The organism is Streptomyces sp. NPDC058284 (genome assembly GCF_042881135.1).
Lineage (GTDB): Bacteria > Actinomycetota > Actinomycetes > Streptomycetales > Streptomycetaceae > Streptomyces.
This window is the reverse complement of sequence record NZ_JBHVYE010000003.1, coordinates 1-113,970: the sequence shown is the minus strand read 5'-3', so window position 1 is coordinate 113,970 and position 113,970 is coordinate 1. Positions and strand designations below refer to the sequence as shown.

Below are 113,970 nucleotides of genomic sequence, written 5' to 3'. Positions count from 1 at the left end.
CGCCCGATGAGGGCCCCTGCCTTGAAGCTGCGCTTGCCCTTCACCTTGAGGTTCGGGGACCAGGCGATCAGGGCGTCCGGGTCGACGTACGTCTCGTCCTCGCCGCGGCCGCAGTCGACGACGATCGGAGTGCCCCGGGAGGTCAGCGCGACCCAGCCCTGGCCGGAGACCTTGATGTTCCACAGGCCCTGCCCGGCGAACTTGGCCATGCCCTTGACCCGCTCGACGCCCCACTGGAGGGAGGCGTCGAACGCGAGCAAATTGGTGCCGTTCACCGAGAGGGAGTCGCCCGCCAGGTTGATGAGGACGACGTCCGCCCCGTAGTCGGCCAGGTAGAGAAGGCCGTCTCCGGAGCACTTCATCAGGGGCGCGCCCTCGCCGGTCATCCACTCGCGCGCGATCTGACGGACGGCGGGCGGATTCGGCTCGTACTGCACGAACCCTTCGTAGGCGACCATCGAGCCCACGCGCGCGAGGAGGTCGTTGCCGGTCTGCATGGCCACCTTGACCATGTGATGGCCGTGGTTCTCCATGCGGGCGGCGACGGGTGCGGGAGCGAAGCCCGCGAGTTGCTGGTTCATGACGGGCTCCCTCAGACCTCGTACGGCTGGACGACGATGAAATTGCCGGGCGCGCCACGGAACTGGAGGTTCACGCTCTCTCCCGTGGAGCCCGCGTAGGCGTTGCTGCGCAGCCGCACCTGGCTGGAGACGATCGCCTGCGCGGCGGCCGACCAGGCCACGACGGCGTGGCAGTCGGCGAACGTCGTCGGCGTGACGGGCAGCACCACGGGCACGCCGTGCGTCTTCACGACGACCGTGCCGGTGCCCTGGAACTGCATGACGAACAGCGCGCCGCCGGGGATCCCGTGGCCCTCGATCCTGCGCACCTCGTGCTGCAGGCTCTCGTCGAAGGCGAGGACGTTCTCCGCGGAGACGCAGATCGCGTCGCCCTGGAGCTCGATGGGGTGCAGATGAGTGCCCTCCTCGGCGAGGAAGACCTGGCCACGGCCGGAGCAGCGCATCAGCTGCATCTCCTGGCCGGTGGCGTTGCCCACGATGCGCCCGGCGAAGCCCGCGCCCTTGTAGCCGAACTCGACCTTGCCCTGGTACAGCACCATGCTGCCCTGGCGGGCCAGGACCGGCTGGTCGGCGACGCTCAGGTCGACGCGGATCAGCTTCTCGTTCTGCTGCGTCCAGCGCTGACCGGTGGGGGCTTCACGGTACTTCTGGAGGGCCGCCGCCACACCGGCGCCCTGGGGAGCGGCGCCCTGCGGGGCGACGGGCTGGCCGGGGAACTGACCGCCCGGAGGCTGCTGCCCGTATCCCGGAGCCATCGGGGCCTGCGGCTGCTGGCCGTAACCGGGCGGGAGCGGTGCACTCTGGCCGGGCGGTTGCTGGCCGGGGACCTGGCCGAACTGCGGCTGCTGCGGGGGCTGCTGGCCCGGCTGGCCGTACGGCGCGGGGGGCGGCGGGGGCGGCACGGCGCCGCCCGGCGGCTGGTGCAACGGGGCTACGACGGTCTGCGCGGCGTGCACCGACGGGTCGACCGGAGCGGGTGCGGGGGGTGGGGTGACGCCCTGGGGCGGCGCGAAGTTCTGCGCGGGGGCCGGAGCGGGTGCCGGTGCCTGGGGCGGCGTGGTGGCAGCCGGGGCGCCGAACGCGGGCGGGGGCGTGGCCTGCGCGGGCGGCGCGAACGAGGGCGCGCCCTGCGGCTGGGGGGCGGCGGGCTCCTCCTCGGCGATCTCGCCGCCGAAGTTCTTCAGGAGCGCGTCGAGACCGCCGTCGAAGCCCTGGCCGATCGCGGCGAACCGCCAGACGTCCTTCAGGTAGAAGTCACCCAGCATGACGGCGCGCTCGGTGGAGAACTCCGCGCCGCTGAAGGCGTAGCGCGCGACTTCCTCGCCGCCCGCGACGATGCGGACGTACCCGGAGGCGACCTGCGACATCTGCCCGGCGCCGTCGATCGTGGCCGTGAACGACAACCGCTGGATCTGCGGCGGGATGCGGTCCAGGGTGACGCGGAAGGACTCGGTGTCGCCCGCCTGCGCGCCCAGGAGCTGGATCGACTCCTCGGGCGACTTCGGCTGATTGAAGAAGATGAAGTAACGGTCGTCCGAGAGCCGCTCGCTCGCGTCCAGGCCGAAGCAGCTGATGTCGAAGGTCAGCCCGGGGGCGGAGATCTGTACGCCCACGTACAGATCGGTGCCCGGAGTGAGATCACTGATCTTGGCCTTGTGGCCGCGTTGGAATTGCCTGGCCATACGTAACGACCGTCCCCCATCCCGAATGTGAATACGTCGCGTCAGGCTAACCGCAAAGTCCGACAGCGGGCGAAGCCGGTACAGACCCGCTGCACAACGGCCTGACGCCGCGGATGTTCACTCCTCGCGGGCGGCGGGCAGGTGGGGCAGCCGGCTGGCCGAGACCACCCCTTCGAGGTAGCCACGGGCCCGCTCCGTACGGGGGTAGGCCTCCAGGAGGCGCCAGAAATCCGGCCCGTGGCCGGGAACGAGCAGGTGGGCGAGTTCATGGACGAGGACGTAGTCCACGACGTATTCGGGCATGCCCTGGAGCCGGTGCGAAAGACGGATGCTGCCCTCCGCCGGCGTGCAGGATCCCCACCTGGTGTTCTGGTTCGTGACCCAGCGAACCGACACCGGTCTGGCGCGGCCCTCGAAGTACTGCTCCGACAGCTGCTCGGCACGCTCGGCGAGCTCCGCGTCGCCGAGGAGCCGCTTGCTCTCCTGGGCCGCGAGCTTGTCGAGCATCACGTTGACCCAGCGCTGCTCCTCCGCCTCGGACATCCGGGCGGGGATGAGGACGACGGTGCGATCGCCCTCCCGGTACGCGGAGACCGTTCTGCGGCGGCGGGCGCTCCGTCTGACCTCGACCGCGCTGGCCGTCACGCCGGACGGGGCCGGGCTGGTCGTGCTGCGCTGTGGAGCTCCGGCGCGACGCGCTGAGGTCTCCCCAGCGACGCGAGGTGACGGGTCGGCGGGCACGCCCCGACGTTACCCGCTGGGCATGGGGGAAGTCCCGCCTCCGGGGCGGTTCGGCGCTGTTCCGCACCCCACGCGTCCGATTAGTGCGATGAATACTCACCGCCTGTGGACAACGCGACGCAGGCGTCCGCTGGGACGGGCATTCTGGCATTCGATCGACGCGGCGGACGGGACCGCGCCGACCGGCCGACGGGGGACGACCATGCGCCTGATGCATCCGATCGTGAAGCCCGCGCTGCGGCGCGGCTGGCGGGACCTGAGCACCGTGCAGTTCGGGGTGGCGCCCGCGCATGCCCTGGTGCTCGGCCCGATGGACACGGCGACGGGCACCTTCCTGACTCTGCTCGACGGGACCCGCGGGCTGCCGCTGCTGCGCGAGGAGGCCCGGCGGATGGGGCTGCCGGACGGCCATGTGGACAAGCTGCTCGGCGAGCTCTCACGGGCCGGGCTCCTCGACGACTCGACGGGCGGCGGGCCCGCGGCCGACGCGCTGCGCGAGCGGAGCGAGATGATGGACCGGCTGCGGGCCGACCTGGCCTCACTGTCGCTCCTGTCGCCCGAGCCGGGCGGTGCGATCACGAAGATGGCGGCGCGCCGGGCCGTGCGCGTGCGGGTTCAGGGTGCCGGACGGGTGGGCACTGTCGTGGCTTCGGTGCTCGCGGCCGCCGGGGTCGGCCGGGTCGATGTGCTGGACGGCGGACATGTGCGGCCGTGGGACGTGGCACCTGGCGGCCTGCCCGCCGAGTCCGTCGGGGAGCGGAGGGACACGACCGCACGTCGGATCGTGCGGCAGTCGGCGCCCGGCCGGCCGGCCCGGCGGTCCACCGAAGCGGAGGACGCGGCAGGACTGTCTCTCGTGATCATCGCGCCGAGGGACGGCCTGGACGCGTACGCTCCCGCGCCCGCCGCGGCCGAGGAACTCCTCGCGTCGGGCACGCCCCACCTCTATGCCGGGGTGATCGAGGGGACGGGTGTGGTGGGTCCTCTGGTCCTGCCGGGGACGACCCCGTGCGCCGAGTGTCTCTTCCTGCAACGTGCCGAACACGACCCCACCTGGCCGCGGCTACTGGCACAGTGGCGCTCGGGGCACGCGCGGCAGGCGCCCGCCTGCGACGTGGCCCTGTCGACATCGGTGGCGGGGCTCACGGCGGGACACGCCCTCGCGTTTCTGGACGGGGAACCGTCGGCCTGCGCGGGCGCGCGCTGGAAGGCCTCGGTGCCCGGATTCGAGTGGCGCTCGACCCCGATTTGGGCCCATCCATCATGCTCTTGTGGGGCCGACGTGTCCGTTAGGGGGGATCGGCCCACCGCTGACAAGAGGCCGCACGCAACAATGGCCGGGTAACCGCCTGAGAGGGCGCGGCTGTCTGGGACTTGGAGGGGCGCATGTCTGATCTTCCCCGGAAGGCGGTCACCCGTACCGCCAAACTGGCAGCGCTGCCGCTCGGCTTCGCGGGACGCGCGACCTGGGGGCTCGGCAAGCGGATCGGGGGAAAGTCCGCGGAAATCGTCGGACGGGAGCTGCAGCAGCGCACGGCCGAGCAGTTGTTCAAGGTGCTCGGAGAGCTGAAGGGCGGCGCCATGAAGTTCGGGCAGGCGCTGTCCGTCTTCGAGTCCGCCCTGCCGGAGGAGATCGCGGGGCCCTACCGCGCGGCGCTGACGAAGTTGCAGGAAGCGGCGCCGCCGATGCCGACCAGCACCGTGCACGCCGTCCTCGCGGAGCGTCTCGGCGCGGACTGGCGCGAGCGGTTCCTGGAGTTCGACGACAAGCCCGCGGCTGCCGCGTCCATCGGTCAGGTGCACCGGGCCGTCTGGGAGGACGGCCGGGAGGTCGCGGTCAAGGTGCAGTACCCGGGGGCGGGCGAGGCGTTGCTCTCCGACCTCAATCAACTCGGACGGTTCGCCCGGCTCCTCGGGCCGCTGATCCCGGGGATGGACATCAAGCCCCTCATCGCGGAGCTTCGCGACCGTGTCTCGGAGGAGCTGGACTACGGCTTGGAGGCGCAGGCCCAGCAGGCCCACGCGGAGGAGTTCGCGTACGACCCGCATGTGGTGGTGCCCCAGGTGGTGCACCAGAGCGATCAGGTTCTGGTCACCGAGTGGATGGACGGGACACCTCTGTCGAAGGTGATCTCGGACGGTACTCAGGAGCAGCGCGACCGGGCGGGGCAGCTGCTGGCCCACTTCCTCTTCTCGGGGCCGGCGCGCACGGGGCTGCTGCACGCCGATCCGCATCCGGGCAACTTCCGTCTGCTGCCCGACGAGAAGAACGGCTACCGCCTCGGTGTCCTCGACTTCGGCACGGTGGACCGCCTGCCCGACGGGCTGCCCCCGACCATCGGGACATCCCTGCGGATGACGCTGGCGGGCGAGGCCGACGCCGTCTACGACATGCTCCGTGAGGAGGGCTTCGTCAAGGAGTCCGTCGACCTGGAGCCGCAGGCGGTGCTCGACTACCTGCTGCCGATCATCGAGCCCCTGGCCGTCGACGAGTACACCTTCACCCGCGCCTGGATGCGCAAGCAGGCGGCACGTCTTGCCGATGTCCGCTCCCCCGCCTACCAGTTGGGCCGGTATCTGAACCTGCCGCCGGCCTATCTGCTGATACACCGCGTGACGGTGAGCACCATCGGGGTGCTGTGCCAGCTGGGTGCGACGGTGCGGATGCGGGACGAACTGGAGGAGTGGCTGCCCGGTTTCGTGGAGGAGGACGGGGAGTCCGCGGACAGCGAGGATCCGGCCGGGAGCGAGGAACTGATGGAGGCCGTGGAGGGCGGTACGGCGGCGCAGGGCTGAACCGCGGAGAGGCTCACCACCAGGCGGAGTCGAGACGCCCTTCGATGGCTCTGATGTTGTCCCGTGCGCAGGCTTCGCAGAGGTAGCGGCGGGTGCCGTTCTCCACGGAACAGGTCCAGGTCGGCGGGGTGCCTCGGGCGACCGTGCCGCACAGGCCGCACACGGAATTCATCGGTTCCTCGGGGTTCTCCGGCTCCGACGCCCGGGGGTTCTGCTGGTCCACCCGGCGACCCTATCGCCGTGCCGGGACGATCGCTGAGCACAACGCACCGCGGGGGCAGTCCGTTCGGACCGCCCCCGCGGGCATCTGTCATCGTGCCGGGCCGCGTCGGCGGCCCGTGCTGCAGGAGATTCCGCAGCGTGGCTCTTACTGCATGACCGCTATGGCGAGCGCGCGCCGGGCACGCAGCGAGGCGCGCTCCGCGCGGCGCTGCATACGGCGGGCCGCCATCAGGCGCTCGGCCGGGCGCTGGGCCTCGGCCTCGCGCAGGCGTTCGTGCATATGCGCACGAGCCATGGCTTCTGGGATGAGTTGCATCTCACGGGTCCTGTTCTGGCGCGGGACGTGCGCGCCGGTGGTGGTGAAGTCTGGGGTCGCGGAGCCGGCGGGCTCGCTGGTGGCTGCCTTCATCGGGGCCTGCTTCTTGGGGTCGTGCGTCAGGGGGCGGTCGATGGTTCCGGCGATGCTCATGCGACGACCGGGTTCTTGCGCGGGCGGCCACGGGGCCGCTTGCGGGCAACGACAACGCCCTGGACGAACAGCTCGCCGCCCCAGACGCCCCACGGCTCACGCCGCTCCTTGGCGCCGGCGAGGCAGGCCTCCACCAGCGGGCAGGTCCGGCAGAGGGACTTGGCGTACTCGACGTCGGCCGGGGACTCCGCGAAGAAGACCTCCGGGTCGTAGGCACGGCAGGGAACGGGTACGCCGAGGTTCTCGATGGCGTCGTCGAGCGCGGTGAGCGCGGTGAGGGGAGTCAAGGTCGGGTCCTCCGTGGGTGCGGGCGGCGGGAGCGTCTGTGAAGGCGGTACGGACGGGGCGTGCGCTTCGATTTGCACGGTGGTGTTGTCCTCGTCTGGTCGTGCCGGCCTGGGTCGGCCGGTTGGCGGCTGGTACCGGGTCTTGCTGTCGGCCCCTTCGCTCCGTTCTCCCTGTCTCGGGGAAAACAAAAGGGCCGCGGATCCCGGGTGGGGTTCCGCGGCCCTGAAGGCGCCTGTCTGATCGAGATCAGACTGGATCACTCCAGGGTTCGAGCCCACGGAAGGCCCACATCGTGTGGTGCTGCGTCGTCTGCTTCCGGAATCCGGCACCGGCCGCCGCAAAGGCATAGGCATGGGCCTGCGCCTCCGCTACTGCTGCTTCCGGTGCCTTGGTCGGTCGCTCATTGCCCCCATTGACCTCGCGGACGGGAAGACCCATGAGAGGCAGGGAGGCGGGCAGCGGACGGGAGGCGGGAATGCCGCCGGACAGACCGGTGCCCTGGTTCGAGAAGCCGAGCAGGCAGGAAGCGACGACCGAGCGATCGGTCATTTTCGCGGTGCTGATGAAGCTCTCGTTGATGCTGATCACTGGAATTCGCCTCCTCTCGGCGTCTCAGGGGATCGGACGGACCGATCCTGCGGACTGACAAGTACAGCACGGAACCGGGGCTTCGGAGAAGCCCGCCGTTTCCGTGTTAAGAACCTATGGGTCTTCCTTGCGCATGCGCAAACTATTTTTTCGACGAGTTTGAATCATTCTCCTTCGGCGCCCCTTACACCCTCCTGACCTGCACAGATCGCGAGGACATCGGCCCCGAAGCGATGAAACTTGCGGACACCGACCCCGGGGATCCGGGCCAGTTCGCCCTCGTCCCCCGGCACGGCCTCCGCGATGGCGATCAAGGTCTTGTCCGTGAAGACGCAGTACGCGGGCTGCCCCAGCTCCCTCGCCTGGCCGGAGCGCCACTCCCGCAACCGCTCGTAGAGCCCTTCGTCCATGTCGGACGGGCAGTCCTCGCACCGCATGAGCTTCATCTCGCCGGCGTCCGTCAGGCTCCGGCCGCAGACCCGGCAGCGGGCCGGGGTGCGGCTCTTGCGCTCACGACGGCCCGCCACGGCGGTGACCCCGCCGCTGCCCCGCTCGACACCACCGGGGCCGCCGCTCGCGGCACGGGCGGCGGAGCCCGACCCTGAGCCCGGACGCAGACCGTCCAGGAAGCGGCTGGGGCGGCGGCTGGGGCGCCCGCCCGGAGAGCGGGAGAGGGCCCAGGAGAGCGAGAGGTGGACGCGGGCGCGGGTCACCCCCACATAGAGGAGCCTGCGCTCCTCCTCGATCTGCTCGTCCGTCTTGGCGTAGGTGATCGGCATCATGCCTTCGGCGAGGCCCACCAGGAAGACGGCGTCCCACTCCAGGCCCTTGGCCGCGTGCAGCGAGGCGAGCGTGACGCCCTCGACGGTGGGCGCGTGCTGCGCGTTCGCCCGCTCGTCGAGCTCGGCCACGAGGTCGGCGAGGGTCGCCTCCGGCCTGGCCCGCGAGAAGTCCTCGGCCAGCCGCACCAGCGCGGCCAGCGACTCCCATCGGTCGCGGACCGCCCCGGAGCCCGCGGGCGGCTCGGTCGTCCAGCCCTTCGTGGAGAGGACGGCCCGCACCTGGGAGGGCAGGTCGACCACGTCGTCGAGGAGCGGGTCGTTGCCCCCGAAGCGGGCCGCGCCGCGCAGGGCCGCGCCCGCCTCGCGCACTTCGGTGCGCTCGAAGAACCGCTCGGCGCCGCGCAGCTGGTAGGGCACGCCGGCGTCGGCGAGCGCCTGCTCGTAGATCTCCGACTGGGAGTTCGTGCGGAAGAGGACCGCGATCTCGCTGGCGGGCACGCCGTCCGCGAGGAGGGCGCGGATGCGGCGGGCGGCGCCCTCGGCTTCGGCGGGCTCGTCCGCATACTCCGTGTAGATCGGCTCCACGCCGGGCTCGCGCTGGGAGATCAGCTCCAGGCGGTGGTCGGCGGCGCGGCCCCGGGCCTGCGAGAGCAGGCCGTTGGCGAGGTGGACGACCTGAGGTGTCGAGCGGTAGTCACGGACCAGCTTGACGACCGTCGCCCCCGGGTGGCGGGTGCGGAAGTTCAGCAGGTGGTCGGGGGTCGCGCCGGTGAAGGAGTAGATCGTCTGGCTGGCGTCGCCGACGACGCAGAGGCTGTCCCGCTCGCCGAGCCACAGCTCAAGGAGGCGCTGCTGGAGGGGGCTCACGTCCTGGTACTCGTCGACCACGAAGTGCTGGTACTGGGTGCGGACCTGTTCGGCGATGTCGTGGCGGTCCTGGAGGATGCCGACGGCGAGCAGCAGTACGTCCTCGAAGTCGATGACGGTGCGGTCGCGCTTGAGGTCCTCGTACGCGGCGTAGAGCTGGGCGGTCTCCGCGGGGTCGCGCGGGACGTCCCGGCCCGACTTGGCGGCGGCGGCCGCATAGTCGGCGGGGACGGTCTGGGTGACCTTGGCCCACTCGATCTCGCTGGTGAGGTCGCGCAGCTCATTGCGGTCCAGGCGGATGCGGCAGGCGGCGGCCGCGTCCGCGACGAGCTTGATCTTGCGGTCGACGATCCGGGGCAGCGGTCCACCGACGGCTTTCGGCCAGAAGAACTGGAGCTGGCGCAGGGCGGCGGAGTGGAAGGTGCGGGCCTGGACGCCGGAGGCGCCGAGCTGGCGGAGGCGGCCGCGCATCTCGCCCGCGGCGCGGTTGGTGAAGGTGACGGCGAGCACGCTGGCGGGCTGGAGCATTCCGGCGCGCACGCCATAGGCGATCCGGTGCGTGATCGCCCGCGTCTTGCCGGTGCCGGCGCCCGCCAGGACACACACCGGCCCGTGCAGGGCGGTGGCCACCTCGCGCTGCTCGGGGTCGAGCCCGTCGAGCACCGCGTCGGCCGAGTCCGGGACCTGCGGGAAGAGGGTGGAGTGCGTTGCTGATGTCACCCTGCCATGCTGCCAGGTCGCAGGAGGCGGGTGAGCCGGTTGTCCACAGGGGAGCGCAGCCGGTCGTACTAATACGGGAATGGTGGCCGGGTCGCGTACGTTCGCTCCATTGCGAAGACGCACCCCGAGCGACGAAGGAGCACGAAAGACATGCCGGGCACTGTGACGATGTACAGCACCACGTGGTGCGGCTACTGCCGCCGCCTCAAGGGTCAGATGGACCGTGAGGGCATCGCGTACACCGAGATCAACATCGAGCACGACCCGGAGTCGGCGGCCTTCGTCGAGAAGGCGAACGGCGGAAACCAGACGGTTCCGACCGTTCAGGTAGTTCCCGCCGACGGTGGGTCTGAGGTCGTCATGACGAACCCGAGCCTCGCCCAGGTCAAGCAGGCGCTCGGCGCCGCCTGACCTCCTCGTACGTACAGAGTGGCCCTCGCTTCGGCGGGGGCCTTCTGCGTTCCGCTGCTTATCGTTTCTGGAACGGGCTTCCGTCGGCCACGTTCACTCGCCCGGCACGCGTTGTACTGCACCGTTGGCGGCCAGCTCCAAGCCCATGAGGTGGAGGATCTCTTTGACCTTCTCCTCGCTGAGCTGCGGAGCGCGAGCGAGCCAATAGCTCAACCACTCTTCTCTGGTCACGCCCCGGCCAACGACACGGAACCTGGCCAGTTACAGGGCGGGTCCCACTCACCGAACGTGTGCCCGTCCAACGGGACGATCGCCAGGGAACTTGGCTACGGCGGACAGACGGTCAACAAGATCGTGGCGAGGCTGCGTAAGGCTGGCTGGCTGGCGAAGACGGGCAAGGTTCCGGAAGGCCCGGTGATCTATCGACTTACCTTGCCGGAGCAGGGGGTATGTCTCTGAAGACATACAACCTAGACACTTATAAGCACGACGGCGGAAAGAGCCTAGAGCCAGCGGCGAAGAGCGAGGCGCTAAGCGAAGAGCGGCCTCCCGAAGGGGGCCGACAGCGTGAAGACGAAGGACGCAAGCCGTCTTCAGGAGTGAGCCGCGTAAGCGGCTCCCAAGAGGAAGACGAAAGGGCCAGCTCCTTGGGGCCTTCGGCCCCGGCCTTGTCCTTCGTAGACCTTGCCAAGGTGAAGGAAGAATCGCAGCGTCGCCGCTGGTTCGGAGAGGAGTACGTGCCTCCTGCGCCTGTGGACTTCGACTACGGCGGCCAGATCGGCGAGCCGCAAAGGGCAGGGCAAGAGCCACCGCCCTTCTGAGTGGGGACGACGAAGCCCTGCCCTCGGGTGAGGGCGGTGCCAGTCGGGGCCTACGGCGAGCGCTGGGCAACGTACTCAGTGGCGAAGCCGCTCACTCAGCCTTCGACTCCCTGTCCGCCCTGTCGCGCTCGAAGTTCTCCCACCAGCTGACGATCTCCCACTCGGCCCCGGTAAGGGTCGGCGGCTTCTCCTTTGGGGCGTCGCCGAACCCCCACACCGGCTCGATCGGATTCAAGACCTGAGACGCCTTGGTCGGGTGGTCGTACCACTGCGAGCCTTGCTGCCTCAGGTTCTCCACCAAGTCGCCCGGGTCGACGGCAAGGACGTCCCTCCGGAAGTACGCCTTGACCTGGTGCTTCCGCAGGAACTCCCGACGCTCGTCGACGGTCGTACGTGCCCACCAGTCGGCGTAGCTCTCGCCGGCACCGGTCCACACGGTTACCGGCTTCGGCCCCTCCTGAGTGGTGATCTTCTCTCTGTCCTGGGCGAGAGTCGTCATCTGAGAGGCGTACGCCGTGGCGCTCATGACGCCTTGCTGGAACTCCTTGTTGAGCTGGTTCATCTTTCCGTCGATGACAGCCAGCTTCGCGGCACGACTGTCGTCGATGGTCGTACTCGACTCCATCCGTTCGAGGTGGCCGATCTCCCCCAGCAGGGCCGACTCAAGCCAGGGATACAGATCCGTCGCCAGGAACGTCTGCCCGTTGCAAGCCGGGATGCCCATGCTCTTGTTGCCGTGGCAGCGGTACCGCTCCTTCTGCCCCTTCGTCGGGTTCCCCTTGACGTAGTAGATGGGGCTCTTGCAGAGCAGGCAGAACGTCACCCCGACGGTCGGCGACGTGGACCCCTTCGGCTTCTTGTACTTGACCGAGGCGACCGCCTCCGACAGCGTCGCCCACTCTTCGGCGTTGAGGACCGGTGCGGATCTCATCACCGGAGTGCCGTCACTGTTCCGGACCAGACTGCCGTCCGCGCGCACGTACTCGCCGAGTAGCGATCGGCTGGACAGTACGGCCTGGACTGCGGTCGCCGTCCACTTGCTGCCGCGAGGCTGCGGCGCTGCGAGCCGTGTCGTGCTCTCGCCTGCTGCCGCCCGGATACGCGCGATGTCCTGAGCCGTGGGGATCTCCTGCTCGTTCAGCCATGTGGCGACGGCGGAGAAGCTGGGCTTCTCGATGAAGCGGCGGATCATCTCGATCAGCACCGGGCCGTACGTCGGATCGAGTTCCAGCGTGAAGCCGTCCTCGCCCTTCACCGAGCGGCGGCCGAACGGGACCAGCCCACCCGGCCAGCGACCGCCCTTGCGCATCGTCTCGCGCGACGCCTTGGCCCTGGCCTTGATGGCGTCCAGCTCCGCCTCGGCGACCACGGCGAGGATCTTCGCAATCGTCTTGCCCCAGGGCTTCGAGAGGTCGAAGCCCTCCTCGCAGGAGATGAGTCCCTTACCGTTCGCCTCGCACCACTCGATGATGTCCGAGAGGTGCCGGACCGACCGGGCGATGCGGTCGATCTTCAGGATGACGACGTGGTCGAACTCGTCCTTCTTGTTGTTCAGCCAGTCACCCAAGGACGGGCGCATCCATGGCGAGATGGACGCCGAGACGTCGATGTCGACGGCGAAGTCGATCAGCTCCATCTCTTCGGCTTCGGCCCGCTTGGTGATGCGGGTGCGCTGCGTTTCCTCGCCGGTCTGGTGCTCGTTGCTCACCGACAGACGGACGACACCAAGAGCCCTGGGCTTGTCGCTCACGAACTCCCCCTCCCTGGACGCGGGCGGTCCTCCCCGACCAGCCCTCCCTAGGCGCGAAGCCTACAGACCGTCCCCACCGTTCTCTTCCCGGACGCTCGACGCTGACGAACCCCTCGCTGGCGCAGGTCAAGCAGAAGCTGGACGCCTGAGGCGCAGCATCCGGGCGAGGGTGCGGCACGGGCTCAGCCCACGGTCCCCGGCTTCGGCAGGGGCTTGCCGTACCAGAGTTCGATCAAGCGGGCCGCGATCGAGATTCCGTAGGGAGGCAGGACCTCCCCGGACTCGAACGCGGCCCGCAGGTCTTCCCGGGAGAACCAGCGGGCCTCATGGATCTCCTCACCGTCGACGTTGATCTCCGAGGAGGTCGCGTCGGCCATGAAGCCCAGCATCAGGCTGGAGGGGAACGGCCAGGGCTGACTCGCGACGTACTCGACGTCGCCGACCGTGACGCCCGCCTCCTCGAAGACCTCGCGCCGCACCGACTGCTCGATGGACTCCCCCGGCTCGACGAAGCCCGCGAGGGTGGAGAAGCGGCCCTCGGGCCAGTGCACCTGGCGGCCGAGGAGGATGCGGTCCTCGCTGTCCCTGACGGCCATGATCACGGCGGGGTCCGTGCGCGGGTAGTGCTCAGCGCCGCAGGCCTGGCAGCGGCGGATGTGACCGGCCGCCGCGATGACGGTGCGCTCGCCGCAGCGTGAGCAGAAGCGGTGCAGGCGCTGCCAGTTCTCCAGGGCGACCGCGTGCACCATCAGGCCCGCGTCCCGGGGGGAGAGCAGGAGCCCCGCCTCGCGCAGCCCCGCGGGGCGCGCCGACTGGTCCATGCGGCCCGGCAGGCTGTCCTTCTGGAGGGCGAAGTAGCTGACGCCGTCGTCGTCGGTGCCCAGGAAGTAGCGGTGCTCCTCGGTGAGGGGCGCTTCAAAGGACGGCGTCATCACCAGTTCGGTGTTGCCCTCGGGTGTCTCGTCGATGAGTACCTGGCCGCCGGAGACCACGAAGACCCGGGTCGTGGGGTGGCTCCAGGCTGCGGCGAGCCACGCCTCGTCCATGCGGTGGTGGGCCGCACGGTCGATGCCGCTGGGAGCGGTCAGCGAGACGGGGCGATCTGCGGTGCTGTCGGTCCAGGTGGTCACAGGTGCTTCCAACTCCCCCGGTGGAATGGGTGGTTCAGCAGGGCGTGCGGCGGGGCGTGTACGGCGGCCGGCGGGCCTTCGAGGGGCGCCTCAGTCTGCATCGTGCCAGTTCGCCGCGAGGTCGCCCCACAGGTAGGCGGTCGTCTCGACGCCCTTGAGCAGCAAGTCGATCTCGACCTTCTCGTTCGGCGCGTGCCAGCCGTCGGACGGGACGGAGATGCCCAGGAAGAGGACGGGCGCGGCGAGGACGTCCTGGAGGTCGGCGGCCGGTCCCGAGCCGCCCTCGCGCGTGAAGCGGATCTTCTGCTCGAAGGCGCGGCCCATCGCCCGTACGACGGACTGGAGGGCGGGGTGGTCCAGCGGGGTCAGGCACGGGCGCGTGCCTGCGCTGAAGGTGACCGTCTGGCGGATACCGGCGGGGACGCGGTCGGCGGCCCAGGCGCGCACGGCCTTCTCGACGCGCTCCGGGTCCTGGCCCGCGACGAGCCGGAAGGACAGCTTCACGACGGCGGACGACGGGATGATCGTCTTGCTGCCCGCGCCCTGGTAGCCGCCGCCGATGCCGTTGACCTCGGCGGTGGGGCGGGCCCAAATGCGTTCAAGAGTGGTGTGCCCGGACTCGCCGTGGGTGCCGTGCGACTTGGCCGTGCGCAGCCAGCGCTCCTCGTCGAAGGGCAGCTCGGCGAAGAGTTCGCGCTCGCGGTCGGTGAGCTCCGTGATGCCGTCGTAGAAGCCGGGGATCGCCACGCGCGCGTGGTCGTCGTGGAGGGCGGCGACGAGCCGGGCGGCCTCGGTGGCGGGGTTCGGCACGGCGCCGCCGAACGAGCCGGAGTGGATGTCCTGGTCGGGGCCGTGCAGCTCGATCTCGCACTCGGCGAGGCCGCGCATGCCCGTGCAGACGGTCGGGGTGTCCTCCGACCACATGCCGGTGTCCGAGACGATCACCGCGTCGGCGGCGATGCGGTCCCTGTGGGCTTCGACGAGGGCGCGGAAGTGCGGCGAGCCGGACTCCTCCTCGCCCTCGACGAGCAGCTTGAGGTTGACCGCGGGCGCGGTGCGGCCGGTGACGGCGAGGTGGGCGCGGACGCCGAGGGTGTGGAAGAAGACCTGGCCCTTGTCGTCGGCGGCCCCGCGCGCGTGGAGGCGGTTTCCCCGGACCACGGGCTCGAAGGGGTCGGTGTCCCAGCCGTCCTCGCGGGCCGCGGGCTGGACGTCGTGGTGGCCGTAGACGAGGACCGTGGGGGCCTGCGGGTCGCCGGAGGGCCACTCGGCGAAGACGGCGGGCGCCCCGGGCGTCTCCCAGACCTCCGCGACCGGGAAGCCGGTCTCCTTGAGCCGGCCGGCGAGCCACTCGGCGCTGGCACGCACGTCCCCGGCGTGGTCGGGCTGGGCCGACACGGACGGGATGCGCAGCCACTCGGAGAGGTCGTCGAGGAAGGCGGCACGGTGGTTCTCGATGTACGTGCGGACGGCGCCGTCCGGTGTCTCGCTCATGGTCACGAGCCTATCCGCCATCCGGGATGGTCCCGTCCTGCGGCCCGTCGCCCGGCACACCGGCCGCCGGTTCCTCCAGCAGGAGGCGTTCCAGCCCGGCGCGGCCCGGGAGGTTCGCCGGGCGGGCGGTCTCCCCGCTGCGGACGTAGAGGAAGGCGGCCTTGACGGACTCCAGGGGGACGCCCTGCTGCTCGGCCCAGGCGAGGCGGTAGACGGCGAGCTGGAGGGGGTCGGCGGTGCGGGTGCGGCTGGTCTTCCAGTCGACGATCTCGTACGTCGCGTCGGCGCCCTCGCCCTCCTTGTAGACGGCGTCGATGCGGCCCCGGATGACGCGGCCCGCGATCACGAACTGGAAGGGGACCTCGACGCGGTAGGGCGCGCGGTGGGCGTACTCGGTGCGCTCGAAGGCTTCCTTGAGGGCTTCCAGGTCGCGCTCGTCGGCGATCTCGGCCTCGTCGGGCCCGCCGCCCGGCAGCTCCTCCGGGGAGAGCATCGGCAGGGTGAGCTCTTCGAAGCGGGACTCGATCCAGGCGTGGAAGCGGGTGCCGCGGCGGGCGGCGGGCTGCGGTGGGCGCGGCATGGGCCGGGCCAGGTCCCGCGCGAAGCCCTCGGGGTCGGCGGCCAGGCGCATCAGCTCGGACGCGGTGAGCGAGGGCGGCACGGGGATGTCCCTGACGGCTTCGCGGGCGCGCAGCAGCTCGCCGGTGAGGGCGTCCAGGTCGCGGTCCCAGGAGGCGAGGGTGCGGGCCTCCTCCGGGGTGAGGCGGCTGTCCGGGACGCGGTCGGCGTCGGCGTCCATGTCCGCGCCGGCGTCGGCGGGGTGCGGTCGGGCCTCGGGCGCGGCCCCTGCGGGGAGCGGCACGCGCGCGTCCGGGGCGTCCGCGGGGTGCGGGATCGTCGGGCGCTCCGGCGTCAGCGCGGCCCAGTCGACCGGGGCGTCGCCGGGAGGATCGGCCTCCTCATAAGGAGGTTCGTCATAGGAGGGTTCGTCATAGGGGGGTTCGTCGTCCTCCGGAGGGGGTGGCCATTCCGGATCGTCGGCCGGGGGCACGTCGTCGTACGCCGCCGGATGAGTCTCTTCGTGGGTACGGGCCTCTTCCGCGGGGCCCTCTCCCGTGAGGCGGTCCAGGTGCGCGAGGACGGTCCGCGCGGCGGCGCGGCGGCGGGCCAGGGAGTCGTCGTCCAGCGGGAGCGGCCACGCCCGGTCGGCGGTGGCCTCCCGCAGGGCGGGGTTCTCCTCGTCCTCGGCAGGCTTGTCCGCCCAGGCCTCGATCTCGCCGTGGCCCGCCGCGCAGTGGTCGTACAGGGCCTGGAGGAAGTCCGAGGGGCCGCGCGGCTTCTTCTGGGAGGGGCCCCACCAGTGGCCCGAGCCGAGGAGCAGCGAGCGGGGCCGGGTGAAGGTCACGTAGCCGAGGCGGAGCTCCTCGGTGCGCTGGTGGTCCTTCATCGCCTCGTGGAAGGCCTTCATTCCCTTGGCGTCCCACGCGTCGATGTCGGGCAGTGTCGCCGCGTCGCCGCGCAGTTCGTGCGGTACGACCTTGGCCTGGGCGGTCCACTTCTCGCGGCCCTGCGCGCTCGGGAACGTGCCCGTGACCAGGCCGGGGACGGCGACGACGTCCCACTCGAGGCCCTTGGACCTGTGCGCGGTGAGCACCTTGACGGTGTTCTCGCCGCCCGGCAGGGCGTTGTCGAGGCCCTTCTCGTACTGGGCGGCGGTGCGCAGGAATCCGAGGAAGGCGAGGAGTGAGGCGCCGTTGTCGTTGGCCGCGAAGGAGGCGGCGACGTCCAGGAAGTTGGAGAGCGTCTCGCGGCGGCGGGCCGCCAGGGCGCCCGGTGACGCGGAGAGCTCGACCTCCAGGCCGGTCACGGCGAGCACCCGGTGCAGCACGTCCATCAGGGGGTCGGACAGCGACCGGCGCAGCTCGCGCAGTTCCGCGGCGAGCCGGGCGAAGCGCACCCTGGCCTCCGCCGAGAAGGGCAGGCCGTCGTCCCCTCCGGAGGCGCCGGCCGGGTCGAGCGGCGTCTCCAGGAAGGTGTCGAGCGCGTCCGCGAGCGATATCACCTCGGCCGGGTCGACCCCTTCGACGGCTTCGGCGAGGCGGCGGTCCGGGTCGTCGGGGGCGGCGTGCCCGGGGCGCACGAGGAGACGGGCGCGGCGGCCCAGGAGGGCGAGGTCGCGGGGCCCGATGCGCCAGCGGGGGCCGGTCAGGAGCCGCACCAGGGACGCGTTCGCCCCCGGGTCCTGGAGGACCTCGCAGACGGCGACGAGGTCGGCGACCTCCGGCAGGTGCAGGAGTCCGGAGAGGCCGACGACCTCCACGGGGATGTCGCGGGCGACGAGCGCGCCCTGGATCTCGGCGAAGTCCGTCGCCGTGCGGCACAGGACGGCGATCTCGCCGGGCGCCTTGCCGGTGCGGACGAGGTGGGCGATGGAGTCGGCGAGCCAGTCGATCTCCTCGGCGTGCGTGCGCAGCAGGGCGCAGCGCACCGTGCCGTCGCGCTCGGCGCCCGGCGCGGGCCGCAGGGCCTCCACGCCCGCGTGCATGGCGCGCAGGGGCTCCGCGAGGCCGTTGGCGAGGTCCAGGAGGCGGCCCCCGCTTCGGCGGTTCTCGCTGAGCGCGTGGCGGGTGGCGGGGCGGCCGTCGGCGTACGCGAAGTGCTCGGGAAAGTCGTCGAGGTTGGCGACAGAGGCGCCGCGCCAGCCGTAGATGGCCTGGCAGGGGTCACCGACCGCGGTCACCGGGTGGCCCGTGCCGCCGCCGAACAGGCCGGAGAGGAGGATGCGCTGGGCGACCGACGTGTCCTGGTACTCGTCGAGGAGGACGACGCGGAATTCGTCGCGGAGGATCTCGCCGACCTCCGCGCGGGTGCGGGCCAGTGTCGCGGAGAGGGCGATCTGGTCGCCGAAGTCGAGGAGGTCGCGGGAGCGCTTCGCCGCGCGGTAGTGACCCACGAGCTCGGCCAGTTCGAGCCGGGCCGCCGCCGTCTCGGGGACCTTGCGCAGGTCGGCGTTGGTGAGCTTGGCGCCTTCCAGGGCGTCGAGGAGCGCGGTGTCGTACGCGCGGAGCCGCTCGGGGTGTACGAGGTGTTCGGCGAGCTCGCTGTCGAGGGCGAGGAGGTCGCTGACGAGGTCGGGGAAGGACCGGGTGAGCGACGGGTAGGGGCCGGGCGCCTCGCGCAGCACGCGGGCGGCGAGCTGGAAGCGGGTGGCGTCGGCGAGCAGGCGGGAGGTCGGCTCCAGGCCGATACGCAGACCGTGGTCGGTCAGGAGGCGGCCGGCGAACGCGTGGTAGGTGGAGATGAGCGGCTCGCCGGGCGGGTTGTCCGGGTCGACCGCGTCGGGGTCGGTGACGCCCGCCCTGACGAGGGCCTGGCGCACGCGCTCGGCGAGCTCCCCCGCCGCCTTGTTCGTGAACGTCAGGCCGAGGACCTGCTCGGGGGCGACCTGGCCGGTGCCGACCAGCCACACCACGCGTGCCGCCATCACCGTCGTCTTGCCCGATCCCGCTCCGGCCACGATCACCTGCGGGGCGGGCGGCGCGGTGATGCAGGCCGTCTGCTCCGGGGTGAACGGGATGCCGAGGAGCTCCTTGAGCTGCTCGGGATCGGTGAGGCGAGGTGACACGTCAGAGAGGCTAGCGGTGGCCACTGACAACCGGGGCGGACCCGGACGCGAGCGGCCACCGCATGCTCAGGTGGAGGGTGAGGTCAGGAGCCCGAGGCCAGCTTCTTCGGGTCGACGACCTCGCTGGCCGGCGGGGCCTTGACGTCGACGGTCTTGCCGTAGTCGCTGAAGGTGACGGTGCTGGGGCCGTCGGAGCCCTTGTTCACGACCTTCAGGAAGTACGGCTTGCCCTCCATCGCGACGTAGAAGGTGGTGGTCTCGCCGCCCTTCTTGCGGGTCAGGACGGCCGCCTTCGCGCCGTCGACCTCGGCGTCGTCCTCGCGCTCGAGCTTCTTCAGGTTCTTGTTGCTGAACATGTCGTCCGGGTTGCAGACGGCCTTGCCCGCCGTGCTGGGCTGCTTGACCCAGCGGCCCTTGAGGAGCTCCGCCGTGGCGCCGCCGCCCTTGGAGTCCCAGAACTTGTCGTCGCCCTTGGAGTACCTGAACTCGCCGACGGAGAGGAACTCGGCCTTCCCCGTCTTGGCCGAACCCACGGTGCCCTTGCAGTCGCCGGACTCGGCGACGGCGAACTCGACGTCGCTCGCCTGGCCGTTCTGCTTCATCTGGCCCTTCATGCGGTAGGACCCGGCGTCCTTGGAGGCCTTGGACGCCTTGTCGGCGATCTTGTCGGCGCTCATGCCGTCGAAGGGGTCCTTGTCGCCGTCGCTGCTGCAGCCCGTCACGCCGATGACGGCGGCGGCACAGGCGACGGCCACTGCCAGGAGCTTTCGGTTGGCTGCCATATACGCGTACTCCTCAAAAGGGTGCACCTCGGACGGCGCACAGCAAGTTCTTACCGTGACTTTAATTCGGCCACGCGGGTGCTGGGTCCCCCGGGGCTACTCCACGACGTGGCGGCCCTCCGGCCGCGCGCTGCACGACGCCCGGAACGCGCAGTGTGCGCAGTGCTGTCCGGTGGTCGGGGTGAAGCGCTCGTCGAGGACCTTGCCCGCGGCCGTCGCGAGGAGGTCGCCGATCCACTCCCCGGTAAGGGCCTCCTGGGCCTGCACCTTCGGCAGGCTCTCGCCGCCGTTCTTCTTGGCGGCGCCCTGGCGCAGCTGCACCAGTTCGGCGCCGCCCGGTTCGGGTCGTACGCCTTCGAAGACCTCGTCGGCGGCGCCCTCGCGGAGCGCGAGCTGGTAGACGGCGAGCTGCGGATGGCGGGCGACCTCGGCGGCGCTCGGGGACTGCTTGCCTGTCTTGAAGTCGACTACGTAGGCACGACCTTCCGCGTCCTGTTCGACACGGTCCATGGAGCCGCGTACCCGCACTTCGTAGGAACCGGCTTCCAGGGTCACGTCGAAGCCGTGCTCGCTGGCGACGGGGGTGCGGCTCGCGCGGTCCATCACATGCCACTGGAGGAAGCGCTCAAGCGCCACGCGCGCGTGCTCCTTCTCCTGCGCCGACTTCCAGGGGGCGTCGAACGCGAGCGCGTCCCACACGGAGTCGAGGCGCTCCATGAGGACGGCGAGGTCGGCGGGGGTGCGCCCGGAGGCGACCTCGTCGGCCAGCACGTGCACCACGTTGCCGAAGCCCTGGGCGGCGGTCGCGGGGGCGTCCGCCTTCACCTCGCGGCCGAGGAACCACTGCAGGGCGCAGGTGTTGGCGAGCTGGTCGAGGGCGCTTCCGGAGAGCACGACGGGCTTGTCCCGGTCCCGCAGGGGGACCTCGCTCGCCGTCGGTTCGTACATGCCCCACCAGCGGTAGGGGTGCGCGGCGGGTACGAGGGGGCGCCCGTCGGCGTCGCTCAGCGCGGCCAGGCGGGCCAGGCGCCGGGCCGCCGCCTCGCGCAGGGTGTCGGAGACGCGCGGGTCGACGGTGGTGGCGCGCAGCTCGGCGACGAGCGCGGCGACGGACAGAGGACGCCGTGGGCGGCCCGTTATGTCCTTGGGCTCGACACCGAGTTCGCTCAGGAAGCGGGACGGCTGGTCGCCGTCGTCCGCGGGCGCCTTCACCGCGGTCACGACGAGCCGTTCACGCGCGCGCGTGGCGGCGACGTAGAACAACCGGCGTTCTTCGGAGAGGAGCGCTCCGGGAGTGAGCGGTTCGGCGAGGCCGTCGCGGCCGATGCGGTCGGCCTCCAGGAGGGAGCCGCGGCGGCGCAGGTCGGGCCAGAGGCCCTCCTGGACGCCCGCGACCACCACGAGCCGCCACTCCAGGCCCTTGGAGCGGTGCGCCGTCATCAGCCGTACGGCGTCGGGGCGGGCCGCCCGCCGGGTGAGTGTGTCCGCGGCGATGTCCTGGGCCTCGGTCTCCTCCAGGAAGTTGAGGGCGCCGCGACCGCCCGTGCGCTCCTCCGCGCGGGCGGCGGCGGCGAACAGCGCGCACACCGCGTCGAGGTCGCGGTCGGCGTTGCGGCCTGCCGCGCCGCCGCGGCGCGCGGTGCGCTCGAGCCGCCTGGGCCAGGGCGTGCCGTCCCACAGCTCCCACAGCGCCTCCTCGGCGGTGCCGCCGCCCGCAAGGCGCTCACGGGCCTTGCGGAGCAGCGCGCCGAGCCGCTGGGCACCGCGTGCGTACGCCGGGTCGTGCGCGACGAGGCGCTCCGGCTCGGCGAGGGCGCGGGCCAGCAGCTCGTCGGAGGGCGGCGGCACGTGGTTGCCCGCCGCGCGCTCCTCCTCGCGCAGGGCGCGGCCCAGTCGCCGCAGGTCGGCGGCGTCCATGCCGGCCAGAGGGGAGGTGAGGAGGGCGATGGCGGTCTCGGTGTCCAGCCAGGCGGGTGCGGTGGCTTCCGCGCGCGGGGCGGTCGTCCGGCGCGGGCCGGGTTCCCCGGGGGTGTCGTTTCCGGAGGGGCCGCCTTCTGGAGTGCTGATTTCCGCAGCGGTGCCTTCTGCAGCGGCGCTTCCGGGTGCCTCGGTTTCCAGGACATCGCTTACGGAGGCACCGCCTTCCGAGGCACCGCCCACAGAGGCACCGTCCTCCGAGACACCGCTCACAGAGGCACCCTCTTCCGAGACATCGCTCACTGAAGCCTCCGCTTCGGCGGCCTCGCCCTCGGGACTCCCCTCCCCCGCGGCCCCCGCCTCCGCGTCGTCCACCGCCGTGGCCACCACGCGCAGCGCCGTGAGCAGCGGCGTCACCGCGGGCTCGTGGCGCAGGGCGATGTCGTCGCCGTCGATCTCCAGAGGGACGCCCGCCGCGCTGAGGCTGCGGCGGACCGCGGGAATCGTGCGGGCGCCCGCACGGACCAGGACCGCCATGTCGCCCCAGGGGACGCCGTCCTCCAGGTGGGCGCGGCGCAGGATGTCCGCGATGTTGTCGAGCTCGGTGCCTGCCGTCGGGTAGGTGTACACCTCGACGCGGCCGCCGTCCCTGACCGGCTCCAGCTCCCGGTGGGCCCGCACCTTCTGCGCGGGAAGCCTGGTCAGCGGCATGCGGCGGGTGAGCAGGCGGGTGGCGTCGAGCAGGCCCGCGCCCGACCTGCGGGACGTCCTCAGGACCTCGACCGGCGCCGGGGTGCCGTCCGCGCGCGGGAAGTCGTGCGGGAACTCCAGGATGCCGTTCACGTCGGCGCCGCGGAACGTGTAGATCGACTGGTCGGGGTCGCCGAAGGCGACGAGCGTGCGGCCGCCCCCGGCGAGCGCGTGCAGCAGCCGGACCTGTGCGGGGTCGGTGTCCTGGTACTCGTCCACGAAGACGGCGTCGTACTGCGCGCCGAGCGCCCGCGCCACCTCGGGCCGGCGCGCGAGCAGCACGGCGCGGTGCACCAGTTCCGCGTAGTCGAGCACTCCTTGCAGGTCGAGTACGTCCAGGTACTCGGCGAGGAAGGCCGCTGCCGCGCCCCAGTCGGGCCGGCCGCTGCGGCGCGCGAAGGCGTCCAGGGCGTCAGGGCCGAGCCCCAGCTCCCGGCTGCGGGCGAGCACCGCGCGTACCTCGTCGGCGAAGCCGCGCGTGGTCAGGCAGGCGCGCAACTCGTCCGGCCAGCGGATGTGGCCGTGCCCCTCCCGCGCGAGGTCGATCTGGCCCGCGAGCAGTTCACGTACCGCCACGTCCTGTTCGGGGCCGGACAGGAGCCGCAACGGCTCGACGAACAGATCGGCGTCCTGGTGGGCGCGGACGAGGGCGTAGCAGAAGGAGTGGAAGGTCGTGGCCTGCGGGGCGCGCGCCGCCCCTATGCGCAGCGCCATGCGGTCGCGCAGCTCCACCGCGGCCTTGCGGCTGAAGGTCAGCACCAGGATGCGTGCTGGGTCCCCGCCCTCGGCGACGCGGCGGGCGACGGCCTCCACGAGGGTGGTCGTCTTGCCCGTGCCGGGCCCGGCCAGGACCAGCAGCGGTCCGCTCTCGTGGTCAACCACACCGCGCTGACCTGCGTCCAGGCGAGGGGGGGCCAATGGGGTCGGCGGCGTACGCACCAGTCGGTAGACATCCCGGGCTCCCTGTCGTACCTGGTGGTGCGACGGGTGCCGGGTGTGCCGAGTGGAAGAAGGGGAACTCACGTGGGTCGCCGGTCCTGGTGGGTGTACTGGTCGAAGAGCGGCTTCGTGGTGGCCGCGGGGTGAAGGGGATGCGTGCTGTCGACGCTACGCCAGTGGGCGCGGGGAACGCGTGGCTTCCCCCGTACGGGCCACCAGTTCCCCGCCGTGCCGCCGCATGCCGGAAGCTGTCAGGTGTGAGCCTCCGGAGCCTGCGGGCGAGCGTCATCCGCGGCGACGCCCTCCGCGCCGCCGTGCGCCGCGCCGCCGCCCACCGCACCGCCGTCCCACCGCGCCCGCCGCATGTCGAGCTTCGGGACATGCCCATGGGCGGCGCGCGAGGCCTGCCGCAGCGGCGTGCCCTCCTCCCGGTAGCGCTCAAGGGCGCGCAGTTCATGGCCGGGCAGCAGCACGCCGTCCGAGCGGACCACGCGCCACCACGGAACACCCCCTCCGTAGAGGGCCATCACCCGTCCGACCTGGCGCGGGCCGCCTTCCTCGAGCCACTCGGCGACGTCCCCGTAGGTCATCACCCTCCCCGGGGGGATCAGTTCGGCGACCTCAAGGACCCGTTCCGCGTACTCCGGCAGCGCCTGCCCCGTGTCGTCGGGCCGCGCCTGTCCCGTTCGGCTCTCCTCGCTCATCCGGACCATCCTGCCGTACCCCACCGACATGGTGACGTGCCCACCACGGAGCGTGCCGCAGGCCCCGTGACAGGGCACAAAGTGTCGTTTCGTGACCACTTCGCAGCCTCGCGTTGCCCCCTGGTGCCCCCCTCCGGGGGCGGGACATGCCACCATCGTGCGGGCGGTGACTGGTGATACGAGATCAAGAAGAGGCAACGGAGCGGCAGGGCGTGCATCCCGATGAGAAGGCGGGCACCTCTGCGTCCGAGTCACACCTGGACACCGGTGAGCGCCCCCTGAAGACCGAGAAGACCGACCAGACCAACGAGATCGGGCGGACCGAAGAGGTCGAGAAGGCCCAGGGGCAGGGCGTGGACCGCGGTCCCGACTGCGCCGACGGCGAGGGTGCGCACGTCGACCGCGTCGCGGGCGACGAACCGCTCCTGGCCGCGCGCGTGCACCGCCCGTCCGACCTGATGCGTCTCCTCGTCGGCGTCCTGGCCATCGCCGTGCTCCTGGCCATCGCCGCGTTCGCGCACGGCACGACGTCCGGGCTCGAACAGGACATCGACAAGGGCACGGAGCAGGCGCCCGACCTGCTGATCAAGGTGGCGGGCCTGATCGCCAGCATCGGGGTGCTGCTCGTCCCCGTCGCCTTCGCGATCGAACGCCTAGTCAAACGCGACGGGCTGCGCATCGCCGACGGTGTGCTGGCCGCGGTCCTCGCGCACGGCGTGACGCTCGCCACCGACCTCTGGGTGGCGAAGGCCGCCCCGGACTCCATCCAGGACGCGCTGACCAAGCCGTCCCCGGCCGACGTGCACGCCTTCACCGATCCGGTGCACGGCTACCTCGCACCCGTTATCGCGTACATGACGGCCGTCGGCATGTCCCGCAGACCGCGCTGGCGCCTGGTCCTGTTCGTGGTGCTGCTGCTCGACGCGTTCACGATGCTGGTGACCGGCTACACGACGCCGTTCTCGATCATCCTGACCGTGCTGATCGGCTGGGCGGTCGCGTACGGCACGCTCTACGCGGTCGGCTCACCGAACGTACGGCCGACCGGGCAGACGCTCCTCGTGGGCCTGCGCCACGTCGGCTTCCACCCCGTCAACGCCGCCCGCGAGGAGTCCCCGGACAGCGAGCACGGCGACCGCGGCAGGCGGTATTTCGTCACCATGGAGGACGGCCCGCCGCTGGACGTCACGGTCATCGACCGCGAGCAGCAGGCGCAGGGCTTCTTCTACCGCGTCTGGCGCAGGCTCACCCTGCGGGGCATCACCCAGCGGCGCAGCCTGCAGTCGCTGCGGCAGGCCCTGGAGCAGGAGGCCCTCCTCGCGTACGCGGCCATCGCGGCCGGAGCGAACGCGCCGAAGCTGATCGCCACCTCCGAGCTCGGCCCCGACGCCGTGATGCTCGTCTACGAGCACACGGGCGGCCGCACCCTGGACTCGCTGCCGGACGACGCCATCACCGACGAGTTGCTGTGCGACACCTGGCGCCAGGTGCAGGCACTGCAGTCCCGGCGCATCGCGCACCGCAGGCTCGCGGGCGACGCGGTCCTGGTGGATCGTTCCGGCACCGTGATCCTCACTGACCTGCGCGGCGGCGAGATCGCCGCGGGCGACCTGGTCCTGCGCATCGACATCGCCCAGCTCCTGACCGCCCTCGGCCTGCGGGTGGGGGCCGAACGCGCGGTCGCCGCCGCCGTCGAGGTCCTCGGACCCGACGCGGTGGCCGACTGTCTGCCGCTGCTGCAGCCCATCGCCCTCACCCGCTCCACCCGCGCCACCCTCGCCAGGCTGGCCAGGGAACGGTCCCAGCGCGAGCGCGAGGCCGTCCTCGAGGCCTCCCGCAAGTCCCGGCAGAACGCGCGCGCGGAGGCGGCCGGGGGCGACCCGGCGGACAAGCAGTCCTCGAAGCAGGAGAAGCAGGCGGCCAAGCAGGAGCGGCAGGCCGAGAAGCAGGCCATAGACGACGCCCTGGAGCAGGCCCGCGAGGAGGATCTGCTCACCCAGATCCGCCACCAGGTACTCCTCATCCGCCCGACGGCGCCGGTCGAGCCCGCGCAGCTGGAGCGGATCAGGCCGCGCACGCTGGTCAGCTTCATCGCCGGCGCCATCGGCGCCTACTTCCTGCTCTCGCAGCTCACGCACGTCGAGTTCGGCACCCTCGTCGACGAGGCGGAATGGGGCTGGGTGGCCGCCGCGGTGGGCTTCTCCGCGCTGAGCTACTTCGCGGCGGCGATGAGCCTGCTGGGCTTCGTGCCGGAGCGGGTGCCGTTCCTGCGGGCGGTGGCGGCGCAGGTCGCCGGATCGTTCGTGAAGATCGTGGCGCCCGCGGCCGTCGGCGGTGTCGCGCTGAACACCCGGTTCCTGCAGCGGTCCGGAGTGCGCTCGGGGCTCGCGGTGGCGAGCGTCGGCGCCTCGCAGCTCTTCGGGCTCGGTTCGCACATCCTGCTGCTGCTGATCTTCGGCTATCTGACGGGGACGGAGAAGACCCCGTCCTTCACGCCGTCCCGCACCGTCATCGCCGGTCTGCTGTCGGTCGCGGTCCTCGTCCTCGTGGTGACCGCCATCCCGTTCCTGCGGAAATTCGTCGTCACGCGCGTGCGGTCGCTTTTCGCCGGGGTCGTGCCGCGCATGCTGGACGTACTGCAGCGGCCGCAGAAGCTGCTCACCGGCATCGGCGGGATGCTGCTGCTCACCCTGATGTTCGTGCTCTGCCTGGACGCTTCGGTGCGGGCCTTCGGCAACGAGCAGATGACGTCGCTGAGTCTCGCGAGCGTCGCGGTCGTCTTCCTCGCGGGCAACGCCCTGGGATCGGCGGCGCCGACGCCGGGCGGTGTGGGCGCGGTCGAGGCGACGCTGACCCTCGGTCTGATCGCGGTGGGCGTCCCCAAGGACGTGGCGGCCCCCGCCGTGCTGCTCTACCGGCTCCTGACGCTGTGGCTGCCGGTGCTTCCGGGGTGGCTCTTCTTCAACCATCTGACGCGAAAGGGTCTCCTCTGAAGAGGGGGCCACTCAAGGGAGAGGACGCCGCTCCGGCGTATCCGTTCCTCACCCACACGGCCCGCGCCCATAGCGTCCCGTCAGGGTCCCCCGCAGGATGGGCCCATGCCCACACAGTCCCAGCCGCGCGTCACCGCGCTGGCCGCCGCCACCCTGCTCCTGTCCGCCGCGCTCTCGGCGTGCGGCGGAGCCGACTCCAAGGACGAGGATCTGCCGGCTCAGAAGCTGAGCTGGAAGGACTGCCCCGCGCCCGCCGCCTCCGAGGGCGGCGGCGAGGCCCCGTCCCCGCTGCCGGGCGGCGCCGAATGGCAGTGCGCCACCATGAAGGCGCCTCTCGACTGGTCGAAGCCGAAGGGCGACACGGTCGACATCGCGTTGATCAAGGCGGCCACGACCGGTGGCAAGGACAAGCGCATCGGCTCCCTCGTCTTCAACTTCGGCGGCCCCGGCGGCTCGGGCATCACCACGCTGCCCGCCTTCGCGGAGGAGTACGCCAAGCTCCGCACCCGCTACGACCTGGTGAGCTTCGACCCACGGGGCGTCGGCCGCAGCGCGGGCATCAGATGTGAGGACGACGAACAGCTCGACAAGTACTTCCAGCAGGACTCCACACCCGACGACGACGCCGAGCGGAAGAAGCTCGTCGAGAACGTGAAGTCCTTCAACGGCGGCTGCGAGCAGAACGCAGGCAACACTCTGCCGCACGTCCGCACCACCGACGCGGCCCGCGACATGGACCTGATGCGCCAGGTCCTCGGCGACGACAAGCTGCACTACTTCGGCATCTCGTACGGCACCGAACTCGGCGGCGTCTACGCACACCTGTTCCCCAAGAAGGTGGGACGGGCCGTCTTCGACGCGGTCGTCGATCCCACCGAGAACTCCGAAGAGGGCTCGCTCGGCCAGGCCCGGGGGTTCCAGCTCGCGCTCGACAACTTCGCGAAGGACTGCGCGTCCCAGCAGGACGACTGCCCGGTCGGCGATACGGCACAGGACGTCAAGGCGAAGATCGCCAAACTCCTGAAGGACCTGGACGGCAAGCCGATCCGGGGCCTCCCGCCGCGCGAACTGACGCAGACCGCCGCCACCAACGGCATCGCCCAGGCCCTGTACTCCAAGGACTTCTGGCCGTACCTCACCCAGGGCCTCGAAGAGGCCTACAGGGGCGACGGCAAGATCCTGATGGCGCTCTCCGACTCGATGAACGGGCGCAACGAGGACGGCGAGTACAGCAACATCCAGTCGGCCAACGTCGCCATCAACTGCGCGGACGACACGGCGCGTTACACCCCGCAGTACGTCGAGAAGAAGCTCCCCGAGTTCCGCGGGGCCTCCCCGCTGTTCGGCGACTACCTGGCGTGGGGCATGCTCGGCTGCACCGACTGGGCGGTCAAGGGCCAGGCCGCCCACCCCGACGTGAGCGCCCAGGGCGCGCCGCCCGTCGTCGTCATCGGCAACACCGGCGACCCGGCCACACCGTACGAGGGCGCGCACAAGATGGCGCAGGCGCTGGGCAAGGGTGTCGGCGTCGAGCTGACGTACAAGGGCCAGGGGCACGGGGCGTACGACAGCAAGAACAAGTGCGTGCGGGACGCCGTGGACGGCTATCTGCTGGAGGGCAGGACGCCCAAGGCGCAGACGGTCTGCTCCTGACCCGCGCGGGACGGAAATCGCCCGCGCCCGGACCGCCGTCACCCGCGCCCGGACCGCCGTCACCCGCGCGCCGGACCGCCAACCCCGGGCGCCCCAACCGATGTCAGAGGCCCCACCTACTATGGCCTGACTGTCTTCCAAGGGGGGAAGCGCCTCAATGCAGCGTTTTGTACGGTCCACGGCTCTGGCCGCGGCGGGGGTGCTGGTGGCGGGCCTGGCCGCCGGCTGCGGCTCGTCCGGCGACGGGGGCGGGGAGGACGGGAAGGGCCCTTCGGCGACCGCTCCCGAGCCGAGGCCGAAGCCGGATCCCTCCTCGACCCTGCCCGCCTCGCTGACCTCCCAGAAGCTGGACTGGAGCCGCTGCGAGGCGCCCGAGAAGGGCAGTGCGCCGGGTGCCGAGTGGCAGTGCTCGACGCTCGAGGTCCCGCTGGACTACGCGAGACCGGGCGGCGAGACCATCGGGATCGCCCTGATCCGCGCCAAGAGCACGGGCAAGGGCGACCGCATCGGCTCCCTCCTCTTCAACTTCGGCGGTCCGGGCGGCTCGGGCGTCTCGGGCCTCCCGTCCTTCGCCGATTCCTACACCAAGCTGCGTGAGCGGTACGACCTGGTCAGCTTCGACCCGCGCGGGGTCGCGGCGAGCAAGGGCGTGCGCTGCCGGGACGACGCGGCGACGCGGGCCGCCGAGAAGAAGATCGACCTCACACCGGACACTCCGGCAGAGGAGAAGGCCTACTTCAAGGACGCGGCAGACTTCGGAGCGGGCTGCGCGCGGAACGCGAAGAACGTCATCGAGCACATCTCGACGGTCGAGGCGGCCGGCGACATGGACGTCATGCGCCAGGTCCTCGGCGACGACAAGCTGCACTACTTCGGCGTCTCGTACGGCACCGAACTGGGCGGCACGTACGCCCACTTGTTCCCCCGGCGCGTCGGCCGCCTCATGTTCGACGCGGTCGTCGACCCGAGCGCGGACGCGATCGGCCACGCGGAGAACCAGGCGAAGGGCTTCCAGCGCGCCCTGGACAACTACTTCAGGGCCCAGGGCGAGGACCCGAAGGCGGGGAGCGCGAGGATAGCGAAGCTGTTCAAGCGCCTGGACGCCGCGCCGATGCGCGCCTCGGGCGACCGGAAGCTGACCGAGTCCCTGGCGAGCACGGGAATCCTCGTCACGCTCTACAGCAAGCAGACGTGGCCCGCGCTGACCCGCGGCCTGGCGGACGCCGAGAAGGGCGACGGCTCGACGCTGCTCCAGCTCGCCGACGCCTACAACGAACGCGACGCCTCCGGGCGCTACAGCACGCAGAGCCACTCGCAGCGGGCCATCTCCTGCCTGGACGCGAAGACGCGGACCTCTCCGGAGGAGGCGAAGAAGCGCCTGGGCCGCTTCCGTGAGATATCGCCGGTCTTCGGGGAGTTCATGGGCTGGGACACGGCCGGCTGGTGCCACGAGTGGCCGGTGGCCGGGCTGCACGACTCCCCCGACGTGAGCGCGCCGGGCGCCGACCCCATCCTCGTCGTCGGCAACACCGGCGACCCGGCCACCCCCTACGAGGGCGCCCGCAAGATGGCGGACGAACTCGGCAAGGACGTCGGCGTCCACCTCACGTGGAAGGGCGAGGGCCACGGGGCGTACGGCAACGGCAGCTCCTGTGTCGACGACACGATCAACGCGTACCTGCTGGAGGGCGAGGCCCCGAAGGACGGCAAGGTCTGCTCATGAGAAACGCCCCGCTCACCAAGAGGTGAGCGGGGCGTTTCCAGCAGGCCGATGGGCTGTCCGGCAGGCAGGTCTAGTACACCGGCTTCTCGGGCTCGATCTGGTTGACCCAGCCGATCACGCCGCCGCCCACGTGCACCGCGTCCGCGAAGCCCGCGGACTTCAGCACGGCGAGAACTTCCGCGGAGCGGACACCCGTCTTGCAATGCAAGACGATCTTCCGGTCCTGCGGGAGGTCCTGGAGGGCGGTGCCCATGAGGAACTCGTTCTTCGGGATCAGCTTGGCGCCGGGGATCGAGACGATCTCGTACTCGTTCTGCTCGCGTACGTCGATGATCTCGATCTTCTCGTCGGCGTCGATCCACTCCTTGAGCTGCTTGGGAGTGATCGTCGAACCGGCCGCCGCTTCCTGGGCCTCCTCGGAGACGACGCCGCAGAAGGCCTCGTAGTCGATGAGCTCGGTGACGGTCGCGTTCGGGCCGCAGACCGCGCAGTCCGGGTCCTTGCGGACCTTGACCTGGCGGTACTGCATCTCCAGGGCGTCGTAGATCATCAGGCGGCCGACCAGCGGGTCGCCGACACCGGTCAGGACCTTGATCGCCTCGGTGACCTGGATGGAGCCGATCGACGCGCAGAGCACGCCGAGCACGCCGCCCTCGGCGCAGGAGGGGACCATGCCGGGCGGCGGGGGCTCCGGGTAGAGGCAGCGGTAGCACGGGCCGTGCTCGCTCCAGAAGACGGACGCCTGGCCGTCGAAGCGGTAGATGGAGCCCCAGACGTACGGCTTGTTGAGGAGCACGCACGCGTCGTTGACCAGGTAGCGGGTCGCGAAGTTGTCCGTGCCGTCGACGATCAGGTCGTACTGGCCGAAGATCTCCATCACGTTGTCGGCCTCGAGCCGCTCTTCGTGGAGGATCACGTCGACGTACGGGTTGATGCCGAGGACCGAGTCCTTCGCGGACTCCGCCTTGGAGCGGCCGATGTCCGCCTGGCTGTGGATGATCTGGCGCTGCAGGTTGGACTCGTCGACCTCGTCGAACTCGACGATGCCGAGCGTGCCGACACCGGCCGCGGCCAGGTACATCAGGGCCGGCGACCCGAGGCCACCGGCGCCGACGCACAGCACCTTGGCGTTCTTCAGCCGCTTCTGCCCGTCCATCCCGACATCCGGGATGATCAGGTGGCGGGAGTACCTGCGAACCTCGTCGACGGTGAGCTCGGAGGCGGGCTCGACCAGGGGTGGCAGCGACACGGGGACTCCGTTGGTCGGTATTTCGGAACGGTTGTTCTCCACGTAACACTGCCACGCCCTTTTTCATTCCGAGATACCCGTCCCGATACGCGAGACGATTTCGTCCCAGTACCCGGGCAGGGACTCCCACGGGTCGCCGTGACCGCGCCCTTCCACCCGGTCGGTGAAGTAGATCGTCGAGGCGCCCTGCCAGCGCGCGATGCGCAGCGCCTCGTCCAGGTGGCCGAGCGGCATGCCGTGCACGAAGTGGCAGAAGCGCTCCGGCGGATGGTCGGCGGTCCACTCCGCCACCTGTGACCAGCGGTAGTCGCTCCACGGCCCCGCGAAGGTCACCAACTGGTCGCCCGTCTCGGCGTATCCGGGGTAGGGGTGGGAGCCGTGGCCGAGCACGATGTGCGCGTCGTCGACCAGCGCGCGCAGGGTCGCCACCGTCCGGCGGACGTCGGGAAGCGCCGCCCGTTCGGTCGGGCAGCGGTCCAGGGAGAAGCCGTCGACCCGGTACCAGTCGAGGTAGCGGTGCGCGTCGGAGACCAGCTCCCCGAAGGAGCGGGCGCCGTACGCCGTGTCGAGGTGGCCGAGCACGCGGATGCCCGCGTTCCGCAGTCGGCCCGCCGCTTCGAGGCAGTGCGGGTCGGGCCGCTCGCCGGGACCGTTCGCGACATTGAGGACGACCCACTTCAAAGGGGCGCCGGGCCGGGTCAGTTCGGCCCATTCGACGGGGGCGACGAGCGGGTGGGCGAAGCCCGGGATGCCGAAGCCGACGCGCACCTCGGTGCTCGCGGTGCCCCTGTCGGCCCTGGTCAGATGCGGCATGCGGCCTCCATCCAGATGTCGGCGAGCGACTCTTCGAGGTTGATGCGGGGCCTCCATCCGAGCCGGTCGCGCGCGGTGCGGACATCGGCCTGCTGCCAGCTACCGCAGCCGTCGGGGTAGGGGTACGCGGCGGCCGGGGGGCCGTGTTCGGCTTCGCCGCGCGGGTGACCGATGACTCCCCGCACGGGGACCTGGTCCAGTTCGTGCAACGCGCCGCCGTACCCCGCGACGCGGGCCAGGACCGCGGCCGCGTCGCGCAGCCGTACGGCACGGCCCGAGCCGATGTTGACGACGCCCTGGGCGGCGGAGAGCGAGGCGGCGTGCACGGCGCGCGCCACGTCGCGCACGTCGACGAAGTCCCGTTGCACGCCGAGCCCGCCCAGCTTGAGCTCGCCGTCACCGGCCTGCATCGCGCGCCGCATGGCCTCCGCGAGCCGCCCGAGCGGCGACCCCGCGGGCGTACCGGGCCCGGCGGGCGAGAACACCCGCAGGACGACGGCGTCGAGTCCGGAGCCGAGCACCAGTTCGGTGGCCGCCAGCTTGCTGACGCCGTAGGGCCCGCCGGGGCGCGGCACCGCGTCCTCGGCCGTGGAGGAGCCCGGCTGGCTCGGGCCGTACTCGGCGCCGCAGCCGAGCTGCACGAGGCGGGCCCCGCAGCCGCTGCGGCGCAGGGCTTCGCAGACGGTGGCGACGGCGACGGTGTTGTGCCGGGTCAGGTCGCGGGCGCCGCCGCGGGTGGCACCGGCGCAGTTGATGACGACGCCCGGATGCACGGCGTCCAGGAAGCGGGTGAGCGCGCCGGGGCTTCCGCTGGCGAGGTCGAACCGTACGTCCGAGTCGTCGCCGCGACCGAGCGCGGTGAGCTGCACGGCCGGGTCGGCGAGCAGCCGGTCGGCGACGAACCGGCCGAGGTATCCGTTGGCTCCGATCAGCAGCACCCTCATCGGGCGCCTCCCGGGGTGGCCGCTCGGAGGCGGAGACGGCTGCGGGTGGTCATCTGTCTTTCTCCTTCGGGGTGTTGCCGTGGTGCACGGGATGAGGCCCGCGGTGTCGGCCCCGCGGGAGAGTGGTCGTGCCGGTCTTGGTGCGGCGGCTCACGGTGCGTCCCGGGCGCCGAAGTGGGCCGAGGCGAGGGTCAGGGTCCTGGCCGCGTGGACCAGGAGGGCGAGGGCCGCCGCGCCGCACGCGAGGGCCGGTACGACACCGGGGCCCCACGCGTCGACGGCGGCCCTGACGGGGGCGGCCAGTGCGTCGCAGCCGGGCAGCCGGCCCGCGAACACCAGGGCGGGGGCGGCCGCTTCGCAGGTGCCCGCTGCGCCGAGCAGCAGGGTGGGGGCGCGCGTGAAGCCGTAGACGCCGAGGAGCCGGGCGAGCAGCAGCAGTGCGCCGAGCGCGGCGGCTCCGAGGAGTGCGGGAGGGCCGTGGACGGGGTGGCCGCCCGGGCGGCCACCCACATCGCCGAGCAGCGCGTCCGCCGTCGCGAGCAGCGCCCCGAGAGCCGCCAGGAAGAGCGCGAACACGCCGAGCAGCAACGGCCTTACGGAGGAGGCAAACTCGTCGAGCCCACGGCTGGCGGCGAGCCTGCGCCCGGCCCGTACGGCGAAGAGGCGGGCGCACCACGTCGCGGGTGCGACGGCGAGGGCGAGGCCGAGGAGCGGGGCGACCGCGGGGTCCCAGAGATCGCCGGGTCCGTCGGTGCCGTCCGCGACGACGCCCCGTAACAGGCCGTCGCCGAGCAGGGCGTACGCGAGGAGCCAGCACACGCACGCGCGCGTGGCGTGCGCCGGGCGGGCGACGGCGCGCAGTGGCCCGTACCGCAGGGCGATACGCAGTGCCACGCCGACGGCGAGCGCGCCGACGGGTACGGCCACGAGCCGCGTGTCTCCCTCACCGAGGACCAGCCCGGCCACGGCCGCGGCGCAGGCGGCACCGGGCAGCAGCGCGAAGAGGGCCCAGCCGGTGGGTACGGCGGGGGCGAGGTCGGGGGTGGTGCGGTGTGCGGGGCGCGCGCCTTCATGTACTTCCCTACGCCCGTCGGTACGTCCCTTCGTACGCCCCTCGGTGCGCCCCTTGCCGGGGGAGGCCGCGCCCGGGGTGTCGTCCCCGTCGCGCGGCACGCGCGCGTACATCTCCTCGGCGAGCGCGAACACGTCCCGGTGCCGGAAGCGTGCGGCCGCCCTGTCGGTGACCCCGTGGGCCTCCAGGCCCACCGCGATCTCCAGCGGGTCGACGGCGCGCTCGCACAGCTCGCGGTGGCGGTGCATGAGGGCTTTCACGGGGTCGGCGGGGCCGCGGCGTGGGGGGTTGGCGCGGGGGCCGGGCGAGTGCGCTTCGGTGGTGACGGTGCCGCCGTTGCCGTTTCCGCTCACCCTGCTGCGGCCGTCGGCGCCGTCTCCGCTGCCGTAACCCCGCCCTTTGCCCCGCGCGTCCCACCCGCTGTCGCCGTCACCGTCGCCCTCGCCCTCGCTGCCGCTAGCGCTTGCGCCTGCGCCTGCGCCTGCGCCGAAGGCAGGCACGTACTCCGCCGGGCCCACCAACCCCTCCGGAGCACGCGGCCCGTCCACCGCGTCCACGGCCTCGACGGCGTCCACAGCTCCCTCGACTCGCTTCATACGGCGGCCCCCTCCTCCGTCACGGCCCAGCTCGGCACCCCGCCGCTCTCGGCACCCGGCTGCGCTCCGGACGACGTGGGCCCCACCGCGACCGCCCACCGGCCAGGGAGATACGCCTCCGCCGGATGCGCGAACGGCACCGGTTCGCCCGCCTCGTCCACCGCGTCCCTGCGCACCGGGCAGTGCGAGACGATGTCCAGGTAAATGCTTCGAAATGCCGCGATGTTCTGCTCGACGGTGAAGAGTTCGAGGGCTCGCGCCCGCGCCGCCGCGCCCAGGCGCGCACGTCGGCCGGGGTCGCGCAGGAGCGCCACGCACGCCTGAGCGAGCGCCCTCGGATTGCGCGGCGGCACGACGAGTCCCGTACCGCCGATGACCTCCACCACCGCGCCGACATCCGTCGAGACGGTCGCGCGCCCGCAGAACATCGCCTCGACCAGGCTGATCGGGAAGCCCTCGACGACGCTGGACAGGACGACGATGCCTCCACCGGCGTACGCGTCGGCGAGTTCGGGCACGTCGGGGCCGCCGATCTCCTCGAAGGAGACGGGGTTCGTGCCGACGGCGTGTGCGCCCTCCGCCTCGTCGGGGAACAGCTGTGCGGCGAGGGCCCGGCAGTGCGCGAGGTACTCCAGGGCCGCGGGCCCCTCGGCGGGCGCCCCGACGATCCGCAGGCGCGCCCCCGGCACCTCCCCGCGGATCGCCGCGAAGGCGTGGAGCAGGGAGATCAGGTCCTTGGCGGGCTCGACACGGCCGACCCACAGGAGCGTGTCGGGGTCGGTCGTGAACGCGTCGTAGCCCCGCTCGCCGATCTCCGTGAAGCGGTCGGCCTCCATGCCGGGGTAGACCGTGCGCAGCTTGGCGCGGTCGGCGCCGCAGCGCTCCTGCCAGCGCCGGGCGTGGGTGTTGCCGGGGGTGATGAGGGCGGCCCCGCGGTACACCTCGGCCGCGAGGAGGCCGTGGAAGGAGGCGAGCAGCGTCCTCGCGGGCGCGCTCAGGTCCATGTCGCCCGCGGCGAGGTAGTGCGCCCGCAACTGCACGCCGTACTCGGTCACGAGCAGCGGCACTCCGGCGAAGTGTCCGGCGAGGAGTCCCGGCAGCGCGGCGGGCCCGCCGGAGGTGGCGTGGCACAGGTCGACGGCGCCGAGCCCGTCGGCGCCGTACCAGTCGAGGGAGAGCGGCCGCAGCGCCCGCTCCATCAGATCCACTGTGGTGAGCAGGTCGCAGACGCGGGCCGCGCGGGCGGCGCGCGGTGCGCCGGGCGCGCGGCAGGCGCGCTCCAGGGCGCGGACGGCGGATTCGGAGCGCAGCGCGCCGACCAGGCCGCCCTCGTCACGGGCGAGTTCGGCGAGCCCGTACAGCGCGTTGCTGAAACGGTCCGCCACCTCGTCGCGGCCGTCCCGCGCCGCTCGGTCGACGCCGTCGGAGCCATCCCGGCAGACCACGTCGGCCAGCTCCCCGAAGCACTCCGCGAACCGGCGCCTGGCCCGCCGTCCGCGTCCGCCGCGGGGCCCCGCGGCACGGAGCGCCTCGTCGTCGGTGGTCCACAGCGGCGCCGTGCGCACCCGGCCGATGCGGGGCGGCAGTTCGACCCAGCCCCGCGCCTCCTGCCGCTCGCTGCGGCTGAGTGCGTAGACGTCGAACTCGTGCTGCCCGAGCCCGCGCACGAGCCGGTCGCACCAGAGCCGGGCCTCACCGTTCACATACGGGTAGCCACCCTCCGTAAGCAGTCCGACGCGCACGAGCGCACCCCCGATCTCCCGTCTGGGGAGCCGCCGGACCGGCGGCTCGCAGCGGGAAGAACGTATGCGGTCATGCGGGTGGCGCGACGGACGGTTGTCCATCGCGCCACCAGAAGGGGTGAACGGCAGTAACTTTCCCGCGTCGGTCGCGTTCCGTCGCGCTATAGCCCCGCGGAAGCCGCGTTTCGCCACGGAACGTCAGGCTGCGACCGCCCCTGGCCTCGCGCCACCCGCACGCCCCCTACGGGCGCCTCACACCCCTGCGAGCTCCTCGCGCGCCGCCCGCCGCCGCGCCGCCACCTCCGGGTCGAGCGCGGGCACCGCCGCGAGCAGCCGCCGGGTGTAGGGGTCACGGGGCGCCCCGTAGACCTCCGCCACCGGGCCCTGCTCGACGATCCGCCCCTGTCGCATCACCGCGACCCGGTCGCTGACCTGCCGGACCACCGCGAGGTCGTGCGCGACGAAGACCAGGGCGAGCCCGAGCTCCCGCTGCAACTCGGCGAGCAGCGCCATGACCTGGGCCTGAGTCGTCACGTCGAGGGCGGAGACCGGCTCGTCGCACACGATGAGGCGGGGTTCGGCGGCGAGCGCCCGCGCGATGCCGACGCGCTGGCGCTGTCCGCCGCTGAACTCGTGCGGGTAGCGGTCGTAGTGCGCCGGTTCGAGGCCGACGCGCTCCAGGAGGGCGCGCACACGGTCTCGCACGAAGGCGTCGTTCTCGCCCCGTGCCCGCAGCGGGTCGGCGATGGACTCGCCGATGGAGCGCCGCGGGTTGAGCGAGGAGACGGGGTCCTGGAACACCATCTGCACCCCGGGCACCACCCGGCCGCCGGGCTTCTCCGCACCCCCGTGGCGGAGCTGCCCGGCGGTCGGTTCCAGGAGGCCGACGAGCATGCGCCCGAGCGTGGTCTTGCCGCTGCCGCTCTCGCCGACGACGCCGAGGGTCTCCCCGCGGCGGACGGTGAGCGAGACGTCGTCGACGGCGGTGACCGCGCGCTTCCCTCGCCCGAACTCACGCCGGAGCCCGACGGCTTCGAGCACGACCTCGCCCGGCTCCCCGGCGGCCGGCACGAGCGGTGCGTCCACCCGGGGCACGGCTTTGAGGAGTTCCTGCGTGTACGCCTCCCGGGGCGCGCCGAGGACGTCCCGCACCTCGCCACGCTCCACCGCGCGCCCGTCCCGCATGACGAGCACCTCGTCGGCGCTCTCCGCGGCGACGCCCACGTCGTGGGTGACCAGGAGCAGGCCCATGCCGGTCTCGGTCCGCAGCGCGTGCAGCAGGTCCAGGATCTGGGCCTGGACGGTGACGTCGAGCGCGGTGGTCGGCTCGTCGGCGACGAGCAGCGCGGGCTCGCAGGCCAACGCCATGGCGATGAGGGCTCGTTGACGCATGCCGCCGCTGAACTCGTGCGGGCGCGAGCGGGAGCGGCGGGTCGCGTCGGGAATGCCGACCCGGTCGAGCACTTCCACGGCACGCGCGCGTGCCGCCCGCCTGGACGCTCCGGTGTGCACGCGGTACACCTCGGCGATCTGGTCGCCCACCGCGTAGTACGGGTCGAGGGAGGAGAGCGGGTCCTGGAAGACCATTGCGGCCTTCCCGCCGCGCAGCCCGCGCAGTTCGGCCTCGGACGCCGCCTGTACGTCGACGCCGTCGACGAGGATGGACCCGTCGACGCGCGCCCCCGTGCCCCGGTGAAGGCCGAGGAGCGCGGACGCCACGGTGGACTTGCCGGATCCCGACTCGCCGACGAGGGCGAGCGCGCCGCCCGCTTCCAGCGAGAAGGAGAGCCCGTCGACCGCGTGCACCCCGGAGCCGAACTCCACCGACAAGTCGGTGACTTGAACAAGACTCACGACAGCACCACCCGTCGGTCGGCCACCGCGTACAGGACGTCCGCGACGGCATTGGCGAGCACCACGAAGAAGCCGGTGACCAGGACCATCCCGACCACCACCGGCAGGTCGACGACCTTGACCGCGTGCACGAGTTCGCGCCCGAGTCCGGGCAGTCCGAACAGCGTCTCGCTGAGCACCGCGCCGCCGAACATCGACCCGAAGTCGTTGGCGGTCAGCGCGATGACGGGCGCGACGGCGCCGCGCAGCGCGTGCTTCCCGATGATCGACCGCTCCCCCACGCCGTACGCGCGAAAGGTCCGCACATGGTCGTCGGCGAGGGTCTCCAGCATCGAGGAGCGGGTCAGGCGCGCGTACTTGGCGGCCTCGATGAGGGCCAGCGAGAGCCAGGGCAGGAGCAGGTTCCACGCCCACTGCGTCGGATCGTCGGCGAAGGGGACGTACTGCGGGAAGGGCAGCCACTGGAGCTGACCGCAGACCACGATCATCAGGAGCAGGCCGATCACGAAGACGGGCGTGGCGGTGCCCGCGAGCGTGACGGCGGTCAGCACGCGCTCGCTGATCCGGCCGCGCCGCCAGGCGGAGAGCACGCCGGCGCCCACCCCCAGGAGGAGCCACAGCACCATCGCGCCCAGCGCGAGCGACCCGGTGACCGGCAGCTTCGTCGTGATCAGCGTGGTGACCTGCTGGTCGCTCTGGTAGGAGATCCCGAGGCAGGGTGCGGAGCAGTGTTCGGTGCCGGTGCCCGTCGAGTAGTCCTGGCCGACGACGATTCCTTGCAGGAAGTCCCAGTAGCGGACGTACAGCGGATCGTCGAGCCGCAGCTGCTCGGCGACCTGCTGGACCTGGGCGGGTGAGCAGCGCGGGCCGCAGGTGATCTGGGCGACGTCGCCCGGAGCGGTGTAGAAGACCGCGTAGACGATGACGGAGAGGGCGAGGAGCGTGACGACGGCGCCGATGAGGCGCCGCAGCAGGAATCCGGGGAGGCCGGTCATGCGCGGGCCTCCTGCTTCCGGCCCGTGCCGATCCGCAGCCGCGACGTGGCCCGCGGGTCGAGCGCCGTGCGCACGCCGTCACCGAGGACGGTGAGGGCGAACACGGTCACGAACAGCGCGCCCGCCGGGTACAGCAGGTACTGCGGCGCCGCCTGGTACCAGACGTCGGCGGACGTGAGCATCTGGCCCCATGACGCGGTGGGCGGTTTCACGCCCACGCCGAGGAAGGAGAGCGCGGCCTCGACGGTGATGTTGGTGGGGACGAGCAGCGCCGCGTAGGTGATGACGGGCGCGGCGAGGGCTGGCAGCAGTTCGCGGCGGGCGATCCGCACGGAGCCCCAGCCGCTGAGCCGCGCGGCGGCCACGTGGTCGAGCTCCTTGAGCGTGATGGTCTGCGCGCGCACGATCTTGGCGAGGCCGCCCCAGGCGACGAGCCCGATGACGAGGGCGACGAGCACGGGCCGCGGGAATCCACTGGGCACGACCGCCATCAGCGCGAGTGCGAAGACCATGAGCGGCAGGGCCGCCATGACGTCGGTGGCCCTGCTGAGCACCTGGTCGACCCAGCGGTTGCCGAACCCGGCGGCCGTCCCGACCGCCACACCGACGATGACCTGCACGACGGTCGCGGCGAGCGCGACGCCGAGCGAGACCCGGGCCCCGTACACCAGGCGCGCGAAGAGGTCGCGGCCGGTCTGCGGCTCGACGCCGAGCCAGTGCTCGGCGCTGATCCCGCCGAGCGGGCCGACCGGCACGCCGCCGCGCGCCGAGTCGATGAGGTCCGGGTGGTACGCGGTGGGGTCCTGCCCCTCCAGGGCGGTGAGCAGCGGCGCGGCGAGCGCCACGACGACGAGCAGCGCGACGACGCCCGCCGCGACGAGGGCGGCGCGCTGCTCGCGCAGCCGCCCCCAGAAGCGCGAACCTGCGATCACTTCGACTCCACCGCGACCTGCGAGACGTCGAGCACACCGGTCCAGTCGCTGATGACGACGTTCTTGACGTCCTTGCCGTACAGGCGCTTGTAGACCGGGTGGAAGAGCGGCACGGTCAGTGCCTTCTCGCCGACCTTCTTGTCGAGTGCGCCCCACCGCTCGGCGGCGGCCTTCAGGTCGGTCAGCTTGTTGATCTCGTCGATCTCGTCGTTGACGGACTTGTCGTCGAGGAAGCCGGTGTTGAAGTTGGCGCCGTCCTTCACGATCTGCCGACCGTCGAAGATCGGGGCGAGGAAGGGGCCGCCGGAGGGCCAGTCGGCGCCCCAGTGGGCGAGGAAGAGGCCGGGCTCGTCCTTGGCGCTGTGGGTCTTGTCCTTGTAGTCGTTGTCCTCGAGGCCCTGGAGCTTGACGGTGATCCCGGCCTTCTTCAGGGAGTCCTGGATCGCGGTCGCGATCTCGGGGCTCGTCTCGAAGTCCTTGGCGTTGGAATGCGTGAGCGTGATGGTCAGCCCGTCCTTGTGACCGGCTTCCTTCAGGAGCTCCTTGGCCTTCTCCGGGTTGCCGGACGGGCCCGCCGGGAAGTGGTCGTACTTCGTGTATCCGAATGATTTCTGGTTCGGCAGGTACGTGGTGGCGGGCTCGGCGAGGGAGGAGCCGCCCGCGGCGTTGACGACGGAGGAGCGGTCCACGGCGTAGGAGATGGCCTGGCGGACCTTCGGGTCGTCGAACGGCTTCACCTTCGGGTTGAAGGCGAGGTAGTTCGTGTAACCGAAGTGGCCGGTGCCGACGTGCGAGGCCAGCTCCTTGTCGCCGGTGACCTTGGCGAGTTCGGCGGGGCCGAGGTTGGTGTCGGTGGTGACGGCGGCGGCGTCGGCGCCCTGGCTCGCGGAGAGCCGCTGGTTGATGACGGACGAGTCGAGCCCGGAGCGTACGTCGATGACGTCCGGGTAGGCCTTGCGCTCCGGATCGGTCTTCGCGGACCAGTGCGGGTTGCGCTCCAGGCGCAGCCGCTCGCCGTCGTTCTCGTTCTTGACGACCTTGTAGGGCCCGGACGAGACGGGGTGCTCCTCGTACTTCGTGCCCTTGTCCTTGCTCTTCGGGACGGGCGTGAACTGCGTCTGGGTCGCGAGGTAGGGGAATTCGCCCTCGGGCTTGTTCAGGTGGAAGACGATGGTCCGCTCGTCGGGCGTCTCGATGGACGCGAGCCCCTTGCCGCTCTTGTCCTTGTACGGCCCCTGGTACTTGTCCCCGCCGATGAGCCAGTCCCGCAAGTAGGGCGCGCCGCCGCTGAGTTCGGCGGCGAAGGACCGCTCGATGCCGTACTTCACGTCCGCCGAGGTGATCGCCGAGCCGTCCTCGTACTTGACGCCCTTCTTCAGGGTGTACGTCCACACGGTGGCGTCCTTGCTCGGCTTGCCCAGGTCCGTGGCGAGGTCCGGGACGACCTCCGCGCCCTTGGCGCCGTCCTCGCGGTTGCGGGTGGTCAGGGTGCGGAAGACGAGGCTCGGCACGTTGCCGCCGCCGGAGGTGTAGAGCCGCGCGGGGTCGAAGTCGATCTGCGGGTCGCGGTTGAGGACGGTGAGCGTGCCGCCCTCGGTGGGCTTGCCGTCGCCGCTCCCGGCGCCGTTGTCCTTCGGGCCCGCGCAGGCGACGGCGCCCGAGGCCAGGACCAGGCTGACGGATGCCGCTGCCACGCGGCGGGCTATGACGGACGTTTGGCGCATCGGGGAAAGACCTCTCGGGGGCGCTGCGCGAAGGGCAGCGGAGCAATGGGAATCGAGCAGAGACCGAGCGGAGCTCGCCCCGGGAGAAGGCGCGGAGACGCGGCACAGAAGGCGGCGTGGAAACAGCTGAACCGGGTTACGGACGGCCGAAAGGGATTACGGGACGACCGGGTCCTGAACAGCTGGGAAAGAGCGACGCACTCGCCGGGGCGGGCGTCAGCAACAGTGAATGTCGGCCACGCAGAGCGCGGTCACGCCGAACAGCGCCAGCTCAATGGCGGCGCTCGACGGGGCGTGATGGTTCGACATGCGGAGAAATATGAACGAACTTCCGACAGATGTCAAAGCGGCGCCCCTCCCCGCGAGGGCGCCCCGCCTCAACTCTTGGGGAACACCCAGGGGTTGGCCTTGCACTTGATGCCGTCGTGCTCGAGGAACTTCGTCTGCTGCTGCATGACGGGGGCGAGGGCACCGTCCTTGGTGCAGTCCGTGTGATTGTGGCCGAGCCGGTGCCCGACCTCGTGATTGAGGAGCATCTGGCGGTAGGGGTAAATGGCGCTGCCGAATTTCTTCTTGACCGCGTCACCGTAGGTCTTGGCGCCCTGCGCCCACCGATAGGCGTTGATCATCACGCGGTCCGTCGCCGCGGAATCGCACGAAACGTTGTCCTGGGTCGTGTCCAGACCGGATTTCGCGCACCAGGCCGCGGTCGTCCCCGGGCTCGCCAGCGTCAGGACGAAATCGGGGTGCCCTGACGAAATGCGCTCGAAAGTACGGGCGCCGCCGTGGGCCCAGCTCCGGTCGTCGTTCAGCGTCTTCTGGGCGGCCTGCGCGAAGAGCTCGCCGTCCAGACCGAGCCCCTTCTCGATGTCGACGCGGTAGCGGAGCCGCTGCCCCTTGCCGGGAGCCTTGGCGAACCCGGGCACCACCTCGAAGTCGCCGGACGCCTTGAGCTTCGGATCCATCGGGACCGTCTTGGCCATCTTCTGCTCGTACGTCTCCGGGGCCGCCTTCCGCTCCTCGGCCGGCGTCGGCCGGCGGTCCGAGCGGGAGGCCGGGTCCTCGGTGTCACGCGCGCCGCCCGGGGCCGCCTTGGTACCCGTGTCCGAGTCCTTCGCCCCGTCGGCGAACTGGCCCGACACGACGGCCACCAGCACGGTGGTCACGGCGACGGCCCCGATACCGGCGAAGGCACGGCGGCGACCGCGACCGCCCTTCTTGCCGTCGCCCGCCGATCCGGGCCCGTCACCGCCGGAGATGTCGCCGCCGTCCCACTCGGTGACGGAGGCGTACGGGTCGCGGGGGCGGGGCGGCTGCGCGCCGGGCTGCGGGGACGCGGGCTGCGGGGCTGCGGCCTGATTCGGCACGGCCGGAGTCGGAGTGGCCGGAGCCGGGGTGGCCGGAGTCGGGGTGGCCGGAGCCGGGGTGTCCGGCTTGGGCGTGGCCGCGGTCGGCGCGCCCGGGGTGAAGCCCTCGGGGAGATCGTCGGGGAAGGCGGCGACGTAGTCCTGGCGGGGCCCGGGTACGCCGGACTCGCGCTGCTCGGGGTGCCCGCCACGGACGTGCGGGATCCCGTGCGGCGGCGTCGCCCGGGGCATGCCGTGCGCGGGCGTGCTGTCCGCCGACGCGCCGTCGGCCCCGGGGGCCCGCCTGCGCCGCCCGCTGCCCGCCCCGGCCTGCGGGCCCACGCCGGGCGACGCCGCCATGCCCGAGGCTCTGATGTGGTCATCCGAAGCCCCGCTGTGGTCACCAGAGGTGCTGTCGTTGTCAGTCGTGTCTGCCGGACCGCGGCGGCTGTGACGTCCCACGCCCCGCCTCAGCTCCCCGAACCCGCGCGCGAGGCGCCATGGCGCCCGTCACTCAACTCGCCCGCGTCGACGAGGAGTTCACGAAAAGCTGTCGCCACGGTCTCGGGGTACTCCATCATCGCCACGTGCCCCGCGTCGGGCAGCGTGAGCAGCCGCGAGTCGCGGAACGCGGCGGCAGCCCTGCGGGCCATGCGGAAGGAGACGAGCAGATCGCGCCCGCCGTAGACCAGCAGGGTCGGCGCGAGCACCCGCTCGGCCTGCCGCCAGAGTCCGTGCTGGCCACCCAGCGTGTACGCGTTGACGACGCCGCGCGCCGAGCGGGCCATGGCGTCCCAGAAATAGGGGAGCTGGAGCCTGCGCTCCATCTCCCTCACCGCGGCGCCGAAACCTTCCGGCGTCACCCTGCCCGGGTCGCCGTAGCAGAGGCCGAGGACGCCACGCACCCGCTGCTCCGCCGTCCACTCCCTGGTGAGCCGGGTGAAGAGGGCGGCGACGCCCGGTACCGCGAGCAGTCCGGTCGGCAACGCCGTGCGCTGCACCCGCAGCTCGGGCAGGGCTGGCGAGACCAGCGTCAGGGTGCGGACCAGGTCGGGGCGGACCGCGGCGACGCGCGTGGTGATGGCGCCGCCCAGTGAGTTCCCGACGAGGTGGACGGGGCCGCGCTCGCGCGCGTCGAGGTAGCGGATGACCGCGCGGGCGTGCCCGGTGATGGAGTAGTCGCCGTCGTCCGGCGGCGGGGAATCCCCGAACCCGGGCAGGTCGAGCGCCTCGCAGTCGACGACGTCCTCGAGCCGCGGCATCAGGGCCGACCAGTTCTGCGAGGAGCCGCCGAGCCCGTGCACGAACAGCGCGGGCGGCAGGCCGGGGCGGGCCGGGGGCCGGGAACGCACGGTCAGCGAGAGCCCGGGCAGACCGACCGAGTCGAGCCGCTCCCCCTCCGCGACCGCCACGGCACCCGGCTTGGGCGCGGCGGCGGCCAGTAGGTTCGGCAAGTCGGTCGAAGACATGCGGCAATGTTACGAGACGATCACGCGGTAGTTCACCTGTTCGCTGTCACAGAATGCACACAGATCGCGTAGCGCCTCGTCCGGGTCTCTTCTACGCTCGAAAGAGCGGACGGAAAGAGTCATGGAAGGAGGGCGAGGCGGGCACTCGCACCCCCAGGACCACCGAGTACCGCAAGGGAAGAGAGCCAGCACATGAGTGTCGACCCGACCGATCCCGACACCTTCGAGACGGCAGAGACCGGGCCCGTGGCCGACGTGGAGGCGCCGGAGGCGGACGCGGCCGAGCAGCAGGCGGACCTGACACCCAGCAGGGACGACCCCCTGGAGGAGGCCGACCCGGCCGTCGCCAGCGAAGGCGACCTGGCGGAACAGGCGCGCGTCGTCAACCTGGACGAGGACGACTACCGCTAGGACTCACCGAGACGACTCACCGGGAGGGCCCGGTCGGCCAACCGGCGCCGAAGCCGACGGGTAAGCCGGGGGCCGCGTACGGGCAGCTGCCCGTGTTTGCCCTGCTACGCACCGCTGCGCGGCCCTTCTGTGGTCGTCCAGTCCGTGAAATTCTGCGCTCGCACCGCGCACATCACAGTTACCGAAAAGTACGATGGCGGCGCGGCGCTCACCGCACACCGGACGATTTGGGAGGCGGCGTGACAGCCATCGAGCAGACAGAGGCGGCACGCCCGCGCGGCACACGGCTGCCGCGCCGTGCCCGACGCAACCAGCTCCTCGGGGCGGCACAGGAAGTGTTCGTCGCGCAGGGCTACCACGCGGCGGCGATGGACGACATCGCCGAGCGCGCCGGCGTCAGCAAGCCCGTGCTCTACCAGCACTTCCCGGGCAAGCTCGACCTCTACCTGGCCCTGCTCGACCAGCACTGCGAGTCACTGCTGCAGTCCGTGCGCACGGCGCTGGCGTCCACCACGGACAACAAGCTCCGCGTCGCCGCGACGATGGACGCCTACTTCGCGTACGTGGAGAACGAGGGCGGCGCCTTCCGGCTGGTCTTCGAGTCGGACCTGACGAACGAGGCGGCGGTGCGCGAGCGCGTGGACCGCGTCACCCTCCAGTGCGCCGAGGCGATCTGCGAGGTCATCGCCGAGGACACCGGCCTGCCCCGGGACGAGGCGATGCTCCTCGCCGTGGGCCTCGGCGGGTATTCGCAGGTGGTCGCCCGGTACTGGCTGGCCAGCCGCAGCACCGTGCCGCGCGACAAGGCGGTGGAACTGCTCACGTCGCTCGCCTGGCGCGGTATCGCGGGCTTCCCGCTGCACGGCACGGAAGGCCACTGAGAGCACGGGCTCCGACCCGCGCGGTCTGTTCCCGTCCCGTGTTCGCTACCGGCGTGCACGGCCGCGGCCGTCCCCGTCCCCTCACCGGGCTAATGTGTGCTGGGTACGGCGCGGACGGCCGCGCACAGACTGACCGTCGGAGGGACAAAGCCGTGGAGGTCAAGATCGGCGTGCAGTACGCGCCCCGCGAGATCGTGCTGGAGAGCGGCCAGAGCGCCGAGGAAGTCGAGCACGCGGTGTCCGAGGCGCTGACCGGCAAGTCGCCGCTGCTGAGCCTCGTGGACGACCACGGCCGCAAGGTCCTGGTTCCGGCCGACCGCCTCGCGTACGTCGAGCTCGGCGAGCCGACTACGCGCAAGGTGGGCTTCAGCGCCCTGTAGGACACTGCCGGGCGTCCTGCGGGACGCTCCCGGTGGATATGCGTTGATATGCGGAACGGCCCGGTGGTCTCAACCACCGGGCCGTTCCGCTGTGTTGTACGAGGAGATGTCGACGCCACCCGATCATGGAGGGTTGCATTCCGGCCGCCTGGGGTAGACCGGCTACGACCGATTTGCACCTGGCCGCAAGGGAGGGCACCACCGTGATTCTGGAAGCACTCGGCTCCACACTGCTCGGCCTCGCCCTGGCCTGGGCCACCGCGCACCGCTTCGGGCACCGCCTGCCCGCGCGCAGCCTGGTCCTGTCCACGGGCCCCGTCGGCGCACTCATCGGCGCCTTCATCACCCACATGGCGCTCGGCTCCGGCCACGCCCCCGCGACCCTCACAGGAGCACTGGCCGTCTCGGCGGCCCTGCTGTCCCTCCTGATCCGCCCCACCGGCACCAGACTGCGCCACTCGGCGACAGCGTAACCCTCAGCGACGCCAGGGGCGCGGGGAACTGCGCGACCGGCCACAGCGGAGCCGCAGGCCAACAGCCACCCGCACCGCTCCGCTAGGCCGCGAGGCCCAACGCCGCCATCCGCTTCGTGTGCGCCTCAGTGATCCGCGAGAACATCCGCCCGACCTCGGCAAGGTCGAACCCGTCCGCCACGCCCCCGACCAGCATGGTCGACAGCGCGTCCCGGTCGGCGACCACCCGCTGCGACTGCGAGAGCGCCTCGCCCATCAGCCGGCGGGCCCACAGCGCGAGCCGCCCGCCCACCCGCGGATCCGCGTCGATCGCGGCGCGCACCTTCTCCACGGCGAAGCTCGCGTGCCCGGTGTCGTCGAGCACCCCGAGCACCAGGGCGCGGGTGTCGCCGTCGAGGCGCGCCGCGACCTCGCGGTAGAAGTCACTGGCGATCGAGTCACCGACGTACGCCTTGACCAGGCCCTCAAGCCAGTCGGACGGCGCGGTCTGGCGGTGGAAGCCGTCGAGCGCGGCGACGAACGGCTCCATCGCCTCCGTCGGCTCCGCGCCGATCGCCGAAAGCCGGTCCCTGAGCTGCTCGAAGTGATGGAACTCCGCCGACGCCATCTTCGCGAGCTCCGCCTTGTCGCCGAGCGTGGGCGCCAGCTTCGCGTCCTCCGCGAGGCGTTCGAACGCCGCGAGCTCCCCGTAGGCGAGCGCGCCGAGCAGGTCCACCACCGCCGCGCGGTAGTGGGGCTCGGCAGAGGCTTTCGCCCAGTCCTGGGCGGCGACTCCGGTGGGTTCGGGGGCGGATTCGGCAGAGGTGTCAGGCGTCTCCATGAAGCGCACAATAGCCCGCTTGCAGGAAGGCGTAAGGCCCTGGTCAATGAGTGTGACGACGGCCATGTGACCAATTCGCCGGACACACATGCGAGATTTAGCGGTACAGTGGTAATGCGCCCGCTGGACATTCGACGGGCCGTACGAATGAGGATGCCCGGTCGGTGGCACGATCGGCTCCGACCCGACAGCCCTCCGAGCCCTACGCGCAGATGCGTGCGGCATGAGGGGGGAACCTCAGCGGTAAGAGCGCTCGAGCGCAGGCAGTGGTCCCGCGCCCCCGGCACGCCCCACAGCGGCCGGCGGTAGTGGCACGGTCACGACCCCCAGCGTTCGCCTCACGCCGCGTCTCACAGAAGAGGCATAGCCCTGACTACGACTTTCCGAGAGCTCGGGATTCTTCCCGAGACGGCCGAGGCCCTTGAGGCCGTCGGCATCATCAGCCCTTTCCCCATCCAGGAGATGACACTCCCCGTCGCCCTTTCGGGCTCGGACGTCATCGGCCAGGCCAAGACCGGCACCGGCAAGACGCTCGGCTTCGGCCTCCCGCTCCTGGAGCGCGTCACCGTCCCCGCGGACGTCGAGGCGGGCCGGGCCGAGCCCGGACAGCTGACCGACGCCCCGCAGGCGCTCATCGTCGTCCCCACCCGCGAGCTCTGCCAGCAGGTGACGAACGACCTCCTGACCGCCGGCAAGGCGCGTAACGTCCGCGTCCTCGCCATATACGGCGGCCGGGCCTACGAGCCGCAGGTCGAGGCCCTCAAGAAGGGCATCGACATCGTCGTCGGCACCCCGGGCCGCCTGCTCGACCTCGCCGGACAGCGCAAGCTCGACCTCAAGCACGTCAAGTGCCTGGTCCTCGACGAGGCCGACGAGATGCTCGACCTGGGCTTCCTGCCCGACGTCGAGAAGATCATCAACATGCTTCCGGCGAAGCGCCAGACGATGCTGTTCTCGGCGACGATGCCGGGCGCCGTCATCGGCCTGGCCCGTCGCTACATGTCGCAGCCCACGCATATCCGCGCCACCGCGCCGGACGACGAGGGCCAGACCGTCGCGAACACCAAGCAGCACGTGTACCGCGCGCACAACATGGACAAGCCCGAGATGGTCTCGCGCATCCTGCAGGCCGAGGGCCGCGGACTCGCCATGATCTTCTGCCGGACGAAGCGGACCGCCGCCGACATCGCCGAGCAGCTCGAGAAGCGCGGCTTCGCCTCGGGCGCGGTCCACGGCGACCTCGGCCAGGGCGCGCGCGAGCAGGCGCTGCGCGCGTTCCGCAACGGCAAGGTCGACGTGCTCGTCTGCACGGACGTCGCCGCGCGCGGCATCGACGTCGGCGGCGTGACGCACGTCATCAACTACCAGTCCCCCGAGGACGAGAAGACCTACCTGCACCGCATCGGCCGCACCGGCCGCGCGGGCGCCAAGGGCATCGCGATCACGCTGGTCGACTGGGACGACATCCCGCGCTGGCAGCTGATCAACAAGGCCCTCGACCTGGGCTTCAACGACCCGGTCGAGACGTACTCCAGCTCTCCTCACCTGTACGAGGAGCTGAACATCCCGGCGGGCACCAAGGGTGTGCTGCCGCGCGCCGAGCGGACCCGTGCGGGTCTGGGCGCGGAAGAGGTCGAGGACCTCGGCGAGACCGGTGGGCGTGGCCGCGGTGGCCGCTCCGGCGGTCGTGGCCAGGACCGGGACCGTGGCCATGACCGGGACCGCGGTCAGGACCATGGCGGACGCGACCGTGACCGCGGTGGCCGTGGCGGTGCCGGTTCCGCCCCCGAGTCCGCGCCCGCCGAGCGCGAGCGTCCTGCCCGTACGCCGCGTCGTCGCCGTCGCACGCGGGCCGGCAGCCCGCTCGACACCGCCACGACGGCTCAGGCCACCGCGGTGACCGAGGCCACCGCGGTGACCGAGGCCGCCGCTCCGGTGGCCGAGGCCGCTCCGGTCGCTCCGGCCGTCGCCGAGGCGACCGAGCCGCGCACCCCGCGTCGCCGTCGTCGGACGCGTTCCGGCGCGGCGTCGGAGTCCGTGGCCACGGCCGGGACCACGACGGTCGTCGAGGCGGAGATCCCCGCGCCTGCCGCCGTCCCCGCCGTCGAGGAGGTGGAGGCCCCGGTCACGAAGCCGCGGCGCCGCACCCGCAAGACGGCACAGACCGCGGAGAAGGCGGCCGAGACCGCCGCTGTCGAGGTCACGGCGCCCGAGGCCGCTCCGGTGGCCGAGGCGGAGGCTCCGGCCACCAAGCCGCGCCGCCGCACCCGCAAGACGGCACAGGCCGCCGAGACCGCGGTCGCCGCGGCCGAGGGCACCCCGGAGACGGTCGAGGCCGTCGAGGCGCCCGCGGCGGAGAAGCCGAAGCGCCGCACCCGCAAGGTGGCGGAGAAGGTCGCCGAGGCAGCCGCCCCGGAGGCCGAGGCGCCCGTCGCCGAGGCACCCGCTGCCGAGAAGCCGAAGCGCCGTACGCGCAAGGTCGCCGAGAAGGTCGCCGACGCCGCGACCCCCGAGGCCACCACGCCCGAGGCCGAAGCCGAGGCCGACAAGCCCAAGCGCCGCACCCGCAAGACCGCGGCCAAGGCCGTCGAGGCCGTCGAGGCGGAGGCCGAGGCGCCCGTCGCCGAAAAGCCCAAGCGCCGTACGCGCAAGGTCGCCGAGAAGGTCGCCGACGCCGCGGCCCCCGAGGCCACCACGCCCGACGCCGAAGCCGAGGCCGACAAGCCCAAGCGCCGCACCCGCAAGACCGCGGCCAAGGCCGTCGAGGCCGTCGAGGCGGAGATCCCGGCGCAGGCGACGGACGAGGCCAAGCCCCGTCGTCGTACGCGCAAGGCTGCCGCCGCCCCGGTGGAGACGACCGAGGCCGAGGCAGCCGCCCCGGCGCCGCGTCGTCGCACGCGCAAGAAGGCCGAGCCGGTGGAGACCCCGGAGAGCTGACCCACCGGTCACCTCTCCCCCGGTCCGCACGGATCCGCCGTACCGAAGGCCCGCCCCCGCCCGGGGGCGGGCCTTCGCGCGTGACACCCACCACGGGCCGGTTCGAGCACGAGATCCCGACGGCCCTGTCGCCCTGCCCTGCCCTATCGCCCCGCCCTGCCCCACCGCGCCGTCACCGCCCCCACCCGACCCGTTAGCCTCGGCTCATGAGCAGGCCCCCGACCTTCGTCCCGCCCCCGTGCGCGACCGCGCACACCCTTCGTACCGCGCGCGGGGACTTCGCCGTCCTCGCCGCTGCTCCGGCGCGAGGCGTCCGGCGCAGGGGGACCGTTCTCCTGATCCCCGGCTTCACCGGCAGCAAGGAGGACTTCATCGCCCTCCTCGAGCCATTGGCGGCCGCGGGCTACCGGGCGGTGTCCGTGGACGGCCGCGGCCAGTACGAGACCGCGGGGCCCGACGACGAGTCGGCGTACGCACAGACCGAGTTGGCCCGTGATGTCCTGGCCCAGGCGGCGGCTCTGGAGAAGGACGCGGCGGGGGCGCAAGGAGCGGCCGGGGAGCCGTCACCCCTCCGGCCCCACCTGCTCGGTCACTCCCTCGGCGGTCAGATCGCCCGCGCCGCCGTGCTCCTGGACCCCGGCGCCTTCGCCACCCTCACCCTGATGTCCTCGGGCCCCGCCGCGGTCGCCCCCACCCAGCAGTCCCGCGTCGCGATGCTGGCCGACGCCCTCGCGGCGCTGTCGATGGACGAGGTGTGGCAGGCGATGCAGGCCATGGAGCCGCCGCCCCCGCAGGACGCACAAGACGCACAGGCCACGCCGGACGCACAAGACGCACGATCCACGCGGGACGCCCCGGCCGTACGGACCGGCGCCGCCGAGAGCGACGACGAGGCGCTGCGCGCCCGCTGGCTGCTGCACGCTCCGGCCCAGCTGATCGCCACCGGCAGGCAGCTCCGCACCGAACCGGACCGTGTCGCCGAGCTCGCCGCCCTGCCGCTGCCCAAGCACGTGGTGTCGGGCGAGCGCGACGACACCTGGCCCGTGCCGCTCCTGGACGACATGGCGGACCGCCTGCACGCCCGTCGCACGGTGATCCACGGCGCCGAGCACTCCCCGAACACCGACCGCCCCGCGGAGACGGCGGCGGCTCTGATCGACTTCTGGAACCGCCACTGACTCACGCGCTGACCGGCGCGGTACGACGTCCTCAGTACTGCGCCTGCAGGTGATCCCAGAAGCCGTCCCGCAGCGCCCGGCGCAGGTCCGCCTGGCCGCGCAGCGAGTACTGGAGCAGCCGTTCCGCCTCCACCAGGAGATCCTGGTCCACGGAGCCGGGCAGGTACGGATGGCCGGGCAGCAGGCCCACCAGTGCCTCGCGCCCCCGCGCCGCGAGCCACTTCGCGGCGATCTGCGCGCCGACGAAGCGGACCTCCTCGCGGGTGGGGCGGTGCGCGGTGGCGCCCGCCTCGTACGCCGTGACGGAGCGCCGCGTGACGTACGGCTTGAAGAAGTCGAGGTCGAACGTGCGCTGGCTGTCGACCTCCCACAGCAGCGCCTCCGCCTGGTTGCGGCCGTCGGGCGCCTCGATGCCCCACAGGTGGACCCGCGCGCCGTACCCCTGCGCCGCCTCGACCGCCGAGACGAGGTCCTCGTCGCCGCCGATCAGCGCCGCGTCGCTGATGGCGCGGTGCCTGGCCAGTGACTCCAGGTCGCTGCGGATCAGCGAGTCGACGCCCTTCTGCTGGTTGTTGGCGTTGAGGTTGCCGAGCCTGACCTTGACGTCGGGCAGCTCGGCGATCGACTGCTGCTCGTTCGTGTGGATGCGGCGCCTCGCACCGTCGTACCAGTAGACGCGCAGCAGACGACTGTCCGCGAAGATCGTCCGGGCCTTGTCGATGAGCGCGTCGATGAGGCCTTCCGCGTCGATGTCGAAGGCGCGCCGGTCCTCGGTCCCGGCCGCGAGCCGGCCCGCGGCCGCGTACAGGTATCCGGCGTCGACGAAGATCGCGTGCGTGGACGGAGTCTTCGCCACCTCGGCGAGCACCCGTTCGAGCAGGCTGTTGGCGCGGTCCAGCTGAGCGGTGATGTCGGCCGCGTTGGGGTAGGCGTCGTTCATATCGTCACCAGTCTCCCGCCGGTCACACAGCGAACACAACCGGTCTCGCTACTCACAGGTAATTAGGTTCTCGAAAAATTTCCTTAGCGTAGGGAATGTTTGCACGGGACAACTCGTTGTACCCATCAGGAACACCGCAGCAACACCAGCAACACACAGCAGTTCTCCTTGCAGGAGGATGACCAGACGAAGGGAGAAGCCCCTATGCGCTTCGAAATCATGCGACTCGACGACGTCGATGGCTCGGCCGTGGACAGCACCGTCGTAGACGCCGCCTCCGTCAACCGGATCGTGCAGCAGGCCGCAGCGATCGGCCAGCGCATCTACATCCGCCCGGCCGACACCTCGGCCTCATAACGCAGACGTCGCAGGGCCCCCGTACGGATTCCGTACGGGGGCCCTTCGTGCGTCCAAGGACGGGTGCACCACCGTTTCAGGTGCCGTCAGGCGCCTCCAGGAGCTTCAGGTGCCCTGGATGACCTGTGTGACGCCGTTGATGATCTGCTGCACCGCGATGGCGGAGAGCATCATGCCCGCGAGCCGGGTCACGAGGACCACGCCGCCGTCCTTGATGACGCGGATGATCAGCAGCGAGTACCGCATCACCAGCCACAGCACCACGTGCATCGCCACGATCGCCGCCCAGACGGAGACTTGCGTACCGATGCTGTCGGCGTCCTGGACGGCGAGGATGACCGAGACGATCGCGCCGGGCCCGGCGAGCAGCGGCATGCCGAGCGGCACCAGCGCCACATTGACGTCCTTGGTCTGCTTCGGCTCGTCCGTCTTGCCGGTGAGCAGGTCGAGCGCGATGAGGAGCAGCAGCAGCCCGCCCGCGATCATCAGCGCGGGGACGGAGACGTGCAGGTAGTTGAGGATCTGGTGGCCCACGAGGCCGAAGACCGAGATGACACCGAAGGCGACGCACACGGCCTGGAAGGCCATCCGCTGCTGCACCTTGACGGGGCGGCCCGCGGTGAGACCGAGGAAGATCGGGGTGATCCCAGGGGGGTCCATAATCACGAAAAGCGTGAGAAAGAGGGATCCGAAGACGGCGACGTCGAACACAGTGATGGCCTTGCAGAGAGTCGTACGAAGGAGCCGCGCCGAACGGCGGCACCGGGCGCGGGGCGCGGTGGCCGCCGTCAGGGGCGGTGGATGCGGTGGATGCGGTGGATGCGGTGAAGTGATGGAGCGGAGTGAGCTGCGGCGCGAAGCAAAGCGATGCGGCGCGACGCGGCGCGGTGTGGCGCGGTGTGGTGGCGGGCGGCCGGTACAGAGGGGACCGCGTGAGCGGTGTTGGCCGCGCGGCCCGTGCGAGCCGTTACGCCGCCGGGGTTCCGCCCGCCCCCGGCACGGGGAACGCCCCCGTCGCCCGGCGCGTGATCTCGCCGTAGATCTCGGGGTCGGTGGTGTACTCCCCGAGCACGCACGTCTTGCGGCTGCCGTGGTAGTCGCTGGAGCCGGTGACGAGGAGGCCGAGTTCCCCGGCGAGTCCACGCAGCCGGGTACGGGTCTCGGGGGTGTGGTCCATGTGGTCGACCTCGATGCCGTCGAGGCCGGCCGCCGCGAGTTCGGCTATCGCGGTCTCGGACACCGTCCTGCCGCGCTTGGCGGCGCCGGGGTGCGCGAACACGGTGACGCCACCGGCCGCCTTGACCAGGCGGATCGCGTCGAAGGGGTCGAGCTCGTGCTTCTCGGCGTAGCCGCGGCCGCCGTCGGCGAGCCACTCGGGCGTGAAGGCGTCGGAGACGGTCGGCACGACGCCGAGCTCGACGAGCGCCTCGGCGATGTGCGGGCGGCCGACCGATCCTTCGCCCGCGATCCGTGCGACCTGCTCCCAGGTCACCGGCACGCCCAGCTCCTGCAGCTTGCCGATCATCGTCTTCGCGCGCGGGACCCGGTCGTCGCGGACCAGCTCGCGCTCGCGGGCGAGCTCCGGCTCATCGGGGTCGAAGAGGTAGGCGAGCATGTGCAGGCCCATGCCGTCGAGGCGGCAGGAGAGTTCGGCGCCGGTCACCAGGGTCGGCCCGGCCGGCAGCTCGCGCAGGGCCCGCTTCGCCTCCGCGTGGCCCCGGGTGGTGTCGTGGTCGGTCAGCGCGACGACGTCGAGACCGGCGGCGGCCGCGTTGCGGACCAGCTCGGCCGGGGTGTCCGTGCCGTCGGACGCAGTGGAGTGGGTGTGCAGATCGATGCGCACGACGCTGGCTCCAGTGCTCTGACAGGCGGCTGAGGGGGACGCTCAAGGATAACGGGAACGCGACGCCGCTCCGGCCGCCCCGAACGAGGCATCGCTCACGCCGGGAGGGCAGCGGCACGACCGCGCCACGGGCCCGTACGCACCGCTCCCTGCCGGGGCCCGCGCGCACCAGCCGTTACGACGCCGCTCACGCCATGAGCAGCCGCGGCGACAGCGCCCCGCACGGCAGCAGGTCCACCTCCGCGCCCGCGTCCCGCAGGTCCGTGAGGACCAGCTCGTCGTACATCAGGAGGCCCGACTGGGCCGGCCACGCGATGGCCCACAGCCACAGGCCGCGTGCCTCACCTGCGAAGACGGCGCGGTCGTCCGGTGTCCCCGACACATGCCACATCGGCGTCGGCCGGCCTGCGGCGAGGACCTTGGTCTGCGGTGGCTTCTCGACGCTCATGTGCGGTCCCGGGTCGGGCCCTTCGATGCCCGCGTACCGCGCGCCGAGGCCGACGCCCAGCTCCTCGGCGACGAGCACGAGCTCGCCGACGCCGCCGAGCGGCGCGGGGCCCGTGCAGGCCACGGCCGTCGCACGGCCGCCGCTGCGGTCGTCGCCCGCACAGCCCACACCCGTGTACAGCCAGCCGACCGGCAGCGGCCAGGGCATCCACACCGGCACCTGGGCCCGGTGCACCACGACCTGGAGGGCCTCGACGCTGGGTGGGATCACGGGCTGCAGCGGATGCACGGTGCCGTGCACGTCACACTGCCAGGAGTCGGCAAAGAGACCGGGAGCCCTGACCCGGCCACCACACTTCGGGCAACTGGGTTCGCCCCTCATGTCGCCCAACGGTCCTCCCCGGTCGCCGCCCCGTCAAGGACGATCACCCGTCCGGTGGCCCTGTCACCAGGAGAAACTAGATGTAGCTTGCATCATTTAGCCTGCCTAACTTAATATGTGCATACGTCAACGAACCATCGACGAACCGTCGACGAACCCAGCGACATCAGCGAAGGAGCGGCTGTATGCACAGCAGCACAGGGGGCCCCGCCGAAGGGGACCCGTTCGACGCCGGGGCCGGCGGCCTCCTGCGGCAGCCGAAGGCCGTCTGGGCCACGGCCGGCGCGTCCGTCGTGGCCTTCATGGGCATCGGCCTCGTCGACCCGATCCTGCCGTCCATCGCCAAGGGCCTGGACGCGAGCGCCGGCCAGGTCTCCCTCCTCTTCACCTCGTACTTCCTGATCACCGCGGTCGCCATGCTGGTCACCGGCTTCGTCTCCAGCCGCATCGGCGGCAAGAAGACCCTGCTGCTCGGTCTCGCGCTCGTGGTGATCTTCGCCGGCCTCTCCGGCACCTCGGGCTCGGTCGGCGAGCTCGTCGGGTTCCGGGCGGGCTGGGGGCTCGGCAACGCGCTCTTCGTCTCCACCGCGCTCGCCGTCATCGTCGGCGCCGCGGCCGGCGGCAGCGCGGCCGCGATCCTGCTGTACGAGTCGGCGCTCGGCCTCGGCATGGCGTGCGGGCCCCTGGTCGGCGCGCTGCTCGGCGACGCCAGCTGGCGCTACCCCTTCTTCGGCACCGCGGCCCTGATGGCGGTCGGCTTCCTCTGCATCACGGCGTTCCTCAAGGAGCAGCCGAGGCCCGCGAGGAAGACGTCGCCGCTCGACCCGCTCAGGGCGCTCGGCCACGGCGGGCTCGCCTCCGCGGCCGCCTCTGCCTTCTTCTACAACTACACGTTCTTCACCGTGCTGGCCTTCACGCCGTTCGTGCTGAACATGTCCCCGTACAGGTCGGGCGCGGTCTTCTTCGCCTGGGGCGTGCTGCTCGCGGTGTTCTCCGTACTGGTGGCGCCGCGGCTGCAGGCGCGGTTCGGCTCGTTGCAGGTGCTCGGCGGCTCACTGATGCTGCTCGCCGCCGACGTGCTGGTGCTCGGCTACGGCAACCACACGGTCGCCGTCGTCTGCACGATCCTGTCCGGCGCGTTCATCGGCGTGAACAACACCGTCTACACCGAGCTCGCCCTCGGCGTCTCCGACGCGCCGCGCCCGGTGGCCAGCGCCGGCTACAACTTCGTGCGCTGGTTCGCGGCCGCCGCCGCGCCGTTCTTCGCGCCGAAGATCGAGGAGTGGAGCAACATCCACATCCCGTTCGTGGTCGCGGCCGTGACGGCGGTGCTCGGCGCGGTCGTGGTGTGGGTACGCAGGAACGCACTCACGCACGAGGCCGAGGAACTGGAGCCCCGGCACGCGACGGAGGACAGCGTCACGGTCTTCGCCGACTGACCTTTCGGCAGCGGCACTTCAGTCCAGGGACACGGACTTGCGCAGCGGATCGCGCAGGTCCGTGCCGCCGTTCAGCCAGCGCTCCTGCAAGGCCGCCGCGCCGTGCACCCGCTTCCACGCCGCCTCGTTCGGCGTCATGGGGAGCAGCGGCAGGAAACGTACGGGCTCCATGGGTTCGTCGAGGTCGAGGTCCTCGACCAGGCCGCCGGACTCCGCCACGAGCACCGAGGTGAACGGCGCGCCCGGCCAGAGCGGGTCGCCCACGTCGAGCGAGGCGCCCGGCGCCACGACCAGGCCCTCGACCTGCGGTGAGGCGGCGAGGACGGCGAGCGGCCGCAGCACCTTGTCGGTGTCGGCGAGTCCTCCCCGTACCGAGAGGACCAGCTCGGCGCGCGGGCCCTTGACCGGGTCGGCCAGGGCGGCGGTGGGGTCGGTCATCGGCTGGGCGGACATGCCGAGCGTGGCGTAGCGCACCACGTCGCCGTCCGTGAACCGCAGGACCTCGACGCGGTCGGTGCCGAGGAAGGTCACCGCGGCGCGCGCGTCCGGTTCGCCGAGGCCGGTACGGAGACGGGCCTCGACCAGCGCAAGAACATCAGCCATGACGTGAGCATAGAACTCGCTAGTAAAGGGCAAAGCGGGGGCTTGACACTTCTGTCGGCTGATAGTGTTGGCCGCTGGCTCAGGGCAGCACGCAGAAGCGTCGCTTTCAAGCCCTGCAGACAGACACTGACTTCGCGCCACTGGCGCGAAGGGCGCATGGGACTTCCCTTACGGGGGACCGGCCGGAGGAGGTGGGGCTGCAATGGACCGAAGTCGACCGTGCAGTACCACCCGCTCTTCCGCCCGGTGAATCACGCAGCCCGGTAGCTGCGCACGCACCCACACGCACCACGAGCACTGTTCGTGCCGTGTGCGACGGAAGAGCACTTCGTTCCCACCTGATCTGTCTGAGTTTCCTGATCTGTGTCAGTAGCGAAGCTGCCACCGCAACGGTGCGGTGCTCCCCGCTTTGTGGACGTGCCAAACACCACGCACGCAGGACGTCCCCATTCCGGGCAGTTCCAACCGTCGCAGGCGGCCTCCGTCGAAGGAGCCTGCCCATGTCGATGATCCGTGACCTTCGTGCCGCCGTCCGCCCCTCGCTGCGCAAGGACGGCACCTCCTACCCTTCCTCCCCCGCGTCGTACGACACCTATGACGCGACCCGCGACGCCGCGTCCGCCGTCGTCGACTGCGCCGTCTACCGCGACGGCCGGCGCCTGGAGTGCGCCGACATCCTCAGCCCGCACGAGGCGATGCTGGAGGTGCGCCGTCAGGGCGGCTTCGCCTGGATCGGCCTGCACGAGCCGACCGAGTCCGAATTCGCCGGTATCGCCGCCGAGTTCGGGCTCCACCCGCTCGCCGTCGAGGACGCCGTCCACGCCCACCAGCGGCCCAAGCTGGAGCGGTACGACGACACGCTGTTCACCGTCTTCAAGACCATCCACTACGTCGAGCACACCGAACTCACCGCCACCAGCGAGGTCGTCGAGACCGGCGAGGTGATGTGCTTCACCGGCCGGGACTTCTTCATCACCGTGCGGCACGGCGGCCACGGCTCGCTGCGCGCCCTGCGCCGCCGCCTCCAGGAGGACCCCGAGCTGCTCGCCAAGGGCCCCTCCGCCGTGCTGCACACCATCGCCGACCACGTCGTCGACGGCTACATCGCGGTCGCCGACGCCATGCAGGACGACATCGACGACGTGGAGAGCGAGGTGTTCTCCGCGCCGAGCAAGGGCAAGGGCAGCTCGCGCGGTGTCGACGCCGGGCGGATCTACCAGCTCAAGCGCGAGGTCCTGGAGTTCAAGCGGGCCGTCTCGCCGCTGCTCCGCCCGATGCTGCTGCTCAGCGAGCGGCCGATGCGGCTCGTCGACCCCGACATCCAGAAGTACTTCCGTGACGTCGCCGACCACCTCACGCGCGTCCAGGAGCAGGTCATCGGCTTCGACGAACTGCTCAACTCGATCCTCCAGGCCAACCTCGCGCAGGCCGCCGTCGCGCAGAACGAGGACATGCGCAAGATCACCTCGTGGGCGGCGATCATCGCCGTGCCGACGGCCGTCTGCGGTGTCTACGGCATGAACTTCGAGCACATGCCCGAGCTGCACTGGCGGTACGGCTACCCGATGGTGCTCGCCCTCATCGGCGGCGTCTGCTTCGCGATCCACCGCACCCTGAAGCGCAACGGCTGGCTCTGAGAGCCTGTGTCAGATCCCCGGCCGGGTGCCACTCGGTAGGCTGCCGCCCATGACTGCTGACCCGCTCCTTGAGCGTGCCCTCGTCGAGGAGGCCACCAAGAAGTCCGGCCTCATCTGGGTCCGGGGCGAGGGCTCGCCCGCCCGGGGGCTCTGGCACGTCTGGCACGAGGGCGCCGTCCACCTCGTCGGGGACGGGCCCGGCGAGCAGCCGCTGCCGGGGCTCGTCGACGGGGGATCCGCCGAGGTGACCGTACGCAGCAAGGACAAGGGCGGGCGCCTTGTCGCCTGGACGGCGGACGTGAGTGAGCTGGCGCCCGGTTCCCCGGAGTGGGAGGCGGCTGTCGCCGAGCTGAAGGGCAAGCGGTTGAACGCGCCTGACGCCGAGCGGGTCACCGTGCGGTGGGCCGAGCAGTGTCGGGTCGTCCGGCTCACGCCGCGTACGGTGACGACTGAGCTGCCCTCGGGGTCTCTCGCGGCTGCGCCGCTGCCGACCGGGGCCACTACGCGTGAGGCGTTGCCTGCTGGGCTTCCTCGGCTGTTGTTCCGCCGCAAGCGCCGTTGAGGGGTGGGGCTGTCCTGCCCTGCGGGTGCGTTGTGGCTGGTCGCGCAGTTCCCCGCGCCCCTGGGAGGCTTGCGCCTTCGGGGGCTTCGCCTCCCCCGCTATGACGTCGGCAACTGCTTCCCGTAGTCGACCATCTCGTCCTTCCCCGGCTCCTGCAAGGGGAAGTCCTTGTTCCAGTCGGTGAGTTTGAGGGTGCCCGCGTGGCCGCCGCGTTCCAGGCGCAGAGGGTAGGGCTTGCCCTCGAGGGAGACGGAGAGCGTGCCGCCCGCGCCCTGGTCGCCGGTGATCTCGATGGTGCGTTGCGAGCCCGTCCGGCCGCGGTCGCCCTTGGTGAGCGTGCCGTGCAGCACGAGCATGCCGTCCAGGAGCTCGTCCTTGTCGGTGAAGCCGCTCAGCTGCTGGTAGGCGGGGTCGCCCTGAGGGACCTTCACGTACTTGCCGTTCAGCTTGGCCGCGGCGGCCTCGTCGCCGTTCGGGGACTTGCCGTCGGTCGCGCCGTCGTGCGTCCAGAACTCCGAGTCGGCCTTCAGGTAGAGCTCCTCGCCGATCCGCAGGAGCTGGAAGGTCTGCCCCTTCGAGGTGACCGAACCGGTACCGCCCTCGCCCTTGAGGCGCATGTCGAGGGTGTACGTGTGGTTCTTGCTCACCACCGTGCCGGAGAGCCGGACCGCCGACGCCGCCTCGGCCGCCTTGCCCGCCTTGCCCTGGATCTTCGGCGCGGACAGCTTTCCGACACCGTTCGTGCCCGCGTCGGGGTCCTCGCCGCCGCCGCAGCCCGTCAGACTCGTGGACGCCGCCACCAGGCCCGCGCACATCGCGGTCACGAACGCTGCCCTGCGGGCGCGGCTGGCCGGGGGAAGTACGGTCACAGGTGGCGCTGCCTCTCGTGCGGACGACCTCTACGGCTTCGGCAGTACGGCAGCGTACCCGGGTCGGGCGAGTCGACCGGAGGCAGACCGTCCGGACCTCCGCCGGGGCGTGTCCGACCGGGACGGGCTAGCCTGAAGCCCGTATTGACGGACCAAACGGCATGAACCCCCCGGCCGGAAGGAGGCGCACGTATGGCGGCAGGCGCCCCCCGCATCTTCGTCTCGCACCTCTCCGGCATCCCCGTCTTCGACCCGAACGGCGACCAGGTCGGCCGGGTGCGCGACCTGGTGACGATGCTCAGGGTCGGCAGGCGCCCGCCCCGGCTGCTCGGCCTCGTCGTCGAGCTCGCCACCCGGCGCCGCATCTTCCTGCCCATGACCCGCGTCACCGGCATCGAGTCGGGCCAGGTGATCACCACCGGCGTCATGAACGTGCGGCGCTTCGAGCAGCGGCCCACCGAGCGGCTCGTCCTCGGCGAGATGCTGGACCGGCGGGTGCACCTCGTCGAGTCGGGCGAGGAGGTCACCGTCCTGGATGTATCTGTCCAGCAGCTCCCGGCCCGCCGCGACTGGGAGATCGACCGGGTCTTCGTACGCAAGGGCAAGGGGGGAACCTTCCGGCGCAAGGGGGAGACCCTCACCGTCGACTGGTCCGCCGTCGACGGCTTCTCCCTGGAGGAGCACGGCCAGGGCGCCGAGAGCCTGCTCGCCACCTTCGAGCAGCTGCGCCCCGCCGACCTCGCCAACGTCCTGCACCACCTCTCCCCCAAGCGGCGGACCGAGGTGGCCGCCGCCCTCGACGACGACCGCCTCGCCGACGTCCTCGAGGAGCTCCCCGAGGACGACCAGATCGAGATCCTCGGCAAGCTCAAGGAGGAGCGCGCGGCCGACGTCCTGGAGGCCATGGACCCCGACGACGCCGCCGATCTCCTCGCCGAGCTGCCCGAGGACGACAAGGAACGGCTGCTCACCCTGATGCAGCCGGACGACGCGGCCGACGTGCGGCGCCTGATGGCGTACGAGGAGCGCACCGCCGGCGGTCTGATGACGACCGAGCCGATCGTGCTGCGTCCCGACGCGACGGTCGCCGACGCCCTCGCGCGCGTGCGTCAGCAGGACCTCTCCCCCGCGCTCGCCGCGCAGGTGTACGTGTGCCGTCCGCCGGACGAGACGCCGACCGGCAAGTACCTGGGCACCGTGCACTTCCAGCGGCTGCTTCGCGATCCGCCGTACACGCTGGTCGGCTCGATCCTCGACGACGATCTGCAACCGCTCGCGCCGGACGCGACGCTGCCCGCCGTCGCCGGGTTCTTCGCGACGTACGACATGGTGGCGGCGCCCGTCGTCGACGAGGGCGGCTCGCTGCTCGGGGCGGTCACCGTCGACGACGTACTCGACCACATGCTGCCCGACGACTGGCGCGAGACGGAGTTCCATCTGGAGGAGGAAGGAGTGGGCCATGGCGGCTGAGCGCGAGCGCGAGAACCGCGCCGAGCCGCGCAGCCCGCGCCCGCGGCTCGACCAGCCGAGGCCCCCGCGCAACAAGCTCCTGCCCGACTACGACCCGGAGGCCTTCGGGCGGTTCTCCGAGCGCATCGCGCGGTTCCTCGGCACCGGCAGGTTCATCGTCTGGATGACGGTCGTCATCATCATGTGGGTGGTGTGGAACGTCGCGGCGCCGGACCATCTGCGCTTCGACCAGTACCCGTTCATCTTCCTCACCCTGATGCTGTCGCTCCAGGCGTCCTACGCGGCCCCGCTGATCCTTCTCGCGCAGAACCGCCAGGACGACCGCGACCGCGTCAATCTGGAGCAGGACCGCAAGCAGAACGAGCGGTCGATCGCGGACACCGAGTACCTCACCCGTGAGATCGCCTCGCTCCGCATGGGCCTCGGCGAGGTGGCGACCCGCGACTGGATCCGTTCCGAGCTCCAGGACCTCGTCAAGGAGTTGGAGGAGCAGCGGATCGAGCAGCGCACGGAGAGCCGCGTCGTATTCCCCTCCGAGGGCACCCGCGGACGTGACGTAGGCGACCGCTGACAGCTCTTTCCCGGCATGGGTTACCGCGCCGTACTATCGGTCGTATGGCTACGGAAGACGCGGTGCGTGAAGCACTGGCGACGGTGAACGACCCCGAGATCCAGCGACCCATCACCGAGTTGGGGATGGTCAAATCGGTGGATATCGCCGCTGATGGGGCGGTAGCGGTCACCGTGTACCTGACGGTCTCCGGCTGCCCGATGCGCGAGACCATCACCAAGAACGTGACCGACGCGGTCGCCGCCGTCGAGGGCGTCACGCGCGTCGACGTCACCCTCGACGTGATGAGCGACGAGCAGCGCAAGGAGCTGGCCTCGGCCCTGCGCGGCGGCACCGCCGAGCGCGAGGTCCCCTTCGCCAAGCCCGGCTCGCTGACCCGTGTCTACGCGGTCGCCTCCGGCAAGGGCGGCGTCGGCAAGTCCTCGGTGACGGTGAACCTCGCGGCCGCGATGGCGGCGGACGGCCTGAAGGTCGGCGTCGTCGACGCGGACATCTACGGCCACTCGGTGCCGCGCATGCTGGGCGCCGACGGCAAGCCCACGCAGGTCGAGAACATGATCATGCCGCCGTCCGCGCACGGCGTGAAGGTCATCTCCATCGGCATGTTCACCCCGGGCAACGCGCCGGTCGTCTGGCGCGGCCCGATGCTGCACCGCGCGCTCCAGCAGTTCCTCGCGGACGTCTTCTGGGGCGACCTGGACGTGCTGCTCCTCGACCTGCCGCCGGGCACGGGCGACATCGCCATCTCGGTCGCCCAGCTCGTCCCGAACGCCGAGATCCTGGTGGTCACCACCCCGCAGCAGGCTGCCGCCGAGGTCGCCGAGCGCGCCGGTTCCATCGCCGTGCAGACCCACCAGAAGATCGTCGGCGTCGTCGAGAACATGTCGGGGCTGCCCTGCCCGCACTGCGGCGAGATGGTCGACGTCTTCGGCTCGGGGGGCGGCCAGAAGGTCGCCGAGGGCCTTACGAGGACGACGGGCGCGACGGTGCCGGTTCTCGGCTCCATCCCGATCGACGTACGCCTGCGGGAGGGTGGCGACGAGGGCAAGCCGGTCGTCCTCACGGACCCGGACTCCCCCGCGGGCTCGGCCCTTCGCACGATCGCCGGCAAGCTCGGCGGGCGCCAGCGGGGCCTCGCCGGTATGACGCTGGGCATCACACCGCGCAACAAGTTCTGACCTCTGCGGACCTCTGCGGACCTCTTCCGGCCTCGCCGCCGCTGCCTCCTGCGGGCCGCGGGGGCCGGTCGCGCAGTTCCCCGCGCCCCTGGGTCGGACACCGCAGCGCCCCGTCAAGGGCAACGGAGACTGCGCGAGCAACCGCCGGCTAAGGGGCGCGGGGAACTGCGCGAGCGACCACGGCGGGCCCGCAGGCGAGTCGTGAGCGTGTTCGCAGGTGAAGGGGGGGTGCCGTCGAACCCGACGGCACCCCCCTTCTCCGTTCGGTCCGCCGTTCTACGCGTACGACGCGATGTCCGGGACCACCGAGAAACCCAGCCCGTACGCGCTCATCCCGCGCCCGTACGCCCCCAGATGCACGCCCTCCTTCGTGGAGCCCGCGAGGACCCAGCCGTATTCGGACTCGCGGTAGTGGAACGGGGTCGGCACCCCGTCCACCGGCAGGGACAGCGACGACCAGTCGGAGCCGTCCAGGTCGTCGGCGAGGACCCAGGCCGTCTCCGTCTGCTGGTCGAGCCAGTCGTCGCGCAGGGTGTGGTCCATCTGGATGGGCCAGGTGAAGGACAGCAGGCCCACCCCGGCGAGCCAGGCCGCCGAGGAGACCGAGGTGGCCTCCAGGACCCCCGTACCGTCCGCACTGCGCCGCACGGGGTTGGCCGCGACGGTCACCACGACCGCGAAGCGTTCCTTGTCGCTGTTGCCGAGGGTGCCCTCCGCACGCACGGACGGCTCCTCGCCGTGCCCGATGGAACCGTGCTCCACGGTGCCGTCCGACGTCGCGCCGACCTGCATCAGCCAGCGCTGCCCCGTGAAGGCCTCGTCAAGGCCGTACCAGGGGAAGGGTGCCAGCAGGTAGTCGTCGACCGTGCGCCGGGCGGAGGGCACCGCTTCTGCGGTGCCCTCCGCGGCCGGCGCCTGCGCGCCTACCCGACTTGTCGTCTCCATGTACCCGGCCGCCTCCTCGCTCTCGTGTGTCCGGAGCGGCCCGCCCCCCTCGGGCGTCCTCACCCCGGACAACAAGGCAGGATAGCCACACCCGTTGGCGGCGGCAGTTCAGGAGCTGCCTCAGGTGGCGTCCGCGTCGAACGGCGGAGGGTCGCCGGCGTCGAGCTTCCCGGGCTCCGCGGACTTCTTGCGCATGTCGACGCGGGCTCCGCCGGAAGAGGCAGCGGAGGCCTGTGAACCCGCGTCGGAGGAGTCGGTCGATGCGCTGTCGCGGCCGTGCACGGCGTCCGCGACCTCGTTCATCTCCTTCTTCAAGTCGAAGCCGTTGCGGATCTCCTTGATCCCGAGCTCATCGCTGTCGAGCTGCTTGCGGATGAACTTCTTGGGATTCAGGTCCTCGAACTCGAAGTCCTTGAACTCCGGGCCCAGCTCCTCGCGGATGTCCGCCTTCGCGCTGTCGGAGAACTCGCGGATCTTGCGGATCGTGCGGGAGATGTCCTGGATGACCTTCGGCAGCTTGTCCGGACCGAAAATGAGCACGGCGAGGACGACCAGCGCCACGATCTCGAGTGCGCCAATGTCATTGAACACCTAGAACTCCTTGCGATGTCCTCAGCCCGCAGCAGGTCGTCCGTGCGTGTGCGGCAGGTAGTGCGCAGCAGGTTGTGCATGGTCCGGACCGGGACCACGGTACCCGGCGTCCCTGTCCGTCCGGTAGCCGCTGCACGACAACGCGGAGTACACCTGGTCAGTCCTTTACCCGGCGCCCACCCACCCCGCGCCGCCACCGGCGCCCGCTCAGTCGCCGTCGGCCGAGCCGAGCACCAGGGTCACCTCGCGGTCGCCGCCGCCCCGCTCGACCGTCAGCCGCAGCCGGTCCTTCGGGCGGTGAGCACGGACTTTGACGATCAGTTCGTCGCTGGAGTGCACCGCGCGGCCGTCGACCTCGGTGATGACGTCGCCCGGTACGAGGCCTGCCTTGTCGCCGGGACCGTTCTTGTTGACGGCCAGGCCGCCGTTCCTGCCCTTGTCCGCGATGCGGGCGCCGTCGCCGGTGAACTGGGTGTCGAGCGTGACGCCTATCACGGGATGCGCGGCCCTGCCGAAGTTGATCAGCTCTTCGGCGACGCGCTTGCCCTGGTTGATGGGGATGGCGAAGCCCAGGCCGATCGAGCCGGCCTGGCCACCGCTCGGGTCGGAGCCCTCGTCCGCGGAGCGTATGGCGCTGTTGATGCCGATGACGCGCGCCTTGGAGTCGACGAGGGGGCCGCCGGAGTTGCCGGGGTTGATGGGGGCATCGGTCTGCAGGGCGTCCACGTACGAGATGTCGCTGCCGTCGCCCTTCTCGCCGCCCGCGGTGATCGGCCGCTCCTTGGCGCTGATGATCCCGGAGGTGACGGTGTTCTCCAGGTCGAAGGGGGCGCCGATGGCCACGACGGGGTCACCGACCTGCACGTTCTCGGAGTTTCCGAGGGGCAGCGGCTTCAGGCCGCTCACGTGGGACACCTTGACGACCGCGAGGTCGTAGCCGGAGTCGCGGCCGACGACCTCGGCCTTGGCGGTCTCGCCGCCGCTGAAGGTCACCGTCACCTCGCCGCCGGTGCCCGCGGGCTCGACGACGTGGTTGTTGGTGAGAATGTGGCCCTTGGCGTCCAGCACGAAGCCGGTGCCGGTGCCCTGCGCGGAGTCGCCGCTGACGTGCAGAGTCACGACACCGGGCAGGGAGGCCGACGCGATGCCCGCGACGCTGCCCCTGGGCCGGTTCACGGACTCGGTGTCCGGCTGCCGCAGCTCGATGTCACCGCTGCCGTTCCGCTCCAGGTACGAGCCGACCGCCCCGCCGATGAGGCTGGACACGAGAGCGATCACAGCGGCCCCGACCACCAGGACCCGCTTCCCCCGCCGACTCCGCTTCTCCGCCGACTCCGGCGGCAGCGACCCGATCTGCTGCAACGGCGCGTTCCACGGGTCGTAGGCCGGCCGGTTGGCGGCGTTGTACGGAGCGGGGCCGCCGGGGGCCGGTGCGGGGGCGGAGGGTTCGGGGGTGCCGCCGTACGGAGGCGCCGGGAAGGGGGCCGCGTGAGGGGGCGCGCTCTGGGTCGGCGTGCCGCTGTACGGGGGCGCCGGGAGGGCGGTGCCCTGGGCCGGGGTCGCCGTGGGGCGCTGCACCGGCGGAGCGGGCGCCCACGGGCCGGGCTCGCCGTAGGGCGGAGTGCCGTACGGGTCGGGGTCGTGCAGGGGGCGGGGCCGCTCCACGGGCGCAGGCCCCTGGCCGACCGGCGCGCAATCCTGAACCGGCGGACCCTGCGCCGCGGACGAGGCAGCCGATATGGAGGCACCGGACGTCACACCGTGCGGCGTCGTGCCGTGCGGGGCAGGGGCGGGAGTAGCCGGGGCCGCGGGGGCCTGCGTGGGTACGTCCGCGTCGGGCATCGGAGCGGTCGGGGCCTGCGTCGGCATCTGCCCGGTAGCCGCGTCCGGGTGAGGGGGCAGGGCCGGGTCTGGGTGCGGGGGCTGGGCCTGGGTCGTGTACGTAGCCTCGGCCGGGGCAGCCGGGGCAGAGGTCGGCTCCACGTCCGAGGCAGGGTCCGGGCCCGGGCCCGCGGCCTGGTCCGGATCCGAGCCGGGCAGCCGTTCACCCGCATCCGTGTCCGCATCCGAGCCGGGCAACTGTTCACCCGCATCCGCGCCCGCGTCCGCACCCCGTACCTCCGGTCGGGGCCGACTCCACCAGTTCGCCTTCGTGGGCTTCCGCTTCCCCTCGTCCATGTTCTCCCCACAACTGGCCCGCGGCGGACGCCGTTTGCTTGCTCAACTCCGAGCCCGCCACGATCCCCGGCGGGCACGGCCCACCGAGGATTCAACCAGGTTCCCCGACGAAAGCGCAGGGCAGCGTCGGGTCAGTGCAGCTGCGACGTGCCCTTCAGCGGTCCGGCCCCCGGCGACGCCGCCGTGGTCCGCACCGGATTCGCCTCGCTCGCCACCACGGGCTCATCCGTCTGCGGGAACCCCATGCCGGGCGGCACGGCGGAGCGACGGCCCGACGGCACCGGGCGTATCAGCGGGGAGATGGTGACGGCGCCCGCCACCATGGGGGCCGTCAGTTCGTACATGGAGCCGCGCGGACGCAGCGGCTGGGTGGGGGGTCCGGGCAGCAGCGGTCCGGTGACCTCGGCCGGCGCGAGCGGAGCCGCCAGGGGGCCGGGGCGCTGGCCCTGCACCGACAGCGGATTGCCGCCGCCACGTCGCCGCATGGATTCGGGGACCGCGGCAGTACCCGAGCCCTGCGTGCGCTGCGGGGTCACATTGCTGCCGGAGCCTCCCGCGCGGGTGTCGTTCGAGCCGGTGGGGGCGCCCACCGTGACGCCGCCGAGCGCGATGGCGGCCAGTGAGACCGCGCCCGCCGCCGCGAACGCGAACCGGCGGCCTCGCCAGAGCGACCGCTCCGCCTCGTGCCGGCCGACCTCGTGCCGGGTGACCCCGTGGATGCGGAAGCCCTGCTGCTCGCTGGGCAGCACCGCGGCGTGGGCGCCTGCGGGGACGTACTCCGCGAAGGGGTCGGGACGCACGCCGAAGACCCCGCTCCGCGGCAGTCCGGCGGAGTCGGTGGATCCGGTGGCGAACCCCTCCCCGTCACCGGGCGCGCCGGGTCTTCCGGACGGCCCGGAACCGCCTCCGGGGAGACCCTGGAGACGGGCGAGGAAGCTCGCGGAAGGCGGCGGCGGGGCGGCCTGCGCGAAGACGCTCTTGAGGCGACGCTGCGCGTCGGCCTCCGTTTTGCACATCGGACAGGTCGCCAGATGCGCGAGGACGCGCTCGCGCGCGTCATGACCCAACTCGCCGTCCACAAGGGCGGCGAGGCGGTCCCCAAGATGCTGCTCGGCCTCGGCTAGTTGCCGTTCGGCAGGATTCGACCGTGATCCACTCACGCGGTCGCACCCCCTCCTCCCAGCGCCACGGCTCCGGTCACCGCGAGCGAGCGGCGCTCCGCGCGGGCCTCGGGAGACCGGTGCTGGAGGGCCTTGCGCAGCTGCGAGCGACCCCGGTGGATACGGCTGCGGACCGTACCGAGCTTGACGCCGAGTGTTGCGGCGATCTCTTCGTACGAAAGGCCCTCGATGTCGCAGAGGACCACGGCGGCGCGGAATTCGGGCGCGAGGGTGTCGAGCGCCTGCTGGACGTCCGCGTCGAAGTGCGTGTCGTTGAACACCTGCTGCGGCGACGGCTCGCGGCTCGGCAGCCGCTCCGCGGCGTCGTCCCCGAGCGCGTCGAAGCGGATGCGCTGCTTGCGGCGCACCATGTCCAGGAAGAGGTTGGTGGTGATGCGGTGCAGCCAGCCCTCGAACGTGCCGGGGGTGTAGGTCGAGAGGGAGCGGAAGACACGGACGAAGACCTCTTGCGTGAGGTCCTCGGCATCGTGCTGATTGCCGGTCAGGCGGTACGCCAGGCGGTACACGCGGCCGCTGTGTGTGCTGACGATCTCCTCCCAGGTGGGCGGAGTCCACGCCTGCGATTCCGCATCAGCGGCAAAGGTCGCGGTCTGAGCGGAGTCGTTGGCGCGGAAACGGTCAGCGGTCTCGGTCACGGATTTCGGCTCACCCGCCAATCCGAGAAAACGCCGGAGCGCTCCTCCCCGATCCGCGGACGCAGCCGCACCTCCCCTATCGGCTCTGGTGGTGTCCAGTGGAGCCCCTACCATAACCACCTCGCCCGTTAGCTCCGGATAAGCGTTTTTACGTGAATTTGGTACGGGCTTCGCTGCAGGTGTCCTGCTCCTTCGCACCGCCCGCCTCCGGCCGTGATCCATCCGTCCACCCCCGCTGTTCTCCCACCCCTTCATAACGCCCGGCCTCATCTGCGGGTTCCCGGCCCCAACGGATACAGTCACGGCCAGGCAACCACGGGGACAGGAGAGGGCCATTACCGGCAACCGGCAGACGAGCTGGGCGTTCGCCGACGCCTTTGTCGCCGAGGACGAGGCGCTGCGCTGGGCCCGGGACCGGGCCCGGGAGGCAGGCCTGCCCTCGGTGTCGCCCGGCACCGGCGCCGCGCTGCGCATGCTCGCCGCCACGGCTGACGCGAAAGCGGTGGCCGAAATCGGTACGGGGACCGGAGTGTCGGGCATCCACCTGCTGCACGGCATGCGGCCCGACGGCGTCCTCACCACGGTCGACCCCGAGCCGGAGCGGCAGCAGTTCGCCCGGCAGGCCTTCCGTGCGGCGGGCTTCGCGGGCAACCGCGCGCGGTTCATTCCGGGGCGGGCCCTCGATGTCCTGCCGCGTCTCGCCGACGGCGGGTACGACCTCGTGTTCTGCGACGGCGACCGCGTGGAGTCCCTCGAATACCTCGCTGAATCGTTGCGCCTGCTGCGGCCGGGTGGGCTCGTCTGCTTCGAGGGCGTCTTCGCGGACGGCAGGACCGTGGACTCCGGGCCGCAGCCGGTCGAGGTGCTGCACCTTCGTGAGTTGCTGCGGGCGGTCCGGGAGAGGGCGGATCTCGTGCCGGCGTTGTTGCCGGTGGGGGATGGATTGCTCTGCGCCGTCAAAAGGTAGCGCTGCGCCGCCTTGCCGTTGGCTTCCCCCGACCAGCGTGTCGCCTGGGGGCCCGTCGTGGCTTGGTGCTCGGGGGGGCTGATCCGGTGCGGGCGAGCGTGGGACCACCCAGGGGCGCGGGGAACTGCGCGACCAGCCCCCACCGGCGGACAGCCGGAAGGAGGGGCGGGGCCGCGCGGGCCCCGGGTACATCACTGCCCCGGCTCGTCGTACGATGCCGGGGCAGTGGAGAAGTGTGGGCGCTTCCGCGTCAGCCGACGACCTTCTTCAGGGCGTCGCCGAGTGCATCGGCCTCGTCCGGAGTCAGTTCGACGACAAGTCGTCCGCCGCCTTCGAGCGGAACGCGCATGACGATGCCCCGCCCCTCCTTGGTCACCTCGAGCGGGCCGTCGCCCGTCCGCGGCTTCATGGCCGCCATGCTCGTTCCCCTTCCTGAAACCAGCTCATCGCAGCCGACAACCCAGGTGTCACCGGCATCGAACACATTGCTTCCAGGCCATTATCCCGCATGGCAGGACCCGATGACCAACATCGGTCTGCATCGACTCCGCAACGCGCGCCCGCAAAACCGCTCATTTCGCCGATGTGGCTGCGATACTTCGCCGCCCCGCACGGATTGTGGGCCCGGAATTCTTAGACGCAGGTCACATATCCGTCCTCGTGCCGGACGCCGATGATCTCCGTCATGCTGAGTTCCGACGTACTGGACCAGCGGAGGGGACCACCATGGCCGACAGCGTGCTCTACGAGGTGAGCGACGGACTCGCGACGATCACGATCAACCGTCCCGAGGCCATGAACGCCATGAACACCGAGGCCAAGGTCGCGCTGCGGGAAGCCGTGCGGTCGGCCGCCGCCGACGACGCCGTACGCGCGGTGCTGCTCACCGCCAACGGCCGCGCCTTCTGTGTGGGCCAGGACCTCAAGGAGCACATCGGCTCCCTCACCGCCGACCGCGAGGCGGGCACCGGGCAGACGATGAGCACGGTCAGGGAGCACTACAACCCCATCGTGCGGGCGATCACCGGCATGCCGAAGCCCGTCGTGGCGGGGGTCAACGGCGCGGCGGCGGGGGCCGGCCTAGGCTTCGCGCTCGCCGCCGACTACCGCGTGGTCGCGGACACGGCGAAGTTCAACACCTCGTTCGCGGGGGTCGCGCTGACCGCCGACTCGGGCGTCTCCTGGACGCTGCCGCGCGTGATCGGTCCGGGGCGCGCCGCCGACCTGCTGCTCTTCCCGCGCAACATCTCCGCGCAGGAGGCGTACGAGCTGGGCATCGCCAACAAGATCGTGCCGACGGCCGACCTCGCCGCCGAGGCCGCCCAGGTGGCCCGCGCCCTGGCGGGCGGGCCGACCCTGGCCCACGCGGCGCTCAAGGAGTCCCTCGCCTACGCGGCGGCCCACTCCCTGGACGAGGCGCTGGACAAGGAGGACGAGCTCCAGACGAAGGCGGGCGCGTCCGAGGACCACACGATCGCCGTGCGGGCCTTCATCGCCAAGGAGAGGCCGAAGTACCTCGGGCGGTGAGCGCGGCCGCTACGCCGCCTCGCGGGCCACGCAGTCCGCGAGGTGGTCGTCGACCAGACCGCAGGCCTGCATCAGGGCGTACGCCGTGGTGGGGCCGACGAAGCGGATGCCGCGCTTCTTGAGGGTCTTGGACAGGGCCGTGGACTCGGGGGTGATCGCGGGTACGTCGGCGAGGGACCTCGGAGCCTGCCTGGTCGCGCGGTCCGGCGCGAAGGACCAGATCAGCTCGTCCAGTTCGCCCTCGGACCAGTCGGCGAGCACGCGCGCGTTGGCGAGGGTCGCGTCGATCTTGGCGCGGTTGCGAATGATCCCGGGGTCGGCGAGGAGCCGCTCCCGATCCGCGTCGGTGAACTCGGCGACCGAGGCGATCCTGAAGTCCGCGAAGGCGGCGCGGAAGCCCTCGCGGCGGCGCAGGATCGTGATCCAGGACAGACCGGACTGGAACGCCTCCAGGCAGAGCCTCTCGTACAGCGCGTCGTCGCCGTGGACCGGGCGGCCCCATTCGTCGTCGTGATACGCCACGTAATCCTCGGTGGACAGGCCCCAGGGGCAGCGCAGGCCGCCGTCCGGTCCCGCGACCGCCCCGCTCACGGTGCTCACTGGTCGTCGCCCTTCTTGTCCTCGGCACTGCCTTCGGCGGCCTTGCCTTCGCCTGCCCTGGCTTCGACTGCCCTGCCCGGCGCGTACCCCTCGAAGAGGGCGGGGCCCGCGACCGCCGTGGCCTGCGCGCCGGCCAGGGCCGCCTCCAGCTCCGCGATGCGCGCGTCCCGCTCGGCCAGTTCGGCGCCCAGGCGGCCGAGCACGTCGTCGACCTCGTCCATGTGGTAGCCGCGCAACGTCATCGGGAAGCGCACCGCGTCCACGTCGGCGCGGCGCAGCGGCCGGTCCGGGGGCAGCGGGTCGGTGAACCGCTCGGGCGCGGCCTCGGGCAGCGCGCCGCTCTCCCCGCCGCCGATCACGGCGAGGGACACCGCGCCGACGACCACGACAAGGGCGATGACCAGGAACAAGAACATGACCATCTCCTCAGGCCCCCCACGCTCGACTGCCCGTGTTCAAACTGTCAGGGTCCGATCGTGCCATGCGCCTGTGACAGTTAAGGTCACAGGCGGCCGTACCGCGACAAGGACCCAGGAGGGCCGCAGGGGATGCTCAGGCTTGGCAGGCGCGAGTTCGACGCGCACGAGCCGGTGATCATGGCGATCGTCAACCGGACCCCGGACTCCTTCTACGACCAGGGCGCCACGTTCCGCGACGAGCCCGCGCTCGCGCGCGTGGAGCAGGCCGTGGCCGAGGGCGCCGCCGTCATCGACATCGGCGGGGTCAAGGCGGGTCCCGGCGACGAGGTGACCGCCGAGGAGGAGGCGCGCCGCACGGTCGGTTTCGTCGCCGAGGTCCGCAAGCGGTTCCCCGACGTGGTGATCAGCGTCGACACCTGGCGGCACGATGTCGGCGAGGCGGTCTGCGAGGCGGGCGCCGATGTGCTCAACGACGCCTGGGGAGGCGTCGACCCGAAGCTCGCGGAGGTCGCCGCGCGGTACCGGGTGGGCCTGGTCTGCACGCATGCGGGCGGCGCCGAGCCGCGCACCAGGCCGCACCGTGTCACGTACGACGACGTGATGGCCGACATCCTGCGCGTGACGGTCGGCCTGGCCGAGCGCGCGGTCGAGCTGGGCGTGGAGCGGGACTCCGTACTGATCGACCCGGGGCACGACTTCGGCAAGAACACCCGGCACAGCCTGGAGGCGACCCGCAGGCTCGGCGAGATGGTCGACACGGGCTGGCCGGTGCTCGTCTCGCTGTCCAACAAGGACTTCGTGGGCGAGACCCTCGACAAGCCGGTCAAGGAACGCGTCCTCGGGACGCTCGCCACGACGGCGATCTCGGCATGGCTGGGCGCGCAGGTCTACCGGGTCCACGAGGTCGCGGAGACCAAGCAGGTCCTGGACATGGTCGCGACGATCGCCGGGCACCGGCCCCCGGCGGTCGCCCGCCGGGGGCTCGCCTGACCGCCCCTCGTGTGCACTCCCCTTCGGGGAGTGCTACTTCCCGACTTCCTTCGTCACCAGGGAGATGGCCTCTTCCACGTCGTCCGTGACGTGGAAGAGGAGCAGGTCGGCCTCGGAGGCCTTGCCCTGGGCGATGACCGTGTTCTTCAGCCAGTCGACGAGGCCGCCCCAGTACGCGGAGCCGAACAGCACGATCGGGAACCGGGTGACCTTGCGGGTCTGCACGAGGGTGAGCGCTTCGAAGAGCTCGTCCAGGGTGCCGAGGCCGCCGGGCAGGACCACGAAGCCCTGCGCGTACTTCACGAACATCGTCTTGCGGACGAAGAAGTAGCGGAAGTTCACACCGATGTCGACGTAGGGGTTGAGGCCCTGCTCGAAGGGCAGCTCGATGCCGAGGCCGACGGAGGTGCCCTTCGCCTCGACGGCGCCCTGGTTGGCCGCCTGCATCGCGCCGGGCCCGCCGCCCGTGATCACCGCGAAACCGGCCTCCACGAGCGCCTTGCCGATCTCGACGCCCGCCACGTACTCCGGAGTGCCCTGTGGGGTGCGGGCCGAGCCGAATACGCTGATGGCGGGCGGGAGTTCGGCGAGGGTGCCGAAGCCCTCGATGAACTCGGACTGGATGCGCAGGACTCTCCAGGGGTCCGTGTGCACCCACTCCGAAGGGCCGTCGGAGTCGAGGAGACGCTGATCGGTGGTCCCGGCCTGCACCTTGTCCCGCCTGCGCAGCACCGGGCCGAGCCGCTGCTCCTCGGGGCCCTTCCTGGCGGCGCGGGCAGCACCGTCGTTGGCTTGGCTCATCGTCTGCTCCCTCCATGCGTACGTGTGCGTACGTGACTGACAGCGTAGATCTACGCGGGTTACGGAGGAGGGACCTCCGGATGTCCGGTACCGGGAACCTTCCGCGGCTACGCAGTCAGCCAGGACCGCAGCCGTTCCTCCGCCAGCGGGATCAGCGACGCCTCGACGCGCTCGTCGATCTTGTGCGCCAGCAACGGTTCGCCCGGCCCGTAGTTGACCGCGGGCACGCCGAGCGCGCTGAAGCGGGAGACGTCCGTCCAGCCGAACTTGGGGCGCGCCTCGCCGCCGACGGCCGCCATGAACGCCGCGGCGGCCGGGTGGGTGAGGCCGGGGCGGGCCGCGCCCGTGTGGTCGTCGACGATGAACTCGTCGACGCCGCAGTCCGCGAAGTAGTCGCGCACGAAGGCGAGGGCTTCGGCCTCGCTGCGGTCGGGGGCGTAGCGGAAGTTGACGGTGACGGTGCACTCGTCGGGGATGACGTTGGTGGCGACGCCGCCCTCGATGCGGACGGCGTTGAGGCCCTCGTGGAACTCCAGGCCCTCCACCACCGGCTTGCGGGGCTCGTACGCGGCGAGCCTCTCCAGGATCGGAGTGGCCGCGTGGATGGCGTTGGAGCCCATCCACGCGCGCGCGGAGTGCGCCCGCACGCCCTTGGTCCTCAGGAGGACCCGCAGGGTGCCCTGGCAGCCGCCCTCGACCTGTCCGTCGGTCGGTTCGAGGAGGACGGCGAAGTCGCCCGCCAGCCAGTCCGGGTGGGCCTTGGCGACATGCCCGAGGCCGTTGAGGTGCCCGGCCACCTCTTCGTTGTCGTAGAAGACGAAGGTCAGGTCGCGGTTGGGCTCGGTCACCGTCTGCGCGAGGCGCAGCTGGACGGCGACGCCCGACTTCATGTCACAGGTGCCGCAGCCCCACAGGACACCTTCCTCGTCGAGCCTGGAGGGCACGTTGTCCGCGATCGGCACCGTGTCGATGTGCCCGGCGAGGATGACCCGCTCCGCGCGGCCGAGGTTCGTACGGGCCACGACGTTGTTGCCGTGCCGGTCGACCGTCAGGTGCGGAAGGGCGCGCAGGGCCGTTTCGATGGCGTCGGCGAGCGCCTTCTCCGCACCGCTCGGGGACGGGAAGTCGACCAGGCGCGCGGTCAGCTGGGCGGCGTCGAGCGTGAGGTCAAGCGGTGTGTGAGGCATGCGGACGACCCTAGCGCCGAGGCAGAACGCCCTGTCGGTGGACTCCAGTACTTTGGACGCGGGCGGCAGGACGGCGGTCGGCAGGGCGGCGGCGGAGGGCGGCGGATCACTCAGGAGTGCGGCACGTCACTCGATCGGGGCGCGCCGGACACCGTGGGACGACGCCACGTACGCCTTTCCGTACCCCCCTCGCGCACCCGTGAATCCCTTGGAAATCAACGGGATGAAGGATTCCGCAGCGCCCGGTCCCGTGATCCCTTTGCCCGCCTTTATCCGCAGCCGATAATGCGACGCATTGCGAACTCTTTACGTTGCCGTACCGCAACCTTCGCGGGCTTCGAGCGGTAGTCACTGCGTCCGATCGCCGGAAGCCGTCCGGCGGGGCGCCGGAATCGATCCGGCCGGACACCTCAACGTTCTCCCCCGTCTGAAGGAGCATCATGTCCCTCCCCCTGACCCGCCGGATCGCCCGTGCCGCGCTGCTCAGCGCAGCGGGCGCAGCTTCCGTGGTCGGTGCGGCCGGCTCCGCTGGCGCCGTCGACCTGCCGGCCGGCCACGACCTGGGCGGAGTGAGCGCCCTGGACGGCTCGGGCCTCGGCGACACCGTCGACAGTGCGGCTCAGAACGTCACCAACCTCGCGGGTGACACCGGCAGCAAGGCCGTGAAGCAGACCGTTCCGGCCGCGGGCAAGGCCGTCGGCAGGGCCGGCAAGACGGCGACCCCCGCCGCGCAGCGGGCCGCGGGCGACGTCGCGGGCAGCGCGGGCAAGACGGTCGGCGACACCGCGGGCACGGCCACCAAGGACGGCCTGCCCACCGACTCGCTGACCAAGAGCGGCCTGCCGACCGGCGAACTGCCCCTCGGCGGCACCCTGCCGCTCGGCTAGTCCACCCGGTACGCGCGAAGGGCCCGGAGCCACTGGCTCCGGGCCCTTAGGCGTGCCCCACGAGCACACGCTCACGAGCAGCAGCATGCACGGCTCACGCCAGGCGCTCGACCGCCGCCGCGACCCGCTCGTCCGTCGCCGTCAGCGCCACCCGCACGAACCGGTCGCCCGCCGGGCCGTAGAAGTCGCCGGGTGCCACCAGGATGCCGAGGTCGGCGAGGCGGCCGACGGTGTCCCAGCAGGACTCGTCACGGGTGGCCCACAGGTACAGGCTCGCCTCGCTGTGCTCGATCCGGAAGCCGTGCTTCAGGAGGGCGTCGCGCAGCGCGGTGCGCCGGGCCGCGTACCGCTCGCGCTGCTCGCGCACGTGCTCGTCGTCGCCGAGCGCCGCGACGACGGCGGCCTGGGTCGGCGCGGAGGTCATCATGCCGCCGTGCTTGCGGATCTGGAGCAGCTCCCCGAGCACCGCCGCGTCACCGGCGAGGAACGCCGCACGGTAGCCCGCCAGGTTGGACCGCTTGGAGAGCGAGTGGACGGAGATGATCCCCTCGTACGAACCGCCGCACACGTCCGGGTGCAGGACCGAGACAGGCTTCGCCTCCCAGCCGAGCTCCAGGTAGCACTCGTCGCTGACGACGAGCACGCCGTGCTCGCGGGCCCAGGCGACGGCGCGGGTCAGCTCGTCCGCGGACAGGACGCGACCGGTCGGGTTCGAGGGTGAGTTGAGCCAGAGGAGCTTCAGGTTCGCGGGGTCGAGATCCGTCGGGTCGTCGTAGGCGACGTACTCGGCGCGGGCCAGTCGCGCGCCCACCTCGTACGTCGGGTAGGCGAGCCGCGGGTAGGCGACCACGTCGCCCGGCCCGAGGCCCAGCTGCGTCGGCAGCCAGGCCACCAGCTCCTTGGAGCCGACGATCGGCAGGACGTTGCGGTGCGTGATGTCCCGGGCGCCCAGGCGCCGTTCGCACCAGCCGGTGATCGCGTCGCGCAGCTCGGGCGTGCCCCACACCGTCGGATAGCCCGGCGAGTCCGCGGCCCCGGTCAGCGCTTTTTGGATCAGCTCGGGGACCGGGTCGACCGGGGTGCCCACCGACAGGTCGACGATGCCGCCGGGGTGGGCGGCGGCCGTGGCCTTGTACGGTTCGAGCTTGTCCCAGGGGAAGGTGGGAAGCCGGTCGGAGACTGCGGACACGTGGTGACTCCCGTACTGGTACTTGTCGTGACAAATGCCTCGGTCCCGTGCGGCGGTGTGCCGTACGGGACCGGGGCGACGCTCAGGCTGCCGTTACTGGTTCTGCGGCGGCAGGGCGGCAATGAAGGCGTGGTCGCGCTCGATGAGACCGAGCTTGCTCGCGCCACCGGGCGAACCGAGCTCGTCGAAGAACTCGACGTTCGCCTTGTAGTAGTCCTTCCACTCCTCAGGAGTGTCGTCCTCGTAGAAGATCGCCTCGACCGGGCAGACCGGTTCGCAGGCTCCGCAGTCGACGCATTCGTCCGGGTGGATGTACAAGGACCGGGAGCCCTCGTAAATGCAGTCGACCGGGCACTCCTCGATGCACGCCTTGTCCTTGACGTCGACACAAGGCTGCGCGATGACGTAGGTCACGCTGTCGTTCCTCCTCGATACGGGCGTTGGCGGGCCGTCCTCAGGCTCCGCTCGCCTGGCGCGCGGGAGCGCGGCGTCGTCGATGCCCACCCCTAGTATCTCCGTTCCCAGGCATGATCCGAACAGGAGGGGCTCACAGAGCTGTGGAATTCACCGCGGGCGGACGTCTCGAGGTCCGCATCACCCCTGCTGACGTGGGCAAACGCGTCTCGGTTCGGCGCTTGAGCGACGCTTTGGTACCGGGGGAGAAGTTCACCGACACGGTGGGTGTTCTCGCATCGTGGGACGACGGTGTAATGCTCATCACACGACGGAACGGCGAGAGCGTCCGCATTCCGGAGCGTTCGCTGGTCGCGGGCAAGGTCGTCCCGGCCGCGCCTGCGCGCAGGCGCGGGCCCGCCGCCTCCTACGAGGAGCTGGCGCGGGTCTGCGCGCGCGCCTGGCAGCCCGTGGAGAGCGAGCGGCTCGGGGAGTGGGAGCTCCGGGCCGCCGCCGGATTCACGCGGCGGGCCAACTCCGTGCTGCCGCTGGGCGATCCGGGCCGGCCGCTCGACGAGGCACTCGGCCGCGTGCGCGAGTGGTACGCGGCCCGCGGCCTGCCCCCGTACGTCCAGACCGCGACCGGCGCCGAGGGGGCGCAGGAACTGCTCTGCGCGGGCCTGGAGGAGCGCGGCTGGGAGCGCGAGGTGAGCGCCCAGCTCCATATCGGGGGGCTCGCGCCGGTCGGTGACCTGGACGCGGACGTGGACCGTGTGGAGCTGTCCCGGTCCTTCGACGACGCGTGGCTGCGGCGGTACAAGCGTTTCCGGGCCGCGGGACCGCATGTGCGCAAGGTGCTGGCGAGCGGGCCCTCGGTATGGTTCGCTTCCGTGCCCGGGAGCGTTGACGCCCCGGCCGCGATCGGGCGGTGTGTGGTGGACGGCCGCTGGGCGGGGTTCATGGCGGTCGAGGTCGCCCCGGAACACCGGCGCCAGGGGCTCGCCACCGCGGTGATGGCCGCGTTGTCCCGGCAGGCCCTGGCCGAGGGCGCGTCGGCGGCCTGGCTGCAGGTCGAGGAAGCCAACGACGGCGCGCGGGCGCTGTACGGCGGGATGGGTTTCGCCGCGCATCACGCCTACCACCACTACCGGTACGGACCTGCCTGAGCGGGCACACGACCCGGCAGGCGGGGCACACGGCAGGAGACGGCCCGACGGACGCGGCGAGCGGCGCGGGCACGGGCAGGCACGGCGGAACAGGGCACGGCAAGAGCACGGCAGAGCAGAGCACGGCACGGAGAGAGCGCCCGGTGAGGGCAGACACGAGGCACGTATGCACGCGGAGTCCGGCGAATGGCGACGGCGGTTCGCCGAAGAGGCGAGGTCCGAACGGCCCGGTCTCGCGCCGCTGTGCCTGCTGATCGGCACCGAGGCGGACCCCTCCCTCGACGAGGCGGGCATCGACGCCGCCGAGATCGAGCTCGACCGGCTCGCGGGCCTGCTGCCGTTCCGGCCCGACGGACCCCGCGCGTGGGCCGCGGCGATGGCCGAACTCCTCGGTGAGCAGTGCGGGTTCGAGGGGACACCGGGCGACTACCAGCGCCTCGACTCCTCGCTCCTGCACCAGGTCCTGCGGCGCCGCAGGGGCCTGCCCATCCTGCTCTCCGTCGTCTGGATGGAGGTCGCGCGGCGCGCGGGCGCGCCCGTCTACGGGGTCGCCCTGCCGGGGCACTTCGTCGTCGGCTTCGGGCCCAGGGACGAGCAGGTGCTGGCCGACCCTTTCGACGGCGGCAGGCTGCTCACCGGGGCCGACGCCGAGCTCCTCGTCGGCGGGACGGCGGGTACGGGCATCCCGCCGTCGATGCTGACGCCCGCCGATCCGCTCAACATCGTGCAGCGCATCCTCAACAACATCCGCGCCTGGGCCGCCGCCCGCCCCGAGCGCTCCGAGGTCGCGCTGTGGGCCCTCGAACTCTCCCTCCTGCTGCCCGCCCATCCGGCGCGCCTGCGCTACGAGAGGGCCCAACTCCTCGTACAGCGTGGGGATTTCCTCGGTGGCGCGCAGGAGCTGGACGCGTACGCGGACGTGGTGTCGACGGTCGAGCCGACCACGGCGGACCGGGTGCGCCAGCAGGCGCGGGCGGCGCGGGCCATGCTGAACTGACGTCGGCGCGGACCGACGTATCGATCGGTGCGAGGGGGCACCAAGGACGTATGCACCCCCGACCTCCCGGAACCACCGAGCGGCGGCGGCTGTTCGCCGCCGAGGCCGAGTCCTCGCGGCCCGACCTGGCGCTGCTGTGCCTGCTGATCGGCGCCGAGGCCGACCCCTCCCTCGACGAGGCGGGCATCGACGCCGCACGGCGCCTGCTCGACCGGCTCGGCGCGCAGGCCGCACAGGCCTCGAAGGCCGTACGCGGCCACCGCCCCCACCGCGCCGACGAACCGCGGACCTGGGCCGCCGCCCTGGCCGAACTCCTCGGCGGACGGCACGGCTTCAAGGGCAGACCCGGCGACTACCAGCGCCTCGACTCCTCGCTCCTGCACCAGGTCCTGCGGCGCCGCAGAGGCCTGCCCATCCTGCTCTCCGTCGTCTGGATGGAAGTCGCGCGGCGCGCGGGCGCACCCGTCCACGGAGTCGCGCTCCCCGGGCACTTCGTCGTCGGCTTCGGCCCGCGGGACGAACCGCTGCTCGCCGACCCCTTCGGCGGCGGCCGACTGCTCACCGGCATGGACGTGGAACTCCTCGTCGCGGCGGCCACCGGCGGCCCCCTCGCGCCGTCGATGCTCTGCCCCGCGGGCCCCCTGGACATCGTGGGCCGCGTCCTCGACAACATCCGCGCCTGGGCCGCGGCCCGCCCCGAACGGTCCGACGTCGCGCTCTGGGCGATCGAGCTCGCCCTGCTGCTCCCTGCGGCGCCGCCCCGCCTGCACTACGAGCGCGCCCAACTCCTCGTACAGCGGGGGGATTTCCTGCTGGGCGCCCGTGCGCTTGACGCCTACGCCGACGACGTCGCCGCCCTGGACCCCGCTACGGCCGACCGGGCGCGGTGGCAGGCGTTCGGGGCCCGGGCGATGCTGAACTGACGCGCGAGGGCGCGCAGGGGGCTTCGAAGGCGGGCTCTCACAGGGCTAAACGCTCAGTCAGAGCCAGCCCTTGTCCCTGGCCGTTCGGACCGCCTCCGCGCGGTTGCGGACCGCGAGCTTCTGGATGGCCGTCGAGAGGTAGTTGCGGACGGTGCCCTGGGAGAGGTGCAGGGCGGTGGCCAGTTCGGCGTTGGTGGCGCCGTCGGCCGCCGCGCGCAGCACCTCGCGCTCGCGGTCCGTCAGCGGGTTCGCGCCCCCGGCGAGGGCCGCCGCCGCCAGCGTGGGGTCGATGACCCGCTCCCCCGCGAGCACCTTGCGCACCGCCGCGGCGAGCTGGGCCGCGGGGGCGTCCTTGACCAGGAACGCGTCGGCGCCCGCCTCCATCGCGCTGCGCAGATAGCCGGGGCGGCCGAAGGTGGTGAGCACGACGATCTTCACCGCGGGGAACGCGGCGTGCAGGTCGGCGGCGGCCTCGATGCCCGTCATGCCGGGCATCTCGATGTCGAGCAGCGCCACGTCCACGGCGTCGGCGCGCACCGCGGCGAGCACCTCGTCGCCGCGGGCCACCTGGGCGACGACCTCGATGTCCGGTTCCAGGCCGAGCAGCGCGGCGAGGGCCTCGCGGACCATCGCCTGGTCCTCGGCCAGCAGAATCCTGATGACACCGCCCGTGCCGTCCGCGCCGTCCCTGCCGTTCCCGTCGGCCCCACTGTTCCCGCTGCTCATGAGGGGGATCCTACGGCCGTGTCCGTCAGCGGCACGCGGGCCGCCAGACGGAAGCCGCGGCGGGCCCCCGGACCCGTCTCCAGGACCCCGCCGACCGCCTCCACGCGTTCGCCGAGGCCCGTCAGGCCGTTGCCCGCGACGGCCCCGGAACCGCCCGCCCCGTCGTCCTCCACGGAGAGCTCCAGGTGCGGCCCCGCGAGCGTCTGACGGGCCGTGAACGAGACCGTGCAGCGCCCGGCGCCGCTGTGCCGTACGACATTGGTCACAGCCTCCCGCAGCGCCCAGGCAAGGACCGCCTCGGCCTCCTCGTCCGGCAGTCGGGCGGGCGGCTCCAGCGGGACGTCGGCCTCGACGCCCGCGGCGGTGAGCGCGGTGCGCGCGCCCGCGAGCTCGCCCGCGAGGGTGCGCCGCCGGTAGCCGGAGACCGCCTCGCGGACGTCCACCAGGGCCTGGCGGCTGACCTGTTCGATGTCGGCGACCTGCTGGGCCGCCTTCGCCGGATCGGTGGGGAGCATCCGCCCGGCCAGCTCGCTCTTGAGCGTGATCAGGGAGAGCGAGTGGCCGAGCAGGTCGTGCAGGTCCCTGGCGAGCCGCAGCCGCTCCTCGTTGGCGGCGAGCTGGGCGACGGTGGCGCGGGCCTGGCGCAGCTGGATCGTCGTACGGATCAACTGGCGTACGCCGGACATCGCGAAGCCCACCAGGAGCGTGATCACCCCGAGGTTGGTGATCAGGTCGCCGAGACCGTCGTCGCGCAGGCCGACCACGATCATCAGGAGGGTGACCGAGGGGATGGCCCAGAGCGCGTACCGCATGGGCAGGACTGCGCCCGCGGAGACCGAGGCGTACACGAAGAGTCCGAGCCAGTGGTCGCCGAGGCTGAAGGCGAGGACCACGGCGAGGAGCACGAGGATCCCGAAGGAGGCGATGACGCCGCCCCATTGGAGGACCCGGGTGGTGTAGCGGAAGACGAGGGTCAGGTAGCAGACCACGAAGACCGCGAGGCCGGCCGAGCCGAGGACCGTGGCGAGGACCGTGTGATGGCCGTCCGTCAGATCCTTGATCGGGGAGCTCAGGAAGACCAGCCAGACACCGATCCAGACGGACTTCGTCAGGAACTGGCGGCGGTCCTGGGGCGGTCGCCCGAACGTGTACACGGGGTGGCGCTCGTTGTCTTCGGCATCTGTCTCGCTCACGCCTTCAGGGTGTCCTTCCGGTACAGCCACGCCGCGCCGCCCGCGAAGAGGAGGAAGTAGGCGACCAGGAGCGTGATGTCCTTCGCGTGCGGCGCCTCGCCGAGTTCGATCGCCCGGCCGAGGGCAGCGTACGCGTGCGTGGGCAGCCAGGTCGCGGCCCGGCTCAGCCAGTCGGGGAACGTCGTCGTCGGCATCCACAGGCCGCCGAGGAGGGAGAGCCCGAAGTAGACGATCATCGTGATCGGGCGTACGGCGTCGCCGGTCGCCAGGTAGCCGATGGCCACGCCGAGCGCGGCGAAGCAGAGGCTGCCCGCCCAGATCGCGCCGGTCAGCGCCAGCCACTGCCAGGCGTCGAAGCGGACGTCCTTGAAGACCGCGGCGACCAGGAAGACCACGACGATCGACGGCAGGCTCACCACCGCCGCGCTCGCGGTCTTGGCGAGGACGTAGCCGCGGCCGGGCAGGGCCGTCAGGCGCAACTGCCGTACCCAGCCGCTCTCGCGCTCCTTGGCGATGCGTTCGCTGTTGCCCATGAGGACTGCGGTGAGGGCGCCGAAGGACGCCATCGAGACCATCATGAACGCGGGCACGGACAGGCCCGTGTCGGAGACCTTGTCGGAGCCGTCCTGGCTGCCCGCGATGATCAGGAAGAGCATCGACGGGTAGATCACCGAGAAGAAGAGGAACTTGCGGTTGCGCAGGGCTCGGGTGATCTCGAGCTTGATGAGGCTGTTCATGCCGTGGGTGCCTTTCATGCGGTCCTGGCCTCCTCGGCCTCGGTGATCGCCACGAAGGCCTGCTCGAGACCGAGCCCGGCGACTTCGAGATTGCGGGGGTAGAAACCGAGCCCGTACAGCGCGTGCACGGTGGCGTCGGCGTCCGTGGACTGGAGGCGGACCGTGTGGCCCGAGACGTCCAGGGTGGTCAGGCAGGGCAGCGAGCGGAGCCGTCCGGTGAGCGCCTCGTCGAGGTCCGGCAGGTCGAAGGCGACCTTGCGGGCGCCCGCCTTCGCCTTGATCTCGGCGGCGGTGCCGTCCGCGAGGAGCCGGCCGCGGTGCAGGACGAGGACGCGGTCGGCGATCGCGTCGGCCTCCTCCAGGTAGTGCGTGGCGAACAGGACCGCGCGGCCCTGGTCCGCCTGCTCCCGCATGGTGGCCCAGAACGCCTGGCGGGCGGTGACGTCCATGCCGGTGGTCGGCTCGTCGAGCACGATCAGGTCGTTGGCGCCGGCGGTGGCGAGCGCGAAGCGGACGCGCTGCTCCTGGCCGCCGGAGAGCTTGTCGACCTTGCGGTCCGCGATCTGGGTGATGCCCGCACGGGCGAGCACGTCGTTCACGCGGTGCGGCCGCGGGTGCAGATCGCAGCCGAGGGTCACCAGTTCGCGGACGGTGACCTCGCCCATCAGGCCGCCGCTCTGCAGCATGGCGCCGACCCGGCCCGCGGCGATCGCCTCGCTCGGCTCCGCCCCGAAGACGCGTACGGTGCCGCTGTCGGGGCGCTTGAGGCCGAGCAGCAGGTCGAGGGTGGAGGACTTGCCCGCGCCGTTCGGCCCGAGGAGCGCCACGGTCTCGCCCGGCCGGAGGTCGAGGGTCAGGCCGTCGACTGCGCGGACATCGCCGTAGCTCTTGGAGACCCGCTCGAAGGTCACGGCGGTGGTGGCCGCGACGCCGGGCGGTGCTGTGGTCGTCGTCATGTCCGCCATCGTCACAAAACCGCAGGTGGCGGCGGCAGTGTCGGTTGTGGTGTCTCCGGGATGACAGATGTCATGGGGAAGGCCGGCAGGATCGTCACCTGCCGGCCTTCCGGGTCTTGCGTGGCGTCGCGGAACGTACGCCGGTCAGCTCGCGTTCGTCTCGATCACGCCGATCCGCTCCGCGGGCGTCTTGCCGATCAGCGCCTTGCCCATCGCCTGGGCGACGTCCGTCGGCTGGACCGGCGTCTTGTCGCCGTTGCCGCGCTGGATCAGTACGCCGTCGAAGACGTTGCCGTACAGCTTGCGGAGCTCTTCGAGGTTGTAGTGCACCTGGAGCGTGCCGTCCTTGAGGACCCGCGTCTCGAGGATCTTCGGCAGCGACCTGGCCGGGCCGAACGGGATCGACTTGGCGCCCGCCTTGACCGTGACGTTGGCGGACATGGCGGGCTTCGCGAAGTTCGTCATGAACTTGTCGACCTCGGCCTTGGAGACCGTCGGCTTGCGCGTGGTGACCGGGACCTGGACCGCGCTCGTGCCGCCCGTCTCGACCTGCTTCTTGTACGCGTCGGCGACGGCCGTGGTCGAGGCCTGCGGGTCGATGCCCTTGCCGACCTTCCCGTAGACCGGAACGGCCTTGCCGGGCACGAACTTGACCGTGCCCTCCTTCGCCGTGCCCGAGTCGCCCGCCGCGCGTTCGAGGGCGGCCGCGAGCTTCTCCTCGTCGACGGGCATGACGGGCTCGACGACCCGTTGGCCGCCGAAGAGCGAACCGATCACGGAGACGGGGTTGTAGTCGCTGCCCGCGGCCTCGCGGACGGTGGCCTGGCTGTCGAGGGTCAGGCCCGCCTGGTCCGGCTTGAGCGTGACCGGCTCGCCGCCCACCGAGAGCTTCAGGGGCTTGGTGACGCGCGCGCCGATGGCGTCGTCGAGCTTCTTGACGGCCTCGTCGCGGGTGCCGCCGCCGATGTCGACGCCGAGCACGGTGGTGCCCTTCGGGACGTCCGCGTGGTTCATCAACAGGCCCGCGCCGTACGCGCCGCAGCCCACGACGACCACGGCGACGGCGAGGAGGACCAGCTTGCTGCGGCCCTTCTTCTTCGCCTTCTTCGGCGCGGGCGTGGCGGGCGGGACGTCCGAGCGCACCGGGTCGGGCAGCTTCGGCGGGGTGTGCGGCACCGGTCCTTCGCCCTGCGGCCCGGACGGGAACGGCGAGTTGTCCTGCGCGGGCGGGACGACGGGGATGCCGCTGGTGAGCGTCTCACCGGAGACGTTGCCACCGGGCACGGAGCTGCCGGGCCCTGAGCCACCGGGCGGCGCGACCGGGCCACCCCCCTTCTGCGGCGTGAGGATCGCGGTGTCGTCGCTCATGGCACCGGAACGCGGGGGCCGTCCGGCCGAGTTGGCGGGGCCGCCGGGAGCACCGGGAGCAGAGGGGCGGGCCCCCGGGGCGGGGGACGCCACAGGGCTGTCGCCGGTGACCGGGCCGCCGGTCGGGCCCGCCGGATGCCGGGAGTCCCCGGAGCCGCCCGTGCCCGGCGAGAAGTACGGCAGGTCGCCGCGCTGCGCGTCGCCGCCCTGCGGGGCACCCGTACCGAGGGGGCCGGACGCCACCGCGCCCGTGACGTCGAAGGAGCCCGTACCGGAACCGTTCGGCAGCGGACCACCGGAGCCGTGAACACCGGGGCCGGCAGGAGCGGAACCGCCGGAACCCGCGGTCCCGTTCGCCCCGGACGCTCCCGCGCCCTGGCCGCCCTCGCCCCTGGCAGGCCTGCGCGGCGCGAACCAGTCGCTCGTCTTCTCCTCGGCCGCCGCGGAACCTCCCGTACCGCCGTCGCCCGAACCCGAAGCGGAACCCGACCCGGCCCCGGAACCGGAACCACCGCCGGAGCCCGCACCGAAGCCGCCCCCGGGAGCGGCCGGGGCTCCGGCGCCCGTCGCCCCGCCCGGGTCGCCCGCGCCGTGGACGCCCGGCGCGGCACTGTCGCGGCGGCCGGTGTCGTCCGCGGCCGAGGAGTCCCCGCGCGCGCCGTCGTCGGCGACGGGCGTGCGCATGACGACCGGCGGGATGGGCCGCGAGCCGGGGATGTTGATCCGGACGCGGGTGGTCAGCGTGGTCTGGGTCTCGGGCTCTTCGGGCCGCTCATCGGCGGCCTGCCGCCGCACTCCGTCCGTGTCGCCATCGGCGCCGGCGCCCTGGGCCGGGGAGCCGTAGGGCGGCGTCCCCGAGGGGTATGCGGCTCCACCGCGCCCCTGGGGGCCGGAGGACGAACTGTCAGTTTCACGACTCAAGGCAGGTTCTCCTGGTTGACTCCGCCGCCCGTCTCGACCTCGTCCGGGGTCCCCCCCGGCCGGAGGTTGGGGAGGCTCGGCGGCCGCACCACCATACTGGCCGCCGTCGATACTCATCCTGTGACCGGCGTCAAACCCGTGCGGAACACGGTCCGAAGTGGTACGTCACTTGCCAAGTCGGGCGGCGTAACCGCTCGGTTGCGACATCTGGCCGAGCGTGGCACACATCACAGCCACGGCCATTCCGCCGAGCAGGTAGCCGTACGAGGCGAGTCCCGCGCCGAAGAGGAAGTCGCCCTCGGGTCTGGTGGCGGTGAGCAGCATCACCGCGGCCAGCCAGCCGGCGGCGGGCGCGACGGCGCCCGCTCTGGTGCCGGTCGCCCGGGACCCGCCGTAGAAGAGGCCCGCCGCCCCGACGAGCGCGAGCAGCAGCCCGGCGGGGAAGGAGCCGCCCTGGACGAGCGCGCCGGCGACGCCGACAACGGCGCCGAGCACGAAGAGTCCGACATAGGCGGCAAGTCGCCCCGGCCGCAGGGGCTGCGCGAGGAAGCTGCCCGCGGGCGCCGCGGCGCCCGCGCCGGACGCCGGGGCGGCGCTCCGCACCGGCGCGGCGGACTTCTTGGGCGCGCCCGAACCGGCCCCCGACGACGCACGGGATCGCGTACTCACAGCCCGGTCACCTCAGCCACATCCGTCACCCTTTCGAGACCCGCGAAGAGATCCGTCTCGCGGGCCGTTCCCTCCGCGGGCGCTGGGGAGACTTCTCCCCGCACCAGCTCGTAGTACTCCACCTCGAAAATCGGCTGCGCGAGCTGGTTGGAAAGGACGAAGAGCGGGCCGCTCACCGTGATCTGGGTGACGTGGGCCGCCATCGCCGCCGCCTTGGCCGCCTTGTAGGGACGGCCGTCGATCTCCGTCGTGATCCGCTCGTCGTCCGTGACGCCTGGCACGTCCTCGACGACGGCGGGCGTGCCGAACGGCGAGTGCCGCAGCGCCCCCGACATCCACCGGAAGCGCTCCTCGACCACGGACCGCGGGGCGCGGTTCCAGTAGATCTTGCCGATGGTGTGGGGCTCGCCGAGGTCGGCGCGGAAGGCGGGCTCGGCGGCGAGGTCGGCGGCGCGCATGGCGACGCGGTGCGCCTGGATGTGGTCGGGGTGGCCGTACCCGCCGTCGGGGTCGTAGGTGACGAGGACCTGCGGGCGCACCTCGCGGATCACCTCGACGAGATGCGCGGCCGCGTCGTCGGGGTCGGCCGACCAGAAGGCGCCGGGCCGGTGGTTCTGCTCGACGCCCATCATCCCGGAGTCGCGGTAGCGCCCGGTGCCGCCGAGGAAGCGGTGGTCGCTGACGCCGAGCGCCTTCATCGCGGCGGCGAGCTCCCCGATGCGCTCGGCGCCCAGGGAGTCCTCGCGGTCGGCGGCGAGATGGGCGAGCTCGGCCGGGATGACCTCGCCCTCCTCGCCGAGCGTGCAGGTCACCAACGTGACATGGGCTCCCTCGGCCGCGTACTTGGCCATGGTCGCGCCGGTGGTGATCGACTCGTCGTCGGGGTGCGCGTGCACGAGCAGCAGGCGTCGGGCGGGCAGTTCCGTCATGGGACCACCCTACGAGCCCGCGGCTCAGAACTTGATGTCGCCGATCATCCCCGCCACGTTGGTCGTCAGCTCGTTGATGGTCGGCGCCATGGACGAGCTCGCCAGGTAGAAGCCGAGCAGCGTACAGACGACCGCGTGCCCCGCTTTGAGCCCTGACTTCTTGACCAACAGGAAGACGATGATCGCCAGCAGCACCACCGCCGAAATCGAGAGTGCCACGGCGGTCACCTCCAAGTCGTTGCCGTAACCCAGTGCGGACGCCAGCAGGTACATACCCACCAAGCGCTACGGATCATAACTATCCGTGTGGACGCATGACTCGGGGCACGGCAGCACAGGGGGGCGCATGCGCCCTAGGCTCGGAGGATGACCACCGAGATCCCCGGAATTCCCAGGCCTGACGAGAGCCCGGCACAGCGGCTCTCCTTCCCGCGTCAGCACGCCCGCACCCAGCGTTTCACCCTTGGCGCGCCCCGTGCGTTCACCGTGGCACCCGACGGTTCGCGCGTCGTCTTTCTCCGTTCGTCCTCAAGTACCGATCGAGCGGGCGGACTCTGGGTGCTCGACGTGTCGGACGGTGCCACCGAGCGAGTGGCCGCCGATCCGGACGTGTTGCTCGGCGGCGCGGCCGAGCAGTTGTCCGCCGAGGAGCGCGCACGGCGCGAACGCAGCCGTGAGGGCGGCGCGGGCATCGTGGGCTACGCGACGGACGCGGCGGTGGAGCTGGCGGCGTTCGCGCTGTCGGGCCGCCTCTTCACGGCGGAGCTGCGGGCGGGCACCGCGCGTGAACTGCCCGCGCAGGGCCCGGTGGTCGACCCGCGCCCCTCGCCGGACGGCCGTCATGTCGCGTACGTGGCGCGGGGCGCGCTGCGCGTGACCGGCGCCGACGGTACGGGCGACCGGGCGCTCGCGGAGCCGGAGGCGGGCCAGGAGTCGACCGTCACGTACGGGCTGGCGGAATTCATCGCGGCCGAGGAGATGGCCCGTTCACGGGGCTTCTGGTGGTCTCCGGCGTCGGACCGGCTGCTCGTGGCGCGGGTCGACGACGCCCCGGTGCAGCGGTGGTGGATCGCGGACCCCGCACACCCCGACCGCGAACCCGAGCAGATCGCGTACCCGGCCGCGGGCACGCCCAACGCGGACGTGCGCCTCTTCGTGCTCGGCCTGGACGGCTCGCGCACCGAGGTGGTCTGGGACCGTGCGCGCTTCCCCTACCTGGCGCGCGTGCACTGGTCGTCGGACGGCGCGCCGCTGTTGCTCGTGCAATCCCGCGACCAGGGCAGCCAGCTGTACCTCGCGGTGGATCCGGACGACGGTTCGACGCGGATGGTGCACGCGGAGGAGGACGCGGACTGGCTGGAACTCTTCCCCGGCGTCCCGTGCTGGTCGCCCAGCGGCAAGCTGGTGCGGATCGTGGACGAGGGCGGCGCACGCGTCCTGGCCTGGGGTGAACGGCCGCTCACCGGACCGCAGTTGCATGTGCGCGCGGTCCTGGACGTCACCGAGGAAGACGTCCTGATCTCGGCGTCCGCGGGCGAGGCGGCGGTCGACCCCGAGATCGGCGAGATCCATGTGTACCGCGTCAACGAACTCGGCGTGGAGCGCGTCTCGAAGGAGCCGGGTGTTCACTCGGCGGTTCGCGCGGGCGGACTCACCGTCCTGGTGTCGGCCACCCTGGACCGCCCCGGCGCCCGGGTCCAGGTGCTGCGTGAGGGCAAGCCGGTGGCCACCGTGGCCTCACACGCCCAGCGCCCGGGGCTCACGCCGCGCGTGACGCTCACCGAAGGAGGCACGCGGCGGATTCCGTGCGCCGTCCTGCTCCCCACGGATTACCAGGAGACGGCCGGGCCCCTGCCGGTACTCCTCGATCCGTACGGCGGTCCGCACGGCCAGCGCGTCCAGCGTGCGCACAACATGTTCCTCACCTCGCAGTGGTTCGCCGACCAGGGCTTCGCGGTCCTCGTCGCGGACGGCCGCGGCACCCCCGGCCGCTCCCCCGGCTGGGAGAAGTCGATCAAGAACGACAAGACCCTGACCCTGGCCGACCAGGTCGACGCGCTGCACTCGCTCGCGGAGCGGTTCCCCTTCGACCTGGAGCGGGTGGCGATCCGCGGCTGGTCCTACGGCGGCTACCTGGCCGGCATGGCCGCGCTGCGCCGCCCCGACGTGTTCCACGCGGCGGTGGTCGGCGCCCCGGTGACGGATCTGCGGCTCTACGACACCCACTACGAGGAGCGGTACCTGGGTGATCCGAACCGGACGCCGGAAACGTACCGGCACAGCTCCCTCGTCTCGGACGACGGTCTCGTCGAGGCCGCGGAGCCGCACCGCCCGATGCTGATCGTGCACGGCCTCGCCGACGACAACGTCGTGGTGGCGCACTCCCTGCGGCTCTCCTCCGCGCTGCTCGCCGCGGGCCGCCCGCACGAGGTCCTGCCCCTGTCCGGCGTCACGCACATGACGCCGCAGGAGGAGGTCGCGGAGAACCTGCTGCTGCTCCAGGTCGACTTCCTGAAGCGGTCGCTGGGGATGCAGAGGCCGTAGCGGCGCGGGGTCCCGCTACGGCACGACCTGCTTCTCCTCGGCGAAGTGGCAGGCCGAGTCGTGCGCGGCGGGGCCCTCGTGCAGCCGGAACTCCGCCGGTACGGCGAGGAGCGGCACTTCGAGGGCGCACCGCTCCCGCGCCTTCCAGCAGCGGGTGCGGAAGCGGCAGCCCGAGGGCGGGTTGGCGGGCGAGGGCACGTCCCCGGAGAGGATGATCCGCTCACGGTGCTCGCGCGCCTGGGGGTCGGGCACGGGGACGGCGGAGAGCAGCGCCTGCGTGTAGGGGTGCGTCGGGTGCTCGTAGATCTCCTCGTCCGAGCCGGTCTCGATGATCCGCCCCAGGTACATGACGCCGACGCGGTCGGAGATGTGCCGGACGATCGACAGGTCATGGGCGATGAAGACGTAGGAGAGGTCGAACTCGTTCTGGAGCTTCTCCAGGAGGTTGATGACCTGCGCCTGTACGGAGACGTCGAGCGCCGAGACCGGCTCGTCGGCGACGATGATCTCGGGCCGCAGCGCGAGGCCGCGGGCGATGCCGATGCGCTGGCGCTGTCCGCCGGAGAACTGGTGCGGATAGCGGTTGATGTACTCCGGGTTCAGGCCGACCACGTCCAGGAGGTCCTGGACCTTCTGACGGCGCGAGCCCTTCGGAGCCACCTCGGGGTGGATCTCGTACGGCTCACCGATGATGTCACCCACCGTCATCCGGGGGTTCAGCGAGGTGTACGGGTCCTGGAACACCATCTGGATGTTGCGGCGCACCGCCTTCAGCGCGCGCCCCGACAGCTTGGTGATGTCCTGGCCCTTGTAGCGGATCTCGCCCGCGGTCGGCCGCTCCAGGTTGACCAGCATCTTCGCGACCGTGGACTTGCCGCAGCCGGACTCCCCGACGATGCCGAGCGTCTCGCCCCGCGCCAGCTCGAAGTCGACGCCGTCCACGGCCTTGACCGCGCCGACCTGTTTGCGGAAGACGATGCCCTGGGTCAGCGGGTAGTGCTTGACCAGGCCGCGGACCTGGAGGATCGGCTCGCGTCCGGCGGGCATGGCGGCGCCGACGTGCTCAACGTGCGACATCGAGCGTCTCCCTCCAGAAGTGGCAGGCGCTCCTGCGCTCGGCGGTCAGCCCCTCGTACGTCACCCGCGCGAGTGGTGGGTCGTCGCTCACGCAGATGTCCCGGGCCATGGGGCAGCGAGGGTGGAAGGGGCAGCCGGGCGGGATGTTCATGAGGTTCGGCGGCAGGCCCTTGATCGCGTAGAGGTCCTGGCCCTTCTGGTCCAGGCGCGGGATGGATTCGAGCAGGCCGAGGGTGTACGGGTGGGCGGGCGCCTGGTAGATCTCGTGGACGGGGGCGCGCTCGACGATGCGGCCCGCGTACATGACGGCGATGGTGTCGGCGACGTCGGCGACGACGCCGAGGTCGTGGGTGATGAGGATCAGGCCCATGTTCAGCTCGCGTTGGAGCTCCGCGAGCAGGTCCATGACCTGGGCCTGGACCGTGACGTCGAGGGCGGTGGTCGGCTCGTCGGCGATGATCAGGTCGGGCTCCAGGGCCATCGCCATGGCGATCATGATGCGCTGGCGCATGCCGCCGCTGAACTGGTGCGGGTACTGGTTCACGCGCTCCCTGGCCGCCGGGATGCGCACCCGGTCCATCAGCTCGACCGCCTTGTTCCGGGCGTCCTTGCGTGACATGCCCTTGTGGACGACGTACATCTCGCCGAGCTGGGCGCCGACGCTGAGCACCGGGTTCAGGGAGGACAGCGCGTCCTGGAAGATCATCGCCATGCCCGCGCCGCGGATCTTTCGCCGCTCGTCCTCCTTGAGCTTCAGCAGGTCCCGGCCCTTGAAGAGGATCTCGCCCTTGGTGATCCTTCCGGGCGGGACGTCGAGGATGCCCATGAGGGCCTGGGCGGTCACGGACTTGCCGGATCCCGACTCGCCGAGGACGGCGAGGGTCTCGCCCGCCGCGACGCTGTAGTCGACGCCGTTGACGGCCTTGGCGATGCCGTCCCTGGTACGGAACTCCACGTGCAGGTCGCGTACCTCGAGCAGGGTGGGCGCCCCGGAGGCGGGCGCGCCGGTCGCGTCGGATGCCACGGTTGCCATGGGCGCCTACCTCAGCTTGGGGTCGAGGGCGTCGCGCACCGCGTCGCCGAGCATGATGAACGCGAGCACGGTGATCGCAAGGGCTCCGGCGGGCCAGAGCAGCATGTGCGGGGCGTTGCGGATGTACTGGGAGGCGGCGGAGATGTCGATGCCCCAGCTGACGGTCGGCGGTTTCAGGCCGACGCCGAGGTAGGAGAGCGTCGCCTCCAGGGCGATGTACGTGCCGAGCGCGATGGTCGCCACCACGATCACCGGGGCGACGGCGTTCGGCGCGATGTGGCGGAGCAGCATCCGGGAGTTGGAGGCGCCGAGGGCCCGCGCGGCCTGGACGTAGTCGTTCTGTTTGGCGGTGATGACGGAGCCGCGCGCGATGCGGGAGATCTGCGGCCAGCCGAGCAGCACCATGAAGCCGACCACCGGCCAGACCGTGGAGCTGGTGACCACCGAGAGGAGCACCAGGCCGCCGAGGACGACGGGGATGGCGAAGAAGATGTCGGTGATACGGGAGAGGATCGCGTCCCACGCGCCGCCGAAGAACCCGGCGAGCCCGCCGAGCGCGCTGCCGATGAGGGCGACACCGAGGGTGGCGCAGACGCCGACGGTGACGGAGACGCGGGTGCCGTACACGACCCGGGTGTAGACGTCGCAGCCCTGCTCGTTGAAGCCGAAGGGGTGGCCGGGCGCCGAGCTCTTCTGCGCGTTGGCGAGGTCGCAGTCCAACGGGTTGCGGGAGGCGATGAGGGAGGGCCAGAGGGAGATGACGACGAGGAAGAGGATGATCAGGCCCGAGATGATGAAGACCGGGTTGCGCCGCAGGTCGCGCCAGGCGTCGGACCAGAGGCTGCGGGCCGGGGCCGACGAGCCGGTGCCGTCGGGGCCGCCGCCCGGCCCGCCGGGCGGCTTCTCCAGGGTCGTGGCCTCGCTGGTGGCGAGGTCCATCGCGCCGCCCATGCCGGTCGCGGCCATGGCGCGCTCCGGCTGCTGAGGTTCAGGCATAGCGGATCCTCGGGTCGAGTACGGCGTACAGCAGGTCGACGATCAGGTTGGCCGCCAGGAAGACCAGGACGAGGACGGTCACGAAGCCGACGACGGTCTGGGTGCTCTGGCGGAGGATCCCCTGGTAGAGCTGGAAGCCGACGCCGTGGATGTTGAAGATCCGCTCGGTGACGATCGCGCCGCCCATCAGCGCGCCCACGTCGGTGCCGATGAAGGTGACCACCGGGATCAGTGAGTTGCGCAGCAGGTGCCGGGTGATGACACGGCGCCGGGGCAGGCCCTTGGCGACGGCGGTGCGGACGTAGTCGGCGCGCCGGTTCTCCGCGATGGAGGTGCGGGTCAGGCGGGTCACGTACGCCAGGGAGACCGAGGCGAGGACGAGGCCGGGGACCAGCAATTCGTTGAAGGGTGCCTCGCTGGAGACGGAGGGTTTGATGGTGCCCCACTGGACGCCGAGAAGGAGTTGCAGCACGAGGCCGGTGACGAAGGTGGGGATGGAGATCACGACGAGGGTGAGCAGCAGGACGACGGTGTCGACGGGGCGCCCGCGCCGCAGGCCCGTGAGGACGCCGAGCGAGATGCCGATGACGATCTCGAAGACGATCGCCACGATGGTGAGGCGGATGGTGACGGGGAAGGCGGCCGACATCAGCTCGGTGACCTTCTGGCCGTTGAAGGCGGTGCCGAAGTCGCCGGTGAAGAGGTTGCCCATGTACGTCAGGTACTGCTGCCACACCGGTTTATCGAGGCCGAACTCCTTCTTCAGCTGGGTGGCCGTGGCGGGGTCGCACTTGCGGTCGCCGCACAGGCCCGCGACGGGGTCGCCCATCACGTTCACCATCAGGAAGATCAGCAGGGTGGCGCCGATGAAGACCGGGATCATCTGCAGCAGACGCCGGATCACATAACGTCCCATGGGGGCTCCGGAAATCGGGGGAGCGGCCGTACGGGCACCCTCGCGGGGGCTTGTACGGCCGCTCCCGGCGTCTCAGTTGACCTTGATCTCGTTGTAGACGGGCACGCTGAACTGGTTGAGCGCGACGTCGGAGACGTTGTCCGAGTAGCCGGCGCTGCCGTTCTGGTACCAGAGCGGGATGGCGGGCATCTTCTTGGCCAGGATCTTCTCGGCGTCCTGGAACTTGGCGACGGCCTTGCCTGTGTCGGTCTCGCCGTTGGCCTCGTTGACGAGCTTGTCGAACTGCTTGTCGGAGAACTTGCCGTCGTTGGAGGGGGCGTCGGTGAAGTAGACCGGCTCCAGGAAGTTCTGGATCAGCGGGTAGTCCATCTGCCAGCCCGCGCGCCAGGCGCCGTCGAGCTCCTGCTTGGAGGCCTTGCTGCGGAAGTCCGCGAAGGTGCCGACGGGGCTCGCGACGCAGGCCTTGTCCTTGCCGAGCGCCTTGTTGATGGAGTTGCAGACGGCGTCGACCCACTCCTTGTGCGAGCCGGTGTCCGCGTTGTACGAGATCTTGAGGGTGCCGCCGGGGATGCCGCCGCCCTCCTCGACCAGCTTCCTGGCCTTGGCGGCGTCGTACGTGCAGGCGTCGCCGCAGAGCCCGTCCCGGTAGCCGCCGTCCTTGCCGAGCACCGGAGAGGTCCAGTCGGTGGCGGGCGTCCGCGTCTTCTGGAAGATCGTCTCGGTGATCTGGTCGCGGTTGATCGCCATGGACAGGCCCTGGCGGACCTTCTCCATCCCCGGCTTGCTCCACTTGCTGTCGTAGAACGGGAACGCGAGGGTCTGGATGATGCCCGCGGGGGTGTTGATGTAGCGGTCGCCGAGGTCGTTCTTGGCGTTCTTGAGCTGCGAGGCGGGGACGTCGTCGACGAGGTCGAGGTTGCCGGCCATCAGGTCGGTGTAGGCGGTGTTGTTGTCGGTGTAGACCTTCATGTCCACACCGCCGTTCTGCGCCTTGTCGCTCCCGGGGTACCCGTCCCACTTGCGCAGGGACATCTTCGAGCCCTTGGTGTACGAGTCCACGGTGTACGGGCCGTTGCCGACGGGCTTGGAGAGCCAGGCGTCGTGGTCGTCGTAGAACGCCTTGGGCAGCGGCGCGAAGGCCGGGTAGCCGAGGGTGTCGGGCCAGGTGGAGAACTTCTGGCTGAGCTTGACGGTGAAGGTCGTGTCGTCGGTGACCTTGAGCCCGGAGAGGGTCTTGGCGCTCGCCTCGCCCTTCTCGGGGTGGACCTTGTCGTAGCCGTCGATGTAGCCGAAGAAGTACGCGTTCTTCTGGTTGTTCTTGAGGTTCGCGCCGTAGTTCCAGGCGTCGACGAAGGACTTGGCGGTGATCTTCTCGCCGTTGCTGAACTTCCAGTTCTTCTTGATCTTGACCGTGAAGTTCTGCGCGTCCTTGGTCTCGATCGACTCGGCGACCATGTTCTTGGCCTCGCCGGTCTTCGGGTCGTACCGCTTGAGACCCCGGAAGAGCATGTCGAGGATCTTGCCGCCCTGGACCTCGTTGGTGTTCGCCGGTTCGAGCGGGTTCTGCGGGTCGCCCCAGGACGAGCTCACGATGCCGGAGCCGTCGCCACCGCCACCGCCGCCTCCCCCGCCACCACAGGCCGTCGCCGCGAGTGCGACCGTCACCGCACATGCGGCCCACTTGGCGTGTGTGGCTCCACGCATGGAGTCCTCCAGTCCTGGTGCTGTCCTGCCGTACTGGCCCGTGTGCCGGCGAACCGGCACACTCACGGCCCAATATCGCCTCATACGGCATGAACCGCACATTTACCCCACCCGTATGCGTCGGAGGCCATCCGGATGTACGTATTCCGAGACGCTCGCGCCCGCATATCGGACTCATTGCCCGGCTTGCCCGACGGCGCCCGGCCTTGTCCATCACGCATGATTACGCCAAGGCAATGTCATGCCCATGCTTGGCTCAAGTGATGCTCAAGGATCCCAAGACCGGCCCAAAGCGCCTGACGATTCATTGACCGGGCGGGAAACGCCTTGCCACAGTCGCGCCAAGCCCGCGGGTGCTGGTTGTCCTGCGGATTCCTGAAGTCCCCCTCCGGGCCTGGAGCGCCATGACCTCCCCAACCCCCGCCACCGCCGCCACGCTCGAAGTGCTGGGCGAGACGACCGGCGCACCCTTGCCTCCCAACGGCCTCGGCAGCAAGGGCCGTTCACCGGGGCGGCTCGCCTGGACACGGTTCAAGCGGGACAAGTCCGGCGTCATCGCCGCCTGCACGGTGATCTTCTTCTTCGTCGTCGCGCTCTGCGCCCCGCTGATCGCGAAGGTCTACGGGAAGAACCCGTACGACACCTACGGACTCGACCAGCCCGGGCTGCTCAACGACTTCAACTACCCGGTCAAGCCGAACGGCGGCATCGACGGGAGCTTCTGGTTCGGCGTCGAACCGGTGCTCGGCCGGGACGTCTTCACCTTCCTCCTCTACGGGATCCGCAACTCGCTGCTGATCGCCACCGCGACGACCGTCCTCGTCACGCTGCTCGGCATCACCATCGGCCTCACCGCCGGGTACATCGGCGGCAAGACGGACTACCTCATCGGGCGGGTCATCGACATCCTGCTCGCCTTCCCCTCGACGCTCTTCTACATCGCGTTCTTCCCGGTGATGATCTCGGTGCTCGTCAGCCCCGAGGACAAGATCCCGCAGTGGCTCACCGTCACCAGCCTCATCACCGTGATGACCGCCTTCGGCTGGGCCCCCCTGGCGCGACTGCTGCGCGGCGAGGTGCTCGCCCTGCGCGAGCGGGAGTTCGTGGAGGCCGCCAAGGTCACGGGCGCCTCCCCCGCGCGCATCATCTTCAAGGAACTGCTCCCGAACCTGTGGACGCCGATCCTGATCCAGGCGACGCTCCTGCTGCCGCTGTTCGTCACCGCCGAGGCGGGCCTCGCCTTCCTTGGCGTCGGTCTCGAGGAGCCGACGCCGGACTGGGGCGTGATGATCCAGAACGGCTCGAAGTACTACCAGGACGACATCACCTTCATGGTGTTCCCCGGCCTCGCCATGGTGATCTTCGTGGTGGCCTTCAACCTCCTCGGGGACTCGGTGCGCGACGCGCTCGACCCGAAGACCCGGCGCTGACACGCCCCGGGCCGGCCCGCGCGACGGGGCGCCGCCGGCCCGCCTTCCGTTCCCTCCGCTCTACTCCTTCACTCAGGGTTGGTAGCCAGATGGCAATCTCACGCAGAAACCTCCTCATCTCGACGTCCGTGGCGGCGGGCGGCTCGCTCGTGCTGTCCGCGTGCAGCAGCGGCGACTCGGGCGGGGGCGGGGGCGGTTCGCACGGCGGGGCCACGGAGTACACGAACGCGACCGTGAAGATCGGCTCCAAGGAGGACTCGACCGGACCCGCGCCCGCGGTGCCGGGCGGGAAGAAGGGCGGCACGATCTACGGCGTCGCCGAGGACGACGTCTCGCACATGGACCCGCAGCGCATCTACTTCGCGTACAACTCCTCCATCGCCAACCTCTTCGCGCGCTGCCTCACCGGCTACCAGACCGACATGGAGGGCCACCAGATCCTCGTCGGCGACCTCGCCACCGACACCGGCACGGCCTCCGACAACAACAAGACCTGGACCTTCACGCTGAAGGACGGCCTGAAGTGGCAGGACGGCAGCGAGCTCACGGTCGACGACGTCCGGCACGGCTTCGAGCGCGGCTGGGCCCCCTTCATCACCGAGGGCGCCATCTACGTCCAGCAGGCGCTGACCGGCAAGGGCGCCAAGTGGCGTGACGCGTACGAGGGCCCGTACAAGGGCAAGCACCTGGACTCGATCGTCACCGACAAGGCGAAGAAGACGATCACCTTCCACCTGAAGGAGTCGCGCCCGGAGTTCAACTTCACGCTGGCCATGCACACGTACGCGGCCACGCCCGTGAAGCACGACACCAAGGAGAAGTACGACAAGGCGCCCTTCTCCAGCGGCCCCTACATCGTCAAGCACCGCTCCATCGACAAGTCGATGACGCTGACGCGCAACAAGCACTGGGACCCCAAGACCGACCCGATCCGCAACGCCTACCCGGACACCTTCGAGTTCGAGTTCGGGCCGACAGGCCCCGAGTCCTGCGACCGCTTCATCGCGGACCAGGGCAAGGACCAGCAGATGATCGCCCTCTACGAGCCGATCCCGGCCGAGCGCATGCAGAAGGTGCTCACCACGCCGGACATCAAGAAGCGCAGCTTCAACGGCCTCTCCTCGGGCACCTACTACTTCGCCATCAACATGAAGCGCGTCACCGACGTCGAGGTGCGCAAGGCCCTCCTCATCGCCTGGCCCCTGGAGCAGAGCCGCAAGATCTACGGCGGCGCCACCGCGGGCGACTACGCGACGACGATCCTCAGCCCCGACATCCTGGGCCGCGAGAAGTTCGACCTCTACGGCAAGCTGGACAAGCCGCAGGGCGACGTGAAGCGGGCCCACGAGATCCTGAAGAAGGCCGGCAAGCTCGGCACGAAGATCGTGTACGCCTTCCCGCGGCGCCCCACGTACGACAAGACCAAGATCGTCATCGAGAAGAACCTGAAGGCTGCCGGGTTCGAGCCCGTCATCAAGCCGCTCAACTCGACGGACTTCTACGACCAGGCCCAGCGCCTGGACAACAAGTTCGACGTGATGTGGTTCGGCTGGTCCCCGGACTGGCCGACCGCCTACACCCTGATGCAGCCGCTGTTCGACGGCGCGGCGATCGGTGACGGCCAGAACAACGTCTCCCAGTGCGACGTCCCCTGGATCAACGAGGCGATCAAGAAGAACGCCGTCATCGCGGACCCGAAGGAGGCCGGCAAGGCCTGGGCCGCGCTCGACCGGCGGATCATGAAGGAGGTCGTGCCGATCATCCCGGAGACCTACCAGCGCCGTTGGTACCTGCACGGTTCCAAGGTCGGCGGCGCCATCCACGACCCGCAGTTCGCCGCGACGATGCTCCACAAGACGTACGTCAAGGGCTGACGAACGCCCCCGGGCGGGCCCCGCTCACGGGGCCCGCCCCAGCCCTTCCCCTCCCGCACGGCATCCGTCAGGTCAGGAACCCCAACTGCCATGCTCCGCTTCCTCTTCCGCCGCGTCATCGGCGGCGCGGTGATCCTGCTGATCATCAGCGCGATCGTCTTCCTTCTCTTCTACGCCGCTCCGCGCGACCCCGCGCGCCTGGCCTGCGGCAAGGTCTGCCCGCCCGACACGCTGGCGCTGGTGAAGCACAACCTGGGGATCGCCGATCCGCTGCCGGTGCAGTTCTGGCACTGGTTCGAGGGCGTCTTCGTCGGCCGTGACTACGACACGTACGGCTTCTGCGACGCGCCCTGCCTCGGCTACTCGTTCCGCAACCGGGAACCCGTCCTCGCCACCATCCTGGACCGCTTCCCCACCACCGTCTCGCTCTCGATGGGCGCCGCCGTCGTCTTCGTCGTCCTCGGCGTGGGCACCGGCATGCTGGCCGCCCTCAAGCAGGGCAAGGCGGTCGACAAGATCGCCTCGTCCGCGTCGCTCATCGCGTCCTCGATGCAGATCTACGTCGTCGGTGTCTTCGCCGTGTACGTCCTCACCGACCAGATGCACCTCCTCGACCGGCCCGCGTACACCCCGATCACCGAGAATCCCGCGCAGTGGTTCTCCGGGCTGCTGATCCCCTGGCTCGTGCTCGCGCTCATCTTCACCGCGAACTACACGCGCATGGCCCGCTCGCAGCTGGTCGAGACGATGAACGAGGACTACGTCCGCACCGCGCGGGCCAAGGGACTCTCACGCCGTACGGTCTTCTTCCGCTTCGCCTGGCGCGGCGCGATGGGCCCGATCGTCACCATCTTCGGCCTCGACATCGGCGTCCTGCTCGGCGGCGCGATCATCACCGAGAAGACCTTCGCCCTGCACGGCATCGGTGAGCTGTCCGTGAAGGCGGTCGACACGAGCGACCTGCCGCTGCTGCTCGGCGTGGTCCTGGTGGCGGCCACCGCGATCGTCATCTTCAACATCGTCGTCGACGCCCTGTACGCGCTGATCGACCCGCGCGTGCGGCTGTCCTAGGGCTCAGGGAGAGATCTGATGAGCACCACCCCCTTCCTGTCCGTACGCGACCTGCGCGTCCACTTCTCCACCGAGGACGGCATGGTCAAGGCCGTCGACGGCCTCGACTTCGACCTGGAGAAGGGCAGGACCCTCGGCATCGTCGGCGAGTCCGGCTCCGGCAAGTCGGTCACGAACCTCGCCATCCTCGGCCTGCACCACAAGGACAGCACCGCCATCGACGGCGAGATCCTCCTCGACGGCCAGGAGCTCCTCACCGCCACCGAGCGCGAGCTGGAACGGCTGCGCGGCAACAAGATGGCGATGATCTTCCAGGACGCGCTGGCCTCCCTCTCCCCGTACCACACCATCGGCCGGCAGATCGGCGAGACGTTCCGCAAGCACACCGGCGCCTCCAAGAAGGAGGCGCGGGACCGCTCGGTCGAGATGCTCAAGAAGGTCGGCATCCCCCAGCCCGACCTCCGTGTGGACGACTACCCGCACCAGTTCTCCGGCGGTATGCGCCAGCGCGCGATGATCGCCATGTCACTGGTCTGCAACCCGGCGCTGCTGATCGCCGACGAGCCGACCACGGCGCTCGACGTGACGGTCCAGGCGCAGATCATGGACCTCCTCAAAGACCTCCAGCAGGAGTTCGGCACGGCGATCATCTTCATCACCCACGACCTCGGCGTGATCGCCGACATCGCGGACGACGTCCTGGTGATGTACGGGGGGCGGTGCGTGGAGCGCGGCACCAAGAAGGAGGTGCTGCGCGCCCCGCAACACCCCTACACCTGGGGGCTGCTCGGCTCGATGCCGTCCCTGGAGGGCCCGGTGGACGTGCCGCTCTCACCCATCCCGGGTACGCCGCCCAGCCTGCTCAACCCGCCCTCCGGCTGCCGCTTCCACCCCCGGTGCGCGTTCACCGAGCAGGTCGGGGACGGGCGCTGCGCGGGCGAGCAGCCGCTCCTCGAACTGACCGACGGCCGGGGCGCGGCCTGCCACCTCACGGCCGAGCAGCGCGCGGAGTTCTTCGTGGACTTCGCGACGACGCGCACCGACTGACGTACTGACGTACACGAGACGGGATTTGACCACGATGAGCGACAGCACTCCCCTCCTGGACGTCAGCGGGCTGACCAAGCACTTCCCGGTCATGGGCGGCTTCCCGTTCCGGCGCAGGATCGGCGCCGTGCAGGCGGTCGACGGCCTGGACTTCACCGTCGCCCAGGGCGAGAGCGTGGGCCTGGTCGGCGAGTCCGGCTGCGGCAAGTCGACGACGGGCCGCCTGATCACGCGCCTCCTGGAGCCCACCGGCGGCAAAATCTCCTACCGGGGCCAGGACATCACGCACGCCTCGCGCAAGCAGCTGGCGCCGGTCCGCTCCGAGATCCAGATGATCTTCCAGGACCCGTACGCGTCGCTGAACCCGCGCCAGACCGTCGGCAAGATCATCTCGGGTCCGATGGAGGTCAACGGCATCGAGCCGCCGAACGGCAGGGAGGCCCGCGTCCGCGAACTCCTGGAGACCGTCGGCCTCAACCCCGAGCACTACAACCGCTTCCCGCACGAGTTCTCGGGCGGCCAGCGCCAGCGCATCGGCGTGGCCCGCGCGCTCGCCCTCGAACCCAAGCTGATCGTGGCCGACGAACCGGTCTCGGCCCTCGACGTCTCCATCCAGGCGCAGGTGGTGAACCTGCTCCAGCAGCTGCAGAGAGACCTGGGGATCGCGTTCCTCTTCATCGCCCACGACCTCGCGGTGGTACGCCACTTCTCGCAGCGGGTCGCCGTGATGTACCTCGGCCGGATCGTGGAGATCGCCGACCGCGAGAGCCTGTACGGGAACCCGCGCCACCCCTACACCCGCGCGCTCCTGTCGGCGGTCCCCGAGGCCACCCCGGACGACGTCCCGCGCCGCGAACGCATCCTCCTCACCGGCGACGTCCCCTCCCCCGTCAACCCGCCCTCCGGCTGCCGCTTCCGCACCCGCTGCTGGAAGGCGACGGACAAGTGCGCGACGGAAACACCCCCGCTGGTCCGCATCGACGGCAACCGCGAGGGCCACCTGACGGCGTGCCACCACCCGGAGGCACCGGCTGAAATGGCGGTCCCGTCGGCGCGCAAGTCGCTCTGACCAAGGGCCCACTCCTCCGATCTCCGACCGGGACCCCGCCCACCCCTCCGGGCAGCGCCCCCGCTCACCGGAACCGGCCCGCCCTCCCCCTTGACCCGAGCGGGGCGCGGCCGGTTCCGGGGCTGCCGTACGGTGCGGGACTCCCCTGGGCCACCATGCGGAGATGAGCACACACCACAGCACACACCGCAGCGCACGCCACACATCCGACCGGCCGAGCGCGGTCCGGCTCACCCGGTACACGAAGACCGAGCAGGACGAGATCCTGGGTGCCGGCGACGACCCCTTCGGTGTCGCGGAGACCGGTCTGGCCTGGCTGCCGAAGGAGGAACACTTCGGCATACGTCACGAGGGCCGACTCGTGGCCCACGCAGGCCTGCGACGCCTGCCCCTGTCGGTCGACGGGACCGACCTGGAGGTCATCGGGGTCGGCGGTGTGGCGGTCGCCCCCGACGTACGCGGCCGGGGCCTGGCCCGCGAGGTCCTCACCACGGCCCTCTCCCACGCCCGCACCATGGGCCCACCCCACGCCCTGCTCTTCTGCCGCCCCGCGCTCGTCACGCTGTACGAGAGACTGGGCTGGCACGCGCTCGACGAGGACGTACAGGTCGAACAGCCCGGGGGCCGCGTGGTGACCATGCCCCTGCGGACGATGGTGACACCGCTGCGGGAGGACGCGCGGTGGCCCGGGGGGCCGGTGCGGCTGCGGTCACTTCCCATGTGACCGCCCCGTTCCGCCTTGACGGAGCGGCGGGAACTTCGGTGGGGCTGCGTCTTTGACGGTGGGCGGGGCCGCCCGGTTTTTTGCGGAGTGTGGCGGCTCCGGGCCGGCAGTAAAGGGCGCTCCTGCGTCGCGTCGGCTGCGCCGATTCCGCTCCGCTCCACCCTTGACTCCCGCCCCTCCACCGCAAGTCTTCCTTGAGCCGGACGGCCAGGGGTGGGGGCTGCGGGATTCCCTGGATGGGTCATCCCCTTTCACTGCCGGGTGCGGACCGGCCCATCGTGGGCGCGGGGCAGGGTTCCGGCTCGGCCGTCCGTTTCCGGCTTCGCCGCCCGGGTCATCGGCTCTCGCGGCCGGGTGCCGACCGGCCCATCGTGGGCGCGGGTGAGGGTCCCGGCTCGGTAGGGGCCCGGCTTCGCTGCTCGGGTCATCGGCTTGCGCTGCCGGGTGCGGACCGGCTCAATGTGGTGTGCCCGGGGTGGTGGGAGCGTGGCAGGACACCGGACCCGCCGCCCCCGGGCACCTACTTTGGGAAAGTTGCGAATGGAAGGGCCGCGCGCCCCCTGCCACACCCCGCGCGCCCTCCCGCCCGGCCCTCTATCGCGGGATTCTGCCGCAAGAGTTCCGGTTCCCGGGGGCGTATTGAGTGTGCGTGGGGGCATGCGGCGAACGCATTCGCAACTTGGCGAAAGTAGGTGCCCGAGCGGTGGCCCCTCCCCGCCCTGCCCCTCCCGCCGGACGGCGCATTGGTCGTGGAAGGGGGGCGCGCGGTCTCCCCCTTCGCAACTTTCCCAAAGTAGGTGCCCGGGGGGCGGTCTCTCCCTCCCGGTCTCTCCTGGCCGGGCGGCGCATTGGTCGTGGAAGGGGGGCGCGCGGTCTGCCCGTTCGCAACTTTCCCAAAGTAGGTGCCCGGGGGGAGGCGGGCTCGGGCGGGCCTGCCCAGCACATTGAGAGTGACGGCCGCCCGCGATGGACCGGTCCGCACCCGGCACCGAGGGCTGATGACCCGAGCGGCGGGGCCGCGCAGTTGGCCGAGCCGGGACCGTGACACAGGCCCACGATGGGCCGGTCCGGACTCGGCCACGAGAGGTGATGACCCATCCCAGCCGGGCCGCGCGGGCGGCCGAGCTGCGACCGTGACGGCCGCCCACGATGGACCGGACGGCACCCGGCCGCGAAAGGTGATGACCCGAGCGGCGAAGCCGGAGACGGGCCGCCGAGCCGGGACCGTGACCCGCGCCCACGTTGGACCGGTCCGCACCCGGCGATGAAAGGGGATGACCCATCCGAGGCTCCCCGTCGGCCCCACCCCTGGCCGTCCGGCTCAAGGAAGACTTGCGGTGGAGGGGCGGGAGTCAAGGGTGGAGCGGAGCGGAATCGGCGGAGCCGACGCGACGCAGGAGCGCCCTTTACTGCCGACCCGGAGGCGCCACACTCCGCAAAAAACCGGGCGGCCCCGGTAACCACTCGGCGCGGGCAAGCCGAAGCCTCCCCCGCCAGGCACTCAGCAGGGGTCCGTCGCCAGGCGTGCGTGCAGCTCCACGTCGTATCGGATGCCGTCGTACATCAGCTTCTGGCGTTGCAGCCCCTCCACCGCGAAGCCGGCCGCGCGGGCCACGCGGCACGATGCGGGGTTGTTCGTGCGGTGGCCCAGCTCCAGGCGGAACAAGCCGAGTTCGACAAAGGCCCAGTCCGCCAACGCCCCGCACCCGTAGGCCGCCACTCCCCTGCCCCGCGCCTCCGGAGTCGTCCAGTACGACACCCAGCCGGTGCCGTGGACGTGGTTCACCGCGCCCACCGAGGCGTTGCCCAGCGCCGTGCCGTTCTCGTCCTCCACGGCGAAGGCGTACGCCGATCCGCCGTCGCGCTCGGCCGTGCGGCGCGCGAGCCAACGGGCGGCGGCGCCGGCGGAGTCGACGGGTTCGTCCGCCTGCCACGCCATCTCCGGTTCGGAGAAGGCGGCCAGGACGGTGGCGGCGTCCTCTTCCCGCCAGGGGCGTAGGCCCAGGTCACCCACGGAGGGTGGGGGCGTCGTCCGCCTTGAGGGCACGGAGGAGCCCGTACAAGGCACCAGGAGCCACCGTGGTGATCTCCGCGGGCCGGTCACTCTCCCGAAGGTGCACGTGTCCGCCGGGGCCGTTCGCCAACTCGACGCATTCGCCCTCGCCGCCCGTACTGAAAGAGGACTTCTGCCAAGTGAGCTGGTACATCTGACTCCCTGCCTACAGTTCGTACATGATGTGCTGGATCAGGCTCAGCGAGTCCCGTCCGTCATGGGACTCGGGCGCAGACTCCGGATCGACCGGTGCGAGCGCCAGTTCGGAGAGCCGCTCAAACATCTTGCCGTACTCGTCGATGGCCTCTCCATCCCCCAGGAAGACCGACCTCAGTGGATGTTCAAGGTAGACGGTGTCCAACTCTCGGCTGCCACCGCCGAAGAGGACGAACGGGCGACTGAACGCCGCATAGGCTCCGCGCTCGAACGGGAAGACCTGCAGCGTGACGTTGGGCAGCCGAGCAATCTCGATCAGACGCAGCAACTGCTTGCGCATGGTCCTGGTACCGCCCGTGTGCACGCGCAGCGCCGCCTCGTGAACGATTGCGTGGTACGGGACCGACCTGGGCTCCACCAGGATCCGCTGCCTGGCCCGGCGGAACTCGACGTATCGACCTACGCGCGCCTGATCCTGCTCCACCACCGTGACCACAGCGTGTGCGTAGTCCTCGGTCTGGAACATTCCCGGGATGAAGAGCGGCTCGTGGATACGGATGCCGGAGCAGCGTGACTCAAGCTCCGCCAGGTCACGCGCTCTTGGACCGATGGAGCCGCGGAACTCGTCCCACCACCCCGTTCCTCTCTCCTGCGCCATCGCCATGAGGCCGTCGAAGTACGGGCCGTCAGGACACCCGTACTCCCGGAGCAGCTTGTACAACCGGTTACGGGAGACGTCGATGCGCCCTGCCTCGATGTTGCTGATCCGAGTCCGATCCGCGTCGAGCAGCGCTCCAGCCTGGTCACCGGACAGCCCCGCGGCGTTTCTCAGCTTGCGCAGTTCGAGTCCGAGTCGGCGTTGCCGCTCACTGGGATTGCTTCTGGGTGGCATGCCTGACCTCCTCCGCAATGGAGTCTTCCGGCTCGAACTCGCATGGTCCACAAGGTAGTTCGTATGTCACTCACACCAGTGACAGGCAGTGGAAACGGTTGCAACTAACTGAACGTGTTCCCTACCTTCAGAAAGCACCCGCACCCCCCGCGCAGCAATCGGAAGTACCCCCGCCCACGCGGACCTCGTCACCGACCGGCGCACCCCAAGGAGCAGCCCCCATGAACGACCCGCCCCCCACCACCACCGGCGTCACCCTCACCTTCCCGCCCGACCCCGTCTGGGTCCGCACCGCGAGGGAAACCGTGCGGACGCTCCTCGCCTCGGCGGGGCGTACGGAACTGGCCGACACCGCCGCCCTGCTGACCTCCGAAGCCGTCACGAACGCCATCAACGCCTGCGCCACCAAAGCCTGCACCGCTCCGGTGACCCTCTTCGCCGACTGGGCCGGTCAGGACCTCGGCGGCCGGCTCCGGGTTCTCATCCACGACGAAGCCCCCGGCCTGCCCGTCTGCCGGACCCCCGCCGAGGGCGACGAAACCGGCCGCGGCATACAGCTCATCTCGTACGGCGCCCGCGCCTGGGGCATCTGCACACACGGGCCGGGGCCGGGCAAGGCCACCTGGTTCGAGCTCGACGGTGGCATCGGCGGCACAGGGCATACCTGCGGCGAGGTCGTCCCACGAGTCGCGGTGTACCGGAAGTAGAGAGCCGGTGTACCGTGACAGGTATGGCTGACTCGACCATCAAGGTCCCCGAAGCGACCCGCGATCACCTCGCCATGCTGGCGAAAGAGCGGGGAACGACGATAGGCGCGCTCGTCGCGGAGTTGGCAGCGGAGCGGCTCACCGCGGAGCAGACGCGCGCCCGTATCGAGGAGAGCCGCCGTCTCATGCGCGAGCGGATGCACTCCACGCTCACGGACGAGGAGTTCGACGCGACGCCCCACGCGCTGGAGCGTGTCTATGAGGTCGCGGCGGAGAAGACCCGGAGCGCCCTGCGGGACAGGGACCACGCCGCGTGATCATCATGGACACGAGCGCCGTCCTGGCCCTTGCCCGCGGGCACCGCAAACTCGCCCGTATCGCGGACAACGCCGCGGCGTCCCCCTTCCGGCACCTCCTCGTGCCCGCTCTCTGCCTGATGCAGGCGGAGAGCGACGACGCCGAAGCGGGCACGAACGCGCTCGCACTGCCCGGCATCGACATCGAACCGCTGGACACGGTCGCGTCCGTCTCCGTCGCCACGATGGTCCGCGACGGGCTCGGCGGGCCCGACGTCTGCCACGCGCTGTACGCCTCCTTGCCGAGCCCGGCCCGCCCTCAGCAGGACATCATCCTCACGGACCAGGAAGACAGATATCCGCCGGGCATCGTCACCGTCGACATCGACGACAAGCGTCTCGACGACTGAGGTCGACGAGGGGGCCCACCCGCGAACGCGAGGGCGCCCGGGACTCGTCGGTCCCGGGCGCCCCTCAGAGACGGTCACACGCCGGCGTCAGCCGACCAGTACCGCCTTCTCCTCCGCGAAGTGGCACGCCGACTCGTGGGCCGCCGGAGTGTCCTGGTCCTTGAAGCGCTCCGGGATCGCGAGCAGGGGGACCTCCTTGGCGCACTTGTCCTCCGCCTTCCAGCAGCGGGTGCGGAAGCGGCAGCCGGAGGGCGGGTTGGCCGGTGAGGGGACGTCACCGGTGAGGATGATGCGTTCGCGGCCCTCGCGGGCCTGCGGGTCCGGCACCGGCACCGCGGAGAGCAGGGCCTGGGTGTAGGGGTGGGTGGGGTGTTCGTAGATCTGCTCGTCGGAGCCGATCTCGGCCATCTTGCCGAGGTACATGACGCCGACGCGGTCGGAGATGTGCCGGACGATGGACAGGTCGTGGGCGATGAAGAGGTAGGAGAGGTTGAACTCGTCCTGGAGCTGCTCCATCAGGTTGATGACCTGGGCCTGGACGGAGACGTCCAGGGCCGAGACCGGCTCGTCGCAGATGATGATCTCGGGGTTGAGGGCCAGGCCGCGGGCGATGCCGATGCGCTGGCGCTGGCCGCCGGAGAACTGGTGCGGGTAGCGGTTGATGTACTCCGGGTTCAGGCCGACCACGTCCAGGAGGTCCTGGACCTTCTGACGGCGCGAGCCCTTCGGAGCCACCTCGGGGTGGATCTCGTACGGCTCACCGATGATGTCACCCACCGTCATACGGGGGTTCAGCGAGGTGTACGGGTCCTGGAACACCATCTGGATGTTGCGGCGCACCGCCTTCAGCGCGCGCCCCGACAGCTTGGTGATGTCCTGGCCCTTGTAGAAGACCTCACCGGCGGTGGCCTGCTCCAGGGTCATCAGGAGCTTGGCGACCGTGGACTTGCCACAGCCGGACTCCCCCACGATGCCCAGCGTCTCGCCCTGGTAGAGGTCAAAGGAGATCCCGTCGACCGCCTTGACCGCACCGACCTGCTTCTTGAACAGGATGCCCTGGGTGAGCGGGAAGTGCTTGACCAGGTTGCGGACCTGCAGGATCGGCTCGCCGCGCTCGACGGGCGCCTCGATCGCGGCGACCGCCTCGGTCTCGCTCGCGGCGTCCACCGGCTCGACGTCGGAGACGTTCGGGGTGGCGTCGACCGGCTCGCTCTTCGCGGCCTTCGAGAGCTTCGAAGCCTTCGTCGGCTCAGCCATGGATCGTCTCCTTCCAGAAGTGGCACGCGCTGCCGCGGCCCGCCAGCGGTGCGCCGTCCTGCTCGGTGACCGGCACCAGCGCCGGGACCTCCGTGCGGCAGACGTCCTGCGCCTTGGGACAGCGCGGGTTGAACGCACAACCGCCGGGCACCTTCAGCAGGTTGGGCGGCAGCCCCTTGATCGCGTAGAGCTCGTGGCCCTTCTGGTCAAGGCGCGGGATCGAGTCGAGCAGACCGCGGGTGTAGGGGTGCGCCGGGCGCTTGTAGAGCTCGTGCACCGGCGCGGTCTCCACGATCCGGCCCGCGTACATGACCGCGATCTTGTCCGCCACATCGGCGACGACACCCAGGTCATGGGTGATCAGGATCAGGCCCATGTTGTACTCGCGCTGCAACTCCGCGAGCAGGTCCATCACCTGCGCCTGCACCGTCACGTCCAGCGCCGTCGTCGGCTCGTCCGCGATGATCAGGTCGGGCTCCAGGGCCAGCGCCATCGCGATCATGATGCGCTGGCGCATACCGCCGGAGAACTGGTGCGGGTAGTCGTTCACCCGCTCCTTGGCCGCCGGGATCTTGACCCGCTCCATCAGCTCGATGGACTTGGCCTTGGCCGCCTTGCGGCTGAGCCCCTCGTGGACCCGGAACATCTCGCCGAGCTGATAGCCCACCGAGAGCACGGGGTTCAGCGAGGACAGCGCGTCCTGGAAGATCATCGCGATCTTCCGGCCGCGGATCTTCCTGCGCTCCTCGCCGGACATCTTCAGCATGTCCTGACCGCGGAAGAGGATCTCGCCCTGCGGGATCCTCCCCGGCGGCATGTCGAGGATGCCCATGATGGCCTGCGCCGTCACGGACTTGCCCGAACCGGACTCACCGAGCACGGCGAGCGTCTCGCCCGCGTCCACGCTGTAGTTGACGCCGTTGACGGCCTTGACCACGCCGTCACGGGTGTCGAACTCGACGTGCAGGTCCTTGACGTCCAGGAGCCTGCCGCTCTTCTCCTCACCTGAACGCGGTGCGGGAAAGGCGTCTTCTTTGATGTCGATGCTGGTCACGTACGCCTCCCTCAGCGCAGCTTGGGATCGAGGGCGTCGCGGACCGCGTCGCCGAGCATGATGAACGCGAAGACCGTGATGCTCAGCATTCCCGCGGGGAAGAACAGGGCGTGCGGGTTGTCCCGGATCGCCTTGCTCCCCTCGGAGATGTCGATGCCCCAGGAAATCGTCGGGTCGGCGAGACCGAGTCCGAGGAAGGAGAGGGTCGCCTCCGCCGAGATGTAGCCGCCCAGCGCGATCGTCGCCACCACGATGGTGGGCGCGATGGCGTTCGGCATCACGTGGCGGAACAGCATCCGGGTGGTCCCGGCGCCGAGCGCCCGCGCCGCCGTCACGTAGTCGGCCTGCTTGGCGCTGATCACGGAGCTGCGCGTCACGCGGGCGATCGACGTCCAGCCGAGGAACGCGAGGGACGCGATGACGACGTAGACCTTGCGCTCGGTGAAGGCGTTCAGGATGACCATCGTGCCGAGCAGGAAGGGCAGGCCGAAGAAGATGTCCGTGACCCGGGAGATGACCGAGTCGATCCAGCCCCCGAAGTAGCCGGCCAGCATGCCGAGCAGACCGCCGAGCAAGGTCACGAGGACGGTCACGCCCACACCGACCATGATCGAGGCGCGCGTTCCGTAGATGACCCGGGCGTAGATGGAGCGGCCCTGGCCGTCGTAGCCGAACCAGTCGGCCTGGAAGAAGTGGCCCAGTTCCGGCTTGCTCAGGAAGTGGTTGGTCAGGTCTCCGTCGCGCGGGTCGGCTCCGGTGAACATCCCCGGGAAGGCGGCGATGACGAGGAGCAGGACCAGCAGGATCCCCGCGATCCAGAACATCGGGCGGTGGCGCAGTTCGAACCACGCGTCGCCCCAGAGCGAACGGGGCTTCTCGCGCTCACCGGCGCCCTTGACCTTGGTGGCGGCGACGCCCGCGGCCGCGGCGTCCGCGCCGTCCTCCGTGCGTGCCGTCCCCGGCGGAACGTCGAGGGCCGTCTTGCTCACAGGTGCGTCAGGCATACCGGATCCTCGGGTCCAGGACCGCGTACAGCAGGTCGATGATCAGGTTGAGCAGCAGGATGACGAGGACGATGACCGTCACCACGCCGACGATCGTGGAGCCCTCGCTCGTCTGGATCGCCCTGTAGAGGAGGTTGCCCACGCCCTGCACGTTGAAGATGCCCTCGGTGATGACGGCACCGCCGATGAAGCCGCCGATGTCCGTGCCGATGAACGTGATCACGGGAATCAGCGAGTTGCGCAGCAGGTGGACACCGACGACGCGGCGGCGCGGCAGGCCCTTGGCCGTCGCGGTGCGCATGTAGTCGGCCCGCAGGTTCTCGGCGAAGGTGGTGCGGGTCAGCCGCGCCACGTACGCCATGGAGAGCATCGCGAGGACGAACGCCGGCAGGAAGAGCTGGGAGAGGTTCGCGGAGTCCTGCACGTTCGGCGGGAGCCAGCCGAGTTCGTCCGCGAAGATGAACCGGGCGAGGTAGCCGAGCACGAACACCGGGATGGAGATCACGAACAGGGTGAAGACGAGGACACCTGTGTCCGCCGCCTTGCCCGCGCGCAGGCCCGCCCAGGCACCGAGACCGATGCCGACGATGACCTCGATGATGATGGCAAGCGCGGTGAGTCTGAGCGTCACCGGGAATGCCTCCGACATGACGTCGACGACCTCGCGGCCGCCGAACGTCCGGCCGAAGTCCCCTTGGAAGAGGTTGGCCATGTAGTCGGTGTATTGCTTCCACACGGGCTGGTCGAGCCCGAACTCATGGCGCAGTGCCGCGACCTGTGCGGGGTCGGCGGCCTTGTCGCCCCACATCGCCCGGATGGGGTCTCCGGGAAGGATGTGGACCATGAGGAAAATCAACAGAGTGGTCCCGATGAAGATCGGGATCATCTGGAGCAGTCGCCTGGCGGCGTAGCGCCCCATCATGCCTCCATGCCGTGAGGGGTCGGCGACGGCCTACGCGATCTTCTCAACCGCAGGGTGGGGGTGGAGAGTCACGGGCCTGCGCGCCTGGGTCGGGTGCCGCCGCCCACTGCTGGGCCG

General features: G+C 71.2%; 102 protein-coding genes (1 of these 102 only partly in view). 36 read left to right on the top strand and 66 right to left on the bottom strand.

Going from position 1 to position 113,970, the window contains the following annotated elements; genetic code table 11:
* The 3 genes from ACFVYR_RS06475 to ACFVYR_RS06465 form a co-directional block, all read right to left on the bottom strand.
* On the bottom strand, window positions 1–581 hold the 5' portion of the coding sequence (locus ACFVYR_RS06475) for an AIM24 family protein (RefSeq protein WP_384249313.1). Its footprint begins 100 nt before the window's first position; the window shows 581 of its 681 coding nt (coding positions 1–581); its start codon is at window positions 579–581; the stop codon falls past the left edge of the window.
* Between the two features lie 11 nt (window positions 582–592).
* Window positions 593–2,263 (bottom strand): TerD family protein, encoded by a 1,671-nt coding sequence (locus ACFVYR_RS06470; protein ID WP_384249316.1) that lies wholly within the window; start codon window positions 2,261–2,263, stop codon window positions 593–595.
* 117 nt (window positions 2,264–2,380) lie between these two features.
* Window positions 2,381–3,004: a M48 family metallopeptidase gene (locus ACFVYR_RS06465; RefSeq protein ID WP_384249320.1), complete on the bottom strand. Its 624-nt coding sequence runs from the start codon at window positions 3,002–3,004 to the stop codon at window positions 2,381–2,383.
* Between the two features lie 211 nt (window positions 3,005–3,215).
* Between ACFVYR_RS06465 and ACFVYR_RS06460 the strand changes: the two genes are divergently transcribed.
* Window positions 3,216–4,349, top strand: coding sequence for a ThiF family adenylyltransferase (locus ACFVYR_RS06460; protein WP_384249323.1), 1,134 nt, complete (start codon window positions 3,216–3,218; stop codon window positions 4,347–4,349).
* A gap of 41 nt (window positions 4,350–4,390) precedes the next feature.
* A complete protein-coding gene (locus tag ACFVYR_RS06455; RefSeq protein WP_384249326.1) occupies window positions 4,391–5,800 on the top strand; it encodes an ABC1 kinase family protein in 1,410 nt (469 codons plus the stop codon).
* A 13-nt stretch (window positions 5,801–5,813) separates the two neighbouring features.
* On the opposite strand, the gene ACFVYR_RS06450 is transcribed toward ACFVYR_RS06455, so the two are convergent.
* From ACFVYR_RS06450 to ACFVYR_RS06430, 5 genes are all read right to left on the bottom strand, one after another.
* Window positions 5,814–6,023 (bottom strand): hypothetical protein, encoded by a 210-nt coding sequence (locus ACFVYR_RS06450; RefSeq protein WP_384249598.1) that lies wholly within the window; start codon window positions 6,021–6,023, stop codon window positions 5,814–5,816.
* 144 nt (window positions 6,024–6,167) lie between these two features.
* Window positions 6,168–6,491: a hypothetical protein gene (locus tag ACFVYR_RS06445; RefSeq protein WP_384249328.1), complete on the bottom strand. Its 324-nt coding sequence runs from the start codon at window positions 6,489–6,491 to the stop codon at window positions 6,168–6,170.
* Window positions 6,488–6,856 carry a WhiB family transcriptional regulator gene (locus tag ACFVYR_RS06440; protein WP_384249330.1) on the bottom strand — a complete coding sequence of 123 codons (369 nt, stop codon included), beginning with the start codon at window positions 6,854–6,856 and terminating at the stop codon, window positions 6,488–6,490. The genes ACFVYR_RS06445 and ACFVYR_RS06440 overlap by 4 nt, the downstream gene beginning before the upstream one ends.
* Window positions 6,857–7,025: 169 nt before the next feature.
* Window positions 7,026–7,367, bottom strand: coding sequence for a hypothetical protein (locus ACFVYR_RS06435; RefSeq protein ID WP_384249333.1), 342 nt, complete (start codon window positions 7,365–7,367; stop codon window positions 7,026–7,028).
* Between the two features lie 164 nt (window positions 7,368–7,531).
* Window positions 7,532–9,817: an ATP-dependent DNA helicase UvrD2 gene (locus tag ACFVYR_RS06430; RefSeq protein ID WP_384249571.1), complete on the bottom strand. Its 2,286-nt coding sequence runs from the start codon at window positions 9,815–9,817 to the stop codon at window positions 7,532–7,534.
* 69 nt (window positions 9,818–9,886) lie between these two features.
* Here ACFVYR_RS06430 and ACFVYR_RS06425 point away from each other — a divergent pair, with 69 nt between their 5' ends.
* Entirely contained in the window at window positions 9,887–10,147 is a 261-nt protein-coding gene (locus tag ACFVYR_RS06425) for a mycoredoxin (RefSeq protein WP_384249335.1), read from the top strand.
* Between the two features lie 912 nt (window positions 10,148–11,059).
* Here the strand turns inward: ACFVYR_RS06425 and ACFVYR_RS06420 are convergent.
* From ACFVYR_RS06420 to ACFVYR_RS06390, 7 genes are all read right to left on the bottom strand, one after another.
* Window positions 11,060–12,718 carry a recombinase family protein gene (locus ACFVYR_RS06420; protein ID WP_384249337.1) on the bottom strand — a complete coding sequence of 553 codons (1,659 nt, stop codon included), beginning with the start codon at window positions 12,716–12,718 and terminating at the stop codon, window positions 11,060–11,062.
* A gap of 182 nt (window positions 12,719–12,900) precedes the next feature.
* Window positions 12,901–13,848, bottom strand: coding sequence for an NAD(+) diphosphatase (nudC, locus tag ACFVYR_RS06415; protein WP_384249340.1), 948 nt, complete (start codon window positions 13,846–13,848; stop codon window positions 12,901–12,903).
* A 90-nt stretch (window positions 13,849–13,938) separates the two neighbouring features.
* Entirely contained in the window at window positions 13,939–15,342 is a 1,404-nt protein-coding gene (locus tag ACFVYR_RS06410; RefSeq protein ID WP_384249342.1) for a dipeptidase, read from the bottom strand.
* 10 nt (window positions 15,343–15,352) lie between these two features.
* Window positions 15,353–18,967: a UvrD-helicase domain-containing protein gene (locus ACFVYR_RS06405; RefSeq protein ID WP_384249344.1), complete on the bottom strand. Its 3,615-nt coding sequence runs from the start codon at window positions 18,965–18,967 to the stop codon at window positions 15,353–15,355.
* A gap of 83 nt (window positions 18,968–19,050) precedes the next feature.
* On the bottom strand, window positions 19,051–19,749 hold the full coding sequence (locus ACFVYR_RS06400; RefSeq protein WP_384249346.1) for a hypothetical protein: 699 nt from the start codon (window positions 19,747–19,749) through the stop codon (window positions 19,051–19,053).
* A gap of 96 nt (window positions 19,750–19,845) precedes the next feature.
* Window positions 19,846–23,439, bottom strand: a complete 3,594-nt coding sequence (locus tag ACFVYR_RS06395; protein WP_384249348.1) for an ATP-dependent helicase — start codon at window positions 23,437–23,439, stop codon at window positions 19,846–19,848.
* 167 nt (window positions 23,440–23,606) lie between these two features.
* Complete coding sequence (locus tag ACFVYR_RS06390; protein WP_384249351.1) at window positions 23,607–24,059, bottom strand: MGMT family protein; 453 nt, start codon at window positions 24,057–24,059, stop codon at window positions 23,607–23,609.
* 212 nt (window positions 24,060–24,271) lie between these two features.
* On the opposite strand from ACFVYR_RS06390, the gene ACFVYR_RS06385 reads away from it, so the two are divergent.
* From ACFVYR_RS06385 to ACFVYR_RS06375, 3 genes are all read left to right on the top strand, one after another.
* Complete coding sequence (locus tag ACFVYR_RS06385) at window positions 24,272–27,052, top strand: lysylphosphatidylglycerol synthase domain-containing protein (protein WP_384249353.1); 2,781 nt, start codon at window positions 24,272–24,274, stop codon at window positions 27,050–27,052.
* 105 nt (window positions 27,053–27,157) lie between these two features.
* Window positions 27,158–28,705, top strand: coding sequence for an alpha/beta hydrolase (locus ACFVYR_RS06380; RefSeq protein ID WP_384249356.1), 1,548 nt, complete (start codon window positions 27,158–27,160; stop codon window positions 28,703–28,705).
* Between the two features lie 157 nt (window positions 28,706–28,862).
* The gene (locus tag ACFVYR_RS06375; protein ID WP_384249358.1) at window positions 28,863–30,428 is read left to right on the top strand and encodes an alpha/beta hydrolase; all 1,566 of its coding nucleotides are present in this window, start codon (window positions 28,863–28,865) and stop codon (window positions 30,426–30,428) included.
* 70 nt (window positions 30,429–30,498) lie between these two features.
* Here ACFVYR_RS06375 and moeZ read toward each other — a convergent pair whose 3' ends face one another.
* The 12 genes from moeZ to ACFVYR_RS06315 all read right to left on the bottom strand — a co-directional run bounded on the left by moeZ (window position 30,499) and on the right by ACFVYR_RS06315 (window position 45,164).
* Entirely contained in the window at window positions 30,499–31,677 is a 1,179-nt protein-coding gene (moeZ, locus tag ACFVYR_RS06370; protein WP_384249361.1) for an adenylyltransferase/sulfurtransferase MoeZ, read from the bottom strand.
* Between the two features lie 63 nt (window positions 31,678–31,740).
* On the bottom strand, window positions 31,741–32,490 hold the full coding sequence (locus tag ACFVYR_RS06365; protein ID WP_384249365.1) for a spherulation-specific family 4 protein: 750 nt from the start codon (window positions 32,488–32,490) through the stop codon (window positions 31,741–31,743).
* Window positions 32,478–33,434, bottom strand: a complete 957-nt coding sequence (locus ACFVYR_RS06360; RefSeq protein WP_384249367.1) for an NAD-dependent epimerase/dehydratase family protein — start codon at window positions 33,432–33,434, stop codon at window positions 32,478–32,480. Before ACFVYR_RS06360 ends, ACFVYR_RS06365 begins: the two co-directional genes overlap by 13 nt.
* 150 nt (window positions 33,435–33,584) lie before the next feature.
* Window positions 33,585–35,102 (bottom strand): hypothetical protein, encoded by a 1,518-nt coding sequence (locus ACFVYR_RS06355; protein WP_384249370.1) that lies wholly within the window; start codon window positions 35,100–35,102, stop codon window positions 33,585–33,587.
* On the bottom strand, window positions 35,099–36,844 hold the full coding sequence (locus ACFVYR_RS06350; RefSeq protein ID WP_384249372.1) for a DUF3492 domain-containing protein: 1,746 nt from the start codon (window positions 36,842–36,844) through the stop codon (window positions 35,099–35,101). The genes ACFVYR_RS06355 and ACFVYR_RS06350 overlap by 4 nt, the downstream gene beginning before the upstream one ends.
* Before the next feature lie 252 nt (window positions 36,845–37,096).
* Window positions 37,097–38,698, bottom strand: coding sequence for a dipeptide ABC transporter ATP-binding protein (locus ACFVYR_RS06345; RefSeq protein ID WP_384249375.1), 1,602 nt, complete (start codon window positions 38,696–38,698; stop codon window positions 37,097–37,099).
* Window positions 38,695–39,693: an ABC transporter permease gene (locus ACFVYR_RS06340; protein WP_384249378.1), complete on the bottom strand. Its 999-nt coding sequence runs from the start codon at window positions 39,691–39,693 to the stop codon at window positions 38,695–38,697. The genes ACFVYR_RS06345 and ACFVYR_RS06340 overlap by 4 nt, the downstream gene beginning before the upstream one ends.
* A complete protein-coding gene (locus ACFVYR_RS06335; RefSeq protein WP_384249380.1) occupies window positions 39,690–40,625 on the bottom strand; it encodes an ABC transporter permease in 936 nt (311 codons plus the stop codon). The genes ACFVYR_RS06340 and ACFVYR_RS06335 overlap by 4 nt, the downstream gene beginning before the upstream one ends.
* Entirely contained in the window at window positions 40,622–42,349 is a 1,728-nt protein-coding gene (locus ACFVYR_RS06330) for an ABC transporter substrate-binding protein (RefSeq protein WP_384249382.1), read from the bottom strand. Before ACFVYR_RS06330 ends, ACFVYR_RS06335 begins: the two co-directional genes overlap by 4 nt.
* 216 nt (window positions 42,350–42,565) lie before the next feature.
* On the bottom strand, window positions 42,566–42,658 hold the full coding sequence (locus ACFVYR_RS06325; RefSeq protein ID WP_384249385.1) for an Ms4533A family Cys-rich leader peptide: 93 nt from the start codon (window positions 42,656–42,658) through the stop codon (window positions 42,566–42,568).
* A gap of 68 nt (window positions 42,659–42,726) precedes the next feature.
* Window positions 42,727–44,157, bottom strand: a complete 1,431-nt coding sequence (locus tag ACFVYR_RS06320) for a DUF3152 domain-containing protein (protein WP_384249387.1) — start codon at window positions 44,155–44,157, stop codon at window positions 42,727–42,729.
* 8 nt (window positions 44,158–44,165) lie between these two features.
* The gene (locus ACFVYR_RS06315) at window positions 44,166–45,164 is read right to left on the bottom strand and encodes an alpha/beta fold hydrolase (RefSeq protein WP_384249389.1); all 999 of its coding nucleotides are present in this window, start codon (window positions 45,162–45,164) and stop codon (window positions 44,166–44,168) included.
* A 192-nt stretch (window positions 45,165–45,356) separates the two neighbouring features.
* On the opposite strand from ACFVYR_RS06315, the gene ACFVYR_RS06310 reads away from it, so the two are divergent.
* The 4 genes from ACFVYR_RS06310 to ACFVYR_RS06295 all read left to right on the top strand — a co-directional run bounded on the left by ACFVYR_RS06310 (window position 45,357) and on the right by ACFVYR_RS06295 (window position 47,309).
* Complete coding sequence (locus ACFVYR_RS06310; protein WP_384249392.1) at window positions 45,357–45,575, top strand: hypothetical protein; 219 nt, start codon at window positions 45,357–45,359, stop codon at window positions 45,573–45,575.
* Window positions 45,576–45,814: 239 nt separating this feature from the next.
* On the top strand, window positions 45,815–46,456 hold the full coding sequence (locus tag ACFVYR_RS06305) for a TetR/AcrR family transcriptional regulator (RefSeq protein ID WP_384249395.1): 642 nt from the start codon (window positions 45,815–45,817) through the stop codon (window positions 46,454–46,456).
* 152 nt (window positions 46,457–46,608) lie between these two features.
* Window positions 46,609–46,836 carry a DUF3107 domain-containing protein gene (locus ACFVYR_RS06300; protein WP_362999486.1) on the top strand — a complete coding sequence of 76 codons (228 nt, stop codon included), beginning with the start codon at window positions 46,609–46,611 and terminating at the stop codon, window positions 46,834–46,836.
* 203 nt (window positions 46,837–47,039) lie between these two features.
* Window positions 47,040–47,309 (top strand): hypothetical protein, encoded by a 270-nt coding sequence (locus tag ACFVYR_RS06295; protein ID WP_384249397.1) that lies wholly within the window; start codon window positions 47,040–47,042, stop codon window positions 47,307–47,309.
* Window positions 47,310–47,391: 82 nt separating this feature from the next.
* Here ACFVYR_RS06295 and ACFVYR_RS06290 read toward each other — a convergent pair whose 3' ends face one another.
* Window positions 47,392–48,129, bottom strand: coding sequence for a ferritin-like fold-containing protein (locus tag ACFVYR_RS06290; protein ID WP_384249399.1), 738 nt, complete (start codon window positions 48,127–48,129; stop codon window positions 47,392–47,394).
* Between the two features lie 462 nt (window positions 48,130–48,591).
* Between ACFVYR_RS06290 and ACFVYR_RS06285 the strand changes: the two genes are divergently transcribed.
* Window positions 48,592–51,066: a DEAD/DEAH box helicase gene (locus ACFVYR_RS06285; protein ID WP_389611366.1), complete on the top strand. Its 2,475-nt coding sequence runs from the start codon at window positions 48,592–48,594 to the stop codon at window positions 51,064–51,066.
* A 206-nt stretch (window positions 51,067–51,272) separates the two neighbouring features.
* The gene (locus ACFVYR_RS06280; RefSeq protein WP_384249404.1) at window positions 51,273–52,244 is read left to right on the top strand and encodes an alpha/beta fold hydrolase; all 972 of its coding nucleotides are present in this window, start codon (window positions 51,273–51,275) and stop codon (window positions 52,242–52,244) included.
* Window positions 52,245–52,275: 31 nt separating this feature from the next.
* Here the strand turns inward: ACFVYR_RS06280 and ACFVYR_RS06275 are convergent, their stop codons facing one another.
* Window positions 52,276–53,184, bottom strand: coding sequence for an NYN domain-containing protein (locus tag ACFVYR_RS06275; RefSeq protein WP_384249407.1), 909 nt, complete (start codon window positions 53,182–53,184; stop codon window positions 52,276–52,278).
* A gap of 204 nt (window positions 53,185–53,388) precedes the next feature.
* Between ACFVYR_RS06275 and ACFVYR_RS06270 the strand changes: the two genes are divergently transcribed.
* The gene (locus tag ACFVYR_RS06270; RefSeq protein ID WP_266659153.1) at window positions 53,389–53,541 is read left to right on the top strand and encodes a hypothetical protein; all 153 of its coding nucleotides are present in this window, start codon (window positions 53,389–53,391) and stop codon (window positions 53,539–53,541) included.
* 105 nt (window positions 53,542–53,646) lie between these two features.
* On the opposite strand, the gene ACFVYR_RS06265 is transcribed toward ACFVYR_RS06270, so the two are convergent.
* The 3 genes from ACFVYR_RS06265 to ACFVYR_RS06255 form a co-directional block, all read right to left on the bottom strand.
* On the bottom strand, window positions 53,647–54,252 hold the full coding sequence (locus tag ACFVYR_RS06265; RefSeq protein WP_384249409.1) for a MarC family protein: 606 nt from the start codon (window positions 54,250–54,252) through the stop codon (window positions 53,647–53,649).
* Window positions 54,253–54,508: 256 nt separating this feature from the next.
* Complete coding sequence (locus ACFVYR_RS06260; protein WP_384249411.1) at window positions 54,509–55,384, bottom strand: PHP domain-containing protein; 876 nt, start codon at window positions 55,382–55,384, stop codon at window positions 54,509–54,511.
* Between the two features lie 187 nt (window positions 55,385–55,571).
* Window positions 55,572–56,213 carry a DUF6758 family protein gene (locus ACFVYR_RS06255; protein WP_384249414.1) on the bottom strand — a complete coding sequence of 214 codons (642 nt, stop codon included), beginning with the start codon at window positions 56,211–56,213 and terminating at the stop codon, window positions 55,572–55,574.
* 185 nt (window positions 56,214–56,398) lie between these two features.
* On the opposite strand from ACFVYR_RS06255, the gene ACFVYR_RS06250 reads away from it, so the two are divergent.
* On the top strand, window positions 56,399–57,652 hold the full coding sequence (locus ACFVYR_RS06250; protein WP_384249416.1) for an MFS transporter: 1,254 nt from the start codon (window positions 56,399–56,401) through the stop codon (window positions 57,650–57,652).
* Window positions 57,653–57,670: 18 nt separating this feature from the next.
* Here ACFVYR_RS06250 and ACFVYR_RS06245 read toward each other — a convergent pair whose 3' ends face one another.
* On the bottom strand, window positions 57,671–58,255 hold the full coding sequence (locus ACFVYR_RS06245) for a suppressor of fused domain protein (RefSeq protein WP_384249419.1): 585 nt from the start codon (window positions 58,253–58,255) through the stop codon (window positions 57,671–57,673).
* A gap of 500 nt (window positions 58,256–58,755) precedes the next feature.
* On the opposite strand from ACFVYR_RS06245, the gene ACFVYR_RS06240 reads away from it, so the two are divergent.
* Complete coding sequence (locus ACFVYR_RS06240; protein WP_384249421.1) at window positions 58,756–59,892, top strand: magnesium and cobalt transport protein CorA; 1,137 nt, start codon at window positions 58,756–58,758, stop codon at window positions 59,890–59,892.
* 49 nt (window positions 59,893–59,941) lie between these two features.
* Entirely contained in the window at window positions 59,942–60,454 is a 513-nt protein-coding gene (locus tag ACFVYR_RS06235; RefSeq protein WP_384249423.1) for a hypothetical protein, read from the top strand.
* 98 nt (window positions 60,455–60,552) lie between these two features.
* Here the strand turns inward: ACFVYR_RS06235 and ACFVYR_RS06230 are convergent, their stop codons facing one another.
* Window positions 60,553–61,269 carry a hypothetical protein gene (locus ACFVYR_RS06230; protein WP_384249574.1) on the bottom strand — a complete coding sequence of 239 codons (717 nt, stop codon included), beginning with the start codon at window positions 61,267–61,269 and terminating at the stop codon, window positions 60,553–60,555.
* Between the two features lie 246 nt (window positions 61,270–61,515).
* Here ACFVYR_RS06230 and ACFVYR_RS06225 point away from each other — a divergent pair, with 246 nt between their 5' ends.
* Genes ACFVYR_RS06225 through ACFVYR_RS06215 form a run of 3 tightly spaced genes read left to right on the top strand, consistent with a single transcriptional unit; the run spans window position 61,516 to window position 64,542 of the window.
* Entirely contained in the window at window positions 61,516–62,793 is a 1,278-nt protein-coding gene (locus ACFVYR_RS06225; protein ID WP_384249425.1) for a magnesium transporter MgtE N-terminal domain-containing protein, read from the top strand.
* Window positions 62,783–63,364 carry a DUF1003 domain-containing protein gene (locus ACFVYR_RS06220; protein ID WP_384249428.1) on the top strand — a complete coding sequence of 194 codons (582 nt, stop codon included), beginning with the start codon at window positions 62,783–62,785 and terminating at the stop codon, window positions 63,362–63,364. The genes ACFVYR_RS06225 and ACFVYR_RS06220 overlap by 11 nt, the downstream gene beginning before the upstream one ends.
* Before the next feature lie 44 nt (window positions 63,365–63,408).
* Entirely contained in the window at window positions 63,409–64,542 is a 1,134-nt protein-coding gene (locus ACFVYR_RS06215; protein ID WP_384249430.1) for an Mrp/NBP35 family ATP-binding protein, read from the top strand.
* A 276-nt stretch (window positions 64,543–64,818) separates the two neighbouring features.
* Here the strand turns inward: ACFVYR_RS06215 and ACFVYR_RS06210 are convergent, their stop codons facing one another.
* The 5 genes from ACFVYR_RS06210 to sigE all read right to left on the bottom strand — a co-directional run bounded on the left by ACFVYR_RS06210 (window position 64,819) and on the right by sigE (window position 70,186).
* On the bottom strand, window positions 64,819–65,487 hold the full coding sequence (locus ACFVYR_RS06210) for a hypothetical protein (RefSeq protein ID WP_384249432.1): 669 nt from the start codon (window positions 65,485–65,487) through the stop codon (window positions 64,819–64,821).
* Between the two features lie 120 nt (window positions 65,488–65,607).
* Window positions 65,608–66,078: a sec-independent translocase gene (locus tag ACFVYR_RS06205; protein ID WP_384249435.1), complete on the bottom strand. Its 471-nt coding sequence runs from the start codon at window positions 66,076–66,078 to the stop codon at window positions 65,608–65,610.
* A gap of 207 nt (window positions 66,079–66,285) precedes the next feature.
* On the bottom strand, window positions 66,286–68,256 hold the full coding sequence (locus ACFVYR_RS06200) for a trypsin-like peptidase domain-containing protein (RefSeq protein ID WP_384249437.1): 1,971 nt from the start codon (window positions 68,254–68,256) through the stop codon (window positions 66,286–66,288).
* Window positions 68,257–68,387: 131 nt separating this feature from the next.
* Window positions 68,388–69,323, bottom strand: coding sequence for a zf-HC2 domain-containing protein (locus ACFVYR_RS06195; RefSeq protein WP_384249577.1), 936 nt, complete (start codon window positions 69,321–69,323; stop codon window positions 68,388–68,390).
* Between the two features lie 89 nt (window positions 69,324–69,412).
* Window positions 69,413–70,186: an RNA polymerase sigma factor SigE gene (gene sigE, locus ACFVYR_RS06190; RefSeq protein ID WP_384249439.1), complete on the bottom strand. Its 774-nt coding sequence runs from the start codon at window positions 70,184–70,186 to the stop codon at window positions 69,413–69,415.
* Between the two features lie 154 nt (window positions 70,187–70,340).
* Between sigE and ACFVYR_RS06185 the strand changes: the two genes are divergently transcribed.
* Window positions 70,341–71,039 carry an O-methyltransferase gene (locus ACFVYR_RS06185; RefSeq protein ID WP_384249580.1) on the top strand — a complete coding sequence of 233 codons (699 nt, stop codon included), beginning with the start codon at window positions 70,341–70,343 and terminating at the stop codon, window positions 71,037–71,039.
* Window positions 71,040–71,289: 250 nt separating this feature from the next.
* On the opposite strand, the gene ACFVYR_RS06180 is transcribed toward ACFVYR_RS06185, so the two are convergent.
* The gene (locus ACFVYR_RS06180; RefSeq protein ID WP_003966491.1) at window positions 71,290–71,457 is read right to left on the bottom strand and encodes a DUF3117 domain-containing protein; all 168 of its coding nucleotides are present in this window, start codon (window positions 71,455–71,457) and stop codon (window positions 71,290–71,292) included.
* Between the two features lie 308 nt (window positions 71,458–71,765).
* On the opposite strand from ACFVYR_RS06180, the gene ACFVYR_RS06175 reads away from it, so the two are divergent.
* The gene (locus ACFVYR_RS06175) at window positions 71,766–72,566 is read left to right on the top strand and encodes an enoyl-CoA hydratase/isomerase family protein (RefSeq protein ID WP_384249441.1); all 801 of its coding nucleotides are present in this window, start codon (window positions 71,766–71,768) and stop codon (window positions 72,564–72,566) included.
* A gap of 9 nt (window positions 72,567–72,575) precedes the next feature.
* Here the strand turns inward: ACFVYR_RS06175 and ACFVYR_RS06170 are convergent, their stop codons facing one another.
* Both ACFVYR_RS06170 and ACFVYR_RS06165 read right to left on the bottom strand, forming a co-directional pair.
* Window positions 72,576–73,157 carry a DNA-3-methyladenine glycosylase I gene (locus ACFVYR_RS06170; RefSeq protein WP_384249583.1) on the bottom strand — a complete coding sequence of 194 codons (582 nt, stop codon included), beginning with the start codon at window positions 73,155–73,157 and terminating at the stop codon, window positions 72,576–72,578.
* A 5-nt stretch (window positions 73,158–73,162) separates the two neighbouring features.
* The gene (locus ACFVYR_RS06165; RefSeq protein WP_384249444.1) at window positions 73,163–73,588 is read right to left on the bottom strand and encodes a DivIVA domain-containing protein; all 426 of its coding nucleotides are present in this window, start codon (window positions 73,586–73,588) and stop codon (window positions 73,163–73,165) included.
* Window positions 73,589–73,714: 126 nt separating this feature from the next.
* Between ACFVYR_RS06165 and folP the strand changes: the two genes are divergently transcribed.
* Window positions 73,715–74,575 (top strand): dihydropteroate synthase, encoded by an 861-nt coding sequence (gene folP / locus ACFVYR_RS06160; RefSeq protein ID WP_384249446.1) that lies wholly within the window; start codon window positions 73,715–73,717, stop codon window positions 74,573–74,575.
* Between the two features lie 33 nt (window positions 74,576–74,608).
* On the opposite strand, the gene ACFVYR_RS06155 is transcribed toward folP, so the two are convergent.
* Window positions 74,609–75,376 (bottom strand): TIGR00730 family Rossman fold protein, encoded by a 768-nt coding sequence (locus ACFVYR_RS06155; protein WP_384249448.1) that lies wholly within the window; start codon window positions 75,374–75,376, stop codon window positions 74,609–74,611.
* Between the two features lie 107 nt (window positions 75,377–75,483).
* On the bottom strand, window positions 75,484–76,563 hold the full coding sequence (gene dapE / locus ACFVYR_RS06150; protein ID WP_384249451.1) for a succinyl-diaminopimelate desuccinylase: 1,080 nt from the start codon (window positions 76,561–76,563) through the stop codon (window positions 75,484–75,486).
* Window positions 76,564–77,003: 440 nt separating this feature from the next.
* Between dapE and ACFVYR_RS06145 the strand changes: the two genes are divergently transcribed.
* Window positions 77,004–77,450, top strand: coding sequence for an ATP-binding protein (locus ACFVYR_RS06145; protein WP_384249453.1), 447 nt, complete (start codon window positions 77,004–77,006; stop codon window positions 77,448–77,450).
* Window positions 77,451–77,544: 94 nt separating this feature from the next.
* On the opposite strand, the gene ACFVYR_RS06140 is transcribed toward ACFVYR_RS06145, so the two are convergent.
* Window positions 77,545–78,639 (bottom strand): bifunctional succinyldiaminopimelate transaminase/glutamate-prephenate aminotransferase, encoded by a 1,095-nt coding sequence (locus ACFVYR_RS06140; protein ID WP_384249455.1) that lies wholly within the window; start codon window positions 78,637–78,639, stop codon window positions 77,545–77,547.
* A gap of 93 nt (window positions 78,640–78,732) precedes the next feature.
* Window positions 78,733–79,053: a ferredoxin gene (gene fdxA, locus ACFVYR_RS06135; RefSeq protein WP_030573070.1), complete on the bottom strand. Its 321-nt coding sequence runs from the start codon at window positions 79,051–79,053 to the stop codon at window positions 78,733–78,735.
* A gap of 143 nt (window positions 79,054–79,196) precedes the next feature.
* On the opposite strand from fdxA, the gene ACFVYR_RS06130 reads away from it, so the two are divergent.
* From ACFVYR_RS06130 to ACFVYR_RS06120, 3 genes are all read left to right on the top strand, one after another.
* Entirely contained in the window at window positions 79,197–80,198 is a 1,002-nt protein-coding gene (locus ACFVYR_RS06130) for a GNAT family N-acetyltransferase (protein ID WP_384249458.1), read from the top strand.
* A 166-nt stretch (window positions 80,199–80,364) separates the two neighbouring features.
* Complete coding sequence (locus ACFVYR_RS06125; protein ID WP_384249460.1) at window positions 80,365–81,195, top strand: tetratricopeptide repeat protein; 831 nt, start codon at window positions 80,365–80,367, stop codon at window positions 81,193–81,195.
* Between the two features lie 50 nt (window positions 81,196–81,245).
* Complete coding sequence (locus tag ACFVYR_RS06120) at window positions 81,246–82,118, top strand: tetratricopeptide repeat protein (RefSeq protein ID WP_384249463.1); 873 nt, start codon at window positions 81,246–81,248, stop codon at window positions 82,116–82,118.
* Between the two features lie 57 nt (window positions 82,119–82,175).
* Here ACFVYR_RS06120 and ACFVYR_RS06115 read toward each other — a convergent pair whose 3' ends face one another.
* The 8 genes from ACFVYR_RS06115 to ACFVYR_RS06080 form a co-directional block, all read right to left on the bottom strand.
* On the bottom strand, window positions 82,176–82,748 hold the full coding sequence (locus ACFVYR_RS06115; protein WP_384249586.1) for a DNA-binding response regulator: 573 nt from the start codon (window positions 82,746–82,748) through the stop codon (window positions 82,176–82,178).
* 92 nt (window positions 82,749–82,840) lie between these two features.
* On the bottom strand, window positions 82,841–84,037 hold the full coding sequence (locus tag ACFVYR_RS06110; RefSeq protein ID WP_384249465.1) for a sensor histidine kinase: 1,197 nt from the start codon (window positions 84,035–84,037) through the stop codon (window positions 82,841–82,843).
* Window positions 84,034–84,774 carry an ABC transporter permease gene (locus ACFVYR_RS06105; RefSeq protein ID WP_384249589.1) on the bottom strand — a complete coding sequence of 247 codons (741 nt, stop codon included), beginning with the start codon at window positions 84,772–84,774 and terminating at the stop codon, window positions 84,034–84,036. Before ACFVYR_RS06105 ends, ACFVYR_RS06110 begins: the two co-directional genes overlap by 4 nt.
* Window positions 84,775–84,788: 14 nt before the next feature.
* Window positions 84,789–85,730 (bottom strand): ABC transporter ATP-binding protein, encoded by a 942-nt coding sequence (locus ACFVYR_RS06100; RefSeq protein ID WP_384249468.1) that lies wholly within the window; start codon window positions 85,728–85,730, stop codon window positions 84,789–84,791.
* A 144-nt stretch (window positions 85,731–85,874) separates the two neighbouring features.
* Entirely contained in the window at window positions 85,875–88,019 is a 2,145-nt protein-coding gene (locus tag ACFVYR_RS06095) for a hypothetical protein (protein ID WP_384249470.1), read from the bottom strand.
* A gap of 165 nt (window positions 88,020–88,184) precedes the next feature.
* Window positions 88,185–88,622, bottom strand: coding sequence for a DUF6113 family protein (locus ACFVYR_RS06090; RefSeq protein ID WP_384249592.1), 438 nt, complete (start codon window positions 88,620–88,622; stop codon window positions 88,185–88,187).
* Between the two features lie 62 nt (window positions 88,623–88,684).
* Window positions 88,685–89,617, bottom strand: a complete 933-nt coding sequence (gene mshB, locus ACFVYR_RS06085; protein ID WP_384249472.1) for an N-acetyl-1-D-myo-inositol-2-amino-2-deoxy-alpha-D-glucopyranoside deacetylase — start codon at window positions 89,615–89,617, stop codon at window positions 88,685–88,687.
* A 24-nt stretch (window positions 89,618–89,641) separates the two neighbouring features.
* The gene (locus tag ACFVYR_RS06080) at window positions 89,642–89,836 is read right to left on the bottom strand and encodes a hypothetical protein (protein WP_362996229.1); all 195 of its coding nucleotides are present in this window, start codon (window positions 89,834–89,836) and stop codon (window positions 89,642–89,644) included.
* A 147-nt stretch (window positions 89,837–89,983) separates the two neighbouring features.
* Here ACFVYR_RS06080 and ACFVYR_RS06075 point away from each other — a divergent pair, with 147 nt between their 5' ends.
* Entirely contained in the window at window positions 89,984–92,161 is a 2,178-nt protein-coding gene (locus ACFVYR_RS06075) for a prolyl oligopeptidase family serine peptidase (protein WP_384249475.1), read from the top strand.
* Between the two features lie 15 nt (window positions 92,162–92,176).
* On the opposite strand, the gene ACFVYR_RS06070 is transcribed toward ACFVYR_RS06075, so the two are convergent.
* From ACFVYR_RS06070 to ACFVYR_RS06050, 5 genes are all read right to left on the bottom strand, one after another.
* Window positions 92,177–93,238 (bottom strand): ABC transporter ATP-binding protein, encoded by a 1,062-nt coding sequence (locus tag ACFVYR_RS06070; RefSeq protein WP_384249477.1) that lies wholly within the window; start codon window positions 93,236–93,238, stop codon window positions 92,177–92,179.
* Window positions 93,225–94,271, bottom strand: a complete 1,047-nt coding sequence (locus ACFVYR_RS06065) for an ABC transporter ATP-binding protein (RefSeq protein ID WP_384249480.1) — start codon at window positions 94,269–94,271, stop codon at window positions 93,225–93,227. Before ACFVYR_RS06065 ends, ACFVYR_RS06070 begins: the two co-directional genes overlap by 14 nt.
* 6 nt (window positions 94,272–94,277) lie before the next feature.
* Entirely contained in the window at window positions 94,278–95,267 is a 990-nt protein-coding gene (locus tag ACFVYR_RS06060) for an ABC transporter permease (protein WP_384249482.1), read from the bottom strand.
* Window positions 95,260–96,183, bottom strand: a complete 924-nt coding sequence (locus tag ACFVYR_RS06055) for an ABC transporter permease (protein ID WP_384249484.1) — start codon at window positions 96,181–96,183, stop codon at window positions 95,260–95,262. The genes ACFVYR_RS06060 and ACFVYR_RS06055 overlap by 8 nt, the downstream gene beginning before the upstream one ends.
* A gap of 72 nt (window positions 96,184–96,255) precedes the next feature.
* Entirely contained in the window at window positions 96,256–97,887 is a 1,632-nt protein-coding gene (locus ACFVYR_RS06050) for an ABC transporter substrate-binding protein (protein WP_384249487.1), read from the bottom strand.
* A gap of 404 nt (window positions 97,888–98,291) precedes the next feature.
* Here ACFVYR_RS06050 and ACFVYR_RS06045 point away from each other — a divergent pair, with 404 nt between their 5' ends.
* The 6 genes from ACFVYR_RS06045 to ACFVYR_RS06020 all read left to right on the top strand — a co-directional run bounded on the left by ACFVYR_RS06045 (window position 98,292) and on the right by ACFVYR_RS06020 (window position 105,102).
* Complete coding sequence (locus ACFVYR_RS06045; protein WP_384249490.1) at window positions 98,292–99,317, top strand: ABC transporter permease; 1,026 nt, start codon at window positions 98,292–98,294, stop codon at window positions 99,315–99,317.
* A gap of 89 nt (window positions 99,318–99,406) precedes the next feature.
* Window positions 99,407–101,191 carry an ABC transporter substrate-binding protein gene (locus ACFVYR_RS06040; protein ID WP_384249493.1) on the top strand — a complete coding sequence of 595 codons (1,785 nt, stop codon included), beginning with the start codon at window positions 99,407–99,409 and terminating at the stop codon, window positions 101,189–101,191.
* Window positions 101,192–101,281: 90 nt separating this feature from the next.
* Window positions 101,282–102,262 carry an ABC transporter permease gene (locus ACFVYR_RS06035; protein WP_384249496.1) on the top strand — a complete coding sequence of 327 codons (981 nt, stop codon included), beginning with the start codon at window positions 101,282–101,284 and terminating at the stop codon, window positions 102,260–102,262.
* 18 nt (window positions 102,263–102,280) lie between these two features.
* Window positions 102,281–103,309 (top strand): ABC transporter ATP-binding protein, encoded by a 1,029-nt coding sequence (locus ACFVYR_RS06030; protein WP_384249498.1) that lies wholly within the window; start codon window positions 102,281–102,283, stop codon window positions 103,307–103,309.
* Window positions 103,310–103,343: 34 nt separating this feature from the next.
* Entirely contained in the window at window positions 103,344–104,378 is a 1,035-nt protein-coding gene (locus ACFVYR_RS06025) for an ABC transporter ATP-binding protein (protein WP_384249500.1), read from the top strand.
* Window positions 104,379–104,541: 163 nt separating this feature from the next.
* Complete coding sequence (locus tag ACFVYR_RS06020) at window positions 104,542–105,102, top strand: GNAT family N-acetyltransferase (protein WP_384249502.1); 561 nt, start codon at window positions 104,542–104,544, stop codon at window positions 105,100–105,102.
* A 1,501-nt stretch (window positions 105,103–106,603) separates the two neighbouring features.
* On the opposite strand, the gene ACFVYR_RS06015 is transcribed toward ACFVYR_RS06020, so the two are convergent.
* From ACFVYR_RS06015 to ACFVYR_RS06005, 3 genes are read right to left on the bottom strand one after another with little or no spacing between them, the layout of a single operon-like run.
* On the bottom strand, window positions 106,604–107,116 hold the full coding sequence (locus ACFVYR_RS06015; RefSeq protein WP_384249505.1) for a GNAT family N-acetyltransferase: 513 nt from the start codon (window positions 107,114–107,116) through the stop codon (window positions 106,604–106,606).
* Complete coding sequence (locus ACFVYR_RS06010; protein ID WP_384249507.1) at window positions 107,109–107,309, bottom strand: DUF397 domain-containing protein; 201 nt, start codon at window positions 107,307–107,309, stop codon at window positions 107,109–107,111. Before ACFVYR_RS06010 ends, ACFVYR_RS06015 begins: the two co-directional genes overlap by 8 nt.
* A 12-nt stretch (window positions 107,310–107,321) precedes the next feature.
* Window positions 107,322–108,203: a helix-turn-helix domain-containing protein gene (locus tag ACFVYR_RS06005; protein ID WP_384249510.1), complete on the bottom strand. Its 882-nt coding sequence runs from the start codon at window positions 108,201–108,203 to the stop codon at window positions 107,322–107,324.
* Window positions 108,204–108,424: 221 nt separating this feature from the next.
* On the opposite strand from ACFVYR_RS06005, the gene ACFVYR_RS06000 reads away from it, so the two are divergent.
* Genes ACFVYR_RS06000 through ACFVYR_RS05990 form a run of 3 tightly spaced genes read left to right on the top strand, consistent with a single transcriptional unit; the run spans window position 108,425 to window position 109,616 of the window.
* Window positions 108,425–108,910: an ATP-binding protein gene (locus ACFVYR_RS06000; protein WP_384249512.1), complete on the top strand. Its 486-nt coding sequence runs from the start codon at window positions 108,425–108,427 to the stop codon at window positions 108,908–108,910.
* A 23-nt stretch (window positions 108,911–108,933) separates the two neighbouring features.
* A complete protein-coding gene (locus ACFVYR_RS05995; RefSeq protein ID WP_384249515.1) occupies window positions 108,934–109,227 on the top strand; it encodes a hypothetical protein in 294 nt (97 codons plus the stop codon).
* A gap of 5 nt (window positions 109,228–109,232) precedes the next feature.
* Window positions 109,233–109,616, top strand: a complete 384-nt coding sequence (locus tag ACFVYR_RS05990) for a hypothetical protein (protein ID WP_384249596.1) — start codon at window positions 109,233–109,235, stop codon at window positions 109,614–109,616.
* Between the two features lie 87 nt (window positions 109,617–109,703).
* Here the strand turns inward: ACFVYR_RS05990 and ACFVYR_RS05985 are convergent, their stop codons facing one another.
* From ACFVYR_RS05985 to ACFVYR_RS05970, 4 genes are read right to left on the bottom strand one after another with little or no spacing between them, the layout of a single operon-like run.
* Entirely contained in the window at window positions 109,704–110,873 is a 1,170-nt protein-coding gene (locus ACFVYR_RS05985; RefSeq protein ID WP_384249517.1) for an ABC transporter ATP-binding protein, read from the bottom strand.
* Complete coding sequence (locus tag ACFVYR_RS05980) at window positions 110,866–111,927, bottom strand: ABC transporter ATP-binding protein (RefSeq protein WP_384249519.1); 1,062 nt, start codon at window positions 111,925–111,927, stop codon at window positions 110,866–110,868. Before ACFVYR_RS05980 ends, ACFVYR_RS05985 begins: the two co-directional genes overlap by 8 nt.
* Window positions 111,928–111,938: 11 nt before the next feature.
* Window positions 111,939–112,931, bottom strand: a complete 993-nt coding sequence (locus tag ACFVYR_RS05975) for an ABC transporter permease (protein ID WP_384249522.1) — start codon at window positions 112,929–112,931, stop codon at window positions 111,939–111,941.
* Complete coding sequence (locus ACFVYR_RS05970) at window positions 112,924–113,850, bottom strand: ABC transporter permease (protein WP_384249525.1); 927 nt, start codon at window positions 113,848–113,850, stop codon at window positions 112,924–112,926. The genes ACFVYR_RS05975 and ACFVYR_RS05970 overlap by 8 nt, the downstream gene beginning before the upstream one ends.
* Window positions 113,851–113,970 lie beyond the last annotated feature (120 nt).

Coding starts and splice junctions, on each gene's coding strand:
- ACFVYR_RS06005 (WP_384249510.1), bottom strand. CDS start 108,203: ATGCCACCCAGAAGCAATCCCAGTGAGCGGCAACGCCGACTCGGACTC.
- sigE (WP_384249439.1), bottom strand. CDS start 70,186: ATGGTAGGGGCTCCACTGGACACCACCAGAGCCGATAGGGGAGGTGCG.
- ACFVYR_RS06315 (WP_384249389.1), bottom strand. CDS start 45,164: ATGTCTTCGACCGACTTGCCGAACCTACTGGCCGCCGCCGCGCCCAAG.
- dapE (WP_384249451.1), bottom strand. CDS start 76,563: ATGCCTCACACACCGCTTGACCTCACGCTCGACGCCGCCCAGCTGACC.
- folP (WP_384249446.1), top strand. CDS start 73,715: ATGCTCAGGCTTGGCAGGCGCGAGTTCGACGCGCACGAGCCGGTGATC.
- ACFVYR_RS06275 (WP_384249407.1), bottom strand. CDS start 53,184: ATGAACGACGCCTACCCCAACGCGGCCGACATCACCGCTCAGCTGGAC.
- ACFVYR_RS06020 (WP_384249502.1), top strand. CDS start 104,542: ATGAGCACACACCACAGCACACACCGCAGCGCACGCCACACATCCGAC.
- ACFVYR_RS06125 (WP_384249460.1), top strand. CDS start 80,365: ATGCACGCGGAGTCCGGCGAATGGCGACGGCGGTTCGCCGAAGAGGCG.
- ACFVYR_RS06365 (WP_384249365.1), bottom strand. CDS start 32,490: ATGCCGCATCTGACCAGGGCCGACAGGGGCACCGCGAGCACCGAGGTG.
- ACFVYR_RS06165 (WP_384249444.1), bottom strand. CDS start 73,588: ATGGTCATGTTCTTGTTCCTGGTCATCGCCCTTGTCGTGGTCGTCGGC.
- ACFVYR_RS06245 (WP_384249419.1), bottom strand. CDS start 58,255: ATGGCTGATGTTCTTGCGCTGGTCGAGGCCCGTCTCCGTACCGGCCTC.
- ACFVYR_RS05985 (WP_384249517.1), bottom strand. CDS start 110,873: ATGGCTGAGCCGACGAAGGCTTCGAAGCTCTCGAAGGCCGCGAAGAGC.
- ACFVYR_RS05990 (WP_384249596.1), top strand. CDS start 109,233: ATGGACACGAGCGCCGTCCTGGCCCTTGCCCGCGGGCACCGCAAACTC.
- mshB (WP_384249472.1), bottom strand. CDS start 89,617: ATGACGGAACTGCCCGCCCGACGCCTGCTGCTCGTGCACGCGCACCCC.
- ACFVYR_RS06330 (WP_384249382.1), bottom strand. CDS start 42,349: ATGCGCCAAACGTCCGTCATAGCCCGCCGCGTGGCAGCGGCATCCGTC.
- ACFVYR_RS06290 (WP_384249399.1), bottom strand. CDS start 48,129: ATGGAGACGCCTGACACCTCTGCCGAATCCGCCCCCGAACCCACCGGA.
- ACFVYR_RS06155 (WP_384249448.1), bottom strand. CDS start 75,376: ATGAGCCAAGCCAACGACGGTGCTGCCCGCGCCGCCAGGAAGGGCCCC.
- ACFVYR_RS05975 (WP_384249522.1), bottom strand. CDS start 112,931: ATGCCTGACGCACCTGTGAGCAAGACGGCCCTCGACGTTCCGCCGGGG.
- ACFVYR_RS06230 (WP_384249574.1), bottom strand. CDS start 61,269: ATGTGCGCGGGCCTGGTGGCGGCGTCCACGAGTCTGACGGGCTGCGGC.
- ACFVYR_RS06470 (WP_384249316.1), bottom strand. CDS start 2,263: ATGGCCAGGCAATTCCAACGCGGCCACAAGGCCAAGATCAGTGATCTC.
- ACFVYR_RS06400 (WP_384249346.1), bottom strand. CDS start 19,749: ATGGCAGCCAACCGAAAGCTCCTGGCAGTGGCCGTCGCCTGTGCCGCC.
- ACFVYR_RS06070 (WP_384249477.1), bottom strand. CDS start 93,238: ATGTCGCACGTTGAGCACGTCGGCGCCGCCATGCCCGCCGGACGCGAG.
- ACFVYR_RS06100 (WP_384249468.1), bottom strand. CDS start 85,730: ATGACGACGACCACAGCACCGCCCGGCGTCGCGGCCACCACCGCCGTG.
- ACFVYR_RS06115 (WP_384249586.1), bottom strand. CDS start 82,748: ATGGTCCGCGAGGCCCTCGCCGCGCTGCTCGGCCTGGAACCGGACATC.
- ACFVYR_RS06285 (WP_389611366.1), top strand. CDS start 48,592: ATGACACTCCCCGTCGCCCTTTCGGGCTCGGACGTCATCGGCCAGGCC.
- ACFVYR_RS06025 (WP_384249500.1), top strand. CDS start 103,344: ATGAGCGACAGCACTCCCCTCCTGGACGTCAGCGGGCTGACCAAGCAC.
- ACFVYR_RS06210 (WP_384249432.1), bottom strand. CDS start 65,487: ATGGAGACGACAAGTCGGGTAGGCGCGCAGGCGCCGGCCGCGGAGGGC.
- ACFVYR_RS06310 (WP_384249392.1), top strand. CDS start 45,357: ATGAGTGTCGACCCGACCGATCCCGACACCTTCGAGACGGCAGAGACC.
- ACFVYR_RS06050 (WP_384249487.1), bottom strand. CDS start 97,887: ATGCGTGGAGCCACACACGCCAAGTGGGCCGCATGTGCGGTGACGGTC.
- ACFVYR_RS06325 (WP_384249385.1), bottom strand. CDS start 42,658: ATGTCGAACCATCACGCCCCGTCGAGCGCCGCCATTGAGCTGGCGCTG.
- ACFVYR_RS06220 (WP_384249428.1), top strand. CDS start 62,783: ATGGCGGCTGAGCGCGAGCGCGAGAACCGCGCCGAGCCGCGCAGCCCG.
- ACFVYR_RS06380 (WP_384249356.1), top strand. CDS start 27,158: ATGCCCACACAGTCCCAGCCGCGCGTCACCGCGCTGGCCGCCGCCACC.
- ACFVYR_RS06200 (WP_384249437.1), bottom strand. CDS start 68,256: ATGGACGAGGGGAAGCGGAAGCCCACGAAGGCGAACTGGTGGAGTCGG.
- ACFVYR_RS06270 (WP_266659153.1), top strand. CDS start 53,389: ATGCGCTTCGAAATCATGCGACTCGACGACGTCGATGGCTCGGCCGTG.
- ACFVYR_RS06010 (WP_384249507.1), bottom strand. CDS start 107,309: ATGTACCAGCTCACTTGGCAGAAGTCCTCTTTCAGTACGGGCGGCGAG.
- ACFVYR_RS06000 (WP_384249512.1), top strand. CDS start 108,425: ATGAACGACCCGCCCCCCACCACCACCGGCGTCACCCTCACCTTCCCG.
- ACFVYR_RS05970 (WP_384249525.1), bottom strand. CDS start 113,850: ATGGGGCGCTACGCCGCCAGGCGACTGCTCCAGATGATCCCGATCTTC.
- ACFVYR_RS06445 (WP_384249328.1), bottom strand. CDS start 6,491: ATGAGCATCGCCGGAACCATCGACCGCCCCCTGACGCACGACCCCAAG.
- ACFVYR_RS06455 (WP_384249326.1), top strand. CDS start 4,391: ATGTCTGATCTTCCCCGGAAGGCGGTCACCCGTACCGCCAAACTGGCA.
- ACFVYR_RS06175 (WP_384249441.1), top strand. CDS start 71,766: ATGGCCGACAGCGTGCTCTACGAGGTGAGCGACGGACTCGCGACGATC.
- ACFVYR_RS06105 (WP_384249589.1), bottom strand. CDS start 84,774: ATGAACAGCCTCATCAAGCTCGAGATCACCCGAGCCCTGCGCAACCGC.
- ACFVYR_RS06280 (WP_384249404.1), top strand. CDS start 51,273: ATGAGCAGGCCCCCGACCTTCGTCCCGCCCCCGTGCGCGACCGCGCAC.
- ACFVYR_RS06035 (WP_384249496.1), top strand. CDS start 101,282: ATGCTCCGCTTCCTCTTCCGCCGCGTCATCGGCGGCGCGGTGATCCTG.
- ACFVYR_RS06235 (WP_384249423.1), top strand. CDS start 59,942: ATGACTGCTGACCCGCTCCTTGAGCGTGCCCTCGTCGAGGAGGCCACC.
- ACFVYR_RS06360 (WP_384249367.1), bottom strand. CDS start 33,434: ATGAGGGTGCTGCTGATCGGAGCCAACGGATACCTCGGCCGGTTCGTC.
- ACFVYR_RS06425 (WP_384249335.1), top strand. CDS start 9,887: ATGCCGGGCACTGTGACGATGTACAGCACCACGTGGTGCGGCTACTGC.
- ACFVYR_RS06120 (WP_384249463.1), top strand. CDS start 81,246: ATGCACCCCCGACCTCCCGGAACCACCGAGCGGCGGCGGCTGTTCGCC.
- ACFVYR_RS06180 (WP_003966491.1), bottom strand. CDS start 71,457: ATGGCGGCCATGAAGCCGCGGACGGGCGACGGCCCGCTCGAGGTGACC.
- ACFVYR_RS06255 (WP_384249414.1), bottom strand. CDS start 56,213: ATGAGGGGCGAACCCAGTTGCCCGAAGTGTGGTGGCCGGGTCAGGGCT.
- ACFVYR_RS06460 (WP_384249323.1), top strand. CDS start 3,216: ATGCATCCGATCGTGAAGCCCGCGCTGCGGCGCGGCTGGCGGGACCTG.
- ACFVYR_RS06225 (WP_384249425.1), top strand. CDS start 61,516: ATGGCGGCAGGCGCCCCCCGCATCTTCGTCTCGCACCTCTCCGGCATC.
- ACFVYR_RS06075 (WP_384249475.1), top strand. CDS start 89,984: ATGACCACCGAGATCCCCGGAATTCCCAGGCCTGACGAGAGCCCGGCA.
- ACFVYR_RS06065 (WP_384249480.1), bottom strand. CDS start 94,271: ATGGCAACCGTGGCATCCGACGCGACCGGCGCGCCCGCCTCCGGGGCG.
- ACFVYR_RS06055 (WP_384249484.1), bottom strand. CDS start 96,183: ATGGGACGTTATGTGATCCGGCGTCTGCTGCAGATGATCCCGGTCTTC.
- ACFVYR_RS06355 (WP_384249370.1), bottom strand. CDS start 35,102: ATGAAGCGAGTCGAGGGAGCTGTGGACGCCGTCGAGGCCGTGGACGCG.
- ACFVYR_RS06215 (WP_384249430.1), top strand. CDS start 63,409: ATGGCTACGGAAGACGCGGTGCGTGAAGCACTGGCGACGGTGAACGAC.
- ACFVYR_RS06030 (WP_384249498.1), top strand. CDS start 102,281: ATGAGCACCACCCCCTTCCTGTCCGTACGCGACCTGCGCGTCCACTTC.
- ACFVYR_RS06410 (WP_384249342.1), bottom strand. CDS start 15,342: ATGAGCGAGACACCGGACGGCGCCGTCCGCACGTACATCGAGAACCAC.
- ACFVYR_RS06390 (WP_384249351.1), bottom strand. CDS start 24,059: ATGAGCGAGGAGAGCCGAACGGGACAGGCGCGGCCCGACGACACGGGG.
- ACFVYR_RS06375 (WP_384249358.1), top strand. CDS start 28,863: ATGCAGCGTTTTGTACGGTCCACGGCTCTGGCCGCGGCGGGGGTGCTG.
- ACFVYR_RS06045 (WP_384249490.1), top strand. CDS start 98,292: ATGACCTCCCCAACCCCCGCCACCGCCGCCACGCTCGAAGTGCTGGGC.
- ACFVYR_RS06250 (WP_384249416.1), top strand. CDS start 56,399: ATGCACAGCAGCACAGGGGGCCCCGCCGAAGGGGACCCGTTCGACGCC.
- ACFVYR_RS05995 (WP_384249515.1), top strand. CDS start 108,934: ATGGCTGACTCGACCATCAAGGTCCCCGAAGCGACCCGCGATCACCTC.
- ACFVYR_RS06340 (WP_384249378.1), bottom strand. CDS start 39,693: ATGACCGGCCTCCCCGGATTCCTGCTGCGGCGCCTCATCGGCGCCGTC.
- ACFVYR_RS06145 (WP_384249453.1), top strand. CDS start 77,004: ATGTCCCTCCCCCTGACCCGCCGGATCGCCCGTGCCGCGCTGCTCAGC.
- ACFVYR_RS06040 (WP_384249493.1), top strand. CDS start 99,407: ATGGCAATCTCACGCAGAAACCTCCTCATCTCGACGTCCGTGGCGGCG.
- ACFVYR_RS06240 (WP_384249421.1), top strand. CDS start 58,756: ATGTCGATGATCCGTGACCTTCGTGCCGCCGTCCGCCCCTCGCTGCGC.
- ACFVYR_RS06060 (WP_384249482.1), bottom strand. CDS start 95,267: ATGCCTGAACCTCAGCAGCCGGAGCGCGCCATGGCCGCGACCGGCATG.